Raw genomic sequence first — 112,610 nt, 5'->3', positions numbered from 1 at the left:
TGGGCCTGAGCGTGAACATCCGCGGCCTGAGCGCCCGCGCCGACGCGACCCTGCTGGTCCGCGTGCCCGCCCGCGCGCAGGTGGACCTGGACGACCCGGAAGCGCCGGGCGAGGCCGAGGACACCGCCGCGGCAGCCGGCACCGGCGTGCGCCGCCTGACCGTGCGGAACGTGGGCGGCGAGGACGGCGTGTTTCCCGTGCAGGTGCAGGCGCAGGGCGTGCGGGACGCGCGGGTGCTGCGCGGCGGGCAGCCGCTGGGCGGCGCGACCCTGAGCGTGGCGGCCGGGCAGGAGGTCCGGCTGGACGTGGCGGGCGAGGCGACCGGGCCGGGCGCGCAGCTGACCGTCACGGTGGGCGGCGTGGCCACGCGCGTGCCGCTGACCGCGCCGGACGCGCCGCTGCTGGGCACCCTGAGCGTCACGCCGGCCGATCCGCTGCCGGGCGAGACGGTGACCGTCACGCTGCACCTGGACAACCGCGGCGGCGCCCCGGTCAGCGGGCCGCTGCGCGTGCAGGCGCCGGCGTGGCTGACCTTGGACGGCCCGTCCGGGGACAGCGTCACGGTCCCCGAGGGCACCTCGGAGCTGAGCTGGACGGCCCGCGTGCCCTTCGGTCCGGCCGACCGGGCGCTGGTCAGCGTGGAGGGCGGCGGGCCGCTCGCGGCGCTGCGGGACGCCCGGACGGTCACGCGGCAGCTGCTGACCGTGCAGGTCGGGGTGGACCCGGACGTCGCCGTGGCCGGATCGGACGGGCTGCTGCCGCTGCTGGTGCGCAACCCGACCGGGCGGCCCGTCACGGTGCGCCTGCAGGTGGACGCCCAGGCGCCCGCCGACAGCGGCCCTGCCGCCGAACTGGACCTGGAGCCCCACGCGGCGGCTGTCACGAACGTCAGCGTGCAGAGCCTGGAGGCCGGGACGGCCAGCGTGACGGTCACGCCCCTGATCGCGGGGGTGGTGGCGGGCGCGCCGCAGCCGGGCGGGGTGACCTTCGCGGCCGTCACGCAGGCGCAGCGGCGCAGCACGCTGCGGCTGCCGTTCGACATCCGGGGCCTGACGACCGGGAGCGTCCTGGCGGCGCACCTCCCGCCCGAGGGCGCGCGGTTCGTGCCGGGCAGCGCCGCGCTGCTGGGCGCGCGCCGCGTGGCGCTGCCCGACCCGCGTGTGGGGGACGACGGGCGCCTGCACTGGACGCTGCCGGAGGGCGTCCGCCAGGGCGCGCTGGTGTACGACGTGCTGCACAGTGACGCGCTGGACGCGCCTCAGCCGCTGGACCTGACCGCGCGGGTCGGGGAGCGGGACCTGCCGCTGGCCGGGCAGCTGCGCAGCGAGGACGCCGCGCGCGCCGCGCCGCTGCAGGTCAGTGAACGCGACGGGCTGATCCGCTTCCCGCGTGACGGCACGGTGCTGCCCGACGGGGGCCGCAGCGACGTGACGCTGGAAGGTCCGGCCGGGGTGCCGGTGCGCCTGACCGTGAACGGCGAGGAGGTCCCGGACGAGCGGATCGGCGAGGCGGGCCGCGCCTTCGACCGCGAGCGGCGCGTGTACGTGGGGCTGCCCATGCAGGTGGGCGTGAACGTGATCGAGGTCAGTTACGGCGCGCTGAGTGACCGCGTGCAGGTGTTCGTGCCGGGCGCCGCCACGCAACTGGACCTGAGCCTGGAGGGCGGCACGGTCGCGGACGGCAGCCGCCCGGTGGCGCTGCTGGTCCGCAGTCTGGACGCGCAGGGCCGCCCGTCCGGCGAGGGGCTGGTGACGCTGAGCACCAGCCTGGAACCGCTGGATCCCGACGCGGATCCCGGCGCGCCCGGCTATCAGGTGAACCTGCGCGGCGGGGTGGCGCGCGTGCGGCTCGAGGCGGTGTCCAGCGCGCAGACCCTGGAGGCCGAGGCGCTGCTGGGGCAGCTGCGGGCCCGCGCGGCGTTGTTCGTGCCGGTCCCGCAGCTCTCGAGCGCGTCGTACCAGGCGAGCGCCGGACTGACGTACTCGGCGCGCGGCGGCCTGCGCGCGCAGCTGAGCGCGCGCGGGTACGCGGAGGTTCCCGCGTGGCAGGGGCAGCTGCAGGTCGCGGCGGACACCGGGCAGCTGCCCGGCGTGGACAGCGTGGCGACCGCCGAGCGCCGCTACGCGCTGACCGGCAGCGGCACCGAGGCCCGCAGCGCGCTGAGCAGCGACCTGGGCTTCGCGTTCCGGTTCGAGCGGCAGGAACTGAGCGCCGGGTACTACGCCGGGCCGCTGAACCTGCCGGGCCTGAGTGGCCTGCCGACCGCGAGTGCGCTGCGCGTCACGACGCGGGAGCGGGGCGTGAGCCTGTTCGCGGTGGCGGCGCGCCTGCCGGGCGGGACGGTCACGGACACCTTCGAGCCGGACGGTGGGCGCCGCTTCACGCTGCGCGCCCAGCCGCTGGCGGGAACGGAACGGGTGGTGCTGCGCGGCGCGGCCGATCAGGTGCTCACGGCGGGCCGGGACTACACGCTGGACCCGGTGACGGGCGACCTGACGCTCGCGCGCACCCCATCGCTGTTCGGTCCGAACTTCGAGCGGCAGACGCTGGTGGTCACGTACGCCCCGGTGGGCGAGGCCGGCGTGCGGCTGGGGGCCGGGGTGGGCGCCAGCGTGCAGCGCGGCGGGTGGACGCTGGGCGGGTCGGTGGCGGTGCTGGGGACGCAGCCGGCGTTCGGGGTGCAGGCGCGGTACGTGCGGCCCGGCACGGAGTTCGGCGTGGCGTTCACGCGCGGTCCGGACAGCCCGGAGGGTCGCCTGAGCGTGGCGGGCAGCGTGCAGCGGGGGCCGCTGAGCGGCGCGCTGAGCGTGGGGGGCAGCGGGGACCTGCGGGTGACGCTGGCGGGCGCGGCGGAACTCGCGTACCGGCCCGGTCCGTTCGGCGTGAAGCTGTCGGGCCGGGTGCAGGGCGGGACGCTGTGGACGGCCGCGCAGGGCGAGTGGCGGCCCGCGCAGGGCGTGACCCTGTCGGCCGGGCCGGAGGTCCGCTGGGGCGCGCAGGGAACGGCGCTGAACGCGCTGCTGGGCGTGTCGGTGACGCGGGGGAACGTGTCGGCGGACCTGACGCACGCGCAGCCGCTGCTGGGCGGGGACGATCCGCTGACGCGACTGGGCGTGTCGTACGCGTTGAGTGCCACGACGGCCGTGACGGCGCGCGTGCAGCGCGGCGGGCCGGACGGCGCGCTCAGCGGCGAGGTGGGCGTCAGTCAGAAGCTGGGGAGCAGCAACCTGAACGTCACGTACCAGCTGCCCGGTGTGAGTGGCCAGAGCAGCCGCGCGCGGTTCGGGGTGAACACGCCGCTGGTGTTCAGCCCGAACCTGAGCGCCACGCTCAGCGCGTCGCTGCTGCGGGACCTGGAGCGTGGCGTGAACACGGCCGGGGCGGGGTTCACCGTGAACTACCGCCGCGCGGGCCTGAGCGGCACGCTGGGCGTGGACGGCACGCGCGGCGAGGGCGGCGCGCGCGTGACGGTGCGGGGCGGCCTGAGCGGCACCGTGAAGTCGCACGTGCTCAGCGTGGACGGCAGCCTTCAGGTGCTGCCCGAGCTGGGCGGGCAGGTGAACGTCAGTCACGCGTGGCGTTCGGACCGCGTGGCGCTGCTGCAGTACCACCGATTCAGCAGCCTGGGGGCCGACCCGACCCTGGAGGGCGAGGTCGCGCTGAACGTCGACGTGCCGCCCGCCAGGGGCCGCCTGGGCCTCACGCTGCAGCCGTCGGTGGCGTACCAGCTGCCCACGCGGCGCCGCGAGGACCTGACGGGTCAGCTGGGCCTGAGCGTCACGGTGCCGCTGGACGGGCGGTTCAGCGTGGGCGTCAGCGGGTTCCTGATCGGCCAGCCGGGCCGGGAGCAGTACGCGGCGACGCTGGGCGCGGACGTGCGCGTGCGGGTCAACGAGAACCTGCGCGTGGTGGGGGGTTACACCCTGAACGTGGCGGGGGCGGATCTGGCGGGCCTGACGCCCGGGGCGGGCGGCGGCTTCTTCGTGCGCGCGGACCTGTTCGGAGGGCGATGATGCGGGGTATGGACGGACTCCTGAACGGAAGGCAGAGGTGGTGGCGGGCCCTGCTGCTGCTGGCGGCGCTGCTGGGGGCGCTGCTGGGCGCGGCGCGGGCCGGGTCGTGCGCGGCCGTGGCGTGCGTGAGTGCCGGGCCTCGTCTGGTGAGCGTGAATTCCTCGCAGAGCGCGATTCTCAATCCGCTGATCGGGGGGCTGCTGGGCGGGAACGTCACCCTGAGCGTGCTGGACTGGAACGCGGTGGCCGCCACGGACCTGCGTCTGGGGCTGTTCCTGGACGCGCTGCGGGTGCAGGCGGGCGTGGCGACGGTGGATGAGGCCCTGACGACCGGCGTGAGCGTCGCGGGCGTCCTGGAGGCCGCGGCGGTGGCCGCCGAGGCGGACGGGAACACGGTCGGGGCGGGGGCGCTGCGGGCCCTGAAGGCGCAGGTGGCGGGCTTGAGCGGCACGGTCGCGCTGGGGGACCTGCTGAAACTGAACTTCCCCAGCGGGGCGTTCGCGGACGCGCGGATCAACGCGCTGAATCTCGTGACGGGCGGCGCGCAGCTGTTCAACCAGCGCAACGCGGTCACGACCGGCAGCACCCCGGTGACGCTCAGCGGGTTCAGCGTGAACCTCGCGGGGCTGGGCCTGGGGGTGGGCACCGCCACGCCGACCGTGCAGCTGTTCGTGCAGGTGGTCGAACCGCCGGTGTACGTATGCGGCGAGCAGGGCAGCACGTTCCACACGGCGGCGGTGCGCGTGAAGCTGAACGTGAACCTGAACGGCCTGACCGTGAACGTGCTGGGCCTGCCAGGTGCCACCATCGCCCTGACGAACCTGAATCTGTACCTGGAGGTCGCGCGGGCCACCGGCTCGCTGGACCTCGTGAACGCCGTGTCGCAGGCGCTGACCCTGAAGGCCACGCCGGGCCTGGCGCGGCTGGGCCTGGGGCAGATCAGTGACGCCGTGTTCTTCGACCGGGGGCGCACGGCGGCCATGACGCTGCCCGCGTACGCGAAGATCGGCGAGGTCACCGCCAATCTGGGGCTGGTGCTGGGGACCGTGAACCTGGATGTCGAGGCCCGCAGTCTGGCGGACGGCACGTACCCGCTGAGCAGCGTGAGCGCGGCGCCGCCGTACCCGCAGGCGGTGACGGTGGGCAGTTCCAGCGCCGCGATTCCCACGCTGGTGGGGACGCTCGTCACGAACCTCGACGTGCGCCTGACGCCCGCGCCCCTCCAGGCGGTGCTGGACGTCCTGCTGGCCCCGGTGGAGACGACGGTGGGCACGGTGCTGCAACCGACGCTGGTGGCGGTGATGCAGGCCAGCGTGGATCAGGTGCTGCGCCTGCTGGGCATCGGCATCGGCGAGGCGGTGTTCACCGTGAACAGCGTCTCGAACGGGTGCCGCGTGACCGCGCGCATCTACCGCGACGCGGAACCGGACGGCATGCCCGGCGCGGCCGAGACCTGGGACGGGCCGGGCACGCGGGTGAATCTCGTGTCGGGCGCCAGTGCGCGGCAGTCGGTGCCGGTCCCGGCGGGGGCGGGCACGGCCCAGCTGGGCGTTCCGGAGGGCACGCACACCCTGATCGTCGCGGGCGGCGCGGCGGGCGTGGCGGCGCAGGCGCCGGCCGGGTGGGTGTTCGTGAATCCGGTGGGGGGCAGCGTGACCCTGACGGTGGCGGCGGGGACAGCCAGCGTCACGGATCCCACCTTCGGGCTGTTCGAGGGTGACCGCGTGGACGGCACGCTGTTCCGCGACGACGGGTTCGGGGGCGGCGCGGCGCACGACGCGGCGGCGCAGCCGTCCGAGCCGCGCGTGGTGGGCCGCAGCGTGACCGTGACCGGCAGCGGCGGCTCGCGCAGCGCGACCACCGCCGCGGACGGGTCGTTCACGCTGTTCGTGCCCGGAGGCTGGACGGGCGTCACGCTGGACTTCATGGGTGCCGAGACCGTCACGGGCGTCCGGGTGGATGGCGCGGCGACCCTGGCGACCGACGCGCTGGGCAGCGGGGTGCGGCCCGCGACCCTGCCGGTCCCGGCGGGCGCGGCGCGCGTGGTGACGCTGGGCGTCACGGGCCGCCCGGCACTGAGTCCGGACCGGTCCGGGCGCAGCATCGCGCCGGGCACGCTGCGGTACCTGCACACCCTGAATCCGGGGTCGGTGGGCACGCTGAGCTTCACGAAGACCGGCGCGTTCGGGCGGGCGTTCTACCTGGACAGCGACTGTGACGGTGTGGTGGGGGCTGCCGAGCGCACGCCCGTGACGACCGTGACGGTCGGGGACAGCTGGCCGCGCGCGGCGGACGGCACCCTGCGAAGCTGCGCGCTGGAGGTCGAGGTGAGCGTCCCCGTGAACGCCGCCTCCGGCACGGCCGAGGCGGCCACCGTGACGGCGCAGCTGGCCTGGGCGGGCAGCGCGGTGACGGACAGCGCCGCCGTGACGGACACGACGACGGTCAGTCCGCCTGCGGCGATCACGAAGACGGTGGAGAACCTCACGGGCGCGCCGGGCGTGGTGGGCACGGCGGCGCTGGCGCGTCCGGGCGACCGGCTGCGCTACTGCCTGAACGTCACGAATCCCGCGCCGGACGGCGTGACGGACCTGACGGTCAGTGACACGCTGACGGGGGCGGCCGGGTACGAGCCGGGCAGCCTGACGCTGGACGGGGTCGCCCTGACCGACGCGGCCGACACGGACGCCGGGAGCGTGAGTGGCCGGACGGTCACGGTGACGCTGGCGACCCTGACGGCCGGGCAGACCCGGCAGGTGTGTTTCGAGGTGACGGTCCCCTGACCCCGGGGGGCATAGGCGGCTCGCAGCCGACCGGTCGAGCCCCGCACCTTGCGCAGCAGAGGCGTTCCGGGCGTGGTCCCGGTGCCTGCGCTGCGCGGGGTGCGGCCCGCTTCATGCAGGTGCGGGGGCTGTGGGGCGGGTGGGTCAGGACATTCGTCTCATCATTAATCCAAGCGGTTTACTTAGGATTAAGGGGATGAAACGCACCCTGCTCGCCGTCACCGCCCTGCTGCTCACCGGCACCAGCCTCGCGCAAACCAAGACCCTGACCGTGTACTCCGGCCGCGCCAAGACCTTCGTGGACCCGGTCGTGCAGCAGTTCGAACGACAGACCGGCATCAAGGTCAACGTCCGCTACGGCACCGACGCGCAGCTCGTCGCCGCCATCCGCGAGGAAGGCAGCCGCAGCCCCGCCGACGTCTACTGGGGCAACTCGGTGGGCGCACTGGGCGAACTGGCCGAGGAAGGCAAGTTCACGAAACTGGGCGCGGCCCTGACCCGCAACGTCAGTGACGACTACCTGCCCGACAGCCGCACCTGGCTGCCCACCACCGTCCGCTTCCGCACCCTGGCCTACAACACGGGCAAGATCAAGCCGGATCAGCTGCCCGACTCGATCATGGACCTCCCCAAGATGACCAGCCTGAAGGGCCGCATCGGCTGGACGGTCAGCTACCCCAGCTTCCAGGACTTCCTGGGCGTCATGATCGCGCAGCAGGGCGAGCAGAAGACCCGCGCCTGGATCGAGGGCATGAAGGCCCTGCAGCCCAAGGACTACAAGACCAGCAACGTCGGCATGCTCGAGGCGATGCGCGCCGGTGAGATCGACGTCGCGCTGACCAACCACTACTACATCCAGCGCGTGAACCGCCTGAGCTACCCGATCGACACGTACTTCTTCAAGAACGGCGACATCGGCAACCTGGGCAACGCCACGGGCGCGGGCATCCTGAAGACCAGCAAGAACCAGGCCAGCGCCGCGCGTTTCCTGAGCGCCCTGGTCGCCAAGGACGCGCAGACGTTCTTCCTGAGCGTGAACTTCGAGTACCCCGTGATCGGCAACATCCTGCAGCCCACGACCATGCTGCCCTACGCGGACGTGATCAAGCGCAGCCCCAAGGTGGATCCCACCGTCATGCCGAAGAACATCGAGAAGGCGCAGAAGCTCCTGCGTGACGCCGGACTGCTGTAAGCCCCCTCCCCAGAAGGCCGCCGCCCCGCTTGGCAGGGGTGGCGGCCTTTTCATGCTCCGGGGACACCCGACCTAAAACCCGAGTAATCCGCTCTGCTATCGTGACGGTGCTGCCCGCGTGGGCACACCCCACCCATGACCCGACGACGCCCCCCCCTCGCCCTGCTGCTGCCCGCCCTGCTGACCGTGGCGGGCGTCCTGCTGCCCCTGGTGTACCTGCTGATCCGCGCGCTGGGCGCCGAGGGAACCGAACTGCGCGAGATCGTGTTCCGCACCCGCAACCTGGAACTGCTCACCAACACCCTCCTCCTGACGGTCAGCACGCTGGTCACGACCACGCTGGTCGCGCTGCCGCTCGCGTACCTCGCGGCGCGCACCGACCTGCGCCCCCGCCGCGCGCTGATGCTCGCCGGCGTGCTGCCCCTGGCGATTCCCGGCTACGTGGGCGCGTACGCCATGATCGCCGCCAGCGGCCCCGGCGGCACCATCGAGGCGCTGACCGGCCTCAACTGGCCCGGCCCCAGCGGCTTTACGGGCGCGCTGGGCATCCTGACGCTGTTCACGTTCCCGTACCTGTTCCTGAACCTGCACGCCGCGCTGCGCGCCCAGGACCCCGCCCTGGAGGACGCCGCGCGCCTGCTGGGCCGCACGCCGGCGCAGACGTTCCGCGAGGTGACCCTCCCGTACCTGCGCCCCGCGTGGCTGTCCGGCGCGCTGCTGATCGCCCTGCACGTCCTGGGGGACTTCAGCGTGGTCAGCCTGATGCGCTACCCCACCTTCAGCGCCGCGATCTACCAGCAGTACACTGCCGCGTACGACCGGGTGTACTCCGCGTGGCTGGCGCTGGGCCTGCTGCTCGTGACCGGCGCGGCCCTGCTCCTGGAGGCGCGACTGATGCGCGGCCTGCACCTCGCGCGGGTCAGTCCCGGCGGGGCGCGCGAGGTCCGCACCACCCGCCTGGGCCGCGCCCGGCCGCTGGCCTGGGCGTTCGTGGCGGCCCTGACCGGCGCGGCGCTGATCGTCCCGCTGGGCACCATCGCGTACTGGCTGCGCCTGGAAACGAACCCCTTCGCGTGGGCCAGCCTGTGGGACGCCCTGAAGAGCGCGCTGGGCGCCGCCGCCATCGCCGCCGTGACCACCACCGCGCTGGCGTTCCCGCTGGCGTACATCGGCAGCCGCGCGCAGGGGAGGCTGGCGCGCTTCACGGAACGCGCCGCGTACCTCGGGTACGCCACGCCCCCGCTGGCGTTCGCACTGGCGCTGGTGTTCTTCAGCCTGAAAGTCGCCCCGCCGCTGTACCAGACGTTCCCCCTGCTGATCCTCGCGTACACCCTGCACTTCGTCGCCGAGGCCGTCGGCCCGATCCGCACCAGCCTGAACACCGCCACGCCCCGCCTGGAGGAAGCCGCGCGGCTCCTCGGGCAGACCAGCCGGGGCGCGCTGGCCCGCGTCACGCTCCCGCTGATCCGCCCCGGGCTGCTCGTCAGCGCCGCGTTCGTGTTCCTGAGCGTCCTGAAGGAACTCCCGCTGACGCTGCTGCTCGCCCCCATCGGCTTCGAGACGCTGGCCCGCAACGTCTGGGCGTACACCGAGGAAGCGCAGTACGCCGCCGCCGCCCCCTACGCCCTGGCCCTGGCCCTGAGCGGCGCGGTCCTGACCCTGCTGATCCTGCGCCGCGAACGCCGGCCCGCCCCCAGACCACCCCGCCCCCCCAAGGAACAGGCATGACCCCGATCCTCCAGCTCGACCACCTCAGCAAACGCTACGCCCCCGGCCACCCGCCGGTCGTGAACGACCTGAACCTCAGCGTCAGCGCCGGGGAACTCCTGACGCTGCTGGGCCCCTCCGGCTGCGGCAAGACCACCACCCTGCGCCTCATCGCGGGCCTCGAACAGCCTGACAGCGGCGACGTCCTCATCGGGGGGCGCAACGTCACCACCCCCTTCGCACCCCCTGAACGGCGCGGCGTGGGCCTCGTCTTCCAGGACTACGCCCTGTTCCCGCACCTGAGCGTCCTGGGGAACGTCCTGTTCGGCCTCTCGCACCTGCCGCGCGCCCAGCGCCTCCCGCGCGCCCGCGAGACCCTGGCGCTGGTCGGCCTGACCGTCTTCGAGAGCCGCCGCCCGCACGAACTCAGCGGCGGACAGCAGCAGCGCGTCGCGCTGGCCCGCGCACTCGCGCCGCGCCCCGACCTGCTCCTGCTGGACGAACCGTTCAGCAACCTCGACGCGCAACTCAGGCACGCCACCCGCCAGGAGATCCGCAGCATCCTGCGCGCCGCCGGAACCACCGCCATCCTCGTCACGCACGACCAGGAAGAGGCACTGGCATTCAGCGACCGCATCGTCCTGATGCGCGCCGGACAGGCCGAGCAGATCGGCACCCCGCACGACGTGTACACGCAGCCCCGCACCGCGTTCGTCGCGAACTTCCTGGGCCGCAGCAACCTGCTCTCAGGTACCGCCGACCGCCTCATGGCCCGCACCGCGCTGGGCATCATCCCCCTGCAGGAGGCCCGCAGCGGCCCGGTCCTCGTCAGCGTCCGCCCCGAACACCTGCGCTTCACCGACGACCCCGCCGCGCCCGAGGTGACCATCCAGGCCCGCGAGTTCAAGGGCCACGACGTCACCTACACCGTCACGTTGGACGGCAGCCGGCAGGAACTCCTCGTGCACGCCCACAGCGACGACCTGCGTGCCGAAGGCAGCCGCGCGCGCCTGAGCGTCACCCAGCCCGCCCGACCCGTCCGGTAGACCCCACCCCACCCGCACCGCGCCGTGACGCGGATCAGGCGCCGTACCCCCGTGACACCGGGAACTTCACATCCGACCAGTGCCGCACGAAACGACCCATCTGGTCCGCGAACTCACCGAACGCCTTCGCCTTGACCAGGTAGCCCGTCGTCATCAGGTCGTAGGCCTGCCGTACATCACGTTCATCGGCGGACGTGCTGAGCATCACGACCGGCAGGCGATACAGCGCCGCGCTGTCCCGCACGGCCCGCAGCACCTCCAGCCCACCCATGCCCGGCATGCGGATATCCAGCAGCAGCACGTCCGGCAGCGCGCAGCGGTCCGCCTGTTCATCCAGCCACTGCAGCGCCGTCCGGCCGTCATGCACCGCCAGCACCGACACCGGTCGCCCCTGCGCGGCCACCGCCTCCTGCACGAGTTCGCAGTCGGCGACGTTGTCATCCACGAGCAGCACGCACAGCCTCCCGGACGTCCAGTCCACTTCAGGCCTCATGGCGTTCAGCGTGCCGGGCGGAACCCGAACGGACCGTACCCCCCCTGACACTTCACCGGTCCCGCGACGTCAGCCCCGCAGGCGTCCGGATCATACGGATTCCGTTTGTTTCGTTGACAACCCGGAACGACACCGGGTTGCCAACTCCACGCCCGGAACCCGGTTCTCTCCTGCTCGCTCCGCTCGGGTTGAAAGATTTTGCAAACCTTTCAACCCAAGTCCGTATCAGTTCAGCGCGCGAACCTTCACGTCCAGCCAGTACTGCACCAGTTCCGTCACCTGCCGCTCAAATCCCTGAAAATCCATGGCCTTCACGAGGTACGCACTCATGTGCAGTTCCAGACCGCGCTGCCGGTCCTCCGGCGCGCCGGACGTCGTCAGGAACACCACCGGCATCCGTGCCAGCGCCGGGTCCTCGCGGATCGCCCGCAGCACCTCGAAACCGTTCATGCCCGGCATCTGGATGTCCAGCAGCACCACGTCCGGCAACTCGGCCTGCGCCGCACGTGCCCGCAACCGCGCCAGCCCCTCCTGACCACTGGACACGATCTCGACCTGCACCGGCCGCGCCTGGACCATGACCGCCTCACGGACCAGTTCCTGATCCTCCGGACTGTCATCGATCAGCAGAACCGACAGGTACACCCGACTGGACGGCATGGTCATCCACCCAGCGTGACACGCCCCACCACCCCGGTCCACCCCCCGAACAACCCCACCGCACGCGACGACAGTGCCAAGAGACGACAGTGCCACGCAACGCGAGAAGCCAGGGGATGACCCCCCTGGCTTCTTCACGCTGTTGGCCGGACCCCAGGACAGCCCGGAGTGCGGCGGGTGTTCAGGCGCGGTTGCGGTAGCGGCCCAGCAGTTCGCCCTTCAGGTCGTCGAAGGCCACGCCCTTGCGTTCCTTGTGCCCTTCGGGGGTGCGTTCGCGGACGCTGACCTCGCGGCCTTCCTGCTCCTTGTCGCCGACGATGAGCATGACGGGGATCTTGCTCAGTTCGGCGGTGCGGACCTTGGCGTTCATGCGGTTTGACGAGTCGTCGACTTCGGCGCGCAGCCCTGCCTGGTGCAGTTCGTCGCGCAGCGCCCAGGCGTAGTCGTTGTGGCGGTCGGCGATGGGAATGATCATGACCTGGCGGGGGGCGAGCCACAGGGGGAAGTCCCCGGCGTAGTGTTCGATGAGGATGCCGGTGAAGCGTTCGATGCTGCCGAACGGCGCGCGGTGGATCATGATCGGGCGGTGGTCCTGGCCGTCCTCGCCGACGTAGCTGATGTCGAAGCGTTCGGGGAGGTTGTAGTCCACCTGAATGGTGCCGAGCTGCCACTCGCGGCCCAGGACGTCCTTCACGACAAAGTCGAGTTTGGGGCCGTAGAAGGCGGCGTCGCCGGGTTCGATGGTGTAGGGCAGGCCGACTTCCTCGACCGCCTCGATGATCTGCCGCTCCGCGAGGGTCCAGTTGGCCTCGTCACCGACGTACTTGTCGCTTTCCGGGTCGCGGGTGCCGACGCGGAAACGGACCTCGTTCATGCCGAAGGTCTTCAGCACGAGGACCGTCAGGTCGAGGACGTCCAGGAATTCCTTTTTCAGCTGGTCGGGGCGGACGAACAGGTGCGCGTCGTCCTGCGTGAAGCCGCGCACGCGGGTCAGGCCGTTCAGTTCGCCGCTCTGCTCGTAGCGGTACACCGTGCCGAACTCCGCGAGTCGGACCGGCAGGTCACGGTAGGAGCGGGGTTTGCTGGCGTAGATGCGCACGTGGTGCGGGCAGTTCATGGGTTTGAGCATGTACTCCTCGTCGTCCACCTCGATGGGGCGGAACTGACCGTCGGAGTACTTCTCGTAGTGCCCGCTCGTGCGGTACAGGTCGAGGTTGCCGATGTTGGGCGTGATGACACCCTGGTAGCCACGCTGGAACTGCTGTTCCTTCATGAAGCTGGTCAGTTCCTCGCGCAGGACCGTGCCGTTCGGGAGCCACAGCGGCAGGCCCTTGCCGACCAGCGGGTCGATGGTGAAGAGTTCCAGTTCGCGGCCCAGTTTGCGGTGGTCGCGCCTCTTGGCTTCCTCCAATTGGTGCAGGTACGCGTCGAGTTCCTTCTGCGTGGCGAACGCGACGCCGTACACGCGCTGGAGGATCGGGTTCTTCTCGTTCCCGCGCCAGTACGCGCCACTGGTGCTCATGAGCTTGAACGCGCCGGGCAGCTTGCCGGTGTTCGGGAAGTGCGGCCCGCGGCACAGGTCCGTGTAGTCACCCTGCGTGTAGAACGTGATGGGCTCGTCCTCGGGCAGGCCCGCGATGAGTTCCTGCTTGTACGGGTCGTGCGGGAACTGCGCGAGGCCCTCGGCCCGGCTGATCTCGCGCCGCGTGAAGTCCAGGCCGCGCGCGATGATGTCCCGCATGATCTTCTCGATCTCCGGGAGGTCCTCTTCCTTCAGGGGTTCGGGCAGGTCGAAGTCCTGGTACCAGCCGTTCTCGATGCTGGGGCCCACGCCGCGCTTGATGGCGTCCGCGCCGTAGCCCTTGCCCCTGTAGTACTCGCCGACCGCCTGGCTCATGACGTGCCCCAGCGAGTGCCGGAACAGCGGCGCGGCGTCCGCCGGGTTCTTCTTCGTGATCAGGGTGATGTTCGCCCCGTCGGGCAGGGGCGTCATCAGGTCGACCAGTTCGCCGTTCGCGGTGGCGGCCAGGGCGTCCTGCGCGAGGCGCGGGCCGATGGCAGCCGCCGCGTCGAGGGCCGTGGCGCCAGCGTGCAGTTCGAGTTGTTTACCGTCAGGAAGGATTACGTGCATGTCGACCTCTGTGTGCGGGCTGAGCGCGCCTAGGCGTTCAGCCATGAGAAACCCGGTCTGGCCACCGTTCCAGCAGAACGCCTGAAAACCTTGAAGGGGTTCTCAGGCGCTCAGAGTTCGCGTGATCAGACCGGGTGCAGGCATTCGGTTCAGCCCTGCGCCACGCATCACCAGACCGGAGTGACGGGCGAGAGGCTTCATGCAGGCAGGATACCGCCCAGGAGCACGCAGCGGCAACCGAAGCCTCGCGCGGCGCGTACTGAACAGCATGACACCGCTCCCCGTTCGGGTCGAGGAAATGCCGCGCTGGTGGCCCGCCGCGCGCCTGCTGCTGCTCCTTCCCCTGCTGATCCTGCCAGCCCTGCTGCTGCTCCCGCCCGTGTTGAAGCTGCCGGTGTACTCCGTGCAGGGCGGGACCCTCACGGCTCGGTCGCTGGGCGCCCGGGTCGTCATTCCGCCCGGTACGCCCGTCCAGTCGCGGGCCGTGACGCTGCGCGGCAAGATCATCGGCAGCGCCCTGCCGGGGTACACCGTCGGCCTGTTTCGCACGCTTGCCGGTCGCGCCCAGGTGTTCAGCGACGGTTCCGAGGGACGCGCGGCGCTGGTGTTCGCCACCCGGCCACCCACCGTTCTGACGCCCGCCGACCCGCAGGCGCTGCGACGCGCCTGGCAGGCCGGAGAGAACGCCACCTTCCGGCCCGCCCGACCGGCCAGGCCCGACTGGACACTGCTGCTCCTGCTGCCACTCGTCCCCATCGCTGTTCTCCTGCTTGCCCGGCCGCGCCTGACCTACCGGCTGGACGGTGACACCCTGACCGTCCGGACCACCGCGACCACCCTGCGATTCCCCCGGCACGACACCCGCGCCACTCTAACGCACACCCCCCTGGGCGCGCGGCTGTTCGGCACCGCCACACCCGGTTACTACACCGGCACGTTCATCAGCCGCGCCGGAACCGGCGGGAAGATCCAGGCCGCAGCGGGCGCCGCACGCCCGGATCAGGCCGTGATCCTCACCCACCACGACCGGGAGTACTACCTGACGCCCAGCGACCCGCAGGCGCTGATCGACTGGTTCAGGTCCGGCACTATCCCCCAGGTTGGCCGCCCGGCTGGGAGTTGATCTGGTCCTGTCCACTCACCACGGCATGCCGCGCAGATTCACTCTCTCCCCTACCGGCCAGTCCCCCAGGCCCGCTTGCACAGGCAGGATCATGGTGGGACCATGGTCCGTCACCCACCGGTCCTCGTCCGGGTCGAGGTAGTGCACGGGGTTCGGAACGCGCACGAAGCCGCTCCGCTCGTAGAACGGCACGACCTCCTCCCGGCACTGCAGGAACGCGAAGTCCACCTCCGGCTGCGTGTGCAGGAAGGCACGCAGCTCCCGCAGAAGGCGGAGGCCCACGCCCCGGCGCTGGAACGCGGGGTGCGTGGCGACCCCACCGACGCCCACCAGCGTGACCTCGCGCCCGCCGACCTCCGCGACGCGCCGCCCGCAGCCCAGTTGCGCGGCTGGCACGCCCGCCGGGTCAGCCAGCCACAGGTGCCACTCGGGTTCGCTGCCCCAGTACGACGTGCCCGCCCAGAAGTCCGCGAACTGCGGGTACGCCGCGATCAGCAGGGACCGCAACCCGGCCTCCAGTTCCGGCGGCAGGTCCGCGCGGGGTGTGACGTGCGGGGTCAGGGTCACGAGCCCCGCTCCGGGTGCGGCTGGCGGGTCGTTCGCTCACTGAAGTCCACCTCGAAGAATCGGTAGCCCTCCTGCAACTCGGCGCCCGGCGTGTACCCCATGCGCTCGTAGGCGGGCGTTGCCTCGCGCAGGTTGGCGGAGCAGAACAGGTAGCGCGCGCCCCGCGACTGTGCCCACGCCTCCATGCCAAGCATCAACGTCCGGCCCACGCCCTGACCCCGAGCCTCAGGTGCCGTGTACAGGTCGTGCAGTTTCGCCGTGCGGCGACTGTTCCCGGAGCGGAGGTGCGGCCCGTCGTCCTGCGCCGCCGCGTACCCCAGCAGCAACCCGTCCCGGAAGGCGCCCAGCACCACCCACTCCGGATGCACGCAGAACGCCGGGAAGCGCGCCGCCAGTTCGGCTTCGTCTTCCACGAAACCCATGTCGAGCAGCATCGGCCGGACCTGGGGAAAGTCGGACGGGGTGACCGGTCGCACAGTGAGAGGCACGCCCCCCAGTCTGCCCGCCCGACCCCCGGCGCGCCTGCGCCAACTGGCAGATGCACGGGCATGAGAAGACCGCCCCACCGGACGGCAGGGCGGTCAGTCATGCAGCGTTACCAGTTCTGCGCGGGAACGGGCGTGCGTCCAGCAGGGGCCTTCGGGTTCGGTCCCCACTTGTTGCTTCCTGCTTGTCCGTCGGTCGCCATGAAGATGATCAGGGCGATCCAGCCGAGGAACGGAATCAGGCCAAGCAGGATCCACCAGCCGGAGCGTCCCGTGTCGTGCAGGCGACGGACGCTGACCGCGAGGTGCGGAATCAGCATCGCCAGGGCGAACAGGCCGGAGAACACGCCGACGTCGTTGAGGGTGTTGCCGGTGCTCAGGCCAAGTGCGTTGTCCAGCACGGTGAGGATGATGTTGACGATGCCGTAGGCGACCGTGAACATCCAGTATTCGCGGCGGCGGGCGCGACCGGTGAACTGCGCGTACTTTTTGGTGACGACTTCAATGACCTCGTTCATGAGATCAGATTAAACAAAAGATGAACGCCCCGCTGCCTCACTTGCGGCAGGTCAGGGCGTTCACCCGGCGGGTGGGTTACCAGTTCTGCGCGGGGGCGGGAGCGCCGTCGGTCACGCCTTTGGGGTTGGGTCCCCACTTGTTGCTGCCGGGTTTGCTGTCGAGCACGCACAGCACGAGGACGACGATGCTCAGGCCGATGAAGCTCAGCAGGTACAGCCAGCCGCTGAAGCCCGCGTCGTGCAGGCGGCGGACGGTGACGGCGAGACTGGGAACGAAGGTGGCAAGGGCGTAGATCGTGTAGATCAGGCCGAAGATCAGGGTGGTGCCGGTCAGGGCGGCGCTGGGGTCGGTGCCCGCGTCGGTCTGCATGCCCAGGCTCGTCACGACGCCGAAGAGCGGGATAGCCAGCACGAAGGTGATGATGCCGTTGATCAGCATGAACATCCAGTATTCGCGGCGGCGGGCGCGGCCCTGGAAGTTGGCGTAGTTGTTGCGGATGACGTTCAGGTATTCGTTCATGGTTCCCCCTGGGGTTATTGCGTGAGAACAGTCTAAGCGGCACATTGAGCCCATGTTGCCGAAGATGTGGAGGGGTGCCCTGGCGGTGCTGTTGGGGGTCACACTGGGATCATGCGCGCCAGCCCTGACGGAACCGGTCGTCGTCCCGGACATTCGGGCGTCACTGCCCGCCCTGCCGACGGAGCGGCTGCGGGTGCTGGTCATGGGTGATCAGGGCACGGGAACCGAGGTGCAGCGGCGCGTGGCGGCGGCCATGCGGGAGGTGTGCGCGCGGGAGGGTTGTGACCTGGGCGTTGCGCTGGGCGACAATTTCTATCCGGCTGGGCCGAAGGACGTGAATTCGCCGCTGTTCCGGGAGCGGTTCGCGGACGTGTACGGCCCGCTGGGTGTCCCGTTTCTGGTGGTACCGGGCAACCATGACGAGTCGTGGCTGGTGGGTGGCGACGGGGCCGATGCGCGTGGCGCGGACGTGCAGGTGGCGTACTCGCGCGTGAACTCGCAGTGGGTGATGCCCGCCCGGAGTTACCGCGCGCCGGTGGGGCCCCTGGCGGAGTTCTTCGGGGTGGACACCGCGCCACTGGCGGCGTACCTGCCGGGCCTGCGGCCCTCAGAGCGGCCCGGTGGGGCGTGGGATCAGGCGCAGCGGGCGTGGCTGTCGGGCGCGGTGCGGGGCAGCGGGGCGCGCTGGCGGCTGGTGCTGGGGCATCACCCGCTGTTCAGTAACGGGAAGCACGGGAACGCCGGGGCGTATGACCGGTTCCCGTTCGAGTTCCAGAAGGGCGGCGCGGTGCGGGACCTGTACGGGTCGGTGTGCGGCGCGGCGGACCTGATCCTGAGCGGGCACGTACACGCGCTGGAGGTCTTCGCGCCGCAGCCGGAGTGTCCGGGCACGTGGACGGCGGTGTCCGGCGCGGCGGGCGAGGTGGGGGGCAGCCCTGCGGGCTCGCGTGCGGCGGCGTTCGCGGCCTTCGGTCAGCCGGGCTTCCTGCGCCTGGACCTCACGCCCACCGAGCTGATCGTCACGGCATACACGGTCGCGGCGGACGGCACGGTCACGGCCCGCGAAGCCGCACGGCTCAAGAAGGGGTGAAGGTCAAAAGTTGATGGTTGATGGAGGACACACCTCCATCAACCATCAACTTTCTACGCTCGACGTCTCTTACAGTCCGGCCTGGGCGAGGAACGCGTCGAGTTTCTGGGGGCGGAAGCCGCTGAGGCTGGCGGCGGTGTCGCCGTGCACGAGGGTGGGCACGCTGCGTTTGCCGCCGTTGACGCTCATGACGTACTGGGCGGCACTGTCGTCCTGCTCGATGTTGATTTCCTCGAACGCGAGGCCCTTGCTGGTCAGGGCGCGTTTGGCGGCGTGGCAGTCGGGGCACCAGGTGGTGGTGTACATCTTGATCATGGGGTTCCTCCGGGTGGGCGACGCCCACGAACCTCAGTTTACTATTTAAAGCATTCTGGAGGGTGGTCGCGTCCACAAACGCGGACCACCCGGGCAACAGGAACGCCCGCCCCAGCCGGGACGGGCGCTTTCAGGTCAGGGCTTACGCGCCGGCGTTCGCCACGGGCTCGCTGGGGGCGGGCTCGGCAGCGGGAGCGCCGGTGGCGGGGGTGCTGGGGGCGTCCTCGGCGGCGCGTTCCTTCTTCGCGGGCTTCTCGGCGCGGGGGGTCATGATCATGTTCATGTCCATGCCCATCATGCTCGGGGTACCTTCGGGAGCGCCGATGTCCGCCAGGGACTCCGCGACGCGCACCAGGATGCGCTCGCCGAGTTCCGGGTGGGTGCGTTCACGACCGCGGAACATGATGGTGACCTTAACCTTGTGGCCTTCTTCCAGGAAGCGGCGCACGTGCCCGGTCTTGGTGTTGAAGTCGTGGTCGTCGATCTTGACGCGGAACTTGATCGCCTTGACTTCCTGGGCGCGGGCGCGCTTGCGGTTTTCCTTCTCGTTCTGCTGCTGCTCGTAGCGGAACCGGCCATAGTCGAGCAGGCGGCAGACGGGGGGGACGGCCTGCGGGCTGACCATCACGAGGTCCATCCCGGCCTCGCGGGCCATGTTCATGGCGTCGCGAGTGTCAATAATGCCCACCTGCTCGCCTTCGGCGCCGATCAGTCGGATCTGGCGCACGCGGATCTGCTCGTTGACCTTGTGTTCTTTCGCTATGTTCATCACCTCCGCCGCGCTCCGGGGCACGCTGGCTTCCCGGGCGGCTGCGCCCACCCCACGGGGCGGACGGTACCCCTCAGTCTACCACGCGCGTTCCATGCGGCGCCTTCGTGCCATGCTGGCGCGCATGGACGCCGCGCCCGTCACCTTTCCCTTCGGTTCCCTGACCGCCCGCACCCCGGACCTGGAAGTCCTGCTGACCGACGGGCTGGGCGGCTTCGCCCTGAGCAGCCTGTCGGGCGTGCCGACCCGCTGCTACTCGGGGCTGGTGGCCAGCCAGCTGCCGCCGGTGCAGCGGCGCACGCATCTGGTCTCGCCGCTGGAGGTGCTGCGCGTGCCCGGCCCGGACGGGGTGCGCGAGACGACCCTGCACGCCCTGGAGATCGCCCCGGACACCTTCGAGGGCGAGGGACTGCGCTGGCTGACCGGCGCGTCGCTGAGCGACCTGCTGCCCGAGCGGGAGCAGCTGTTCGCGGGCGTGCGGGTGCGCCGCCGGGCGTTCATGCCGCGCGGGTCGGGCGCGGTGGTGTTCCTGTACGACGTCCAGAGCCGCGACCCGGTGGCGCTGCGGCTGGGGGGGTTCTTCGTGGACCGGGACATGCACGCCGTGCACGAGCGGGTGCCCGACCTGGCCTTCCACGGGGCGGGCCGCGAGGTGACCGTGCAGGGCGAGGCGCAGACGCGGGTGCAGGTGCACGCGCCGGGCGCGGTGCTGGGCGCCCTGGACCCCCGGCCCGTGCCGCAGCGGGTGCATTACCGGCACGATCTGGCGCGCGGCGAGCCGGACACCGAGTCCACCCTAGGCACGCCGCTGTGGGACCTGAGCTTCCCGGCGGGTGGGGGGCGCGCGGCGCTGGTGGTGCAGGCGGTCACGCCGGGCGTGGCGCAGGCGCTGGTTCTCGACCCGTGGGCGGCGTATGCCGACGAGGCCGCGCGCCGCCGCGAACTGGCCGTGCGGGCGCAGGTCACGACGGGCGTGCCGGACGAGCTGGTCGCCACGCTGGCCGTCGCGGCGGACGCGTATCTGGTGCGGCGGACGCAGCCGCAGGGCGTGACGGTCATCGCCGGGTACCCGTGGTTCGCGGACTGGGGCCGCGACTCGATGATCGCCCTGACGGGCCTGACGCTGCTGACCGGGCGGCACGCCGAGGCGCGCGACCTGCTGGGTACGTTCCTGCGCAGCCTGCGCCGGGGCCTGACGCCGAACAACTTCCACGACGACGGGCTGGGCGCCGGGTACAACACGGTGGACGGCGCGCTGTGGCTGGCGGTGGCGCTGGAACGCTACGTGGCCGTCACCGGGGACGCCGCCTTCGCGCGGGAGGCGCTGCCGCAGCTGCGCGACCTGCTGGACTGGCACGTGCGCGGCACCGATCACGGCATCCGCATGGACCCGGCGGACGGGCTGCTGCTGGCCGGGGAGGCGGGCGTGCAGCTCACGTGGATGGACGTGAAGATCGAAAGCTGGGTCGTCACGCCCCGCCACGGGAAGCCCATCGAGGTGCAGGGCCTGTGGCTGGCGGCGCTGGGGGCCGAGTCGCGCCTGTCGGCGGCGTTGGGCGAGGAGGCGCGCTTCGCGGACATCCTGGCGCGCGCGCAGGCCAGCTTCGCGGCGTTCTGGCAGGGCAGCTACGTGGACACCCTGGCGGTGGACGGCACCCCGGACCGCAGCGTCCGCCCGAACGTGGCGATCGCGCTGGCGCTGCCGGACACGCCCACCAGCCCCGCGCTGGTCGCCGCGACGACCGCGCAGCTGGAAGCGGAACTCCTCTCCTCCGTCGGGCTGCACACGCTGTCCCCGCTGGACGACCGCTACCGGGGCAATTACGGGGGCGCGCAGGTGCAGCGGGACGCGGCGTACCACCAGGGGACCGTGTGGCCCTGGCCGCTGACGGCGTTCGTGGAGCTGCTGCTGGCGCAGGGCGAGGTGGGGCGGGCGCGGGCGGCGCTGCGCGGCCTGAGCGGGCACGTGCTGGAGGCCGGGCTGGGGCACGTGTCGGAGGTGTTCGCCGGGGACAGTCTGCGGCCCGGCGGGTGCCCGTTCCAGGCGTGGAGTGTGGCGGAACTGCTGCGCGCGCATGTGCTGGTCAGCCGGGCCGAGGCGCAGGCGGCGGGCACGCAAAGCCCGGCGTAAACCCCGCTGTCACGTGTGAAAATCCGCGCCCGCAGGACACTATTCCCCTTGACGTACCGGGGACACAAACCCTAGCATCACGCCATGACCGCCCGACCCCACCCCCGCCGCCCGGAGCGCGCGTGACCGACCTCACGCTGCCCAGAGGTGCCACGCAGGTCGGGCTGGCCGTGGACGTCGCCGCGTTCGCCATGCACGCTGCTGAACTGCACGTCCTGCTCGTGCAGCGCGGCGAACTCCCGCACGCGCGCGACTGGGCGCTGCCCGGCGGCTTCGTCCACCCCGGCGAGGAACTGCACGAGGCGGCCCTGCGCGAACTGCGCACCGAAACCAGCGTGGAACTCGAACCCCGCCACCTCGAGCAGTTCTTCACGTTCGGGGAGATCAACCGCGACCCGCGCGGCCGGATCGTCAGCGTCGCGCACCTCGCGGTGCTGCCGCACGGCACGGTCAGCGTCAGCGGCGGCGGGCACACCCTGGGCGCCGAGTGGATGCCCGCCCACCGCACGCCGAAACTGGCCTTCGACCACCAGGCGATCCTGGACCGCGCGCTGGGCCGCCTGCAACTGCGGCTGGAGTACGCGAACCTCGCGCTGGAATTCCTGCCCGACACCTTCACCCTGCCCGAACTGCAGGGCGTGTACGAGGCGATCCTGAACCGCAAACTGGACAAACGGAACTTCCGCAAGCGGCTGCTCGCGCAGGGCAGCCTGACCCCCAGCGGCGAGCGGCGCAGCGGCGTAGGCCGCCCCGCGCAGCTGTACCGCCGCGCCAAGGGCACCCGCACCCCCGCGCTGTAACCCAGCAGGTCTGACCACGCAGACTGGGCAGCGCCGCGCCGGGAAGCATGCTGGAATCGGGCATGCTTCCCGGCGTCCTGTTCCTGGCTGGTGTCCTGCTGTTCATCCTGAGTGCCGCACTCGGCGGGGACGGCTTCAGCCGCGCGCCCGGCCTGCTGGGTGTCCTGGCGTTCCTGGCGTCCGCCGCCGCTGGTCTGTCCGGCCTGAACCGCGCGGTGGGTGCGGCGGCGCTGCTGTTCGCGGGGCTCGCGGCGGCGCTGGTGTTCGGGTGGCTGTGACCCGCCCGCCGGAGGGCACCATCTGCCCTGGCGCGGGCCGCTAAACTGCGGGCATGGACATGAAGAAGCTCATGAAGCAGATGCAGCAGGCGCAGATGGCCGCCACGAAGATCCAGGAGGATCTGGCCGCCAAGTCCGTCGAGGGCAGCGCCAGCGGTCTGGTGACCGTGACCATGAACGGCCACGGGAAGGTCACCTCCCTGAAGATCAAGCCCGAGGCGGTGGACGCCGACGACGTCGAGGCGCTGGAGGACCTGATCCTCGTGGCGATTCAGGACGCCGGGGCGAAGGCGGACGCGTTGCAGCAGGACGCCACGCGCGGGCTGGGCATTCCCGGCTTCTGATCCTTCCTGGCGGCGGCCACCCTCCGGGCGGTGGGTGGCCGCGCCTGTTGAATTCGATCGTTTCTGTCCGGCCCTGCACTGGGGGCCGGTGGTGGTGAAGGAGTCCGAGTGAAGTACCCCCCATCGTTGGTGGCGCTCATCCGTGAGCTGTCGCGTCTGCCCGGCATCGGGCCGAAGAGCGCGCAGCGGCTGGCGTTCCATCTGTTCGAGCAGCCCCGCGAGGACATCGAGCGTCTGTCGCGGGCGCTGCTGGAAGCCAAGCGTGACCTGCACACCTGCCCGGTGTGTTTCAACATCACGGACGCCGAGAGGTGCGACGTGTGCAGCGACCCCAGCCGCGATCAGGGCGTGATCTGCGTCGTGGAGGAACCCGGCGACGTGATCGCCATCGAGCGCAGCGGCGAGTACCGCGGGCTGTATCACGTCCTGCACGGCGTGCTGAGTCCCATGAACGGCGTGGGGCCGGACAAACTGCACATCCGTCCGCTGCTGCCGCGCGTGCAGGAGGGTCAGGAGGTCATCCTGGCGACCGGCACGACCGTCGAGGGCGACGCGACCGCGCTGTACCTGCAGCGGCTGCTGGAGCCGCTGGGGGCGGTCGTGAGCCGCATCGCGTACGGGCTGCCGGTGGGCGGCGCGCTGGAGTACGCGGACGAGGTGACGCTGGGCCGCGCGCTGGCCGGGCGTCAGCGCGTCAGCAAACCGCAGGGCTGACCCGCAGTGGCAGCGGGGCGGAAGTCGAGCCGACCCCCGCCCCGCTGCCGTCCTGCTTTCACGCGCCGTAGCTGGCGCGTAGTCGCGTCAGCCCCTCGCGGAGGGTGATGCGCCGCGCGGGCAGGTCTTGCATGGGGACGACCTCCAGGCCGCGTTCGCTCAGGCCGCTCAGCAGGGCGTCGAGCAGCGCGGGCGTCACGGCGGGGCCGTCGTGCAAGAGGATCACGCTGCCGGGTTGCACGCGCGCCAGGGTCTGCGCGGCCAGCGTGGCGGGGTCGGCGTCGGTCCAGTCGCGGCCCTCGGTGTCCCACAGGGCCACCTGCCGCCCGGACAGGTGCGCGAACAGGCGGGTCAGGGGGCTGTGCCCGCCGTACGGGGGGCGGTACAGGTGCGGGCCGGGCCGCGCGGGGCGGGGGTGCCACGCGACCTGCGCCCACTCCTGCCAGGGGGTCAGGGTCAGGGCGGTGCGGTGCCAGATGCCGTGGGCGTCCAGGGTGTGCCCCCCCGCCTCAATCGCGGTCAGCAGCTCCGGGTGGGCCTGCGCGGCGGGCCGCGTGACGAAGAACGTGGCGCGCGCGCGGTGACGGGCCAGGATCGCCAGCAGCTCCGGGGTGCGCTCGCCGGGGCCGTCGTCGAAGGTCACCGCGACCCGCCAGCCGTCGCGCGGGCCGTGACCCAGGGCGCCCCACCCGGCGGCGCGTCCCAGCAGTTCGGCCAGCAGGATGGGGGTCAGCAGCGCGGCGGTCCAGGCGACGCGCCTCACGCCGGGGCGTCCTGGGGCGCGGCCTCCTGTTCCTGCGCGGCGCGGGCGAACAGGGGCCGCAACAGCAGGTAGAACGCCGTGACCAGCGTCGCCAGTCCGGCTGCCAGGCCGAAGGGGCCGCCGGCGCCGAAGCGTTCGAAGGCCAGAACGCCCAGCAGGGGGCTCAGGGCGGTGCCCGCGTTCTCGACAGTCATCAGGACGCCCCACGCGGCGGGGCGCTGCGCGGCGGGCAGCGTGCGGGTCACCAGGGCGCCCCAGCCGGGCTGCACCCCGGCGAAGCCCACGCCGACGAGCGCCGCGAGCGGGTACATCGCCCACAGGGGCGGCAGGGCGGCCAGGCCGAGCATCCCGGCGGCGATCAGCGCGTACCCGCCGGTCAGGACCGGCACGGCGCGGCCCCGGTCGGCGATCTTGCCGAGCAGCGGGATGCACGCGAAGGCGACGGCGCCGCCCACGACGAGCACGCTGACGATCTGCGCGGTGCTTAAGCTCAGCGCGTCGGCGATCTTGTACAGCACCTGCCCGAACAGGGACAGGGTCACGGTCTGCATCAGCGCGGCGGGCAGCAGGGGCGTCACGCGGCGCAGCGTGGCTTTCAGGGCGGGGCCGCGCAGGGATTCGCGTTCGGGGCCGCGCACGACCCGCGCCGGGAGCAGCACCGCCGCCAGCAGCGAGAGGATCAGGGCGCCCACGCTGAGCAGGTACACCTGTTCGGGGGGGGCGGCGCGCAGTGAGCCGTACGCGAAGAAGCCCAGCCCGATCATGGAGGACACGCTCATGCCGACGACCGTCAGGGTGCGGCCCTGCGCGGTCTGGCGGGTCACGTCCGCCGTGAGGTTCATGGTGCCGGGCCACATGACCGAGAAGCCCACGCCGTGCAGCGCGGCGATCAGCAGCAGGGTCAGGCCGCTGTGCGCGGCGGGCAGCAGACTGATCGCAAGGAGGCTCACGGCGGTCCCGGCGATCATCGCCCAGCGCAGGCCCACGCGGGCGATCAGCAGTCCGGCCGGGCCGCGCATGACGGTGTCGGTCAGGACGTGCGCGGCCCACGCGAGCCCCACCACGGTCGCGGGGAGGTCCAGTTGCGCCTGCACGCGGGCACTCTGGCCCAGGTACGGGAGGTACAGGCCGCTGCGGACGAATTCGGCGGCGGCCAGGGACAGCGCGGCGATCAGGACGGCGCGGGCGGTGCCGGGCTGGAAGGGCAGACGCTCGCGCAGGTTCACGGCATGCTCCGGACGTGCGGCGTGCGCGGCTGGCCTGCTAGGGTGTACAGGTGCCCGAGTTCACGGTTGTCATTCCCGCCCGCAACGAGGCGAAGTACCTGCCCCTGACGCTGCGCGCGCTGGAACGGCAGACGCTGCCCCCACGCGAGGTGATCGTGGTGGACAACGGCAGCCGTGACGCGACCGTGGAGATCGCCCGCGCGGCCGGCGCGCGGGTGCTGCGCTGCGAGGAACGCGGCGTGGCCCGCGCCCGTCAGATGGGCCTGGAGGCCGCGCGGACCGACTGGGTGGCGAGCACCGACGCGGATTCCCTGCCCGCGCCGCACTGGCTGGAGGTCCTGAACGAGGCCGCGCCGGGCCGCACGGCGCTGTACGGGCCGATGCGGTTCTCGGGCGTGCCGCGTCACTGGGCGCTGGCGTCGGGGACGAGTTACAGCGCGTTCCTGCATGTGGCGCGGCTGATGGGCCGCCCGAACCTGGCGGGGGCGAACATGGCCTTCTCGCGTGAGGCGGCGTTGCTGGTGGGCGGGTACCCGCAGGTGGAGGCCTACGAGGACGTGATCCTGGGTGAGGAACTGGCCCGCACCGGCGAGATCGCGTACGTGCGCCGCGCCCTGGTGGAGACGAGTGCGCGGCGCCTGGACAGGGGCGTGCTGCCGTTCCTGTGGCAGCACGTCCGGAACATCACTGGTCATACGCGAGGGTACTTCGGGGATGACCGCTGAGGTCGTCCTGGAACGCCACGGCGCGCGGCATGCCCAGCACGTGGCTGTAGACGTCCAGGACGCGCTGCGCGACGCCGTGCGGGGTGGTACTGGCCCCGAAGCTGCGCGCACCGGCTGACAGGCGGGCCCACAGGTCGGGGTCGTTCAGCAGTTCGCGGCTGTGGTGGATCAGGGCGTTCACGTCGCCGGGCGTCACGAGGTACCCGCTGCGTTCGTGCGCGACGCCGCTCAGGGTGCCGCGCGCGCCGACCGCGACGACCGGCACGCCCATCAGTTGCGCCTCCTGCAGCACGAGGCCCTGCGTCTCGGTGTCGCTGGCGAACACGAACAGTTCCGCGAGGCGGTAGTACGCGCCGATCTCGGTCCAGGGGCGCACGCCCAGGAACGTCACGCGGTCCGCCACGCCGATCCGCGCGGCGTGCGCTTCCAGGTGGTCGCGTTCAGGGCCTTCCCCGAGCAGGACAAGGTGCGCGTCGGGCAACCCGGCCAGGGTGTCCAGGACGTGATCGAAGCGTTTCTCGCGGGCCAGTCGGCCCACGCTGAGCAGGCGGCGTTTCCCTTCCGGCCAGGGGCTGGGCACGGCGGGCGCGGCGTTCAGGGCGCGCGGGTCGATACTGGTGGGGATCACGACCGGGTTGCGGACCTTCATGGCGCCCAGGACGTCCATCATTCCGGCGGTGGGCGTGATGACGGCGTCGGCCTTGCCGTAGTGCAGCGCCATGACCTTGGTGACGACGCCGGTGTGGCGTTGCAGGGCGGTCGCGCCGGGCACATAGTGGGTGTACGCCTCGATGTGGGTGTGGTACGTGGCGACGTGCGGGATGTCCCACTTGCGCGCCAGTCGGGCGCCCGCCAGGCCCAGCGTCAGGGGCGTGTGGGTGTGGATCACGTCGTAGCGGTGCGTGAAGTCCTTGCGGGTGGGCCACGCCAGCCGGTAGGTGGGCAGGAACATGTAGCGCAGGCTGTCGACCCGCATGACGTCGGGGCGGGTGTCGATGTGTTCGGGGAAGTCCGGGGCGACCACGTCGACGTGGTGGCCCTGGGCGCGCAGTTCGTCGCTCAGGAGGCTGACGCTGGTCACGATGCCGTTCTGGTCCGGCAGGAACGTGTCGGTGAACAGCCCGATGCGCAGCGGTCTCATGCGGCGCCGCCGTTCAGGGGCTGGGTGACGCGGCCCCGGAGAAAGTTTAAGAATTCCTGAAGCATCACTAGAGAGGAGCATACGACGCCGGACATGAGAGTAGGCTCAGAAATCGACCTCACGTTCCGGACCCGCTCCGGTGGCGGGTCTCATGTTCGCCGCCCGCCGCGCTAGGGTGAACGTCTATGGCCTCCTCCGCGCTCCTCTCTATGGTCCTGAGATCCGGCTGGGCCGGTGCCTGGCACGCCGGACACCCCGGCGATCCCCGCGTGGGCCTGAGCGTCCCGTTGCGTTCGTCGAGTGACCTGACGGCCGCTCTGACCGCACTACGGGAGGCAGGTGTGCAGGCCACACTGCTCCTCTCCCCCACCGTGGCCCGCGCCGCAGCCCGCTCTGTGGCCCCCGCCGATCTGGCCGGGCACGAGCTCGGCGGGCTGGGCGACCCGGCGGGTGCCCCTCTGCTGGACGTGCTGGGCGGCGCGCCGGTCACGACCTGGGGTACCCCGGAGCGCCTGCGGGACCTGGGCGGACTGGGCTCGCGTGGCCTGCATGCCCTGCCACCCGTCGTGGATGCCCCCGCGCCCGGCGCCCTGCTGACCGTGGACCCCGCCCGGCTGCCCGGTGTGCTGGCGGACCTGAAGCGCCTGGGGTACCGCCCGGTCCCGGTGCGGGACGTGCCGGACCTGCGCGCCGCGACGGGCCGCGACCTGTTCCTGCACGGCTACACCCGGCTGGTCGAGGACCGCTTCGCGCGGCAGCACGGCGTGATCGACCTCGCGCAGCGGGCCGACGCGGTCATGCGCGTGGCGCCGCTGGATCACGCGCCCGCACCGCTGCCGCTGCCCCGCTCGGCGCACACGGCGGAACTGCACCTGCACTCGCCGCGCGTCGTGGGGCTCGCCTCGCGCAGCGCCCTGACCGCGTACCGCGCGTACCTGCGCAGCCTGCGCGACGTGGGCGCGGCCCTGCAGGAGCGCCCGGAGTTGCAGGAGGCGCAGGCAGTGTTCGCGGTGACCCTCTTCCACGCGCCGCTGGCGCAGGCGGGCTTCACGCTGCTAGACCTCCCGCCCGCCACGGCCCGCTGGTACGGGCTGGGCTTCCGGCTGCTGCGCGTCGCGTACGGCACCACCCGCGCGCCCAGCGAGGACACCCCGAAGATGGCGTGGCTACCCCGCGAGGACTTCCTCAGGCGCTACGGCTGACGCGGTACGCTGCCGCATGACCCGCAGCGAATCCAGGGTGCAGGTGCAGGGCCTGCATCACGTCACCATCGTCGGTTCCACCCGCCAGAGTGCCCTTGACTTCTGGGAGGGCGTGCTGGGCATGCCGTTCGTGTTCGAGCAGCCGAACCTCGGCAATCCGGCCGAGAACCACCTGTACTTCGATCCCGGCGACGGCCGCCTGCTGACCGTCTTCACCGACGAGGGCCGCGTGGACGCCGGGCGGGACGCGCCGCGCGAACCGGGCACCGTGGAGCACCTGGCGTTCAACGTGTCCCGCGCGACCTTCCAGCTGGCCCCGGCGCGGCTGCGGGCGCACGGGATCGAGGTACTGGAACGCGACCGGGGCTTCATGGACTCCCTGTACTTCCGCGATCCGAACGGCATGAAGGTCGAACTGGCCTGCTACAAGTTCCAGACGCCCGAGGGATTGCGCGACGCGGACGTGCTGCGCCGCGCCTATGAGCTGCGCGTGGCGCGCGGCGACGCGTACCTCAGCCCGGAGCACCTCGCGGACGCCATCGAGGACCTGCTGCGCCGCTGAGCCGGATGCGCCGTCAGCCGGGCAGGGTGAAGGTCAGGGTGGTGCCCGCGCCGGGGCCGCTGTCCACGTCCAGGGTGCCGCCGGTCAGGGCGACGCGCTCACGCAGGCCGATCAGGCCCAGGTGTCCGGCCTGCGCGCGTTCCTGCGCCTGATCGGTCGTGAAGCCCTGCCCGTCGTCGCGGATGGCGACCTGCACGTGCCCCGCCTGGAACGCCACGCGGATGGCGGCACTGGCCGCCCCGGCGTGCTTGTCCACGTTGTTCAGCGCCTCCTGCGACAGGCGGAACAGCGTGAGTTCGGTGGCCGGGTCCAGGCGGCGTTCCTGGCCGCTGACCTCCAGGCGGGTGGGCGTGGCGGCCTGCGTGGCCAGCCACTCCAGGGCGGGCAGCAGGCCCAGGTCGTCCAGCACGCTGGGGCGGAGGTTGCGGGCGAAGCGGCGCACGCCGTCGATGGCCGCGTTCAGGTCGGCGAGGATGTCGTCGGCGCGGTCCTTCTGCGGCCCCTGGAGTTCGCGGGCGAGCCGGGCGACGCGGCGGGTGGTGGCGGTCAGGACCTGGGCGGTGTCGTCGTGCAGTTCGCGGCTGATGCGGCGGCGTTCCTCCTCCTGCGCCTGCGTGAACAGCGTCAGGAAGGTCCGCATCTCGACGGTGCGGCTGGTCGCGGCTTCCAGCGCCTGTCCGCGCCGGGCGATCTCGTCGGCGAGCGTCTGGAGTTCCGAGAGGTCGCGCCCGACAGTCAGGACGCCGCGTCCGCCGTCCATGACGCCCACGCGCAGTTCCAGCCGGTGCGGGCCGATCTGGATCTCGGTGCGGCTCCCGCGTGAGGCCCGGCGGGCGCTGGCCCACGCGGCGCGCAGGGCGGGGCGGGTATCGGGGGTGGGCAGGTCGAGGAAGTTCGCGCCGGGCAGCGGGCCGGTCAGCGGTTCGAGCAGCGTCCCCGCGGCCGGGTTGGCGTACGTGATGGTCCCGCCCGCGTCGGTGCTGATGATCAGGTCGTGGGCGCCCTCGGCCAGCTGGCGGTAGCGGGCCTCCTGGCGTTCCAGTTCGGTCAGCAGGCGCTGACGCACGAGGGTCTGGGTGATCTGGTCGGCGACGCTGCGGGCCAGGGCCAGCAGGTGTTCGCCGGGTGGGTCCGTGCCGGGGTCGTCGAGGTACAGGAAGCCCAGCAGGGTGTCCTCGCCGCGTTCGCCCTGCGTCTCGGCCCGCAGCGGGACGATCAGGCCGCTGCCCGCGACCGCCAGGGTGTAGCGGCGGGTCAGGGCGCGTGCGCCGCGGCCCAGCTGCGCGGCCAGGGCGTGCAGGTCGCTCTGCGGGGGGACGTGCAGGTTGTACGTGGCGCAGCGGGTGAATGCACCCTGATCGTCGGTCAGGGCGATCAGGCCGCGCGCGGCGTTCATGGCGTGCGTGACCAGCCGCGCCGCGTCGGCCAGCGCGGCGTCGCTCTGGTCCTCGCCGAGCATGCGGCCCAGGTTCAGCAGCAGCGCGGCCTCGTTCTCGCGGCGCAGTTCCTCCTCGTACAGGCGGGCGTTCTCGATGGCGAGGCCCGCCTGTGACGCGAACACGGCGGCCAGCGCCTGATCGTCGGCGTCCAGGGGCAGTTCGTTCTGCCAGTACAGGGTCAGCGCGCCGAACACCCCCGCGCGGGTGGTCAGGGGCAGGCTGATCACACCCCGGTACGGGTAGCGCCCGGCGGCGAGCAGCTGCCGGGTGTAGCGGCTGCTGCCCCCGTAATGCGCCTGGGTGAGGTCGCGCGCGGCGACCGGCTGGCACTCGGCGATGGCGCGCCCGGTGACGCCCAGCCCGACCTTGGCGCGCACGCGCAGCAGGTACTCGTTCGGGAGGCCCACGGCGGAACGGATGCTCACGGTGCGCCCGTCGGGCTGGCGTTCGTACACGGCGGCGGCATCCGCGTGGAAGAGCGTCGCCGCGCGTTCCAGCACGCGCGTCAGGGTGTCGCTCAGGTGCAGGCTGCCCGCCAGGGCCGCGCCGGCCTCGCGCAGCGCCTCGGCGGCCTCGCGCTTGCGGGTTTCCAGGGCGTACAGGCGGGCGTTGTCGATCGCCAGGGACGCCTGCTCGGCCAGCGCGAGGACCAGCCGGGCGTCGTCCTCGCTGGCGCTGGAGCCGGGCTGCTGGGTGTCCACGTACAGCAGCCCCAGCGCCTGCCCGCGCGCGGAGAGGGGCGCGATGACGGCGGCGTGCGGGTCGAGTTCCAGCAGGCCCTGCGCCAGCGGGCTGCCCGCGTCGCGCGGCCGCTCGAACCGGATCGCCTCGCCGCGCTGCACGAGCGCCTCGAAGGTGACGGGACCGACGCCGATCCCGCCGCGGAATTCCTCGTCGAAGCCGTGCGTGTAGACCTCGCCGGTGCGGGCGCGGCCCCCCTCCTGGAATTCGCTGAACAGCGCCACGAACGCCCGGCGGAAGCCCAGGGCCAGCGCGGCGCTCTGCGCGGTGACGGTCAGCACCTCCGCGAGGTCCAGGCTGCCGCCCAGTCTCCGCACGAGGCCCTCGACCGTCTCGGCGATGCGGCCGTGCCCGCGCCGGGCCTCGCGGGCCTGCACGCCCTCGACCGCCAGGGCCAGCAGCGGCGCGGCGCCCAGCAGCGCCCGCAGCCCGTCGGGACTGGCGCCCACGGCCTCCAGCACGCCGCAGCCGAAGGGCAACGCCGAGAGCATGCCGTCCTCCAGCAGGGTGCCGACGGTCAGGGCCTCGTGCGCCAGCGTGCCGTCACTGAGGGCCAGGCCGCGACCCTCCTCGGCGACGGGGGTCAGGGCGGCGTCCTGCACGACCCACACGCGGACGCCGTGCGCGTGCAGGACCGGGCAGGCGTACGCGGCGAGGTCCCGCGCGAACGCGGCCACACTGGACGCCTGCGAGAGGGTCTGCGGGAACGGCGGGATAGCCTCGGACACCGCGCTTACAGGTTCTTCGGGTCGATCCAGCCGCGCTTGATGCCGTACAGGACCGCCTCGGTGCGGCTGCCGACGCCCAGCTTGCTGAAGATGTTCGCCAGGTGCACCTGCACGGTGCGGGGGCTGATGTCGAGGTCCCGCGCGATCTCCTTGTTGGTGCGGCCGGTGGCGGCCACGCGCAGCACCTCCAGCTCGCGGGGGCTGAGGTCGTCCTCGGGGGGCGTGGGGGTGGTGTGGGTGCTGAAGCGCTCCAGGACCTTCTTCGCCACGCTGGGGTGCAGCGCGCTTTCCCCGGCGGCGACGGCGCGCACGGCGCCGAGCAGGTCGTCCTCGGAAGCGTTCTTCAGCAGGTAACCGGCCGCGCCCGCCTCCAGCAGCGCGAACACGTACGCGTCGTCGTCGTAGCTGGTCAGCACCAGCACGCCCACACCGGGCCGCTCGGCCTTGATGGCGCGCGTGGCGTCGATGCCGTTCATGCCGGGCATGCTCACGTCCATCAGGATCACGTCCGGCGTGAGTTCCCGGGCGCGCAGGATGGCTTCCTCGCCGCTGCCCGCCTCGCCGACCACGCGCAGGTCCGCCTCGCTTTCGAGCAGTTCGCGGGTGCCCTTGCGCACGACCGGGTGGTCGTCCACGAGGAGCAGCGTGATGGGGCGCGTGGAACCGGCTTCGAGGGTCTCGGCGTCGAGCATGCGCGCAGCATAGCCCGCACGCAGCGAACACCGCCTCAGCCGAGTGGCCGAGGCGGTGCCGTGAATCAGCGGAGATTATACGGATTCCGTTTGTTTCGTTAACAGATCGGAAAATCACCGATCTGCCAACTCCACGCCCGGAACCCGTTTGTCTCCTACTCGCTCCGCTCGGGTTGAAAGTTTTTGCAAACCTTTCAACCGGAGTCCTTATTACTCCTTGCTGAGGTTCTTCCAGTACGTGCCGCTGGTGAAGGCGATCATGGGGTTGAAGGTCGCGTCGCTGATCCCCTGGATGTTGTCACGGTACGTGAACACCGTGGGGCTGGCGGGCATCACGATGTAGTACGCCTCGTCCAGGGCGCGCTTGGCGATCTGCGCGTACAGTTCGTCACGGCGGGCCACGTCGGTGGTGCTGCGGGCTTCCTTGATCCAGGTGTCCATCTGCGCGTCGTTCGCGTTCAGGCGCGGCCCGTAGTAGCCGTTGCTGGCGTAGAAGGTGGACACGAAGTTGTCCGCATCGGCGTAGTCGGGTGCCCAGCCGCCCAGCACCATGGCTTCCTTGGGCACGTTCTTGGAGTCGATCAGTTCACTCCATTCCTTGGCGACGATGTTCACCCGGAATTTGGGGTTCAGCGCCTCGACGTTCTTCTTCAGCAGTTCCATGGCGGTCTGCTGGGTCTGCGAACCGGCGCGGTAGGAGATGCTGACCGTGAAGCCCTTGTCCCACACCTGACCGCCCCAGGCGCGCTGGAAGGCGGCCTTGGCGAGTTCAGGGTCGAACTGCGCCGCTTCGAGGTTGCTGTCGTACCCGGGGAAGGAGTCGGGCAGCAGGAAGTTGCGGGGCGCGCCCTTGCCTTCCTGCACCTGATCGATGTACGTGGGCACGTCGAAGGAAGCCACGAAGCCGCGGCGCACGTCGGCGTCCTTGAAGAAGTCCGCCGGGATGCCCTGGCCGTCCAGTTTCCCGCTGCCGATGGCGCCGCTGCCCGCCGCGATCTGCTGGTTCATGCTGAAGCCGGACGCGGTGGTGTTGGGCAGGTCGTCGATCACGGAGACGCCGGGCTTGCCGGTCAGCTGCGCGCTGATGATGGGGCGCCCGCCCTCCTCGATGAAGTCGGCGTCGCCCTTCAGGAACGCCTGGATGCGCGCGGCCTGCTCGGGGACCTTCTGCAGGATCACGTTCGTGATCTTGGGTTTGTCCTCGCCCCAGTACCCGTCGAAGGCGGTCAGGGTGGTGGCGTTCGCGTCGCTGCCCTGGAGTTTGTACGCGCCGGTGCCACTGGGCTGCTTGCTCAGGGCGCTGCCCATCAGGTCCTTGCCGACGGCGTCCTTCCAGGTGGCTTCGGTGCCGTCCCACTCGCCGATTTCCTTGGCGTGCTTGCTGTCGACGATGCCCTGGCCGATGTACGCCAGTTTGGTCAGGAAGGCGGGGTCGACGGCGGGCAGCGTGAACACCAGGGTTTTCCCGTCGCACTTGACGGCGCTGCTGATCTTGGCCCAGGTGACGCTCTTGTCGTCGTTGGCGTTGCTGGGGGTGCCCAGCAGGCTCTCGGACAGGAACCAGTTGCCGCTGTCGGCGGTGTTCGTCACGAGGTTGCGGCGGAAGGTGTACTCGGCGTCGGCGCAGGTGAAGTCGTTGCCACTGTGGAACTTCACGCCTTCACGCAGCGTGAAGCGGTACTCGCGGTCCCCGTTGGACGCCTGCCACTCGGTGGCGAGCACCGGGACGACCTCGGTGATGTTGTTGCCCTGGTAGCCGACGAGCGTTTCGTACATGTTCTCGACGACCTGACCGCTGGACGTGTCGTAGGTGGTGCCGGGGTCCAGGGTGGGGATGTCGGCGGACTGCTGGATGACCAGGGTGCTGGCGGCGCCGCCCGCCTGCTTGTTGTTGCAGGCGGCGAGCGTGAGGGACAGCGTGGCGAGCGCCACGGCGCTGAGGGTCTTGTTCTTCATGCGGACTCCTTGGGGCGGAAAACGGTGACGTTTCCCGGTCACTGGCGGGGCGGGACGCGGATGGACTGACGGAGGCGGCGCAGAGGAGGTGGGGTCAGCGGGAGGCCGCGCACGCTGGCGTGCAGGGCGTCCCATCCGGGTCGTCATGGCCTCTCATGTTAGGAACGGCAGGTGAGAAGTTCCCGCCAGAAGCCTGAAGGTACCGCACGGGGAACAGCGTGACAAATCACGTCCGTCCCCACCGCGGAGACGACCTGGGGTCACTCTTGCTCCGCACGGAAGGCCCGCCGGATTGAGAGTCCCTGCACAGCCCACACGGGGCGCAGCGGGTAAGGTGTCGGGATGACTGCCCCGATTCCCGATTCCTTCATCCTGCGCGGCACGGCGGCGCAGGGCACCCTGCGACTGGTCGGCATGGACGCCACCCGCATCGCCGAGGACGCCCGCGTCCGCCACGGCCTGTCCAAGACCGCCACCGCCGCGCTGGGCCGCACCCTGACCGCCAGCCTCCTGCTGGCCGTCGTGCTGGGCAAGAAGAACGACAGCCGCGTGAACCTGCGCGTCGAGGGCGGCGGCCCGGTCGGCTGGATCGTCGCCGAGGGCAGCACCGACGGGCGCGTGCGCGGCTACGTCCGCCACCCCGACGCCGACCTGCCCATCCGTGAACGCGACGGCAAACTGGACGTGAGCGGCATCGTCGGCACCGACGGCGAGATCGCCGTGACCCGCCTGCTCGACAACGGCGAGCCGTACACCGGCAGCGCCACGCTGGTCAGCGGCGAGATCGCCGAGGACGTCAGCACCTACCTGGGCGTGTCCGAACAGATCCCGAACGCCGTGCTGCTCGGCGTGTACGAGGAAGGTGGCCGGGTGGCGCACGCCGGCGGCCTGCTGATCCAGGCGATGCCCGGCGTGACCGACGAGACCCTCGGGAAGCTGGAGGCGAACATCCGCGCCATGGGGCAGATCACCGACAACCTCCGCCGCGGCGGCCTGCTGGAGGCCATCAGCCGCGCCACCGAGGGTCTGGACCTGCAGCTCGCGCCCGACGCGCAGAGTGCGCGTTTCGAGTGCCGCTGCTCCAGGGGGCGCGCCGCGGACAGCCTGAAGTTCTTCAGCGTCGAGGAACGCCAGGAGATGATCGAATCGGGCGGCCAGGAGATCGTCTGCCACTGGTGCGGCGAACGCTACCAGCTGAGCCCCGACGAGATCGCTGCCCTGGACGAACAGACCCAGACCCAGCACGCGCAGGCCTGAACCGCCACATGTCCGGCCCTGCCCCGTCAGGCCCAGCCCTGTCAGGCCCAGCCCTGTCAGGCCCAGGCCCCCGCACCGACGCCCACGCTGACCTGCAGGGAGCCCTGACCCTCCCACCCGAACAGCTGACCCCCGCGATGCTCCGCGCCGCCCGTCAGGCTGGACTGGGCGGCGCCCTGCGCGCCCGCCTGCCCCGCGATCACCCCTGGCGCGGCGCGCTGCGCGAGGACGCCGCGCACCTCGCGCTGCGCCACCAGCAGATCCGGGCCGAGGTGCGGGACCTGCTGCGCGCCTGGGCGGCGGCTGGGATTCCGGCGCTGCTGTTCAAGGGCTTCGCCCTGGCGGAATTCGAGTACGACTCCCCGGCGGAGCGCTTCTACGGGGACGTGGACCTGCTGCTGCCCCCCGACCCGGAGGTCGTCACGCGCGCCGTGCATCTGGCCCTGGCGCGCGGGTGGCGCAGCGACGGGCTGCACGCCCGCCCGCAGCACTGGAATCACGAGACGGCGCACCTGCTCAGTCCGGGCGGGCTGGCGCGCCTGGACGTTCACCGGTTCATGCCCTCGAACACCTACGCGGGCGCGGCGCGCGCGGCGGCGATCACGCGCGGCCTGTGGCAGCGGGCCAGACCCACGGCGTGGGAGGACCTGACAGTGCTGCGCCCCCATCCTCTGGACGAGGTGGTGGTGGTGCTCGCCCTGGGACGCAGCTGGGGCGGGGACCGGGGCGGCCTGAAGGGCGCGGACCTGCTGGACCTGCACCTGCTGCGCACCCGCCACCGCCTGACGGACGGGCAACTGGACGCCCACGCCCACCGGATCGGCGCTTCGGCCACCTGGGGGGCGTTCCGGGACCTGTGCAGTCCGGGGCCGCAGCAGGACCTGCGTCCGGACGTGACCCGCCCCCGGATTCAGGCGGCCATGCGGCGCGATGGCCTGCGGACCGATCTGCGCTTCCTGCACCTGCGCAAGCGGGCGGGCCGCGTTCCGGCGCTGCTGCGCCGCCTGCCGGGCGCCCTGCGTGCCGTGCTGTGGGCGGTGTGGGCCGTGCGGCGCGGCGGGGACCCCCGTGGGCACCTCGCGTCCTGCCCGCAGGCCCGTCCCGTTCACCTGCCGCCCGAGGCGCAACTGGACGTGATCAGCTGCGTGCGCCTCGTGACGTACCTGCTGCACCCACGGCAGCGGCGCGCGGGGGTGTGCCTGCCGCGCGCTTACGCGACGTACCGGGCGCTGCGGCGTCTGGGGCACCCGGCGGTGTTCGTCAGCGGGGTGGCGCGTCAGGGTGGGCAGCTCCTGAGTCACGCGTGGGTGGAGGATGACCGTGGACCGCTGCTGGCGTACGGCGAACCGGACAACCGCCGGAGGTTCCGGGTGGCGCTGGAGTACCCGGCGCGCCCCTGAACGGCGTCTGCCAACGGCATGAACGCAGAGCGCCCCACCTGCACAGCGGTGGGGCGCTTCCATGGGGGCGGGTCAGCCCGCGTCGGGGTGGCGGTTCGTCTCGTGCAGTTGCACGGCCTTGCCGCGCCGCATGCGCAGGTTCAGGAGTTCCACGGCGATCGCGAAGCCCATCGCGAAGTACGTGTAGCCCTTGGGGATCTTGAAGCCGAAGCCGTCCGCGATGAGGTTCACGCCGATCAGGAGCAGGAACGCCAGGGCGAGCATCTTCACGGTGGGGTGGGCCTGCACGAAGTCCCCGATGGGGCGCGCGGCGACGAGCATGATCAGGACGGTCACGACGACGGCGGCGACCATCACGCCGATGTCGTCGGCCATGCCGACGGCGGTGATGACGCTGTCGAGGCTGAAGACGATGTCGAGGATCATGATCTGCCCGATGATCGCGGCGAAGTTCGCGCCCGCGACCTTCCCGGCGGTGGGGGTCCCCTCGTGCGCGCCGGGGCCTTCGAGCTGCTCATGCATTTCCTTGACGGCCTTGTAGAGCAGGAACAGACCGCCGAAGATCAGGATCAGGTCCCGTCCGGAGAAGCCCATGCCGAACAGGGTGAACAGGTCGGTTTTCAGGCTGTAGATCCAGCTGATCGAGAACAGCAGGCCCAGGCGCATGAGCATGGCGGCCAGCAGGCCGATGGTCCGGGCGCGCTGGCGCTGCTCCGGCGGGAGCTTCCCGGCCAGGATCGAGATGAAGATGACGTTGTCGATACCGAGCACGACTTCGAGCAGCAGCAGCGTACCGAACGCCAGCCACGCTTCAGGCTGGGTGATCCAGCCGAACAGTGATTCCATTGTGTCACTCCGCGAAACAGAAAAGCGGACGCTGCCACGCACGTCCAGGATGCCGTTGGGGGTAGTAACCCTACTTCCGCGCCCGTGCGGCGCGCCGAGTGTCATGTTCCCCGAAGTGCCGGTGCCGGTCAAGCGGGGGGGATTCTTCATGTGCCGCGGGCATGGCGAGGAGGTGGGTCAGCGGGCGGTGGCGCCGTCGAGGAACACGGCCAGCAGCGCGCGGGCGGCGCCCTGCGGGTCGGGGGTGGGGCGCGCCGGTCACGAGGGGGTAGGTGATCGCGAGGAACGCGCGGGCCAGCATGGCGGGGGGCAGGTCGCCGCGCAGTTCTCCGCGCGCGGCGGCGTCCTCGAACAGGCGGGAGAGTCCGCCGACCCAGACGCGGCGGTACTCCTGTTCGAAGGCGGCGCGGCGCGCGGGGGTGACGTGGCGCAGTTCGCTGGCGAGTTGCAGCCCGACGCGCTGCTCGGGGGCGCTGGCGAGCAGTTCGTAGACCAGGGTGTCGAGCTGCAGGCGGATACCCACCTGGGAGTTCGCGGCCTGCACGAGGCGGCTCAGGCCGGCCAGGGTACCTTCGAGCATCGCGAGGAACAGCGCTTCCTTGTCGGCGTAGTGGTGGTACAGGGCGGGTTTGGTCACGCCGACGGCCTGGGCGACCTCGCGCATGCTGACCCCGTGGTAGCCGCTCTGGACGAACAGCCGCGCGGCCTCCTGCTGGATGCGGGCGCGGGTCGTGTCGGGCAGGGCGGGGGTCACAGGTGGAACCGTCATTGCCGCTCATGATAGCGGTGGGCGCGGCGCGGTAGGCCACCCGGCGCATGTCTGCCGGTGGGGGCGAGTGCTACGGTGCGACGTGATCGCCGGGGTGGCCCGGCTGTTCCGGCCCTCTGTTCATTCAAAGGATTCCCTGTCTTGCGTCTGTAACCCCTGACTGCCGTGTTCCGAGTTGCCGCCTGCCACGTGTGGGCTGGCCTGTCCCGTCAGGGGGATGAACTGATGCTGATGTTGAGTGGGGTCGCGCGCTCGTTCGCGGACCGTGTGGTGTTTTCGGATGTGGAGCTGACCGTGGGGGCCGGGGAACGGCTGGCGCTGGTCGGGGAGAATGGCAGTGGCAAGAGCACGCTGCTGCGCGTGCTGGCGGGGCTGGACGCGCCGGATGCGGGCGTGGTGACGCGCCCGGGCCGCGTGGCGCTGCTGGCGCAGGCGCAGGCGCTGGGCGGATCGGTGCTGGAGGCTGTCACGCCCCCGGCACTGGCCGAGGCGCAGTTGGCGTTCGACGCGGCCTCGGCGGCGCTCTCGGACGGGTCGGAGGCGGCGCTGCTGGCCTTCGCGGACGCCGAGGAGGCCTACCGGCTCGCGGGTGGGTACGACTTCGCGGGGCGGGCTTCGGCGGTGCTGGCGGGGCTGGGCCTGGACGGCGGGGCGCGCGCGGACCGGCTGTCGGGCGGGCAGGCGCGGCGGGTGCTGCTGGCGGCGCTGCTGCTGGCCCCGGCGGACGTGTACCTGCTGGACGAACCGACGAACCACCTGGACGCAGAGGGGGCGGCGTGGCTGCGCGACTGGATTCGCGCGTCCGACGCGGCGTTCGTGCTGACGAGTCACGACCGGGCGTTCCTAGATGAGGTGGCGACCGGCGTGGCGGAACTGGAACGCGGATCGCTGAGCGTGTACCCCGGCAATTATTCGGAAGCGATGGCGCTGAAGGCGACGCTCCGTGAGGCGCAGGCCCGCGATTTCGAGGCGTACCGCCGCAGGCGCGCGGCGCTGGACGAGGAACGCCGCCGCCTGAGCAGCCGGGGCAGCGTCGAGGAGAACCGCTCGCGGGCGCGGGACAACGACAAGTTCCTGTCGTCGCACAAGGCGGGGCGGGCGCAGGTGCTGTTCTCGAACCGCGCGCGGGCCATGGAGCGGCAGATCGAACGGATGGACGTGCAGGCACCGGACAAACCGTTCCGGGACGCGCGGACGCTGCGGCTGACGCTGCCGCCCGTACCACCGGGACCGCTGGAGGTGCTGACCGTCCGCGACCTGAGCGTGGCGCGCGACTCCGGGGTGGTGCTGTCCGGCGTGACCCTGCACGTCCGCCGGGGGGACCGGGTGGCGCTGACCGGCCCGAACGGAGGCGGCAAGAGTACGCTGCTGCGCGCCCTGCTGGGCGGGTTGCCACACGGGGGGTCGGTGACGTGGGGCGCGGGCCTGACCGTCAGCCTGGTCGGGCAGCACGGCGAGGACCTGCGCGGGCTGGAGACGGTCGGGGACGCGCTGCTGGACGCCAATCCCCTGCTGACCCCGCACCAGCTGCACGAGGTCGCGGCGGCGCTGGAGGTGCCGGGCGGCCCGGCCTTCCCCCTCGCAGGTCTGTCGGGCGGGCAGCGGACGCGCCTGAGCCTCGCGCGGCTGCGGGTCACGCGCGCGCAGGTACTGCTGCTGGACGAACCCACCAACCACCTGGACGTCCGGGCCATCGAGGCGCTCGAGGCGCTGCTGCTGGACTTTCCGGGCACGGTGCTGCTCGCCAGTCATGACCGGCGGCTGGTGGAACGGGTTGCCACCCGCGAGTGGCGCGTCGGGGGTGGCGGGGTGCAGGAGGCCTGATACGGGATTAAATTGACTTGCTTGCACCGTGATCGCGTTCCATTTTCCCCTCTCCCCTGGTGGGAGAGGGAGGGAGGAGCGAAGCGACGGAAGGGTGAGGGGGCCACCGGGCGACTCCGAATGATGTGGAATCACTTGAATCCCGTATGAAGTCGCGGATACGAAGAAGAGGCCGCACTGGGCGGCCTCCGGTGCTCCTGCGGCTGGGTTCAGTTCAGGCGCTTGATGCGTTCGGTGGTGTCGGGGCTGACGGTGGTGCTCGTCAGGAACGCGCGGAAGGCGTCGATGTCCAGGTCGCCGCCGAGACGGCTGGTGCCCTTGGCGAAGGCGGTGAAGCCGTCGCCGCCGTCGGCGAGGAAGTTGTTCACGACGACGCGGTAGCTGGCGGCGGGGTCGATGGCCTGGCCGTTCAGCTGGATGTCGCTGACCTTCTCGCCCTTGGGTTTGGCGTTGTCCCAGGTATACGTGAAGCCCTTGCTGACCTGCAGGATGCGGTTGCTGCCGGCGGAGGGGTTGTCGAACTGCTGCTCGAGCGCTTCCTTGATCTGCGCGCCGGTCAGGGTGATGACAGTCAGGATGTTCCCGAAGGGCTGCACGGTGAACGCGTCACCGTACGTGACCTGCTTGCTGGGGTTGGGGACGTTCACGGGCAGGTCGGCGCGGATGCCGCCGGGATTCATAAAGGCGATGACGGCGCCGCCCTTGCTGGCGGGCGCGGTGGCGGCCAGCTGGCTGTCGGCGATGACGCGGCCCAGGGGGCTCTCGCCGTTGGTGCCCGCGGTGCGGCTGATCTGCTCGACGCCCAGCGTGGCGATGACGGTCTTGGAGATCGGGTCGGTGAGGCCCTTGGCCTTCTGGACCAGGGCGGTCATGGCGGCGTCCTTGGGGGCCTTGGCGGCGTCCACGACGACGTTGCTGGCGCGGATGGCGGTGACGCGGTTGGCGCGGGTGTCGACGGTCATGTCGATGCGCTGCAGCAGGTGGCCCAGCGCGTCGCCCTGGATGACGATGCGGTCCTTGCCGTCGGGGCCGGGCACCAGGCAGTTGTAGCCGCGGTGGGTGTGGCCGGTCATGATGGCGCTGACGGCGGGGTCGAGGCCCCTGGCGACGTCCACGATGGGGCCGGTGAGGGTCTTGCAGTCCACGACGTCGAAGGCGTCCTTGCTGGTGCCGCCCTGGTGGACGAGCGCGACGATGGCGTCGGCGCCCATGCGCTTGATGGCGGGGATGGCGGCGTTGATGCTCCTCACTTCATCCTCGAATTTCAGTCCGGCGACACCGGCGGGCGTGACGACGGTGGGGGTGTCCTTCAGGACGGCGCCGACGAAGGCGACCTTGGCCTTGCCGACCTGCACGATCTTGTAGGCGGGCAGGACGGGCTGGCCGGTCTTCTCGTCGATGACGTTCGCGGCGATGTAAGGGAACTTGGCGCCTTCGAAGGTGTTGTTGAATTTGCAGGCCTTGGCGGCGTCGTTGCTGTTGCAGCCGCCCTTCTGGTAGCGCATCAGTTCGGCGAAGCCGTAGTCGAATTCGTGGTTGCCGACGACATTGACGGCCATGCCCAGGCCGTTCAGGGCGTCGATGGTGGGTTCGTCGCGCAGCAGGCCGCTGATCAGGGGGCTGGCGCCGGTCATGTCGCCCACGCCGACGAAGACGGTGTTGGGGTTGGTGCGGCGGGCCTCGGCGAGGATGCCGCCGATGGCCTCGACGCCGCCGGCCTGGACGGTCAGGGTCTTGGTGCGGTCGGCGGGGTCGGGCACGCGGAAGCTGGTGGGCAGCAGGTTGCCGTGGAAGTCGTTCACGCCGATGACGGTGACGTCCACGGTGGAGGGGCCCAGGATCATGGAGCAGCTGCTGAGGGTCAGCGCCGCGCCGATCAGGAGAAGGTTGTTTTTCATGCGCTCCACATTGTAGGGCTTTGCCTGTCTGTGGAATATCAGCCCGCCCGGCGCGCCGGGTGCAGTACCTGCCTGGGGACAGGGGGAATGTGAAAAAACCGCCCCGGTGGGGGCGGCCTGAGGTCCGGTGTGCCCGCGCGCGCGGGCCCGACACCGGGAGGTGAATCAGTAGAACTTGGTGATGCGCTCGACGCTGTGGCGGTGGTGGGGGAAGCCGTCCTCGGCGCGCTTGCCGACCGGGAGCAGACCGGCGAACTGGACGTGCTCGGGCAGGCCGAGGATCTCCTTGACCTTGGCGGGGTCGAAGCCGAGCATGGGCACGGTGTCGTAGCCGAGGCCGCGGGCGGCGAGCATCAGGAAGCCGAAGGCGATGTTCGCCTGGCTCAGGCCCCACTGGCCGCGCTGGGCGACGGGCTGGGCGCCGAACACGCCGTCGAAGGTGTTGCGCTGGCCGGTACGGCCCGCTTCGCCCATGCCGGGGTGCGCGGTTTCCTCGACGGTGGCGAGGGTGTCTTCCATGTCGCTGTAGACGACGATGACGGCGGGGGCGTTCGTGACCTGGCCCTGGCCGTAGGCGGCGTCCTGGAGCTGCTGCTTGATGGCGGCGTCCTGCACGACGGCGAAGCGCCAGGTCTGGGCGTTCCAGGCGCTGGGGGCCAGGCTGGCGAGGCGCAGGATCTCGTGCAGGTCGTCCTGGTTCATGGGTTCCTGGACGTACTTGCGGATGCTGCGGCGGGTTTCGATGGCTTCCTTGATGTCGAGCACTTTGGGGGTCGTGGCAGTCATGCCGGAAGGTTAACCCCAGTGCTTTGAAAAGTCAAGCGGTGTGTCTTTCGTCATGATCTGGTCAGTCCCGCAGTGTAAACTCTGGGCATGAGCACTGAACACACTGGTTTCTGCCCGGTCTACCGGGCCATCGGGGTGTTGCAGGAGAAATGGGTGCTGCACATCGTCCGCGCCCTGCTGAACGGTGAAAAAGGGTTTAACGAACTCGCCCGCGCCGTCGGCGGCTGCAACAGCGCCACCCTCACGCAGCGCCTCGAACACCTCGAAACCCTGACGCTGATCACCAAACGCACCGAGGACAGCCACGGCAAACTCGCCCGCAGCGTCTACAGCCTCACCCCGGCTGGCCTGGAACTCCAGAGCGTCATCGACGCCATCGACGGCTGGGCCAAGACCCACCTGGGCGCCCCCCACCCCCGCACCGACCGAACCCTCGCCCTGCTGACCCCGTACGCTGAACGCCATGAAGGTCATCCGCGTCGTGCCGCCCGGTCCCCACTGGGCGGCACGTTTCCATACCCTGGCCGCCGCCATCCGCCCCCACCTGCCGCCCGGCGCGCACCTGCACCACATCGGCTCGACCGCCGTGCCCGGCCTGCCCGCCAAGGACGTGACCGACCTTCAGATCGGCCTGGGTGACCTGAACGCGGCGCCCGCCCTGCTGGACACCCTGGCGGCCCTGGGCTACGAGCCGCGCCCCGCCGTCACCTCGGATCACCTCCCGCCCGGGCTGAGCCTGGACCCCGCCGAGCTGCGCAAGGCGTACGCCAGCCGCGCCGGGCAGGTCCACGTGCATGTGCGCGAGGTGGGCCGCTTCAACCACCGCTACCCGCTGCTGATGCGCGACTTCCTGCGCGCTGCCCCACTCGCCGCCGCTGCGTACGGCGAGGTGAAGGTGCAGCTTGCCCGGCTGCACCCACGCGACGTGGACGCCTACTACGCCGTCAAGGACCCCGTCATGGACCTGATCATTGCCGGAGCGCAGGAGTGGGCGGCCCGCACCGGCTGGACGCTGCCCCCCAGCGACGCCTGAACGTGCCAGGATGCTCGGGCGCCCCTCCCCCACCCCGACGCGCGCCGGAGGCCCCCATGATCGCGTTCCTGATCTTCATCGTGCTGCCCGTCGTCCTGATCGTGCTGGCCCTGCGCATGAAACCCCTGATCCCCCCGGACGAGCGCACCCATGATCCGCTGGGGGCCAGCGGCGCAGCCGGGGGCATGTTCGGCTCGCACGGGCTGGAGGCCGACCCGGTCAGCGTCCGGGAGGACACCGAGCAGGTCCGCTTCGACCTGAGCGCCCTGCCCAAGCGTGAATGAACGCCGAACACCGCCCCGCCGCCCGGCCCGTACCCTGGAGGCATGAGCATCAAGGACAACTTCACGGCAGACGAGTGGTTCAAGGTCATGACCGGTCCCGGCCGGGCCGGCGCGGCGGTCGTCGCCGCCAGCCCCAGCGGCCTGACCGGACTGGTCGCCGAGGCGCAGGCCATCGGACAGGCAGTACGCGAGAGCGTCAGCGCGCAGAGCCGCACGCCGCTGCTGGAAGCCATGGCCGCCGACCTGCTGGGCACCGCGCCCGACCCGCAGGCCATGCCGCACCAGGAACGCGCCCGGAACATGGACGAGGCCCGCGCGCAGAGCCTGGAAGGCGTGCGTCAGGCCGCGTGGCTCGTGTCCGCCAAGGCCAGCCCCGAGGACGCCGCCGCTTACCGCGCCATGCTGATCAACGTGGCCGAACGCACCGCGGGCGCCGCGAAGGAAGGCGGCTTCCTCGGGATCGGCGGCGAGCAGGTGAACGACAGGGAACGCGCCGTGATCGAGGAACTGCGCGCCCTGCTGGGCCAGGGCGAGGCCCCCGCCACGGACGCCACCCCGTCCCCCCTGATCGCGCCCTCCCCGGACGGCAGCGGCAACAGCAACTGACTGTGCCGGGAGAGGTCGGCCCGTGGGGAACACCCGCAGGCCGACCTCTTCGTCGTCGGCCCGGACGCCGTCGGGGTCAGTCGCCGTCCGGGCCGAGGCGCCGGGAGCGGGTGTCGTCCACGCGGGTGGTCATCAGGTCACGGAAGGCCTGATCGTGCGGCACGCCCGCCTCGAACTGCGTGCCGGTGGAGGCCATCACGTGCGGGCGGCCGTCGCCGCGCAGGTACGCCGCGCCGCGCTCGCGGTGGCTGACGCGCCAGCGTTCCATGTCCTGCAGGCAGGCGCCGTACAGGTCGCGCGCGCGGCTGTCCCCCCAGGCCTGCACGGCGGCGCGCACGTCGCCGTGATGGGCGTCCCAGGCGCTCAGCAGGGCGCGCTGCCCGGGCGGCAGGTACGCGCGGGACGCGAGGAGCGCCGCGCCCAGCGGGCCGCTGAACGGCACGCCCAGCGTCAGGTCCGCGAACTGCGTGGCGCCCAGGTGCAGCCCGCTGGCGCCCTCGAGCAGCGTGCCGTGTTCGGTCAGGCCCCACCCGAAGGTGGGCTGGGTCAGCACGCGCCACAGGTCCGTGCGGATCACGTGGAAGCGCGTGAAGACGTTGATCTCGCGGGCCACGGCGCGGATCGCGTGGTGCAGGGCCTCCAGCGCGCCCGACAGCGCGTCCCGGTCGTGCTCGTGCGCGGCCTGCACGGCGTCCAGTCCGGCCACCAGGACGGCCTGCCCGCGCGCCTCGGCCAGCACGAAGGTCTGGATCCACAGGTCCAGTTGCTCGCCCGCCTCGCCCGACTGCCAGGACCGCGCGATGCGGACGTTCCCGGCGTGCAGGGTCGCCGCGTCGAACGGGGCGCCGGGCGCGGCGTCCGGGCTGCGCCAGTTGAGGTATTTCAGGGTGTACAGCGCCCCGCAGGGCGGCAGGCCCCGCGCGGCGCTCAGGTGCCGGAACAGGCCCGCCAGCGCGCCGGGAAAGTCCGGCACCTCGTGGAAGCGGTCCAGGTGGACGGGCACGGCGTCCCAACGGTACAGGTGCATCAGGATCGCCGTGACCGACAGCAGCGCGTCCCGCTCGTCCGGACTCAGGGCGTCGGCCTGCCGGGTCAGGTCGGCAGGCCAGGTGTGCGCGGCCTCGCGGATCATGGAGCGCACGCCGGTTGCAGCGTACGCGTCGGCCAGCGCGGGAATCAGGTCCGCCAGCGCACCGAACGGACCCGGCAGGGTCAGCAGTGGCGCGCGGGGCGGCAGGAACCCCGTGCGGCGCAGCCCCGCAGCCGCCGCCCACAGCGGCGCGGCGCGGCCGGTCACCGGGGCGGGGGTCAAGCGCTCACCGGGTCATACGGACTCCGGTTGAAAGGTTTGCAAAAACTTTCAACCCGAGCAGAGCGAGCAGGAGCGAAACGGGTTCCGGGCGTGGAGTTGGCAACCCGGTGCCCTGCCGGGTTGTGAACGAAACAAACGGAATCCGTATAAGGTCCGCTTCCGTCCCGGCGGTCCTGCGGGCCGCGCGCACGTCCGGGTTGCTCACGTCCGGGTTGCCTCTGCACAGCTTCACCTCCGGCGCGGCCACCCGCCGTTCCCTGACGTGGAACAGGGGTCAGGCCGCGTGCGTCACTGTAAACGGCACCCGCGCCGCCGCGAGGCTCAGGTGCCGCGCTGCCCCTGAAGCGTGAACAGACGCTCTGCCCGCAGGGCGCCCAGCAGCCCCGGCAGGTCCTGCGGGGCAGGGACGTGGTGCGTGGCGCCCGCCAGCGCCGGGTGGTTCCCGACCCGGATGAACGTCCCGGCGTGCGGCAGCATCGCGGCGTCCGCCGAGCCGTCCCCCGCCACGATGATCCGCCCGCGCGGCACGCCCAGCTGCGCGGCGAGCGCCTGCACTGCCGAGCCCTTGCAGGCGTCCGCGCGGACCAGCGCGAGGCGGTCGCGCCGCTCACGGATGACCTTCACGCCCGGCAGCAGCGACCACTGCGCCTGCACCTCGTCCAGGCGGGCGGCGTCGGGCTGCCCGTGCGCGAGTTTCAGGACGCCTCGCGCCTCGCGCCACTGCGCGGCAAAACTGGGATCGCTGCTGCGCAGCAGGTCACGGGGGTCCTCGGTCACGAGGATCGTCCCGCCCCCGGATGTGTTCAGCTCCCAGCGGTTCAGCCGGGCCATCGCCATCTGCAGGGTGGCGGGCGGCAGCGTGCGGCTCCAGCGGACGGTGTCGGCGGTCTGCAGCCACGCGCCGTAGCAGCGGGACACGGAGTGCAGCGGCCACCCGTTGATCAGCGGGGTCTTACCGCCCCGCGCCGTGATGACCGCCACGTGCGCGCCCGCCTCGGACCAACCGAGCAGTTCGGAGATCAGTCCCGGCGCGGGCTGCCCGGCGGCGTCGAGCAGGGTGCCGTCGAGGTCCAGGGCGAGCAGCGCGGTGGGGGTCACGCCCCCAGGGTAGCGGGTCGGGCGGGAGGCGTCTGTTAAAAAGGAGTGCGTATACAGGAGCGCGCCGCCCCGGGACTGGGGGCGGCGCGCTGGCGTGGGGGTTTACTCCGCGCTCTTGGCGGCGGCCTTCGCGGCGGCGTCCTTCATCACGCGGCTGCGGTCGCTCTTGATGCGGGCAGCCTTGCCGCGCAGTTCGCGCAGGTAGTACAGCTTGGCGCGGCGGACCTTGCCGCGCTCCAGCACGGCGATCTTGGCGACCAGGGGGCTGTTGAAGGGGAACACGCGCTCCACGCCTTCACCGAAGCTGATCTTGCGGACGGTGAAGCTCTTGCGGCTGCCCGCGCCGTTGATGGCGATGACGACGCCTTCGAAGGCCTGGTTGCGGGTGCGGTTGCCTTCGACGACCTTCGTTTCCACGCGGACGGTATCGCCGGGGCGGAATTCGGGCAGGTCGGCCTTCAGGTGGGGCTGCTCGACGGCGCGCAGGATGGCGCCACGGTTCACTTTGATTGCGTGCTGCATGGTTTGCTCCTTCGGGCAGCGGACCGTCCCACCGTCCCGCTGTCTGCGGGCAGAGACGTTCGTGCTCCTGATGAACTGGTCGCCTGGGCAGACGACCGAACTTTAGGAGTATACGGGGCGGCCCTGCTCGCGGCAAGTGCGGCAGTGGCGGGTGACCGGCGCCACGAATCGTCTTTACCTCACCTTCATGCGGGACAGAAACCCCGATCCTACTCCTCATGACCGGTCACGAAGGCAGCTCCCCGCAACTTGCCCAGGTGCAGGAGGCCTCCCTCGCGCAGCGCCGCCGCGTCGCCGAGGTCCGCGCGCGCCAGCACGTCGGCGCGGCCGGGTGGGCACAGAACGCCGCCCTGAACGCGATCATCCAGGCGGGCCGCGAGGGACTGGCCGCCACCGACGCGCTGCGCGACGTGCTGCACCTGACCTCCGCGCAGCTGCGGGACCTGCCCCTGAGCGACGAGCCGGGCCGTCAGGAGCACATCGGCGCGCTGCAACGCATCCTGGACAGCGGCGAGGCGCAGGTGTCCGCCGCGCAGACCCTGGACGCCCTGGTCACCGAGGCGCTCGACGAGGTGACCCGCCTGCCGGTCAGCGACGTGAGTGCCGCGCAACTGGACGCCCTTCGCCGCCGCGTCCGGCAGCAGGTGGACACCCTGGACCTGATCCTCCAGGCGGCCCGCGCGCAGACGACCACCCTGGAACAGCTGGGGGAACTGCAGCGCGTCAGCGAGGCCTTCCACGGACAGGTTGCCGGACTGCAGATCCTCAGCGCCAGCGAGGAAGCGCAGGTGCTGGGCGAGGCGGGCGAGCAGCTGGTGCACCGGCTGGGCAACCTGGAGGATTCCCCGCAGCAGCTGAGCGCCCTGACCCGCATCGGCGAGGCGGTCGCCGAGCAACTGGCAGACACCGGCGACGCGCCCGCCGCGCAGGCCGACGCGCTGGAGGACCTCGCCCGGCACATGGACGGGAAGGCGACCGAACTGCGCGAAGCCTGACCGCCCCAGACCGGAGGGGGACCGCTGCGTGATGGCAGGCGGTCCCCCTCCGGCATTCAGGCGGCGAGTCAAGTGATTCCACGTCATTTGGAGTCGCTCGGTGGCCCCCTCACCCTTCCGTCGCTTCGCTCCTCAGCTGCGCAGCTCTGCGAGTCCCTCCCTCTCCCACAGGGGGAGAGGGGACAACGGAACGCGGTCGCGTTGGAGGCGAGTCACTTCCATCCCGTATCAGGCTGGGGCGGTGGGCACCCAGAAGCGCAGGATGGGTTTGGGGTGGTCGGGCACCACGAACTGCCCTTCCAGCACGCCGCCGCATTTCTCGATGGTGCGGCGCGAGCCGGTGTTGTCCGCGTCGCAGGTCACGAGGGCCGACTCGATGCCCAGTTGCCGGGCGCGGCGCAGCGATCCGGCGAGGATGCGGGTGGCGTGCCCCTGGCGGCGGGCGGCGGGGCGGACCTCGTAGCCGATGTGACCGCCGAACTCACGCAGGCGAGGGTTCAGGGTGTGGCGGATGCTGGCGCGGCCCAGGTACGTGTCGCCGTCCACCAGCCACAGGTACTCGGAGTGCACGAAGCCCTCGGGGAGGGCGTGACCGGGTTCGAAGCGGCGCAGGTGCGCCAGGAAGGCCGGGAAGTCGCGGTCCATGTCGGCCACGTCGAAGCTGAGGGTGTCGCCCAGGCCGCTGCCGGTGGCCTGCGCCTCGCGCACGGCGTCCAGGAAGCTCGTCTTGAACTGTTCGTCGGGGGGCACCAGGTCCATGCCCCACCCTACGGCCCGGCCCCCGAGCCTGCCCTGAGCCAGATGGCGCAGCGCCCCAGCGGGGCGTCCGGGCCGTACGGACGGGCTCGACCAGCGCGGGGCGCAGGATTCACCACGCGGCGTGGTCAATACGGCGCAGACTCCCGCCCAGGGCACGTTAAAAGGCCCCCACGCGGACGTACAATCGCCGCATGACCGCCTCCCCCTTCGCCGTCCGGGACCTCGGCGTGACGCCGTACCGGGACGCCTGGGACCTCCAGAAAACCCTGCACGCGCAGGTGGCCGCCGGGGACGCCCCGCCCACCCTCCTGCTCGTGGAACACCCACCCGTCCTCACGCTGGGCCGCAAGGCGCGCGAGGGCACCAACATCATCGTCACCCGCGACTACCTGCGGCAGCAGGGCATCGAGGTGCTGGACGTCGAACGCGGCGGGGACGTCACGTACCACGGTCCCGGCCAGCTCGTCGCGTACGCCATCTTCCCCGTCGGCCGCCGGGTCGCGGACTTCCTGCGCCTCCTCGAACAGGCGACCATCACGGCCCTGCACGACCTGGGCCTGGAGGACGCCCGCCCCAACCCCGGCTACGCGGGCGTGTACGTCACCGAGAGAGACGTGAACGGCCTGACGTACGATCAGAAGATCGCGTCGTTCGGCGTCGCGGTGCAGCGGCACGTCGCCCTGCACGGCCTCGCGCTGAACGTGAACGCGAACCTGCAGCACTTCGACCTGATCGTCCCGTGCGGCCTGACGCAGACGCACATGACCAGCGTGCAGCGCGAGTACGACCTGCGCGGCCTGCACAGAACGGCCAGCATGACAGAGGCCAAAGACGCCCTGACGCGCGCCTTCCACACCACCTTCGCCCAGTACGACTGGACGCTGCCCACCCCCGCGGCAGCCGGGAGCTGAACCCATGACCCACGAGACCAAGGAACCCAAGTTCATCAAGAACGGCATCTACCGCAAGGACAGCGTCCCGGTCCGCGACAAGAAACCCGAGTGGCTGAAAGTCACCATCCCCACCGGGCAGGTCTTCACGGAAGTCCGCAAGATCGTCAAAGAACACCGCCTGCACACCGTGTGCGAGGAAGCCATGTGCCCCAACATCGGCGAATGCTGGAGCCGCGGCACCGCCACCTTCATGCTCATGGGCCACATCTGCACCCGCGCCTGCCGCTTCTGCGCCGTGGACACCGGCAACCCCATGGGCAAACTCGACCTCGACGAACCCCAGGGCGTCGCCGAGAGCGTGCGGCTCATGGGCCTGAAGTACGTCGTGCTGACCAGCGTGGACCGCGACGACCTGCCGGACGGCGGCGCGTACCACTTCGCCAAGACCGTCCAGGCCATCAAGAAACTCAACCCCGAAACGCGCGTCGAGGCCCTCACCCCCGACTTCGGCGGCAACACCCACTGCGTGGACCTGGTCCTCGACAGCGGCGTGGACACCTACGCGCAGAACCTCGAAACGGTCCGCCGCCTCACCCACCCCGTCCGCGACATCCGCGCCGACTACGACCAGACCCTGAAAGTCCTCGCGCATGCCAAGCAGGCCCGCCCGGACGTCATCACCAAGACCAGCATCATGCTCGGGCTGGGCGAAACCCGCGAGGAACTCCGCGAAACCATGCGCGACTGCCGCGACGCCGGCGTGGACGTCCTCACCTTCGGGCAGTACCTGCGCCCCACCATGCACCACCTGCCCGTCGAGCGCTACGTCTCCCCCGCCGAATTCGACGAGATCCGCGAGGAAGCCATGAGTCTCGGCTTCCTGGAAGTCGTCAGCGGCCCCCTGGTGCGCTCCTCCTACAAGGCCGAGCAGATCGTCATGGACCGCCCCGGCAACCTGCCCGAACACCTCGCGCACCTCGGCGAGGGCAGCGAACTCAGCCTGATCTGAACCCATCGCGTCAGCCCGCCGGTCGCCCCACGCGCCCCGGCGGGCTGAACCCGTAATGCCCCCGTAACGCGCCGGGCTGACCCTGTGGGCAGGAGGTTTCACCATGACCACCCCCCTGCTCGTGAAGGACGCCATGCACCCCCGCGCGGTCACACTCTCGACCCACAGCACCCTGACGGACGCCGTGGTCACCATGCAGGAACTGCGCGTCAAGCGCCTGCCCGTCGTACAGGACGGCCGCGTGGTGGGGATCGTCACGGACGGCGAGGTCTGCCGCGCGCTGCCCACCCTGACCGAGGGCCTGACCCCGTGGGCGTTCGCGGACCGCGTGGGGCGCGTGCGGGCGCGGGACATCATGCGACGCCCGGTGCTGACCGTCACGCCCGACGCGGCCCTGACCGCGGCACTGCGGATGATGCTGGACCGGCGCGTGGGTGGCCTGCCCGTCGTGGACGAGGACGGCGAACTGCGCGGCATGCTGACCCTGACCGACGTCCTGCGTGCCGAGGGCCGCGCCGCGCGCCTGCACTGGGGCGCGGTGGACCAGCACATGACCCGTGACGTCGTGACGGTCACGCCCGGCACGCCCGCCAGCGAGGCCGCCGCCACGCTGAAGGTCACGCGACTGCACGTCCTGCCAGTGGTGCAGGGCACCCAGTTGCGCGGCGTGCTGCACGAGAAGGACCTGCTGGCCGCCGTGGACCGCGCCGGGGCGACGCACGGCCCCACCGTCCTGGCCGATCAGTTCTTCCTGGGTGACCTCATGACCGCCGACCTGATGCGCCCCCCGACCGGGTACGTCACCGAGAGCGTTCCCATGCGGGACGCACTGACGCGCATGCTGGACCTGGACGTGCACGGCCTGCCGGTCATCACTCAGGACGGGGACCTGCTGGGCGTCGTGACGATCAGCGACGTGATCCGCACCGTGCTGGGCGAAAGCGTGGGCGCAGGCAGCGTGACCGCTTAGACCCACGCCCAGACAAAACGAAAGAACCCCGTCACTGACGGGGTTTCTCTTTGGTGCGGATGCCCAGACTTGAACTGGGGACCTCACGCTTATCAGGCGTGCGCTCTAACCAGCTGAGCTACACCCGCGCACCGGTTGTTCTTCGCGCTGTCCTCTCGGGCAGGCGGGCATAAATGTATCAGGGGGTCTTCACTCTGTCAACACCTGTTGTGGTCGGGGTGGGTCAGCGGGGCCAGAGGGCGGGGGTGCCTCCGGGGGTGATGCCAGCGTGCGTGTCCAGCGCGTAGCGGTCGGTCATGCCGCTGAGGTAGTCGCAGGTAGCGCGCGGCTGGCCTTCGCTGGCGGCCAGGGCGCGGTAGGTGGGGGGAAGCATGCTGGGGCGGTTCATCAGGGCGTGGTACAGGCCGTGGAGGACCTGGGTGGCCTGTTCGACCTGCATCTCGACGCGCCAGTGGCGGTAGAGGTTCTCGCGCAGGAAGGTGCCCGCATCGCGCAGCAGGTCGCGCATGTCGGGGCTGTAGGTGATGAGGCGGGTGGGCCAGGCGCGGACCTCGGCGGGGGTGGTGACGCCGCTGGCCGTGATGCTGGCGTGGCTGGCGTGCGTGAGGTCGCGGATCAGCCAGCCGAGCAGCTGGCGGTGCAGGGTGCGGCGGCCCTGTTCGCTCAGGTCGTGCCCGTGCAGTCCGGCGCGGCGGGTGAGTTCGGTCCACAGGGGCAGTTCGTTCAGCTGGTGGGGGGTGATGAGGCCGCTGCGCAGGCCGTCGTCGAGGTCGTGCGCGGTGTACGCGAGGGCGTCGGCGGCGTCCACGACCTGCGCTTCCAGGCTGGGCTGGCCCAGGCCCGCGCGGTGGTGTTTGTTCAGGCCGTCCAGGGTGTCGCGGGTGAGGTTCAGGCCGGGGTACTCGCTCTTGGGGTGTTCGAGCAGCGTGACGATCCGCCGCGCCTGGAGGTTGTGGTTGAAGCCGCCCTCGTCGGCCAGCAGCTGGTTCAGGACGCGTTCCCCGGCGTGCCCGAACGGCGGGTGCCCGAGGTCGTGGGCGAGGGCGATGGTCTCGGCGAGCGTTTCGTTCAGGCCGAGGCTCAGGGCGACGCTGCGGGCGACCTGCTGCACCTCCAGGGTGTGGGTCAGGCGGGTGCGGTAGTGGTCCCCGGCGGCCGAGAGGAACACCTGCGTCTTGGCCTCCAGGCGGCGGAAGGCGGTGGTGTGCAGCACCCGGTCGCGGTCCTTCTGGAAGGCGGTGCGGGTCTCGCTTTCGGCTTCTGCGTGTTCGCGTCCGCCGTGGTCGCGGCTGAGGGTGGCGGTGGGGGCCAGCGTGGCGGCCTCGCGCGCTTCCAGGTCGGGGCGGGTGAACATGCGCGCAGTCTATGACCGCGTGGGGGCGGGTGCATTACAGTTGCCGGAAGATGACCGGCGAGACGACAGGTGAGACGAGGGTGGTGTATGACGGGCGGATCGTGCGCCTGGAACTCCTGGACGGCAGGTGGGAGGTGGTGCGCCACGCGGACGCGGTGGCGGTCCTGGCCCTGAACGACGCCGGGGAGATGCTGCTGGTCCGCCAGGAGCGCCGCGCGGTGGGCGCGTTTACCGTAGAGGCCCCGGCCGGGCTGATCGATCCCGGCGAGACGCCCGAGCAGGCGGCGCGGCGTGAGTTGCAGGAGGAAGCGGGTCTGGACGGCGACGTGACGCTGTTCACGCGCTTCTATGCCAGCCCTGGGTTCTGCGACGAGTTCCTGTACGTGTTCGAGGCGACGAACCTCCGGGAGAGCAAGCTGCCGCACGACGAGGACGAGGAGGGGATCGAGGTGCTGTGGCTGCCGCCCGCGCAGGTGCTGGCGGGGCTGCGGGACGGGACGCTGATCGGGAGTGCGTCCACGGTCGCGGCGGCCCTGCACGCGGCGCAGCTGCTGGCGCTGCGCGGGGCGGGCGCGTGAAGACGTACGTGTCGCCCGGCCAGCGTCCGGACACCGCCACGGTGGTCGCGGTGGGGTCGTTCGACGGGGTGCACCTGGGGCATCAGGCGCTCATCGCGCAGCTGAAGGCCAAGGCGCGCGAGCACCGCGTGCCCAGCGTGGTGTACACCTTCGATCCGCCCACGCGGGTCCTGACGCAGGGTGTGGAGTTCCTGTCCACCCTCCCGGAGAAGCTGGACCTGCTGGCCCGCTACGGCGTGGACGAGACCATCGCGGCGTCGTTCACGCCGGAGTTCGCGTCCCGCCCGAAGGAGGCGTTCCTGGACGACCTGCGCCTGCTGCGCCCCCGCGCGATTGTCGTCGGTGAGGACTTCCACTTCGGGCGGGGCCGCGCCGGAAGTGCCGCCGACCTGCGGGAGGTCGCGCCGGAGGTCGTCGTGGTGCCCATCCACGGCCTGAGCGGCGAGGACATCAAGAGCACCCGCGTGCGCGAGTACCTCAAGAGCGGGGACGTGGACGGCGCGCGCCGCCTGCTGGGCCGCCATTACGACGCGCAGGGCGTCGTCGTGCAGGGCGACCAGCTGGGGCGCACCATCGGCTGGCCCACCGCGAACATCCGCGTGCCGGACGGTAAGGCGCTGCCGCTGGGCGTGTTCGCCGTGGTGGCCGTCGGGGATCACGGGCGCTGGCACGGCATGGCGAACGTCGGCTTCCGCCCCACCGTGAACGGCACCGACCGCCGCTTCGAGGTGCACCTGTTCGACTACAGCGGCGACCTGTACGGCCAGGAATTGCAGATCAAGTTCTTCACGCACCTGCGCGGCGAGCAGAAATTCAGCGGCCTGGACGAACTGAAAGCCCAGATCGCCCGCGACGCGCAGGCGGCCCGCGACGCCCTGAAAGACGTCCGGTAATCACCTCCTGCGCCGACTGACGGGTTCAGCCGACCGAGGGGTCTCTCTCTCAGCGGTTTCCAGTTCCATTGAAGGGCCAACGGCACGCCCTTCAACTCCACTTCCAACCGCTGGTGTTGACGGCTTCTCGCGCTGCTCGGTTCAGGGGTGTTGAGCAAACCACTCAACGCCTCTGAACACCGCGGTCAGTTCACGGTGAAGTTGCTGATGTTCCACTCGCCGAAGCCGTCGGCGATCCCCTCGTCGCCGAGGCCGGACGCGAAGCGGGTGGGGTAGCCGTAGGTGGGGTCGAAGTTCTGCCGGACGATGGGGCAGGGGGCCTTCGCCTGATCCCTGAGAGCGGCGGCCATCTCGTCGAAGCGGGCGTCCATGGTGCGGGCGGACAGGGCGGGGTTCACGGTGCCTTCCTGTCCGGGGGCCAGGGCGGTGCGGGTCACGCGGCCACCGCTGACGGTGACGCGGGTGCCGGGGAACAGGACAGGCGCGGCGATCTGGTTCACGTCGTAGGTGTAGTTCGCGGGGCGCTGGCTGGCCCACAGGGCGCGGGCCTGGGTCAGCTGGGCGTTCAGGGCCTTGAAGTCGGGGCGGACGTACCCGGCGCGGCAGCCAAAGGGGGCGGTGGTGGGCGCGCCAGTCTGGGGGCCGCTGCCGCCACCTGCGAGGGCCGCGCCGGTCACGGCGGTCAGCAGGCCGGTCAGGAGGACGCGCGGGACGGTGCGGCGGACGCTGGGGGTCATGGGGGCAGCGTACGGGCCGAAACTGACGGGCGGCTGAGAGGTGGGGGTGGTGAGGGTTGCGGTGCGCCGGGCCGGGTGGGGCGTACCCTGGGCGGCATGAGCACGGACGCCCTCTCCCCTGTTTCGTCCCCCGAGTCCCCTGTTTCTTCCCCCGGGTCCTCTGCCGAGCTGCCTGCGGTGGTGGACCTGGGGTACTCGTTCTGCCCGAACGACACGTTCATCTTTCACGCGCTGCACGCGGGGCTGGTGCGGGGGCCGCTGCCGGTGCGGGAGGTGCTGGAGGACGTGCAGACCCTGAACGAGTGGGCGGTGGCGGGGCGGTTGCCGATGACGAAGATCAGTTACCGCGCGTACTTCGAGGTGATGGACCGGTACGTGGCGCTGCGCGCGGGCGGGGCGCTGGGGCGGGGCGTGGGGCCGCTGGTCGTGACGCGCGGGGACGTGCAGGACCTGAACGGGCGGACGGTGGCGTCCCCGGGCGCGCTGACCACGGCGGAACTGCTGCTGCGGCTGGTGTTCCCGGGAGTGAACGTGGTGCGGATGCGCTACGACGAGGTGATGCCTGCCGTGCAGCGCGGCGAGCACGCGGGGCAGTCCATCGACGCGGGCCTGATCATTCACGAGTCGCGCTTCACCTTCCACGAGTACGGATTGACCCGCCTGCTGGACCTGGGCGCGTGGTGGGAAGGTGAGACGGGGCTCCCCCTCCCGCTGGGCGCGATCCTGGTGCGCCGCGACCTGCCGCAGGACGTGCAGCGCGGCCTGAACGCGGCGGTGCGGGCCAGCCTGGAGTACGCGTACGCGCACCCGGACGCAGCGCGCGCGTACATCCGCGAGCACGCGCTGGAGATGTCGGACGAGGTCATGCAGGCGCACATCGACCTGTACGTGAATCCCTTCAGTCTGGACGTGGGCGACGAGGGCGAGCGGGCCGTGCGGGAACTGCACCGCCGCGCGGTGGAGGTCGGCGCGACCCTCCCCGCGGTAGGGGCGCTGTTCGTCGAGTGAGACGGGCTCCGGTTGAATGGCTTGCAAAGCCGTTCAATCCGAGCGGATGCGAGAAGGAGCGAAGCGGGTTCCGGACGTGGGGTTGGCAGATCGGTGGTGTTCCGATCTGTGAACGAAACAGACGGGAACCGTATGAGACGGGCTCCGACCGACTGGTCGGCCAGAACCGTCGGGTCCGGGCGGATGCGACGCGCAGAGTTGCCGCGCAGATGAATCCCCCCTGAAGGGGGCCTGGCGGGTGGGGCGGCGTCGCGCGCCTGCCGGGCGGGCCGTGCGTGAGGAATCTTAGGACTTTCTGACCGCGTGTGGGGTAGGCTGTGCGGGTGACGAAGCAAGGTGCGCCAGCCGTCCCGGCGATCGAGGTCCGGGGGCTGTACAAGACATACGGTTCGAACGCCGTCCTGGAGGACGTGCACCTGACCGTGAAGCCCGGAGAGGTTTACGCCCTGACCGGCCCGAACGGCGCCGGGAAGACCACCCTGATCCGCACCATGACGGGCCTCGCCTTCCCCTCGGACGGCGAGGTCCGGCTGCTGGGGCGTGACGTGCACACCGACGGCCAGCGGGCCCGCGCGTACCTGGGCGCCGTCGTGGAGGCCCCCGCGAAGTTCTACCCGCAGTTCACGGGCACGCAGAACCTGCAGATTCACGCGAACCTGTCGGCCATGGCGCCCGGCGGGCGCCGGATCAGCCGCGACCGCATCCGCGAGGTGCTGGCCCTGCTGGAACTGACCCGCATGGCCGACCGGCGCGTCGGGGAGTTCTCGCTGGGGCAGCGGCAGCGGCTGGGCGTGGCGAGCGCCATGCTGGCCGAACCGAAGGTCCTGATCCTGGACGAACCGACCAGCGGCCTGGACCCGCTGGGCATCGGGCTGATCCACCGGATCGTGACCAGCCTCGCCACGAGCGGCTGCGCGGTCGTGCTGAGCACGCACCACCTGCGGGAGATCGCCACGTACGCGCACACGGTCGGCATCCTGACCGGCGGGCGACTGGTGGACACGGTGGACCTGCGCGCCCGGCAGGCCGCGTACCGCTTCCGGGTGGACGACCCGGTGGGCGCGGCGGCGGTGCTGGAACGCCTGCCGTTCGTGCGGCGCGTGAGCACCCGCACGCCGTACGCGATCGCGCACCTGGGCGGCGAGTCGCGCGTGCCGGACGCCCTGTCGCACCTGCACAACGAGGGCATCCGCGTGTTCGAGGCCAGCCCGGACCACTTCGACCTGTACGAGTACTACCGCGAACGCGTGGAGCAAGCATGACCACCATTCACCGCACCGGGGGACGCGCATGCTGACCCTGCTCAGCCTGGAATTCCGCAAACTGTTCGGCGCGCGCAGCGTCCGCCTGGCGCTGCTCGTCACGCTGCTGCTGCCGCTGCTGTGGGCGTTCGCGCCGCGCCTGGACCAGCTGTTCGCGCCGGGTCAGGCGGTCGCGCTGGTCAGCGGGTGGCAGCTGCCGTTCATCAGCATCTTCACCAGCATCCAGTTCCTGCTGCCGCTGTTCATCGCCGTGATGGCCGCCGAGATGATCGGCGCAGAGGTCGCGCACGGCACGCTGGCGCCGCTGCTGCTGCGTCCCGTGGACCGCACCCGCGTGATCCTCAGCAAGCTGATCGTGGCGATCTCGTACCCGTTCATCCTGCTGCTCGTGACGCTGCTCGGGTCGCTCATCGCGGGCCTGTCGCTGGGCTACGGGAACTTCCAGGGTGGCACCGGCCTGGGCGCCGGCGGCCTGGTGGGTGTCGGCACGCTGACCAGCGAGGCGGCGTTCGGGGAGGTCATGCGCGGCACGCTGCTCGCCGGGATCTCCCTGATGCCCATCGCGGCGCTGGCGCTGCTGTTCGGCATCCTGTACCTGAACACCGCCGCCGCCGCGCTGGCGACCTTCGCGACGCTGATCGTCATGCGGCTGTTCGTGGTGCTGCCCCAGGCGATCCAGCCGGTGCTGCTCACGAACTACTTCCAGCTGTTCCTGCCCAGCAACCAGGACACGCTGGGCAAGGACATCATCCTGCTGCTGATCTACACGGTGGGGTTCGGCCTGCTGAGCATCTTCGCGTTCGACCGCCGCGACGTATAACACACAGGCGCGCACGCGGGAGGGGGTCACGGTTCACGCCGCGGCCCCCTCTGCCCGTATGTCATTTCGGCGCGCTGGGACGGTCGGGCTGCGCTACAGTGCGCCGCGCCCGCCCGTGCGGGCCACGGAGGTTTCCTGTATGCGTCATCCTGCCCTGCTCCTGACCCTGGCCCTGTCCTTCACGTCCGCCGCGCACGCCGCGCCCGCGCAGCCAACCGTGCAACCCAGGGCGCAGCAGCTCGCGGTGTTCAAGGTCGCCGCGCTGGCGAGCGCGACCGTCACGCCCGCCACGCTGCGCGCCTCGGGCGTGACCGCCGAGACGATCACCATTCCCGCCGACTACCTGTACAAACGGGACCTGCGCGTGCGCGCCTACGACCTGGACGCGTTCCTGAAGGCGCGCATCCCGAATGTCGAGGAGCTGGCCGCGCAGGGCGCGCAGGTGATGTTCTGGTGCCGTGACGGGTACGCGCCCATGGCGAAACTCTCGGACCTGCTGGGTCGCGGCGGCCTGATCGCCGTGGCGGACGCCGACGCCCCGGATGGCATGCAGTGGCCGAACGCGCCGTACAAGACGTCCATCCTGACCGCGCCGGAGATCGGCAACTACGTCGTGTGGCGCGCCGCGCAGTTCCCCGCCAAACCGCAGCCGTGGGGCCTGGACACCATCTACGTCCTGCCCGCGGGCACCGCACTGAAGAAGTAACGCCTGCCCGGTCCGCCGCCCACGCGCATCCGCACGGGCGGCGGACATTCGTTCCGGCGGGCACAGCGGTTTCCAGTTCCGCCCGGGGGCGTACCCCTGGCCCCTGGGCTCCACTTCCAACCGCTGATGGAGACGGCCTCTCGCGCTGCTCGTTTCAGGGAGGCTGAGGGGGGTTCTCATACGGGATTCAAGTGATTCCAGATCATCCGGAGTCGCCCGGTGGCCCCCTCACCCTTCCGTCGCTTCGCTCCTCCCTCCCTCTCCCACAGGGGGAGAGGGGACAACGGAAGGCAATCACGTTGGAAGCAAGTCAATTTAATCCCGTATCAGTCTCCCTGAACACCGCCGTATGGGCTAACCTGCGCCCATGACGGCGCCCATCTCCCTGCACGCGGGCGGCAGCCTGTACGACCGGATCGGTCCGGACGCCCTGTCGGCCCTCGTCACGCGGTTCTACTCGTACGTGGCGCAGGAGCCGCTGCTCACGCCCATCTTCCCCGCCGACCTGACCGTGACCGCCGAGAAGCAGCTGGCGTTCCTGACCGGGTTCCTGGGCGGCCCGCCGCTGTACCACGAACGCTACGGGCACCCGCGTCTGCGGGCGCGGCACCTGCCGTTCGAGATCACCCCGGCGCGCGCGCGGGCGTGGCTGGCGTGCATGAACGCGGCGCTGCGGGACGCGCCGCAGGTCGGCGCGGAGCAGATCAGCGTGGACGACGCGCGGGAACTGTACGCGGCCCTGTCGCGCGTGGCGGTGCACATGGTGAACGCGGAGGACCACCCGACCTCCTGATCCCGCCCCGTTTGTGAGCTGACTTCGGGTTGGACAACTCCTGGCAATTGACTAGCAGGGTGGGGGCGGGGGTTGCGGGGCTTTCCTACACTGCGCAGCATGACCCACCAGCGCAGCATCGAGGACCTCCGCGCCGAGGTCGACCAGATCAACCGTGACCTGCTGACCCTGCTGTCCAAACGCGGCGAGGTCGTCGCGCAGATCGGGCACGCCAAGACCCAGGAAGGCCGCCCGAACCACTACGACCCGGCCCGCGAGGACAAGCAGCTCAAGGAGATCGAGTCCCTGAACCAGGGCCCCTTCACCAGCGCCGCCGTGAAGGCGATCTTCAAGGAGATCTTCAAGGCCAGCCTGGACCTTGAGGAGAGCAACGACAAGAAGCAGCTGCTCGTGTCCCGCAAGGTCAAGAGCGAGGACACCGTGCTGGACATCGACGGCGTGCGCATCGGCGGGGACGCGCCCCCCACCATCGTCGCCGGGCCCTGCTCGATTGAAAGTGAGGAGCAGATGGAGCAGACGGCGGCGTTCCTTGCCGCGCGCGGCGTGAAGATCCTGCGTGGCGGCGCGTACAAGCCCCGCACCAGCCCCTACGGCTTCCAGGGCATGGGCGTGGACGGCCTGATCCTGGGCAGCCGCGTCGCCAAGGAGCACGGGATGCTGTTCGTGACGGAAGTCATGGACACCCGCGACGTGGAGATCGTCGCGGAGCACGCCGACATCCTGCAGGTCGGGGCGCGGAACATGCACAACTTCGCGCTGCTGCGCGAGGTGGGCCGCTCGCGCCGCCCGGTGCTGCTCAAGCGCGGCCTGAGCGCCACCATCGAGGAGTGGCTGTACGCCGCCGAGTACATCCTCTCCGAGGGGAACAACGAGGTGATTCTCTGCGAGCGTGGCATCCGCACGTACGAGAAGTGGACCCGCAACACCCTGGACCTGTCCGCCGTGGCGCTCGCCAAGCAGGAGACGCACCTGCCGGTCATCGTGGACGTCACGCACGCCGCCGGGCGCCGCGACCTGCTGATCCCCCTGGCGAAGGCCGCCCTGGCCGTCGGCGCGGACGGCATCCACGTCGAGGTGCACCCCAGCCCCGCCACCGCCCTGAGCGACAACGAGCAGCAGCTGGACTTCGCCGGGTACGACAAGTTCAGCGACGCCCTGAGCAGCCTGCTGCGCCAGCCCGCCACCGTCTGAACCCCGCCAGCTGATGCGGCGCCCCCGGACAGGTCGGGGGCGCCGTTTCAGCGTTGCGGCACGAGGCCCAGCACGCCCGGCAGTTCCATCAGGTGCGCAATGACCGGCACCCCCGGCTCCGGGGCGGCCTGACCGGCGCGGTTCACCCACACCGCCCGCAGTCCGGCCCGGCGGGCGCCCTGAACGTCCTTCTCACAGGAGTCGCCCACCATCACGGCCTGCTCAGGGTGAACGTCCAGCGCGGCGCAGGCGGCGTAGTAGGCGCGCGGGTCGGGTTTCGCCGCCGGGACCTCCTCCACGCACAGGACCGCGTCCACCAGGGCGTCCAGTCCGAAATGCGTGAGTTTCAATGCCTGCACCTCGCGCACGTAGTTCGTCAGGACCGCCAGCCGCAGCCCGGCGGCGCGCAGGTCCCGCAGCACGTCCGCCGCGCCGGGCAGGGGCGCCCAGGCGGCGCGGTACGCCCCCCGGTACGTGACGGTCGCCGCCTCGCCGTCCGGATCGGGCACGCCCAGTTCGGTCAGGAGGCGCGTGAAGCGCAGCACCCGCGCCTCGTGCGCGGTCAATTCGCCCCGGAACAGCAGCGGGTCGATGGCGCGGATGTGCGCCGCGTGCCGCGCGAACAGCTCGGCGGGCGGGACGCTCAGGCCGGACTGCGCCGCCAGGGCACGCAGGCCCACGTGCGTGCAGCCCGTATCGTCGAACAGCGTGTCGTCCAGGTCGAAAATCACGGCGCGCAGGGGCAGGGTCACCGCCCGACTCTACCCCCTCCACCGGGCCTCTGCCCTATCCGCCCAGCAGCAGCGGTTGCGTGGGCAGCTGCCCCGCCGGGACCAGTCCGGCCGCCGTGATGCCCGCCAGCCGCACGCCCCGGCCCGCGAGCAGCTCCGGCGTCAGGAGGCGCGCGGCGGCGCGGGCCAGGTCCGGCGCGGCGTGAACTGGCAGCGGGAGGGTGACCCGGCGCGTGATGACGCTGCGGTCGTCGAACTTCAGTTTCAGCACCACTGTCCGCGCGGCCAGACCCACCCGCTCCAGGCGGCGTTCCACCCCCTGAGCCAGCACGGGGAGGCGGGCGGCCACCGCGTCCACGCCGCGCAGGTCGTGACCGTACGTCTCCTCGGTGCCCACGCTGCGGTGCGGGCGGTCCGGCTCGACCGCCCGGTCGTCCAGGCCCCGCGCGATCCGCGAGAAGTGCGCGCCGTGCACCCCGAACCGCGCCGTCAGGGCGGCCGGATCGGCGGCGCGCAGGTCCGCACCCGTGCGGATGCCCATCCCGGCCAGTTTCGCGGCGGTCGCCGGGCCGATCCCGTGAAAGTCCCCCACCGGGAGCGCGGCCAGCAGCTCGTCTACCTGCGCGGGCAGGATCACGGTCAGCCCGTCGGGCTTGTGCAGTCCGCTGGCGAGTTTCGCCAGGAACTTGTTCACGCTCACGCCTGCCGTCGCCGTCAGGCCCGTCCCCGCGCGGATCTGCCGCCGGATCGCCTGCGCGATGCGCGTCGCGCTCGGCCCGCCCGTCAGGGGCGCGGTCACGTCCAGGTACGCCTCGTCCAGCGACAGCGGCTCCACCAGCGGCGTGAACGCGGCGAACACCGCGCGGATCTGCGCGCTCACCTCGCGGTACGCCTCGAACCTCGGCTCCACCACCACCAGCTCCGGGCAGCGTTCCAGCGCGCGGTACAGCGGCATCGCCGACCGCACCCCGAAGGGCCGCGCCTCGTAACTCGCCGTCAGGACCACCGAACGCCGCCCGCCCCACGCGACCGCCACGGGCCGCCCCCGCAGCCGCGCGTCGTCCCGCTGCTCCACCGACGCGTAGAACGCGTCCATGTCCACGTGAACGATCTTGCGGAGCGCAGGCACCCGCCCATGCTAGAGCGCGCGGGGTCAGTCGAACTGGATGAAGATGGCCTTGAGGTACTGCGCTTCCGGGAAGGTCGCGTGGTGGTCGGGGGCGTGCTGGCTGGTGTGCAGTTCGCGCCACTTGCGGCCCGAGCGGGTGGCGGCGTCGCGGACGGCGTCCCAGAATTCCTCGGCGGTGACGTGCGCGGAGCACGACGCACTGAGGAGGATGCCGCCCGTGGCGAGGCGGCGGATGCCGTCGGCGGCGAGTTTCCCGTACGCGCGGATCGCGCCGGCCCGTTCGGTCTCGCGGCGGGCCAGGGAGGGCGGGTCGAGGATCACGAGGTCGAAGTCGCGGTCGGTGTCGGCGAGCCATTCGAACACGTCGGCCTGGACGGTCTCGTGCGGGGCGGTGAGTTTCGGGTTCAGGGCGTAGTTGCGCCCCGCGCTGTCCAGCGCGTGCGCGCTGATGTCGAGGCTGACGACGTGCGCCGCCCCGCCGCGCGCGGCGTACAGGCTGAAGCCGCCGCTGAACGAGAAGGCGTTCAGGACCCGGCGGCCCCGCGCGTACTTCTCGACGCGGCGGCGGTTGTCACGCTGGTCGAGGAAGAACCCGGTCTTCTGGCCGCGCAGGACTTCCGCTTCGAAGGCCAGTCCGGTCTCGTGGAAGACGACAGTGCCGTTCCCGACACTCCCGGCGAGAAGCTGACCGTCGAACAGGCCCTCCTCTCGGGCGCGGGTCTGGATGTTGCGGCTCAGGCGCAGCACCAGCGCGAAGTCCGGGAAGCGCTCCGCGAGGAGGCCCAGGATGCGTTCCAGGTGCGGGAACCACGCGGCGGTGTACAGCTTCACGACCAGCGTGCCCGCGTAGCGGTCCACGACCAGTCCGGGGAACCCGTCGGATTCGCCGTTGACGGCGCGGTACCCGTCGGTGTCCGGGCCGAACAGCGGCGCGCGGCGCAGCAGCGCCTCGTCCAGCCGCGCCGCCCACCACGCGTCGTCCAGCGTGGCGGGGGTGCCCTGGTGCAGCACCCGCACGCGCAGCGGGCTGTCCGGGTCGAACAGGCCGATCGCCAGGAAGCGGTCGCGGCGGTCGTAGATGACGGCCAGTTCGCCCGCGTCGCCGTCGCGGTTCTGGGCGCGGAGGCTGGACTCGTACACCCAGGGGTGCCCGGCGCGGACGTGCGCCTCGGCAGCGGGGGACACCCGCAGTCTCAGGCGGGAACGGGTGGGGGCGGCGGGAACGTCCGGCATCCCTCCAGGGTACCGCACGGGCGGGAAAGGGCGGGAGGGGGCACGCCCCACTGGACGGCCCCCTCCCCTCTCTGCGCCGGGTTCAGGCGGCGGGCGCGTCCCGTTCCGGGCGGGGGGCGAGGGCGCGCAGCACCAGCGGCGCCAGCACGGTCGTCAGGAGGACCATCAGCAGCACCTCGGCGTACACCTGCTTGCCGATCACGCCCGCCGCGAGGCCCAGGCTGGCGACGATCAACCCGACCTCGCCGCGCGGGACCATGCCCACGCCGACCAGCAGCGACTGCCGCCTGCCCATGCTGCGCGCACCGATCAGGCCGCCCGCGACCTTGCCGATCACGGCCAGCACCGTCAGGATCAGACCCGCGACGATCACGACCGGGTCACCCAGCACGCCCAGGTCCAGCTGCAGGCCGACCACCACGAAGAAGATCGGGGCGAGGAAGGACTCCAGGGCGTGGACCTTCGACTCGAACTCCACCTCGTCCTTCACCTCCGCGAGGACCATGCCTGCCAGGAACGCCCCGATGATAGGCGCGAGGCCCGCGACCGTGCTCAGCGCCGCCACGCCCAGGCCCACCACGATCGCCACGTTGAACATGCGCGCCAGGCTCAGGTTCCGCAGGCGGGGCTGGAAGCGCCGGACGAGCGGGATGCCCACGGCGAGCACCAGCGCCACGAACCCCACGCTGAGGCCCAGGATCAGCGCCACCTGCGCGGCACTCATGCTCTCCCCCGCGCCCAGGCCGCTGACGACCGCCAGCAGCGTCAGCCCCAGGATGTCGTCGATGACGGCCGCACCCAGGATCACCTGCGCGAAGCGGGCGTCCAGCACGCCCATCTCCTGCAGCACCTTCGCCGTGATGCCCACCGACGTCGCCACGAGCGCCGTGCCCACGAACAGCGCACTCACGTTCCCCTGGTCCTGCCACAGCCCGAACCCGAAGCCCAGCGCCAGCGGGAATGCGATACCCAGCACCGCCACCAGCAGCGCCTCCTTGCCCACGGACAGCAGGTCACGGAAGCGGGTCTCCAGGCCTACCATGAACAGCAGGAACACCGCGCCCAGTTCCGCGAGGCTCAGCATGAACGCGTCCGGGCGGACCAGACTCAGCACGCTCGGCCCGATCAGGATCCCGGCCAGCACCTGCCCCACCACCGCCGGAACCCCCAGCTTCGAGGCGACCGTCCCGAACACCGCCGCCGCCAGCACCACCCAGAACAGCGCGAACAGCAGATCCGCCGTTCCCGCCGAACTCGCCGCCAGCGCGCCGCCCGACAGCAGCACCCCCAGCGGCAGCGCCGCACGCCAACCCAATCCCTTGAACATCACCATCACCTCCACACCTGAATGAACGAAGAAGCAAAAGGCATGGAGTCAGGCCAACTTGACCTGACTCCACCCCGGCGGCCTATGGGAACCGCACCCCGCCGCACCGAAGCGACGAACTTGCTTTACATCCTAAAGGAACAGCCCCCGCCTTGATCAGAATCTTAATGTCAGGTGAACAGCGCGGGGGGGATGCCCAGCGTACGCCACATGAGAACCGAGCCGCACCCTAGAGTTCAGTTGTGAAACTCGCCGCCCCCCTCCTGCTCCTGACCGCCACCCTCATGACCGCCTGCACGCCCGGCGGCACCGACACCCCGGACACCACCGGCCCGCAACTCACCCTGACCCAGAGCACTTCCAATCAGGACAGTGACGTCACCATCACGGCCAGCGCGGCCGACACCAGCGGCGTCAGCAGGGTCGAGTTCTACCAGAAGGGCCTGCTGAAGGACACCGACACCACGGCGCCCTACGAGTACACGGTCAACGTCCTGAACGACGACCGCACCGGCTTCACCGCGAAAGCCTACGACACCAAAGGCAACGTCAGCACCAGCGCCGTGTTCAACGTCACCACCCTGAACCAGGGCGTGTGGGAGTGGGGCATCTACGACTCTGCGAACACCCTGCTCGACAGCGGCATCGCGGTGTACGACGACGAGGTCATTGACACGGACGGCAGCGTGGCCCTCGGCGGGTACGCCAACGAAGCCCTGACCCGCACTGGCCTGACCCTGCTGGGCAACATCAGCAGCAAGACAAAACTGGAAACGGCCTTTGAACTGAAGACCTGTTGCGCAGTAGTTGAAGGATCAGTGGGGAGCCGCGAATCGGCTCCCCACTGATCTGTCCCTACGCTCAGGGCGTGCAGAGGTGGTGGCGGCGTTGCCAACGGAGATTGACGAGTCCGGCGACACACCCCCACATCACGCCGTGCTGTGAGGTCCGATTCCTGAAAAACTCCTTGCAGACGCGAAATTTCTTGATGCGGCCGATGGCATTCTCAGCGCTGATCCGCACCTTGGAGATCAGCCGATTCAGCTCACGTTGCTCCTTGCTCAACTCGCCGTTCTTCGGTCGTTTGGCGGGCACGATGGTTTCCCAGTCCGGATAGACCTTCTCCATTCCGGTATAGCCCCGGTCTCCCCACACCCGGACGTGCCTGGGCAGTCGGTTCATCAGTCGGGAACGTCGCAGCACCTTCATGTCGTGGGTGCGACCGCTGGCGGTCGCACTGAGGTGCACGATCTGTCCTTCGGGCGTCACCGCCACCTGGGTTTTCAGGGTATGGGTCCTTTTCTTGACGCTGTAAAAGCGCTTCTTGTCCTTGGGCCGCCCGACCGCCTTCTTGCCGGGGTTCTCCCCCTTCTTCACTTTCGGCTGCCCGCGAGGTTGCTCAGTCCCATCCACGATCACGTCGGTCAGTTCGGGGAAGATCTCCAGAAACTCCTCCAGAGAGCGTATTTTCCTCGGGTTCCTGCTCGCCCCTCCAGGAGCCTCATCCGGCTCGGCCTGGAGCGTCCGGGGACGGAGGGGAGCAGGCAACGCCTGCTCCAGGACCGGCAGCAGGGCATGGATGTTCCGGCAGATGTTCGCCGCGTCCAGATCGAACAGGATGCCCAGAACATGCATGGTGAAGTACTGTCGCAGATAGAGCAGCGTGACCAGCAGTCGCTGGCTGAGGTCGAGCTTGAAGGTGTTGCCCGCTCCGATGCGCCGGACCCGTCCGGCGCGGGAAAGGGAGCGGTGATGACTCCGTTCCCACAAGGGCTCCAGTTCAATCAGCAGCTGGTCAAACTCGGCAGGACTCAACCCCACCAGCCGTTCAAAGGACCGCCCCCTGGATTTCAGCTTCTCAAGCCGCAACACCCTTGAACCTACCTGCTCCGACCTCTACTGCGCAACAGGTCTTGAACTCGAACCTCTACTTCGCCGGTGAGGATCTCGACGGGAAATTCAGCGTCGAGAAGCTGAGCGACGGGAAGTCCTACACGGCGTTCATCGGCGGCGGCAGCACCTTCGACGGCAGCAACACTCCCATCCAGAACGTCGCCATCGTCATGCTTCAGGTGTCCACCGAGGTGCCGCAGATGACCGCCACGCGTACCGCCACCACCATCCAGCGCCTCGCCGCGCAGCGTACCCTGGCCAGCCTGAGCGTCCAGTCGCGCCCCGTGAACGCCGCCGCGATCCTGAACGCCAGCCGGTTCACCAAGCGCTGAACCAACTACAGAAGCAGGGCACCCCCTTCCCGGCGGGTGCCCTGCTGCCGTGTTCAGGTTAGTCGGCGGCCTGGTCCGCGCCGTACACTTCGATGATCCCGGCGGCGCCCATGCCCCCGCCGATGCACATGGTGATCAGGGCCTTCCCGCCCCCACGGCGCTGCAGTTCGTAGATGGCGCTCGTGGCGAGTTTCGCCCCGCTGCACCCCAGGGGGTGACCCAGGGCGATGGCGCCGCCGTTGACGTTCATGATGTCCTGGTTCAGGCCCAGTTCCCGCGCCACAGCCAGGGACTGCGCGGCAAACGCCTCGTTCAGTTCGATCAGGTCGATGTCGTCCAGGGTCAGGCCGGTCTGCGCGAGCACCTTCGGCACGGCCTTCACGGGGCCGATGCCCATCAGTTCGGGTTCGACGCCTGCCACGGCGAAGCCGAGGAACTTCGCCAGCGGCTTCACGCCGAGTTCCTGCGCCTTCTCGCCGCTCATGATCAGCACGGCAGCCGCGCCGTCGCTGAAGGGGCTGCTGTTCGCGGCGCTGACCGAACCGGTCGCCTTGAACGCGGGGCGGACCTTCGCCATGTCCGCGAGGTTCGCGTCCCGGCGGATCAGTTCGTCCTTGTCGAAGTTCACGGTCTCGGACTTCATCTTCGTGCCCTTCAGCTTGTCCACGCGGACGGGCACGGGCACGATCTCGGCGTCGAACTTCCCGGCGTCCTGCGCCGCCGCGGCGCGCTGGTGGCTGCGGAATGCGAACGCGTCCTGATCTTCACGGCTGATGCCGTACTTCGCGGCGACGTTCTCGGCGGTCATGCCCATGCCGATGTACGCGCCGGGACGGGCGTCCACCAGTTCGGGGTTCGGGCTGGGGTTGTGGCCGCTCATGGGCACGAAGCTCATGCTCTCCACACCACCGGCCAGCATCACGTCCGCCTGCCCCGCCTGAATGGCCGCTGCGGCCATGGCGATGGTCTGCAGGCCGCTGGAGCAGAAGCGGTTCACGGTCACGCCGCCCACGCTGTCGGGCATCCCGGCGCGCAGCGCGGCCAGACGGGCCACGTTCAGGCCCTGCTCCGCCTCGGGAATCGCGCAGCCGAGGTACACGTCCTCGACGATACCGGCGTCCACACCGGCGCGCTTCACGGCCTCGTTCAGCACCAGCGCCGCCAGATCGTCGGGGCGGGTGTTCGCCAGGGTGCCTTTCACGCCACGACCAACGGGCGTCCGGACGGCAGAAACAATAACAGCATCACGCATAGTCGTTACTCCTTATAGATTCCAGGCGTCATAATCGCCGGATAGATATTTTTCGAGGAAGCCAGCCAGAGAGAAGGCAATCTGTATTCGGCTGTCATCTTCATGTCGCCACACGTAGACGCTCTGATCAACACAGCTCTTCAAGCGCCTGAAGAAGAAGAGGTCACCGCTGGCATCTTCACCAAAGAAAAATAGTCCCGTGACAGGCATATACAGCTCATCCCAGTTCTCAGTGATGGGTCGAGTGTTTTTGACGACGGCGTCTTTTGACGGGAAGACAATGGACGAGTACACATCGAGGCCATCCGAAGAGCGAAGGAAGTCCTCGTACTCCTGGGGGAGTTGAAGCCCGGCGCAGTTGCGGAGATCCTGCAAGTCCACATCGGTGACAGGTGCCCTCAGAGTCACTCTGTCCGACATGGTCGTCAGTCTCTGCCAGTCGCTCACCCTTCCACCTCCGGCAGCACCTTGCCGATGAAGGCTTCGAGTTGGGCGTCGTACTGTTCGGGGTTGATGTTCCACACGCGGATGTGTTTGCCGCCTTCGACCCGGTGGTATTCGATCAGGTCGGGGCGGGCGGCGGCCAGCGCGTCGGCCTGCGCGATGGGAATGGTGCGGTCGCGCGTGCCGTGCCACATGAGGATGGGGAGGTTGAAGCTGGGTGCGGCGCGGATCTGGTCGACGGTGTCGAAGTCCTGGCCGCTGCGGCGCGTCACGACCCACTGGGTGAAGGTGGCGACGTGCCGCGCGAGGAAGGGGGGGAGGCCGAAGCGTTGGCCCTGGGAGAGGATGGTGGCGCGCCAGTCCAGCGCGGGGCAGTCGAGCATGACGCCCGTGACGGGAATCGGGTACGGCTGGTGCCGTTCGCGCAGGGCGCTGAGGGCGATGTTGCCGCCCATGCTGAACCCGTACAGCACGGCCCGTCTGTACCCGGCCCGCTGCGCCCAGTGCAGGGCGCTGATGACGTCCTCGGCTTCCTGGTCGCCCAGGGTCAGGTACCCGCTCTCGCTGCGGGGCGCGCCGTGCGCGTTGCGGAACGTGACGAACAGACTGCCCGTCCCGGTGCGCCGCAGCGCGGGGAGCATCCGGAGGGCCTGGGCGCGCTGTCCGCCGTGCCCGTGGATGACGATCACGACGGCGTCCGCGCGGCCCTGGTTATCACCGCTGGGGGGGATGTGCCACGCGGGCATGTCGCCCAGCGGCGTGTGAACGGCGGTGTGCTCGAACTCCACGCCCAGCTGGGCGGGCGTGCCGTTGTACACGAACGTGCTGGCCCACGCGAGTGCGCCGTTGGGCAGCACGCCGCGTTCGTCCTGCACCTCGCGGCGCACCAGGGTGCCGACGACCTTCCGTTCACCCAGCACCGCGTGCCCCTTGTTCGGGAGCAGCGGCACGATCCCGATCGGACCGCGCGAGAGCGTCTCCGCACTGGCGGGCAGGTACACCTCGTTCCCGCGCCGACCCACCGGCACGAACACGCCCTTCACCCAGCGCGTCTTACTCCGCAGGGTGATGTCCGCCCCCACCAGCGCACCCGCCAGCACCACCCCGGCGTAGGCCAGGGCGGCCCAGCCGAGGGCGCGGCGTTTACGGACGTTCAGGAGTCGGTCGGTCAGGCGGGTCATGCGGTCATCCTTGCAGAAGGTGCGGGGCGGAGGTGACTTGCTCCTCCCCCTTCAGGGGGGAGGCCGGGTGGGGGTGGCCCGCGGCGCTGCTGGCGCACCCCCTCTCGCCCCCTCTGCTTCGCAGCTCTGAGAGTCCGCCCCTGCGGGGCACCTCCCAGGGAGAGGTGGGGCTCAGTTCCTGAGCGGTTTGCCGGTCTTGAGCATGTGCTCGATGCGCTGCTGGGTGCCTTTCTTCCCGAGGAGGGTGAGGAAGGCTTCGCGTTCGAGGTCGAGGAGGTGCTGTTCGCTGACTTTGGCGGTGCGGTTGTTGCCGGTGCCGCCGGACAGGACCTTGGCGAGCTGTTCGGACACGACGAGGTCGTAGTCGGTGATGTAGCCGCCCTGGTGCATGCCGTGCAGGGCGCTCTTGATCGCGCCGATGGCGGCGTCGCCCATGACGGGGATGTCGTGGCGGGGGTGGGTTGCACGTAGCCGGGGGCCAGGGCGATGACCTGGCGTTTGGCGTCTTGCAGGATGTGGTTTTTGTTCATGGCGACGGTGTCGGTGTCGCGCAGGAACCCGAGGTTGCGGGCTTCGAGGGCGCTGGTGCTCACCTTGGCGGTGCCGATGAGTTCGAAGGCGCGCTGCACGGCGGGGAGCAGGGTGGCGCCGAGGCGCTGGCTGGGCTGCTGCATGTCCGTGAAGCGAAGCAGCATTTCCTTGGTGCCGCCGCCGCCGGGGATGAGGCCCACGCCGACTTCCACGAGGCCCATGTACAGTTCTGCACTGGCGACGACGTGGTCGGCGTGCAGGGTGAATTCGGCGCCGCCGCCGAGGGTCATGCCGAAGGGTGCGGCGACGGTGGGGTGGGGGCTGAAGCGCAGGCTGGTGGTGACCTGCTGGAACTGCTTGATCATGTCGTCGAGTTCGTCCCACTCGTCCGCCTGGGCCTGCGAGAGGATCAAAGGCAGGTTGGCGCCCGCGCTGAAGTTGTCGCCCTGGTTGCCGATGACGAGACCCGCGTAGCCCATGTCCTGCACGAGTTTGTGGGCGTCCTGCACGGTGCGGAGCTGGTCCTCACCGAGGGCGTTCATCTTGGCGTGCCATTCGGCCAGGAGGACGCCGTCGCCCAGGTCGATGACGCTGGCCCCGGCGCGTTTCTTGACGATCTTGGTGGCGTCCTTCTTCAGGTCGGTCAGGATGAAGTACGGGGCCTGGTAGGGGGTGGGCTGGCCGTCGGGGGTGACGATCTCGCCGTTCTGGTAGAAGGCGTCGCGGCCACTGGCTTTCATGGCGGCCAGCAGGGGGGGCAGGGTGCGGCCCTCGGCTTCGAGGTTCGCGATGACGGTCTGGACGCCCAGGGTGTCCATGGTCTCGAAGGGACCCTGTTCCCAGCCGAAGCCCCACTTGAGGGCGTTGTCGATGTCCTGGAGGCGGCCACTGACGTTCCCGGCCATCTTGGCGGCGTACCAGAAGCCGTCGTTCATGACGCCGCGCAGGAATTCGCCTTCCTTACCTTCGGCGGCGTACAGGGCCTTGACGCGGGCGGCGAGGGGCTGGCCCTTGACGGCGTCCACGGCGGCGACCTTGACCTTGCCCTGGTCCTCGTACTCGAAGGTGTCGAGGTTCAGGTTGAGGATCTTGGTTTTGCCCTTCTCGTCTTTGGTCTTCTTGTAGAAGCCGCTGCCGGTCTTGTCGCCCAGCCACTTCTTCTCTTCCACGAGGGCGCGGAAGGCGGGCGTGAGGGTGAAGTCCTCGTCGTCCGGGGTGGCTTTGCCCAGGTCGTTGGCGACGTGGTAGATGATGTCCAGGCCGGACAGGTCGGCGGTGCGGAAGGTGGCGCTGCTGGCGCGGCCCAGCGCGGGGCCGGTCAGCTGGTCCACCTGCGCGGGGGTCAGTCCGGCCTTGACCATGTGGTCCATGGCGCGGACGATGCCGTACACGCCGATGCGGTTGGCGACGAAGCCCGGCACGTCGTTGGCGACGACGATGCCCTTGCCGAGCGTGGTTTCCGCGAACTCGCTGAAGGCCTCGGTGACCTTGGGGTCGGTCTTGGGGGTGGGGATGACTTCCAGCAGGTGCAGGTAGCGGGGCGGGTTGAAGAAGTGCGCGCCCACGAAGCGGCGCTGGAAGTCCTCGCTGCGGCCCTCAATCTGGAGGTGCATGGGGATGCCGCTGGAGTTGCTGCTGATGATCGCGGTCTTCTTGGCGACCTGCTCGACCCGCGCCCACAGGTCGCGTTTGGCGTCGAGTTTCTCGATGATCGCCTCGATGATCCAGTCGGCGTCCTTGAGTTTCTTCAGGTCGTCTTCGAGGTTGCCCACCTGGATCAGTCCGGCGCGGCGGGCGTCCATGAACGCGGCGGGGCGGGCTTTCAGGGCGCGCTGCACGCCGCTCTTGGCGAGGAAGTTGCGGTCGGGGTTGTCGGGCAGGACGATGTCCAGCAGGGTGACGGGAATCCCGGCGTTGGCGAGCTGGGCGGCGATGGCAGCGCCCATGACGCCTGCGCCGATGACTGCGGCTTTCTGAATCTTCATGCGACCTCCTGCGAGATACCTATAAAATTAGACTCGGTTCAAGTTTAAGACCGCGGCGGGGCGTTTGTCCACCAGCCCCGCAGCCCGTTCAGCGCCCGCCGTCCCGCCTCCAGGTACGCGGGCTGCCCCTCCCCCACCGCGAACGCCAGATCCCCCAGCGCGCGGCACAGCGCGTACCACGCCGCCCGCTCCCACACGGCACCGGACGCTGGATACACATTCCGCGCCGCCTGCAGCAGCGCCGGGTCACCCCAGTGGATCAGGCCCGCCAGATCCCGCGCCGGGTCACCCAGCGCCGCGTCCGCCCAGTCCAGCACACCCGCAAAGTCTCCCTGGCCGTCCAGGTGAACGTGCTCAGCCGCGAAATCACCGTGAAGGGGCACCGGGACCACCTCACGCAGGTCGGGCACGGCCTGCACGCGACCCGCCCACGCCGCCGCCTCTGGCAGGACACCCGCGTCCGCCGCGACCCTCAGGTCCTCCAGCGCGGCGTTCCGCCAGTCGTGCCCGGTCGGGTCGAGATCCACGCCCAGCCCGGACCCCCGCGGATTCAGGGTGTGCAGGTCGGCCAGCCAGCGCCCCAGCAGCCCACCCAGTCCAGCCGGATCGGGCAGCGACTGCCCCAGTGCCGACCCGCCCGGCACGCGCCGCGCCACGCTGAAGCCCTCCGGGGCCAGCGGCGAGGCGGCACCCAGGTGCAGCACCTCCGGCAGCCCCACGCCGGGCAGCCGGGGAGTCAGCCACGCCAGCAACCGGGCTTCGCGCCGCAGGGCCTCTCCCCCGCCGGGCCAGCGGGGCAGGCGCACCACCCGGTCCTCCCCCAGCGCGTAGGCGCGGTGGTCGCTGCCCACACCCAGGACCCGCACCGACGCCGGGGCGGCGCGCAGCAGGGCCGCCACCTCCGCCGGAGGTAGAACCAGGAGTTCCCGTGAGTCCACCCCGCCAGTCCACCACGTCCGCGTGAGGAACACTCCCTGCGCGGCTCAACGGGCAACCGGGCTGCCCCGCGCTAGTCTGACCGAATGATCAGGCTGTTGTTTGTGGGGGACGTGTTCGCGGCGGCGGGGCGGCGGGTGCTGGGCGCGCATCTCCCGACCCTGCGCTCCAGGGCGGATTTCATCGTGGTGAACATGGAGAACGCGGCGGGCGGCTTCGGCCTGCACCGCGAGGGCGCGGACGGCGCGTTGAAGGCCGGGGCGCACTGCATGACGCTGGGGAATCACGCGTGGCATCACAAGGACGTGTACGTGCTGATGCAGGACGAGGGCACGTACCCGATCGTGCGCCCGCTGAACTACAGCGATCCGGGCACGCCGGGGGTGGGCTGGCGCAGCTTCGACGTGAAGACCGCGCAGGGCACGGAGCGGCTGACGGTCGTGAACCTGCTGGGCCGGGTGTTCATGGAGGCGGTGGACAACCCGTTCCGCGCGATGGACACGCTGCTGGAACGGGACGATCTGGGCAGCGTGTTCGTGGATTTCCACGCGGAGGCGACCAGCGAGAAGCAGGGCATGGCGCGGTACCTGGACGGGCGGGTGGCGGCGGTGATCGGCACGCACACGCACGTGCCCACGGCGGATACGCGGATCCTGCCGGGCGGCACGGCGTTCCAGGCGGACGCGGGGTTCACGGGGCCGTTCGAGTCGATCATCGGCAGTGACCCGCACGGGCCAATCGAGCGGTTCGTGACCGAGCGGCCGCACCGGTACGGCGCGGCGGACGGTCCGTCGGAACTGAACGGCGTCTTTGTCCAGATAGAGGGCAACCGCGCCGTGGGCATTGAACGGTACCGTTACGTGGAAGGGCAGGAGAGCTGACCACCGCTCTTCTGACGGTGTCCTTCCGGAAAGAGAGCTGACCCGAGCGGACTCGCAGAGCTGCGCCGCAGCGCGAGGACCCGCCGTGGGCAGCGATCTGGAATGAAGCCGGTGGGCGTGCTGTCCTCGCCACTGGCGCAACGGAAGAACTGCTGTCGGGCGCACGCGCCAGCCGGTTGAAGGGAGTGAGCATGAGCATTCGGAGTGATGTGAACCTGCTGGGCCGCACGCTGGGGCAGGTGCTGAAGGAACAGGAGGGCGAGGCGTTCTTCGAGCTGGTGGAGCGCACGCGCGCCCTGGTGCGCGAGGTGCGGGCCGGGGGCAGCGACGCGGAGCTGCGCGCGATGCTGGCGGGACTGTCGGGGCCGGACGCGGGGAATCTGGCGCGGGCGTTCACGTGGTACTTCCAGCTGGTGAACCTGGCCGAGGAGTACGAGCGGGTGCGGGTGCTGGCGGCGTCGGGCGGGGTGCGGCCGCAGAGTCTGGCGCAGGCGATGCAGGAGTTGAAGGCGCAGGGCCTGAGGGCCGAGGAGGTCGAGGCGCTGCTCTCGCGGCTGGACCTGGGGCTGACGTTCACGGCGCACCCGACCGAGATGCGCCGCCGAACGGTGCGCCGTCACCTGGAGCAGGTGGCGCGGGCCCTGCCGACCCTGAGTGACGGGGCGTGGACGGCCCGGAGGCGGCCGCGATCGCCGCGCACGTGGAGGCGCTGTGGCGCACGCCGGAACTGCGCCGCCTGAAACCCACCGTGCTGGACGAGGTGAAGGGCGGCCTGACGTACGTATCGAGCATCGCGCAGGCCCTCCCGGCGCTCCAGCGTGATCTGCACGCGGCGTTCCGGGAGGTGTTCGGGCGGGACACGGCGGCGACGCTGCCGCTGAGCTTCTCGTCGTGGATGGGCGGGGACCGGGACGGGAACCCGTTCGTGACGCCGCAGGCGACGCGGGAGACGCTGGCGCTGCACGGCGAGCGGGCGCGCGAGGTGATGCTGGGCCTGATCCGGCAGGCGTTCGCGGACCTCAGCCAGGAGGACGAGGGCGAGGAGGCGTACCGCGAGGAGCTTCAGAGCCTGTTCGACGCGGTGAAGGACGGTCAGACGCTGGATCTGGTGGGTCGCCTGGAGGCCCTGGAGGCCCGCCTGATCGCGGACGGGCAGCGCCGCACGGCGGAGCAGCTGCTGTCACCGCTGCTGACGGTCGCGCGGGTGTTCGGGCAGCATCTCGTGAGCCTGGACGTGCGCGAGCACAGCGGGCAGACGGGCGCGGCGGTCGCGGAACTGCTGCGCGCCTCCGGCGTGGAGGCCGACTACGCGGCGCTGCCCGAGCATGCCAAGCAGGAACTCCTGATCCGCGAGCTGCGTTCGCGCCGCCCGCTGTGGCCCGCCGGGGAGGCTTTGCCCGACACCCTGGAGACGGCTGTGGGGCCGATCCGAGAGGTGCGGGACGCGGTGCGCCGCGCCGGGCCGCGCGCGTTCGGACGGTACGTGATCAGCATGGCCGAGTCGGTCAGTGACGTGCTGGAACCGCTGATCCTGGCGCGCGAGGTGGGGCTGCGCATCCTGCCCGTGCCGCTGTTCGAGACGCTGGACGACCTCCAGCGGGCGCCGCAGGTCGTGTGGGAACTGCTGTCGCTGCCCGAGTACCGCGCGGTGCTGGGTGACGACGTGCAGGAGATCATGCTGGGCTACAGCGACAGCAACAAGGACACGGGCTTCCTCGCGGCGAACTGGGCGCTGCACGAGGCGCAGCGGCAGATCAGCGACGTGTGCCGCCGCGCCGGGGTGCGCTGGCGCTTCTTCCATGGGCGCGGCACCAGCATCGGCCGTGGCGGTGGCCCGGCCAGCCGCGCGATCCTCGGGCAGCCTGCGGGGACCATCGACGCGGGGCTGCGCATCACCGAGCAGGGCGAGGCGCTGGCCGACAAGTACAGCCACCCGGTCCTGGCGCGCCGCAACCTCGAGCAGGCGCTGTACGGGCTGCTGCTGTCCGCCGCGCGCCCGGCCGGGGAGCTGAATCCCGCCTGGACGGACGCCATGACCCGCGCCGCCGCGAGCAGCGCCCGCGCGTACCGCGCGCTGGTGGACGACCCGGCGTTCCTGCCGTTCTTCGAGCACGTCACGCCCATCCACGAGATCGCCCGCCTGAACATCGCGTCCCGTCCGGTGCGTCGTCCCGGCGCGCCCACGCTGGGCAACCTGCGCGCCATTCCGTGGGTGATGAGCTGGACGCAGAACCGCGCCAACCTCCCCGGCTGGTACGGGCTCTGCGAGGGCCTGCAGGAGATCGGCGTGGAGACCGCCCGCGAGATGTACGCCACCTGGCCATTCTTCCGCACGGTGCTGGACAACGCGCAGATGAGCCTCGCCAAGAGCGACCCGCTGATCTTCGACGAGTACCTGCGCCTGCTGCCCGAGGGGGACGCGCACCCGCTCGCCACGCACCTCAAGGACGCCTACGCCCGCACAGTCGCGCTGGTGCAGGACGTGGTCGGCGCGGACCTGATGGCGAACGAGCCGCGCCTGAAGGAAAGCATCGGCCTGCGCAACCCGTACATCGACCCGATTCACCGCATCCAGGTGGAACTCCTGCGCCGCAGTCGCGGCAAGGACGGTGGCCTGGACGAGTTCGAACGTCCCCTGCTCCTGAGCATTCAGGGCATCGCGGCGGGCGTCCGCAACACCGGCTGACAGCTGGGTTGTGGGCAGGAGGTTGTGGGATGTGGGGAGGGGGCGACCTCTCCCCTGTTCCATGCCGGGGACTGGGGGGACCCCCTCTATCAACCATCATCCATCCACCATCAACCCCTGCGCTGGAAGCGATACCATGCGGGTATGCGACACCTCGCCCTGCTGGGCGCGCTGCTGACCTCCCTGGCGGGCGGGTCGGGCGCGCAGACGGCCCTGCCCATCCCCCACTTCGAGGGGCAGGTGATCTATCAGGTCATGCCGGACCGCTTCTTCGATGGGAACCCCGCGAACAACCAGGGCGTGAACCGCGACGACCCGCGCGCGTGGCACGGGGGGGACCTGCCGGGCCTGACGCAGAAACTCGCGTACATCCAGAAGCTGGGGGCGACGTCGGTGTGGCTCACGCCGGTGTACCAGCAGCAGACCGTGAACTCGTTCGGCACCGCCGGGTACCACGGGTACTGGCCCGCCGACTTCCGGAACGTGGACCCGCACTTCGGGACGCTGGCGGACTTCGGGACGTTCGTGAAGGCCGCGCAGGGCGCCGGGATGCGCGTCGTGCTCGATCAGGTCATCAACCACTACGGGTACGAGGCCGCCGCCGTGCGCGTCCGCCGGGACTGGTTCAACACGCAGGCCACCTGCGACGCCACCCAGAACAAGGACGTGGACTGCCCCCTATCGGGCCTGCCGGACCTGCGCCAGAGCAACCCGCAGGTGCGGGACCTGCTGCTGGGCAACGCGAACTTCTGGCGAGAGCAGGGCGTCAGCGCCTTCCGGTACGACGCGATCAAGCACGTCGAGCGGCCCTTCCTGAACGACCTGCTGGCCGCCGACCGGCAGGCGGGCATCTGGACGCTGGGCGAGTGGTTCGGCGCGGACACCGGCACCGTCGCCGACTGGCAGAAGGCGGGCTTCGACAGCCTGTTCCTGTTCAGCCTGCAGGACGCCATGAAGGCCAGCGTGATGGGCGAGAGCAGCCTGGAGGCCGTCCGCAGCGTCCTCGCCCGGCAGGGTGAACTGCCCAGACCTGGCGAGGTGGCGCTGTTCCTCGACAACCACGACGTGCCGCGCTTCGCGCAGGGCAGCCTGTTCGAGGACGTCGGCCAGGAGCGCACCCGCTACGGCCTGCGCGCCCTGATGACCCTGCGCGGCGTGCCCGTCATCTGGCAGGGCACCGAGATCGCCATGCGCGGCGCCGCGGACCCCGACAACCGCCGCGACATGCGATTCGAGGATCAGTGGACGCCCGCCGAGCGCGCCGTGTTCGACGCCACGAAAGCCGCCATCGCCGCGCGCAAGGCCAGCCCCGCCCTCAGCAACGGCTCGCAGACCCTGCTGCCCACCCCCGACCGCGTCAGCGGACAGCTGCTGCTGTTCACCCGCGAACTGAACGGCCAGACCGTCCTCGCCGCGTGGCACAGCGCCAACACCCGCCGCACGTACTCCCTGAAACTAAGTGGCCTGGGCGTGAACTGGCCCGCGCTGGCCGCCACCCCCTCCCTGTACGCCGGGCAGGACGCCAAGGTCAGCGTCAGCGGCGGGTACCTGCACCTCAGCCTCCCCGCACGGGACGCCGCCGCCTTCCGCGTGCAGTAAAGGGGTTGTAGGCAGTGGGGAGTGGGAACGGCGGCAGGACGCATTCTCCTCCCCCTGCAGGGGGGAGGCCGGGAGGGGGTGAAACGGGGGGCGAGCCGCGCAGGCCCGCCCCCTCTACCCCACGCCCGTTACGCCCGCAGGGGCCGGGGCACCGGGAGGGTGTACGTCGCGAACGGCTTCCACTGCCCACCCGGATGGTGCCGCGCGATGGGCTGGTCGCGGTCGTCCACGTACACCATGCGGTAGCGCACGCGGCCCAGTTCCAGCCCCCCGCGCTGCCGCCACAGGACCTGCACGTCCACGTTCGTCGCCGCCGGGTCGGTGTCCCGCGCGGACAGGATGCTGAACCCGCTCAGGGTGCCGGGGTACGCGCGGCGCACCTGCCGCACGCTGCGCCGCCGCGTCGGGAACACCCGCGCGGGCAGCGCCAGGGCCATCGCGTGGTACTGCCCGCCCTGCCAGTGCGTCAGAAACGCACTGAGCGCCTCCTGCGGCGTGGAATTGGTCGGCGTGATGTCCATACCCCAGCATGCCACGCCCCGGCCCCGGCGGACCATCCCACGAATGGCGCAACCCGGCAGGGGATGCAGCAGGCCAATCAGCGGAGCAGCGCGACCTGCCCGAGGAACAGTACCCCGGCGCCGATCAGGGCGGTGAGGATCTGCGCCCAGGGCAGGCCGGGCGCGCGGTAGCTCTCGCCCAGGCGGGCGCGCATGCCGGTCTCGATCTGACTCTGGCCGTTCTGCGAGTAGATGATCGCCCCGGCCAGGAACGTCAGGCCCAGGCCGCCCCAGCCCAGCGCGGTCGCGGCGCCCGCGCGGGTCAGGCCGCCCGCCAGCAGCGCGCCGATCAGGACGCACAGCACCCCCGTGCCCAGCCCGGCGCCCAGGCCGAACAGGAGAATCTGGCCGATTCGGGCGGCGCGCGTCTGCGTGGTCATGCCCGGAGTGTACCGGGCGGCGCGGCCCGGTGAGGCCACAGGTGCGCGGCCCGCCCGCAGGGGAGCAGGCCGCCGCGCGGGCAGGGGTCAGCAGTTGTGCGAGTAGATCCGCTGGCGCCAGTTCAGGACCTGGGCCTGCCAGGGGGCGCTGCTGACGAGCGGGAAGGCCGCCCCGGCGTCCACGCGCACTCCGGCGTAGGCGCACAGGCTGTAGCTGGTCTGGCCGGGGCCGAAGGTGCCGCTGGCCTGTCCTTCCACGAAGGGTTTGGCGTGCACGAACACCTGCGGGCCGCTGGTGGAGGCGCTGTACAGCGCGAGGATGCCCTTGGCGCCCAGGTACGCGCTGACCTGCGCGCTGGCGGTGGCGGTGGGGGCGGGCGGGGCGCTGAACGTCCAGGTGTTGGTGTTGATGCCGCGCCAGCCGCTGCCGCGGTTGTATTCGACGCCGTACCGGCCGGTGAAGGACTGGCTGGCCTCGTAGCGGAGGGTGGCGGTGATCTGGCCGTTCGTGCCGACGGTGGGCACGAGGATAGGCGTGATCACGACTGGGACGGGACCGATGGTGAACGTGATGGGGCTGAACACGACCTGCCACTGGGTGAGGTCCTTGTCGATGTTCCAGCCGTACGAGCCCTTGGCGAACAGGGTGGCGCGCGCACTCTCGCTGAGCTGCACGCCGGCGTCGAAGTGCTGGAGGCGGAACCAGCTGATGTTCACGTTCACGAAGGCGTCGGCGCGGGCGCTGAGCTGCCCGTCCAGGGTGACGTAGTTCGTGGCGGGGACGCGGCTGCGCAGTCCGGAAGCCTGCCCGTCGTCGCAGCCCAGGGAGCGGGCGGCGTGGTCGTACAGGCAGAAGGGGTTGCGGCTGAAGTTGAAGAAGTTGAAGGTCCGCTGCGCGCTGAGGCTCTTTTCCTGCGTGCGGATGGCGCTGCCGGACTTCTCGAAGTCGATCATGCTGGAGTCGAGTTTCACGGCGGCGTCCAGCGCGCCGTCCTGGATGATCTCTTCCAGTGAGACCTCGCTGGTGTACACGGTGGTGGTATCCGCGCCGCGTTCCAGGGCCTTCACGCGGCCCAGCAGTCCGGCGGGCGCGGCGTCGGCGGGGCGGCTGACGAGGGCCGCGCCCTCTTTCAGGGTCCGCAGGATGGGGGCGTCGCTGCGGAACACCAGGACGCGCCCGTCCTCGCTGGCCTTGAGCAGTCCGGCGCGGTCCTGGGCGCCCAGCACGCGGGTGGTGTCGGGAATCACGGCGTCCGGGCGTTCCCCGTCGCTGTTCCAGGGGTTGGCGGGGGCGTCCTCGGCGGCCACCCAGAAGCGGGTGTCCGGGTCGGTCTGCCCGGCGGCGAGCAGCTGCCAGCCGGTGCCGTCGCGGGTGCCCGCCACGCGCCAGCCGCTGCCGAACTCGGTGGCGCACAGCAGGTCGGCGACCTTGCGGGAGGTCAGGCTGGTGCCGTTCACGGCGGGGCTGAGTCGTACCTCGCCGCCCACCCAGCTGTCCACGCCCCTGGGGGCGGGGCGGCCGTCCACGTTCAGGCACAGCAGGGGCAGGTCGGCGGTGGCGGCCGTGTCGCCCTTCTCGGCGTTGGTGGCGTCGTCGGCGCCGACCAGGGTGACCCCCTCGCCCTGTTTGAGGGTGCGCCAGGTGGTGCCGCGCCAGGTGTCGTTGACGGTCAGGGCGCTGACGTTGCGGACGGCGCCGCGTGCGGGGGGCAGGTCGGCGGGGCGGGTCAGCCCGGGGCCGGTCAGGTCGGGTCTGGTCAGGTCGGGTCTGGCCTGCTCCGGGGCGGGGGTGGTGGGGGCGCCGCAGGCGGCGAGCAGGACGGTCAGGGTCAGGATGGGCAGGGTCAGGACGGGCAGGTGGTGTTTCATGGGTTCACTCCGGGACGAGGCGGGAAGACGGAGGGGCGCGGGGTGGACGGGGCGTGCGGGACGGCAGCACGCGGAACTCGAGTCAGCGTGTCGGCAGGTGGGAACCTCTGGGTGGTGTGGAGGGAACGGTGGGGAGAACGGTCTGGACGCGTCCGGGAGTCCGGGTGCGGCTGTCCCCGTGGCGTCTGACGTCAGCATGCCGGGGAGGCCGTGATCAGCTCGTGATCAGATTCAGGCGGGGCATGATCGGGCCGGGAACAGAAACACGGAGCGGGGGCCGGCTGTGTCGTGAACAGCGGCCCCTGGACGGTCGGACGGTGGGGTTATCCGGCGCGGGTGTCGTCGTGCTGGCGGATGCTGAGGACGCGGCTGGCGCCGGTCTGGTCGGTGGTGACGCCCCACAGGGCGTGCGCGACTTCCATGGTGGCTTTCTGGTGCGTGACGAGCAGGAACTGCGCGCCGCGTTCGCTGAAGCGCTTCAGGAAGGCGGTGAAGCGGCGGATGTTCGCCTCGTCCAGCGGGGCGTCCACCTCGTCCAGCACGGCCAGGGGGAGGCCCCCGGCGCTGCCTTCCCCACCCGCGTGGTTCAGGGCGAACAGGAAGCCCAGGCCGGCCATGGTGCGTTCCCCGGCGGAGAGCAGGGTCATGGAGCGGGTGCGTTTGCCGCGGGGTTGCACGGCGAGGCGCAGGCCGCGCAGGATGCCCGCGTCGTCCGTTTCGGGTTCCAGGTCGCCCTGCCCGCCGAGGAGTTCGGTGCTGTACTCGCGGAAGGCGGTGTTCACGCGGTCGAAGGCGGCGCGGGTGGCGTGTTCCTCGGCGGTCTGGAGTTCCTGCAGGTGCGCGCGGAGTTCCTGCGCGGCGGCGTCCGCGTCGTGCAGTTCGGCCCGCTGGGCGCCGAGCAGTTCGGTCTCGGCGGCGTGGTCGGCCTCGGCGCGGGCGTTGACGGGCCCCAGGGCGTCCAGTGCGGCGCGGGTGCGGGTCAGTTCGGCCGTCCACTCGCGGGGCGTGCCGGGCGGGAGGCAGCCGTCGGGGATGGGTTCGAGGCTGCCCTCGCGCCGGGCGATCAGGAGGCGCAGGTCGTCCAGGCGGGCGCGGGCCTTGTTCTGCGTGCCGATCAGGGTGGCGTAGTCCTGACTGGCTTTCTCGCGGGCGTATTCGGCGCGGGCGTACTCGTTCTCGTCGAGGGTGCCCAGCGCGGCCTCGCGGCGGGTGACCTCGGCGCGGGCGGCGTCCAGCGCGGCGTCCTGCGCGGTCAGCGAGGTGGCGTTGGTGTCCAGGCGGGCGCGCAGATCCCCGGCGCGGGCGCGGCCGGTGCGGTAGGCGCGCCACGCGGCGTCCGCCTGCTGCGCCAGGGCGAGGTTCTCGGCGGCGTGGCGTTCCTGCGCGCGGTGCGTCTCGGCGTCACTGCGGGCGGTCTGGAGGCTGGCGGTCAGGGCGTCCACGTCCGGCAGGGTCTCGCCGGGGGCCAGGGGTTCGGGTTCCGTCTCGTCGGGTCCCAGGCGGGCCGCGAGGCGGTCGTGGTTCGCCTGGAGGCTGCGGGTCTGCGCGGCCAGTTCGGTGACGCGGCGCTCCGCGCCCGTTTCTTCCTGCGCGGCGCGTTCGCGGGCGGCGAGCAGGGTGTCGTGTCGTTCGGCGCTGCCTGCCAGGGTCGCCTCGACCTTCTTCAGTTCACTGGTCAGGCGGCTGCTCTGGCGGTCGGCGTCCTCGAGTTCCGCGTCGAGTTCCTGGAAGCGGCGCTGGTCGCCCAGCACGCCGCTGCCGGTGTCGCGGGCGCGGCCCCCGGTGATCGCCCCGCCCGGTTCGACGAGTTCGCCGTCCAGCGTGACGAGGCGGGGTCGGCTGGCGTGCGCGCGGGCGATACGGTTCGCGGCGCGCAGGTCGCGGACGACCAGGGTGTCGGCCAGGATGCTCTCGGCGACCAGGGGCGGGTCGCTGGGGCACAGGTCGGCGAGGTTGCCGATCACGCCGTCCTCGCGCAGCAGCGCGCCGTCGCGGCGGGGCCGGGCGCGGATGATGTCCAGCGGCAGGAACGTCGCGCGGCCGCCCACGCGCTTGAGTTCGTCGATGATCTCGCGGGCGTCGTCCGCGCGGTTCACGACGACCTGTTCCAGGCGGCGGCCCAGGGCGGCGCCCAGCGCGACCTCGTACTCGGCGGGGACGGTCAGCAGGTCGGCGACCGAGCCGACGATGCCCGGGTGGTCGAGGCGCAGGGCGTTGCGGGCGCCCTCGCCGTAGCGGGCGTAGGAGTTCAGGGTCTGTTCCAGCCGGTCGCGTTCGCGCCGCAGCGGGGCGACGCTGGCGTTCACGCGGGCCAGTTCGCCGCGCAGGTGCCGTTCGTGCTGCGTGGCGGCCTCGCGCTCGCCGCGGACACCCAGGTACGCCTGCTCGGCCTGCTCCCGCGCGGTGCGGGCGTGTGCCAGTCTCTCCTGCGCGGCCTCCAGCGCCTCCAGCGCCTGGGTCAGGTTGCCCTGGGCGCGTTCGAACTCGGCGCGGATCGTCTCGCGGCTGGCGTCGTGGCGGGCGGCGGCCTCGGCGGCGCGGGCGGCCAGGGCGCGGGCGCGGGTCAGGTCGGCGTCCAGGCTGCGGGCGCGGCGTTCGGCGGCGTCCGCCTGCGCGCGGGCCTGCGTCAGCGCGGCGTCCAGCGCGGTCAGGTCCGGGGCGGGCTGCTCGGGCGGCGTGCGCGGCAGCGCGTCCAGCTCGGCGGTCAGGGTCTGCCGTTCGGCGTCCAGGTGCGCGCGGTAGCGCTGCGCCTGCGCGGCGGCGTCGCGGGCGGCGCGCAGGGTGTCGAGCGCCCCGGCGTACGCGTCGCGCCTCGCTCGGGCCTCCTGCGCGGCGTCACGGGCGGCGTCCACGGCGGTCGCGGCGGCCTGCACCTCGGCGGCCAGGGCGGCGCTGCGGGCCTCCAGTTCGGCGGCCTCGCTGCGGGCCGCGAAGACCTCGCGCGCCAGGGTCAGCTGCCGGTCGCGGCGCAGGGCGTCCTCCAGCGTCAGCACCCGGCCGCTCAGGTCGCGGTGCGTGCGGGCGTCCTGCGCGGCGCGCGCCAGTCTCTCCAGTGCGGCCTCGCGTTCGTTCAGCACCAGCCGCAGCGAGTCCAGGTGCGTGTCCGCCTCGCGCAGGCGGGCCTCGGTCTCCTGGCGGGCGGTCACGGCGCGGGACAGCCCGGCGGCCTCCTGCACGTAGCCCAGCAGGGTCTTCCCTTCGGCCTGCACGACGCCGCTGACCTCGCCCTGCCCGATCACGGCCAGCCCGCCGGGGCCCAGTCCGGTGCCGCGCAGCGCGCCCTGCACGTCCCGCACGCGCACGCCGCGTCCGTTCAGGTCCTGCTCGCCGGTCCCGTCGCGGTACACGCGCCGCGCGAGGTTCACGCGCTCCCCGGCGGGCGTCACGAGTTCCAGCTGCACCTCCGCGAGGCCCAGGGGCGCCTTGCCGCCGCTGCCGTGGAAGATCAGTTCGGTGCCGCGCCCGGCGCGCAGGTCCCGCGCGCGGGCCTGATGGGTGGCCCAGCGGATGGCCTCGACGACGTTGCTCTTGCCGCTGCCGTTCGGGCCGATGACGGCGCTGACGCCGGGCCCGAACTCCAGGCGGGTGCGGTCGGCGAAACTCTTGAAGCCCTGCAGGGTGACACTCTGAAGCATAGGGGGGCCTTACTGGTCGGCGCAGTCCCCGGCCGCGAACGGCTGCGTGAGGTCCATGCGGCCCAGCGCCTCGACGTTCTGCCCGCTCACCAGGAACGTCACGTCCTGCCCCTTCTGTTCCAGCAGGGTGCGGGTCAGGGTGCACAGCAGCATGCGTTCGCCGCTGGCGCCGTAGCGGAGCTTGGTGTACGCGTCGGGCAGGTCCACGTAGTAGTGCTGTCCGCGCAGGTACACCTTCGGGGCGGGGGTCCCGGCGGGCACGACGCCCAGGAAGCTCTTGTCGAAGGGGCCGCGCGCCCAGACGTCCACGGCGGCCTGCGCGACCGAGCGGGTGTTCGTGCGGGTCACCTGGACGGTGCGCGTCTCGGCTTTCAGGGTCTGCACCTGCGGGTCGGTGAAGTACACCTTGACCTTCAGGGTCTGCCGTTCGGTCAGGTCCAGTCTGGGCGGCTCGGGCGTGGGGGGCGTGCGTTGCACGGCCTGCAGGGCCAGCACGGACGCGGCGAGCAGCGCGGCCGAGACCACGTTGAACGGCGAGAACAGTTTGCGGGGCACGCTCACTGGGCGGCTCCCTGCACGCTGAGGTTCGCGTTGTTGTTCGCGCGGGCCGTCAGGTACGTGGCGACCGAGCGGGCCACCGCGACCGACAGGATCTTCTGCCGCGCGGCGCTGCCCAGCGTGGCGAGGTCCTGCGCGTTGTTCGCCCAGCCGAGTTCAAGCAGCAGCGCGGCCTGCGGGGCCTCCCCGAGGCTCTGCAGGCGGCTGATGCTCTGCCCGCGGGCGGTCACGCCGCCGCCCTTGAGTTCCCCGCGCAGCAGTTCACCCAGGCGGCGGGTGCTGCCCGCCCCGGCGACGACCAGGGTGCTGTAGGGGGCGCTGCTGCCGCCGCGCAGCGCGTTGATCAGCTGGCTGCCGGCGCGGCCGGTCTGCTCGTACACGGTGACGCCGCTGCGTTTCGCGCCGGGCAGGCGGCCCAGGTCCAGCGCGAGGTACACGTCGCTCCGGCGGGTCAGGGTCAGGAGTTCCTCGCGGCTGAGACCGGCGGCGCTGTCACGCGTGACGCGCACCTGCCAGCCTTTCTCGGTCAGGATCTGCGCGGCCTGCCGGGCGACTTCCAGCGTCACGTCGCTGCTCACGCCGGGCACCACGGCGGGGTCCAGGACGATCAGCGGGGCGTTCACGCGGGACAGGACTTCCGGGGCGCTGCTGGGCACGCCGGGTCCGGCGTCCACGACGACCCGCACGCCGCTGCCGCGCGCGACCCGGAATACGCGGTAGCCGCTGCTGGCCGGGAGGGGAAGCGTGACGGTCAGGTCCGCGCCGCTGCGGGCGACCTCGGCGCTGGGCACGAACGCGCCGCGGGTGGTGTAGCGCCGCGCGTCCCCCTGGATGCCTTTCAGGGTGAGGACCACGCGGTCGCCGCGCTGCTCGTCGAGAACCTGCACGTCGCGGCTGAGGTCCAGCACGACGCGGTCCGTGTCGCGTCCGGCGCGGCTGCTGACGCCCAGCAGCCTCGGGGCGGCGAGCGTGAACTTCCCCTGTTCGTACTGCGCGCCCAGCCCGGTGGCGAGCGTGTCGAGCGGCAGGTACAGGCTGCCGTTCACGAGGGTCGCGGTGCGGCCCTGTACGCGGCGCGTGTCCAGCTGCACGGTGTTGAACGACGTGGTCGCGCGCTGCTGGTCCTCGTCCAGGGGCAGCAGCAGGGTGTGGCCCAGGCCGGTCACGCGGACGACGCCGCTGTCCTGCGAGATGCCCAGCAGGCCGCTCAGGTTGCTCTGGCTGGCGTACTCCGCGCCGTACAGCTGGATGCTCTGCACGTCCCGCCCGGCGAGGTTCAGGCGGGAGAAGGCGATCTGCGCCCCCGCCAGTCCGATCAGCAGGAGGCTGGCGGCGGCGGTGGCGAGCGTGGTGCGGCGGCCGGGAACGCGCAGCTTCACAGTTCGCGCAGCTCCCGGCGCACGGTCTTCTCGGCTTCCGCGCGGCGCTTGTCGTGCAGTTTCTTGCCGCGGGCCAGCGCGACTTCCACCTTGAAGAACTTGCCCTTCTGGTACAGGCGGGTGGGGACCAGCGTCAGCCCTTTCTGTTCCAGACCACGTTTGACCTTGCCGATCTCCTCGCGGTGCAGCAGCAGGCGGCGGGTGCGGCGGGGCTCGTGGTTGTTGTACGTCGCTTCCTTGTAGGTCGGGATGTACAGGCCTTCCAGGTCGATGTTGCCCCCGTTCAAGCGGGCGAAGGCGTCGCGGAAGTCCACGCCGCCGGCGCGGATGCTCTTGACTTCACTGCCCGTCAGGCTGATCCCCGCCTCGAAGCGCTCCAGCAGTTCGTACTCGTAATGAGCGCGGCGGTTCGTGTACACCCGCGCATTCTAGCAGCAGGTGGAAAAGGCGTTGATGGTGCAGTTGATGATCAAAGGGTGATGGTTGATGGACGGGACACTGGCCCCATCCATCAACCATCGACCATCACCCGTTTACTTCTTCGGTGGGCGGCTGGGGCGGACTTCCACGCGGCTGGGCAGGGTGCGCTCCGGCATGTGCAGGAGGTCCACGGTGAGCTGCGCGAGGTCCTCGGGCTGGATCTTCCAGGCGTCCTTCTCGGCGTCGGGCGTGTGCCCGCCGAAGTACGTGGCGACGCTGCCGGGCATGATCTGCGTGACCTTGATGCCGCGGTCGCGCAGGTCGAGGTTCAGGACCTCGCTCAGGCCGTTCAGGCCGAACTTGCTGGCGTTGTACGCGCCGCCGCCCGGCAGGGGGTTCTTCCCGGCGAGGCTGGACAGCGTGAAGATGTACCCGCCGCGCGCTGAAAGGGCAGGAATGGCGGCCTTGACGGTGTAGAACGCGCCGCTGAGGTTCGTGTCGATCATGGCCTGCCACTGCTCGATGCTCAGGTCCGCGACGTTCCCGAAGTGCCCGACGCCCGCGTTCACGAACAGGACGTCCAGGCCGCCGAACGCCGCGACGTGGGCGTCCACGGCGGCCTGCACGGCCTGCGGGTCACGGACGTCGCAGGCGGCGCCGCGCGTACCGGCGCCCAGTTCGGCGGCGACCTGCGCGATCTCGTCGGCGTTGCGGCTGGTGATGGTCACGGCGTACCCGTCGGCGATCAGGGCCTGCGCGACGGCGTGCCCGATGCCCTTGCTGGCTCCGGTGATGAAGGCGCTCTTCTGGGTCTGTGTCATGGGCGGCACCCTAACACGCGCCCGCCGGGGCGCAGTGTGAAAAGCAAAGCAGTGTGAAGCCGCCCCTCCAGTGAAGTGGGGCGGCGGGCGCGAGCGGAGGTCAGCGGGGCAGGCGCGTGGCGAGCTGGTCGTACATGTAGTTCACGAATTCCGCGCGGTAGCGCAGCAGCACGCTGATCCCGAAGGTGTCGCTGACCGCATACGTCTGCCCCTGGGCGGTCTGGAATTCCAGGCGGGCGCCCAGCTTGTTCCACGGCAGCAGCGCGTTGGGCGCCACGAACACCGGTCGGACCTGGATGGCGTTCGCGGTGGGCGTCGCCGCGATGGTCGCCTGCGGGTAGCGGCGTTTCAGGGCGCCGCCGCTGTCGCGCCGCATGGCGGCCAGGATGCTCTGGCGCTGGTCGGCGCTCACGAGGTTCTGGTTGCCCTCGATGACGGGGTCGAGGATCACGTACGTGGCGGTGGCGAGCTGCTGCGCGCTGGGCGCCTGCGCGGACGCGACGCCCAGCGAGAGCAGCGGGGCGAGCAGGGCGGCGCGGGTCAGGATACGGGGGGTGTTCATGCCTCTCAGTGCAGCACACCGTTCCTGACGGGGCGTGAAGTGCCCGTGAGGGTGGGCGGCGGGCAGGGCCGCCCAGGCACTCATACGGATTCCGTTTGTTTCGTGAACAGATCGGAACACCGCCGATCTGTTCACTCCACGTCCGGAACCCGTTTCTCTCCTGCTCGCTCTGCTGCGCAGCTCTGCGAGTCCGCTCGGATTGAACGGCTTTGTCAGCCGATCAATCGGAGTCCGTATCACGCGCGCTCTAGAGTGGGGGGCATGCAGGACCTCCTCTCGATCATGCGGCGCCTGCGCGCCCCGGACGGTTGCCCCTGGGACCGTGAGCAGACGCACGAGTCCCTGCGTCCCTACCTGCTGGAGGAAGCCGCCGAGGCCGCCGACGCCGTGAGCAGCGCGGACCGCGCCGAGCTGGCCGACGAGCTGGGCGACGTGCTGCTGCAGGTGGCGTTCCACAGCGTGATCGCCGAGGAGGAGGGCACCTTCGCGTACGCGGACGTGGAGCGCGCCATCGTGGAGAAACTCGTGCGCCGCCACCCGCACGTGTTCGGCGGGACGGAGGTGAGCGGCAGTGAGGAGGTCGTGACGAACTGGCAGGCGATCAAGGCCGCGGAGCGGGGCGGGCGGGTGCGGCGCCCCGAGGAGCGCGTCCCGGCCGGTCTGGGCGCCCTGGCGCGCGAGGCGAAGGCGCAGAAGCTCGCCGGTCGCACGAAGGGCACGCCCGCGGCGGCGCGGGAGGCGCTGCTGGGTGCCATGCAGGAGGCGCCTGACTCGGCCGAGGGCGTGGCGGAGGTCCTCGCGGCCGTGGTGGCGTGGGCGCGCGCGGCGGGCGTGGACGCCGAACTGACCCTGCGCGAGCGGACCCTGACCACCCTGCAGGCCCTGCCGGACGACGCCGGGCTGACCTCATGACCGGTCCCATGGGCACCGATCCGCTGGACACTGACCCGCTGGACACGGTCACGGCCGATCCCTGGGCGACGTGGCTGGGGGAACGGGAGCGCCGCACGCTGCACCTACCCGATTACCGCCGCGCGGCCGTGCTGGTGGGCCTGACGCGCGAGCCGGACGCGCGGGTGCTGCTCACGGTGCGCTCGGCAGACCTGCCCACCCACAAAGGCCAGATCAGCTTCCCCGGCGGCAGCCTGGAACGCGGCGAGACGCCCGTGCAGGCCGCGCTGCGCGAGGCGCACGAGGAGGTCGGCCTGGACCCGGCGCAGGTGACGGTCCTGGGTGAACTGGACGACGTGTTCACGCCCATCGGTTTTCACGTCACGCCGGTCCTGGCGCGCATGCCCGCCCAGCCTGCCCTGACGCTGTCGGGCGAGGTCGCGCAGTTGCTGCTGCCCACCCTGAGCGAACTGCGCGCCACGCCCGTCACGCGCGAGACTCGCATCCTGCCGGACGGCACGCGGGTGCCGCTGTACCGCTACCCGTGGCAGGGGCACGACATCTGGGGCATGACGGCGCGGGTCCTGCACGACCTGCTGCGCGACGGCCCAACCTGAGAAAACCCCCCACCCACGCGGGGTGAGGGGCTTCTGCGTGCCGCTGATCAGCGGGTGGGGTTGATGGTGATCTGGCCGTTTTTCGTGATGTTGTAGGTGCTCACGAAGGTGCGGTAGCCGGGGGCGATCATCACGATCTCGTGCGTGCCGCCGCTGACCTGAAGGTTCAGGCCACCGTTGCGGATGGTCCCGGCTTCCTGGCCGTCCACGAAGATGCGCGCGCCGCTGACGCTGCTGCGGATGGACACCGTGAACTCGCTACGCACGGGGGTGGGGGCCACGGCCTGCGCGAACTCAACGTTCACGTTGGTGGTGCTGCCGCCTTTGATGGCGACGGTCGTGGTGAAGTCACGGTAGCCGGGCGCCTGCACGCGGATGGGGTAGCTGCCGGCCTTCAGGTTGCTGTAGGTGACGTTCGCGCCGCCCAGTCGCTGACCGTTCAGGATCACGGTGGCGTTGTTCACGTTCGTGCCGACGAACAGGCTGCCGGTGCTGATGGGGGTGCGGCCCGCGACGGTGTAGAAGGCGGTGTCGCTGACCCAGCTGTTCTGCGGCAGGGGGTTCACGACGATGCTCAGCGCCTGGGCGAGGCCGGCCTGGTTCTTGGCGCTGACGGTGGCGAACTGATCCTGCGCGCTCTTGAAGGAGCTGATCTGGTCGAGGTTCAGCGGGGTCAGGCTGGCGAGGGCCAGGACCTTGTTCTGCCCGATGGGGCCGGCGACCGTGAAGTTGAACTTGTCGTCGGGCGCGGGGAACACCTTGGTGGTGTTGGCCTTGACAAGGTTGCTGTCGCTCAGGCGGTTGGGGAGGATCTGGTCGACGCTGCCGTCGGGGTTGACGTTGAACAGGTACACGTACGCGTCGCGGTTGACGGTGGTGCTGATGCTGATCTTGTCGTCCACGCGGTAGGCGGGGTTCTGGTTGCCGGTGGTGTCCTTGTCCACGCGCACGCTGACGCTCAGGTCGGGCTGGGTGGGGTTGACGATGATGCTCTGGGCGCTGATCTTGGGCGCGGCGGCGGCGGTGCTCAGGAGCATGGCGGCCGGAATCAGGAGAAGCTTGTTCATGTGGTACCTCCGCTGATGAGCCTACGGGGCGGCACATGACGCGCCGTGAGTCGGGGCATCGGCAAACTTAATGGTGGTTCAGTCCACGGTCAGGTTCGTCGCCCGCTGCCTGTGTCGGGTGTACCCCCATTGAAATGACCGACGTTCAGTCAATTCGCATGAAAATGAAGCCGTCTTCATGTACGCTTCAGGCACCGTCAGCTCAGGAGGTGTAAATGATGACCGCGTTCTTCCGCCGTCTGTTCTTCCGCCACCGACCCACCCCGCCTGCCCGCCTGGGCCGACCCCTCACGGAACTTGACCTGCTGCGCGCCCTGGGCTGCGACGAGTAGCGCCGGCGACCGGCGCGGCATCTCCCCGCGCCGGGGCACATGCTCTAGCCTGCGCGCATGCCCCGGCCCTCCCCCACCCATGACGTCCTGATCGTCGTCGCCACCTCCGGCGAGGCGGACCGCCTGCGCGACCTGCCCGCCCGCGTGATCGTCAGTGGGGTCGGCCCGGTCGCGGCGGCCCTCGCCACCACCCATGCGCTGATGCACGCTCCGGCGCGGCTGGTCATCAGCGCCGGGATCGGCGGCGCGTACCCCGGCGCGCACCTGCACCCCGGCGACCTCGCCGTGTCCAGCGTGATGATCCAGGCGGACCTGGGCGCCTGGGACGACGACACCTTCCTGCCACTGACCGGGCTGGGCCTTTCGGTCCTGCCGCATGCCCCGCACGACGCGACCTTCCCCGCCTGGACGGGCGCCGGGACTGTCGCCGACCGCGCGAGCGCCGCACTTGGCCCGGCCCTGACCCTGAGCGGCGTGACCGGCAGCTCGGCGCAGGCCCAGGCCCTGGAACGCCGGTACCCCGGCGCGCTGTGCGAGGGCATGGAGGGCGCCGGAATCGCGCACGCCGCACTCCTCGCGGGCGTCCCGGCGCTGGAGATCCGCGGCATCAGCAACCCCGTCGGCCCCCGCGACCGCAGCGCCTGGCGTATCCCCGAAGCCCTCGCCGCGACCCGCCGGGGCGTGCAAGCTGCGCTGGCGGTGATGGGTGATGGGTGATGGGTGATGGGTGATGGGTGATGGGTGATGGGTGATGGTCAACAGCGTCTACGCGCCGAACCCGCCCCCGTCAAGCCGACCCACTCCCCACAACCCACTTCCCACTCCCCCTACAGCAGTCGTCGGTCGTCCGGGAAGTCCAGCGGGTCGGGGGTCTGCACGGGGACGCCGTGGGCGTTCAGGGCGTCGCGGAGTTGCGGGATGTTCTTCAGGGCGTGGCCCTTGGTGGTGTTCTCGAAGAACACGTACAGTTCACTGAGGTCGTCGGCGACGAGGGCGATCTTCTGCGCCCATTCGTCCATCTCGGCGCGCGTGTAGCGGTAGTCGTGGCGTTCGGCGGCGCTCTGGCCGTCCCACCAGCTGGCGGCGTTGCGGCCGTGAAGGCGCAGGTAACCGACGTCTGCCGTGACGTGCAGTTGCGGTTCGGGCAGGCCTCCGGCGGGGGGATAGTCGGGGCTGACCCAGATCAGGCCGCGCTGCGCCATGCCGTCCCGGACGTCGGGCAGATCCCAGCCTTCGTGGCGGAATTCCACGGCGAGTTCATGCCCGGCGAAGCGTTCGGTGAGCATCTGCAGGTACCGGCGGTTGGTCGGCGTGCGGTGGAACGAGTGCGGGAACTGCGCGAGGTACGGGCCGAGCACGCCGGCCTCGCGCAGGGGTTCGGGGCTCTGGAGCATGCGGTCGAAGTCGTCGTCGGTGGGGGCGCGGTCGTGCGTGAACACCCGGTGGAGTTTCACGGTGAAGCGGACCTGGGCGGCGCTGCGGCGCAACATGCCCTCGAAGGCCTTCAGGCCGGGAATGCTGTAGAAGGAGGCGTTCAGTTCGGCGGCGTCGAAGTGCCGGGCGTACGTACCCAGGTAGTCGTCCTTGCGCACGCCGTCGTACAGGAGGCCGGGGGCCGCCCAGTCGTCGTTGCTGTAGCCGCCGCAGCCGATATACACGCGCATGACTGAGAGGCTACCGCCCGGCGCGCGGGGTGGTCCTTCGCGCAACCTTCAGTTCGTGCGGCGCGGTTCAGTTGGTGCGGGGCGGGCGGTTCAGGGAGGTCCAGAAGGCCTGGATGGTCCGCAGCGCCTCGCGGAACTGCGTGAAGTCCAGGGGTTTGACGACGTACGCGCTCGCGCCGTGCGCGTAGGATTCGCGGATGTCGCGGCTCTCGCCGCTGGTGGTGAGCATCACGACCGGGATGCCCTCCAGGCCCGCCTCGGCGCGGATGGCGTCGAGAATGGCGATGCCGTCCATGTGCGGCATCTTCAGGTCGAGGAGGATCAGGTCCGGCAAGGTCCCCTCGTCCCGGGCGCGGCGCAGGGCGTCCATGGCTTCGGGGCCACTGCCTGCCACGCTGACCTGGTCGTCGCCGCTGGACACTTCGTCCAGGGCGGTCAGGGCCAGTTCCACGTCGTTGGGGTTGTCATCGATCAGCAGGATTCTGCGGTGCATGGTGCCTCCCGGTGCGCGTGAGGTCGCCTCTGGACGGAGCGGCACGGCGCCGCCAATGACCCGCAGTGTAGCAAATTGCATGAGCCTTTCCTAAACTCGATTTAACATTAGGCAGTTTGACCTACCCCCACCGGCACCTTTCACGACCGGCCGCCGCGACGCAGCAGCCCACGCTGGGCAGGCCCACACCGCGCGGCACACGCGGCGCGTAGACTGCGCCCCATGTTGAGCAAGCGCATCATTCCCTGTCTGGACGTCCAGAACGGCCGGGTGGTGAAGAACGTCCGGTTCTTCGAGAACCACCGCGACGCCGGGGACCCCCTGGTGCTCGCGCAGGCCTACGAGGCCCAGCAGGCCGACGAACTGGTCTTCTACGACATCACCGCCACGCACGAGGGCCGCAGCCTGATGCTGGACGTCGCCGCGCGGGTCGCCGAGCAGGTCATGATGCCCCTGACCGTCGGCGGCGGCGTGAACCAACTCTCGGACTTCCGGCAGCTGCTGCTGGCGGGCGCGGACAAGATCAGCGTGAACAGCGGCGCCCTGACCCGACCCGAGCTGATCCGCGAGGCCAGCGACCACTACGGCGCGCAGTGCGTGATGCTCAGCATCGACGCCAAACGCCGCCCCGGCGGCGGCTGGAACGTGTTCCGCGCGGGCGGCCGCGTGGATACGGGGCTGGACCTGATCGAGTGGGCCACCCGCGGGCAGGCGCTCGGCGCGGGCGAGATCTGCCTGAACGTCATGGACGCCGACGGCACCCGTGACGGCTTCGCGCTGGACGCCACCCGCGCCGTGGCGCGCGCCGTGGACCTGCCCGTCATCGCGTCCGGCGGCGCCGGGAAACTGCAGGACTTCCGCGACGTGCTGCTCGGCGGCGACCTGGGCGGGAACGCCGACGCCGCGCTGGCCGCCAGCGTCTTCCACTTCGGGGAACTGACCGTCCCGCAGGTCAAGGCGTACCTGAAAGCCGAGGGGCTGCCCGTCCGGCCCGACTGGCACGACACGGCCCGACCCTGAATTCCCTTTTTACCCGTGGCCTCCGGAGGGGGCCTGACATGACTGCCCTGACCCTCGATTCCCTGAAGTTCGATCCTCAGACCGGCCTGATCCCGGTCGTCACGCAGGACGCCCGCAGCGGCGCCGTCCTCATGCAGGCCTGGGCCGACCGCGCCGCCGTTGCCCGGACCCTGGACACCCGCGAGGCCACCTACTGGTCCCGCTCCCGCGCCCAGCAGTGGGTCAAGGGCGCCACCAGCGGCCACACCCAGCAGGTCGTGGACGTGCAGGCCGACTGCGACGGCGACAGCCTGCTGTACCGCGTGGTGCAGACCGGCCCCGCCTGCCACACCGGCGCGTACTCCTGCTACCACCAGCCCCTCCTGACCACGGGCGCCCCCCAGGCCGGACTGGACGGCACGCTGGACCGCGTGTACGCCACCATCACCGAACGCCTCGCCACCCTGCCCGAGAACAGCTACGTGGCCCGCCTGCACGCCGGGGGCCTGGACCGCGTCCTGAAGAAGATCAGCGAGGAAAGCGGCGAGGTCCTGCTGGCCGCGAAGAACGCCGACCGCGCCGAACTCGCCACCGAGGTCGCCGACCTGCTGTTCCACACCCTCTTCGCCATGGCCGAGGTCGGCGTCAGCCCCGCCGACGTCGCCGCCGTCCTCGCGGAGCGCGAGGGCCGCACTGGACTGAAGGGACCCAAAGAGGTGGGATGACGGGTGTGGGTTGTCGGTTGTGGGGTTGAGCTTTTCCTACAACCCACAACCCACTTCCCACAACCCCCCTCAGAACAGCATGGGCTGACGCGCTTCCTCCTGCACCTGGGGGAGCGCGTCGACCTTCACGTACTCCAGTCCGGCGGCCTGCGCGACCTTCAGGGCGGGCACGGTGATGTCCGGCGCGGCGAGGATGCCCCGCACCGGGGCGGCGACCTGGGTGCGGACGGCATCCACGTAGCGGCCCAGCTGGTGCACGGCGTCGTGTCCGGCCTTGCCGCGTTTGAGTTCCACGACCACGAAGCGGCCCTGGCTGTCGCGGGCGTACAGGTCGATGCCGCCCACCCCGACGAGCAGTTCGCGGTCCAGGACGGTCAGGCCGTCCTCGATCAGGTGCGGCGCGCGGGCCAGAGCCTGCTGCATCTGCGCCTCGCTGCCCTGCAGGAGGAACAGGGCCTCGTCGGCGAGGTTCAGCGCGGTGACCTGCGCGCAGCCGATCACGCGGACCCGCACGACCTCGGCGGGGCTGCGCCGCTCGGCGTGCAGGACCACGCATCCATCCTCCAGATCCGCCGAGAGGTGATCGGTGCGCGGCTGCCAGTTCACAGGCTTCACGCCGCGCGGCCCGTGAACCTGCAACGACCCGTCGGGTTTCACGAGCAGCAGGCGGTCCCCGGCCTCGGCCATGCTGGTCGCCCGACCGGCGTACAGCACCTCGACCTCACCGGCCAGATGCAGGGTCACGCGGGCGTGCAGGTGGGCGCGCAGGAACGCCAGCAGGGCTTCGGGGGCAGGGTGGGTCAGGGACTCGATCAGCATGGGCGGGTGCGCTCGGGGGAGCGGCGCGCAGGATACCGCGCGCACCCGGTCGCCGGGACGGGATCACGGGCGGGCCTGACCGTGAAGACATCGTGAACGCCGCGTGTGATCCGCCGCGCCCCCACCCGCATACAGCTGTTCAGCACCCGTGACCGAACCCCGGTCACGTCGCTCCCGCCCGCCACATCCGCCCCAGTCCCCACGGAGGAACCATGAAACACATCGCCCTGCTGACCCTGTCCGCCCTGACCCTCGCGTCCTGCTCCATGCCCACTGCGCCCGTCGCGCCCGCCGGGCAGGTCACCTACGGCCTGGGCGGCGGCATGCTGCACACCTTCGGCATGGACAACCCGGACGCCAGCCGCCGCAGCGTGACCATCACCGGTCTGAGCAGCGGCGACACCCTGGTGGACCTGGACGTCCGCAACACCGACGGCAAGCTGTACGGCTTCGCCAGCAGCGGCCGCGTGTACATGATCAACGCCGACTCCGGCACCGCGACGCTGGACAGCACCGTGACCCTGAGCGGCAAGGGGCTCGTCGCCGCCGACTTCAACCCCGCCGCGAACCGCCTGCGCGTGCTGGGCACGGACGACGCCAACTTCCGCCACACGCTGAGCGCCCTGCCGACACCGGCCACCACCGGCACCACCGCCGACGGCACCTTCGCGTACCCGACCGGCACGCCCAACCCGAACCTCGTCGCGGCGGCGTACACCAACTCGTTCAACGACACCGGCAAACTCAACTCCGGCCTGCCGACCACGCTGTACTCCATTGACGCCGATCAGGACGCCCTGATCACCCACCCAGCCGCGGGCGCCCCGGCCTTCAACACCCTGCAGACCGTGGGGGCGCTGGGTGTGGACGTCATGGCCGGGAAGACCGGGTTCGACGTGGCCGGGGCGAACATGGCGGTCCTGAGCAGCGCCGGGGCGAACAGCACCTCGCTGTACACCGTGGACCTGACCACCGGGAAGGCGACCATGAAGGGCAGCGTGAAGGTCGCGCTGAGCAGCGTGGCGCTGAAACTCATGGCCCCCTGACCGGACACCGCGCCCCGGCGCGCATGAAGGAACCTTCACGGACGGGTCCATGTGGCCCGTCTGTGTGGTTTCCGTTATGTGGATGGGCGCACACTGAACGGAACGCCGGGCCACCACGGGCCGCGCGCTGACGTCAGGAGGTGACCGTCATGCAGGTGGTGCAACTGAGTGATCCGCACGTCGATTACCGCTTCCCGCAGAAGGCGGCGGCGTTCGCGCGGGCGGTCGCGCACGTGAACACCATGCCCGCCCTGCCGGACGCCGTGATCCTCACCGGGGACTGCACCGAGCATGCCCGTCCCGACGAGTACGCGCTGTTCACCGACCTGCTGCGGACGCTGCGCGTCCCGGCGTTCCTGGTCCCGGGCAATCACGACGACCGCGCCGCGCTGCTGGACCTGTTCCCACCGCCGCCCGGGCACCTGCCGGGCTTCATGCAGTACGCCGCAGAGGACTTCCCACTGCGCCTGATCGGGCTGGACACCCAGCGGCCCGGGCATGGCGGCGGCGAACTGGACGACACGCGCCTGGACTGGCTGGAGGCGCGGCTTCGCGAGGCGCCCGAGCGGCCCACCCTGATCTTCATGCACCACCCGCCGGTCAGGACCGGGCTAGACGTCATGGACGGCATGGACCTGCGTGGGCGCGAGGAACTGTGCGACCTGCTGCTGGAGCACCCGCAGGTGCTGCGCGTCGCGGCCGGGCACCTGCACATGGGCCTGACAGCGGGGTTCGCGCACACGACCGTCATGACCTGTCCCGGCACGGACGCCACGCTGAACCCGGACCTGAACCGAGCCGCGCAGCTGGTCGTGCAGCGCCAGCCGCCCATGTGCCTGCTGCACCACTGGACGCCCGAGACGGGCCTGAACACCTTCACGCAGGTGATCGAACCCGCCCCGTGGCACACGCTGTTCGACGGGCAGGCGTGGCACGACTTTGACCGCCCGAACGGCACGCACCATTCCCCCCCGCACTGACCGGCGGGCGACACGCGGGGCGCTCTGGCATAGTGTCGGACGTGGCTTCCATCCCCTCCCCCGATGCGACCAAGCCTGACTGGCGCGCCTGGGCGCACGAAATTCGCGCGGCCCTGCCGGACGTATCCGCGCCGGTCACGGCCGCCCTGCAAGGCCTCCTGAGGCAGCTGGGCGCGCGGCGCGTTCTGGCGTACCGGGCGCTGAGCGGCGAGCCGGACGTCAGCGCCCTGAGCGGCGAGTTCGAGTTGCTGGCCCCGCGTGCCCGCTTCCGGCCCGAGCCGAGGTTGACGCTGCACCCATGGCACACCGCGACGGAGGTCAGTCGTTTCGGGGCGCTGCAACCGCCAGCCGACGCGCCGCAGGTGCCGCTGGACACGGTGGACGCGATCCTGCTGCCGGGGCTGGCGTTCGATCAAGCGGGCGTGCGTCTGGGGTACGGCGGCGGGTTCTACGACCGCCTGCTGCCCGCGTTCCGGGGCGTGACGGTCGGCGTGATCCAGGACGCACTGCTCGTGCCGGAACTGCCGCGTGACCCGCACGACGGCCCCGCGCAGTGGCTCGTCACCGAACGCGGCGCGGTGGAGGTCCAGTGAAGGCGTTCCGGGCCGCGGCCACCGCGACCGTCCTGGCCGGGATGCTCGACCGGCCACGCCCCCACCAGATCGCGGAGGCGGCGATGGTCGCCACGCTGGCCGCCGAGGTCGCCCGCAAAGAGCCGGGGCGGGACACGCGGGACACCCTCACCCTGCTGCTGTCGCTGGGGGCCGCCGCGCTGGGCGGCGTGACCATCGCCCGGTCCACGCACCAGCCGGACCCGCGCGGGAACCCCGGCGCGTTCCGGGGCGGTGCGTCGTGGTACGCGCTGGCGCAACTCCTGACCGTCACGCTGCTGTGGCGGCGCGGCGCGCGGCCCCACGCCGGACACTGGCCCGCACGCGCGGCCGGGCTGCTGCTCGGCGCGGGCCTGCTGATCCGGCACGACCCGGCCAGCCTCCCGGTCCTGAGTGGGTACGGGGCGCTGCTGAACCTCATGGCGCTGCTGGCCGCCGACCCCCGACTGGCCCGCGCGCACCCGGACGCCGCGCGCCTGCTGCGGCGGGGCGGGTGGATGTTCGTCGCGTCGGACCTGCTGATCCTCGTGCGCCGCTACCTCCTGCGGGACCGGCTGAGCCGCGCCCTGACCGAGGGCGTCATGCTCGCGCTGTACGCCGGGGCGCAGCGGAACCTCACGCGCGGGCTGATGCTCCTCACCCGTCGATCCTGAGTTCCGCCTGCGCCTCGCCCGCACGGTCCGCGACGATCGCCCGCGCCACCACGTCCGGCCCGAGCGCGCCGCGCGGCACGCGGCCCACCTGCGCCCACAGGCCCGTCTCCACGGCGGGCGGCAGCACCAGCGTGATCCCGACGCCCCGGTGCTCCAGCCGCGCGACCTCCGCCGCGCGGGCCAGGGCGGCCTTGCTCGCCGCGTACTGACTGAACCCCCGCGCGGTCACCAGTTCCGGCCGGGCGCCCAGCAGGTACACCCGCCCGCCCGGCGCGAGCCGCCCCAGCCCGTGCTTCATGGCCCACAGCGCCCCGAAGTAGTTCGCGTTCCACACGCCCCGGACGTGCGTGGGGTCCGCGTCCCGCAGCGGTTCGGGGTGCGCCGCGCCCGCCGCGTACACCAGCGTGTCCAGCTCCGGCGTGCCCTCCAGCAGCGTGCGGACGTGACTCTCAAAGCCCACGTCCGCCGCGCGGCCCGTCGCGCCCAGTTCCGACACCAGCGCCGCCAGTCGCGTCTCGTCGCGCCCGGAAAGGGTCAACGTGTGCCCAGCCGCCGCGAAAGCCCGCGCCGTCGCCGCACCGATCCCGCCCGTCGCGCCCAGAATCAGGGTGTTCATGCCGGTAGTAGGCGACGCCCGGCGCGCCGGGACCGTCGCCAGGAACACCGAACCCGCCCGGCAGCCATCCCTTCAGGGGGACGACAGGTGAGGCGACAGGTGATCGCGCATGGCCCGCGCCTGCGCCTCGAACCCCGCCTGCACCCACCGCACGGGCACCAGGACGGCTGCCGGGCCGTGAAAGACCTCCTCGGTGGCGTAGGCCGTGTCGCCGTTCGGCAGCTGCCGGAGGGTCTGCACCCGCTCCGACCGCAGCAGGCCCCAGCGGGCCAGCGGACTGTCGTACCGCCACGCGACCAGCGCCGCGCCGCCCGCCGGAGGCTGCACGCGCGTGACCAGCTCATCGGAATACATGAACCGGCCCCCACGCCAGGGCAGCCTGAAGCGCATCCGCACGCCCTCGGCCGCACGTTCAGCCCCCGTGACCTCCACCACGAACGGATTCCAGCTGCCATACGCGCTGAAATCCACCAGCAGGTCGAAGACCCGCTCCAGGGGAGCCTGCACGGTGATCTCGGTCCGGGCGACACGGGGCATGAGAGCGAGTCTACCGGTCAGCGCAGCCCCGCTGTACCGGGACGGACCATGCGGCTCAGCTCAAGTGAACCGGCATCAGCTTCAATCGCAGTGAACCGTGCTGTGCGGGTCGCGGGCCAGTGCCACCACGCGCCGCACCTGACCCGGCAGGTTACGCGGCAGGCTCAGGGGCGGCAGGGCGTCCACGGGGAAGAAGGCGCTGTCCAGCGTCTCCAGGTTCTCCGCGTGCGCCGCTACGCCCGCGCCGGTCAGGTCGCACTGCACGAACAGTTTGTACACCGCCCACAGGTCCGGCGGGTGCGGGTGCTGCGCCTTGTCCATCACGGCCAGCAGCCGCGCCGCGCGCACGGTGCGCCCGGTCTCCTCGTGAACCTCACGCACGGCGATCTGGGTGGGGCTCTCGCCGGGGTCGGCCCAGCCACCGGGGAGGCTCCAGGCGCCGTCGCTGCGTTCGCGGGTCAGCAGGACCTCGCCCGCCGCGTTCAGCACGACGGCCCGCACGTCCACCTTTGGCGTCAGGTACCCCTCCTCTGCGCGCAGCAGCCCGGTGACGGTGGCGGGGCTCTGCCCAGTCTGCTCGGCCAGCAGTTCGGCGGTCAGGTCCCGCAGGCGCGCGAAGCGGGTCAGGTCGAAGGGATCGCGGGAGTACGTGAGGCCCTCCTGGGCGATGGCCTGGAGTTCCCGGAGCTGCGCGAGGGTCGGCATGCCCGCCACTCTACGGGTCGGGCGTACCGCCCAGCGTCCACCCTTCGACGGGCTGGTACGACCCGCCGGGTCCGGGTTTGCGCATCCAGACGAGGTCCGTGACGGTGAATGACAGCGGGTGTGGGAACGCCTGCCCCGCCGCGTCCAGCAGGGCGTCCAGGGGAACGTCCCGCCGCCCCAGGGCCAGCGTGAGGTGCGGGGTCAGGTGCGGCCCCTCGTACCCGAAGCGGCTCGCCGGGCGCAGAGCGTCCAGCAGGGCGAGGTGCAGCCGCACGGCGCCGGGGCTGCGGGCGGGCAGGTGCAGGGCGCTGCCGTTCGGGAACACGCGCGGCGCGAGCAGTTCGACCGGGACGGGCGGGGTCGCCGCCGCCACCGCCGGGATGAGGTCCAGCCAGCGCAGGTCGTCGTCCAAGCCACTGCGGGCCTTGACCGTGACGTGCGGGACCGCCGCCGCGTCGCGCACGCCGTGGGCCTCGCGGAACGCCACGACGCGGGCCTCGATGTCCGGTGGGGGCCGCAGCGCCAGCAGGTGCGAGGGGCTCACGGGGCGGGTGGGTCGGTCAGGGCGTCGCGCACCATCAGCGCGTGCAGGACGTCCAGGATGCCCGCGTGATTCTCGCGGTCCGTGCCGGAGTGCGCGCGGGTCGCGGCCCACCACGCCTGCTTGCGGTTCAGGAGGTCCGGGTCGGCCTGAGCGACCGTCCGCGCGTGCAGGGCGTGTCGGGCGTTCAGGGTCAGGGGACGAGCGTCGGCCTGTGCGGGCACGCCCCGCAGGTACCCGTGTTCGGCCAGGGAGACGAACGTGGAGCGCGGGCAGCCCTTGTTCAGGGTACTGGGCGTTCCCTCAACGAGACGCTGCGCGGCGGCCCAGGCGTCGCGGGGCGCGAGACCCTGCCGGGCACTCTCAAGTGCCCAGCCGGTCAGCTGCTCGTACACTGTTCCACCCTGACGTTTTTCAGCCTGTGGAACGCTCTTTTTCCCGGTCGCCATGCCCCAGCGTACACCCCGCAGGCGTCCAGACGGCCCGGACGCGCCGGGGTGGGTCGGCTACAGTTTCAGGTGTGAACCAGTCCCCCACCGAGCCGCTGAAGCGGACGCCCCTGCATGCCGCGCACCTGCGCGCCGGAGCCCGAATGGTGCCCTTCGGCGGGTGGGACATGCCCGTGCAGTACGCGGGCGTGAAAGCCGAACACGACGCCGTCCGCAATGCCGCCGGTGTGTTCGACGTGTCCCACATGGGCGAATTCCGCGTGCAGGGTGCGGGTGCACTGGCGTTCCTGCAACACGTCACCACCAACGACGTCAGCAAACTGAAACCCGGCCGCGCGCAGTACAACTGGCTGCCCGGCGTTGCCGGTGGTCTGGTGGACGACATCTACATCTACATGGTCGCGCCAGACGAGTACCTGACGGTCGTGAACGCCAGCAACATTGCCAAGGACTGGGCGCACCTGAACGCGCACGCAGGCGAGTTCGACGTCACCCTGACCGACGAGAGCGACCGCTGGGGCCTCCTCGCCGTGCAGGGCCCCCAGACCGAGAGCCTGCTGCAACCCCACACCGACACCGACCTGAGCAGCAAGAAGAAGAACGCCTTCTTCCCCGCCAAACTGTTCGGTTTCGACGTGATGCTCGCCCGCACCGGCTACACCGGCGAGGACGGCTTCGAGGTGTTCACGGACGCCAGCGAGGCCGAGACCGTCTGGGACAAACTCCTGGCCGTCGGCTTCACGCCCGCCGGACTGGGCGCGCGCGACACCCTGCGCCTCGAAGCGGGCTTCCCGCTGTACGGGCACGAATTTTCAGACACCATCCACCCGCTGAGCAGCACGTACAGCTGGGTCGTGAAAGACAAGACCCACGTCGGGCACGAGCACATCCGCAGTGCCCCCACCCAGACCCTGATCGGCCTGAAGCTGGAGCGCGTACCCGTCCGCGAGGGCTACCCCGTCAAGGTCGGCGGTGAAGTCGTCGGGCACGTCACCAGCGGCACGAGCAGCCCCACCTTCGGCCACCCCATCGCCATGGCCCTCGTGAACGCCCAGCACGCCGGAGCGGACATCTTCGACGTCGAGGTGCGCGGCAAGGACCACCCCGCCACCCGCGTGCAACTGCCCTTCTACAAACGCTGACCCGCCACCCACGTAGGCCCGCACACACCCCCCACGCCCGAAACCCGGAGAATACGACCATGACCACCACCCCCACCGAACTGAAGTACGCCGCCTCCCACGAATGGCTCGCCGCTGACGGCACCGTCGGCATCACCGACTTCGCTCAGGACCAGTTGGGCGACGTCGTGTACGTCGAACTGCCCGAAGTGGGCCGCGTCGTTGAAGCGGGCGAAACCATCGCCGTCGTCGAGAGCGTCAAGACCGCCTCTGACATCTACGCGCCCGCCAGCGGCACCATCACCGCCGTGAACGACGCCCTGACCGGCACCCCCGAACTCGTCAACAGCGCCCCCTACGAAGGCGGCTGGCTGTTCAAACTCGACGTGACCGGCGAAGGCGACCTCATGGACGCCGCCGCGTACGAAGCCGCGAACAACTGACCTGAACGGGTGACCGGGAGCGCCACTCGGTGGCCCCCTCACCCCCGGCCCCTCTCCCACAGGGGGAGAGGGGGGTTCAACATTCTTTTTCTCCCTCTCCCCCTGTGGGAGAGGGCCGGGGTGAGGGGGCGTGTGACCCGCTTCACCGCCCCACCCCCAGGAGTACTCCATGACCCGTTCCCTGACTGATCTGTTGCAGACCGCTGATTTCCTCGACCGTCACGTCGGCCCGACCGAGGCCGAACAGGCCGCCATGCTGGCGGAACTGGGCGTGGGGAGCCTGGATGAACTGAGTGACACGACGCTGCCCGAAAGCATCCGCTTCACGGGGGACCTGAACGTGGGCGGGCCGGTCACGGAAGCGCAGGCGCTGGCCGACCTGAAGGCGGTCGCGGCGAAGAACCGGGTGTTCCGCAGTTACATCGGCATGGGGTACAGCGGCACGTACACGCCGGGCGTGATCCTGCGGAACATGCTGGAGAACCCCGGCTGGTACACGGCGTACACGCCGTACCAGGCGGAGATTTCGCAGGGTCGCCTGGAGATGCTGCTGAACTTCCAGCAGGCGATCATGGACCTGACCGCCATGCCCGTGTGCAACGCGTCCCTGCTGGACGAGGCGACCGCCGCCGCCGAGGCCATGACCCTCGCCAAGCGTGCGGGCAAGAGCAAGGGCAACACGCTGTACGTCGCGCAGGACGTGCACCCGCAGACCATCGACGTGATCCGCACCCGCGCGGAGTACTTCGGGTACGAGATCGTCACCGGACCCGCCGACGCCGAACTGCCCGAAGGCACCTTCGCGGCACTCGTGCAGACGCCCGGCACGTACGGCGACCTGCACGACCTCTCCCCCATCGCCGAACGAGTCCATGCCAGCGGCGGCCTGCTGATCGCCGCGACCGACCTCCTCGCCAGTGCCCTCGTGAAACCCGTGGGCGAGATGGGCGCGGACATCGTGATCGGCAGCGCCCAGCGCTTCGGCGTTCCGATGGGCTTCGGCGGGCCGCACGCGGCGTTCCTGGCGTGCCGCAGCGACTTCCAGCGCAGCATGCCCGGCCGCGTGATCGGCGTCAGCAAGGACGTCAAGGGCCGCCCCGCGCTGCGCATGGCGATGCAGACCCGCGAGCAGCACATCCGCCGCGAGAAGGCCACCAGCAACATCTGCACCGCGCAGGCCCTCCTGGCGAACATGGCCGCCGCGTACGCCGTCTACCACGGACCCGAAGGCATCCGCACGATTGCCGAGCGCACGCACCGAATGACCGGCATCCTGGCCGCCGCGCTGCGTGACGCGGGCCTGAACGTCAATCAGTCGTTCTTCGACACCCTCAGCTTCGAAACGGACGGGACCGTGAAGGGCCGCGCCGAACGCGCCGGGATCAACTTCCGCTACGAGGGGGGAATCACCGGAGCGCGACTGGCAGACGATGTCACGCATGACCTGGACGGCGACGAGATCGACTTCGGCGACGATACGCTGGCGACCCTGGCCGTTCTGGAGCGCGTGGAGGCCGCCGCGAACGAAACTGGCTGGGCTGAAACGCAGGCGCTGAGCGACCGGGCGCGTGCCATGGGCGTGGAACACGAGTTCACACCTGTCCGCGTCAGCGTCAGCCTGGACGAGACCGTCACCGTGGCCGACCTCGCGGACATCATCGAGGTCATCACGGGCCGCGCCGCCGACGTGCTGGCGCTGGACGCTCAGGCGGTGGACGGCATTCCCGCCGACCTGAAGCGCACCTCGGACTACCTCTCGCATCCGGTGTTCAACACGCATCACAGCGAGCACGGCATGCTGCGGTACCTGAAGAGCCTGGAGAACAAGGATTACAGCCTGACGCACGGCATGATCCCGCTGGGCAGCTGCACCATGAAACTGAACGCCACGACGGAAATGATTCCCGTGACGTGGCCCGAGTTCGGCCAGCTGCACCCCTTCGCGCCCGCCGACCAGACTGAGGGCTACGCGGAGATGCTGGGTGAACTGGAGGCGTGGCTGGCGGACATCACCGGGTACGACGCCGTGAGCCTCCAGCCGAACAGCGGCGCGCAGGGTGAGTATGCGGGCCTGCTGGTCATCCGTAAGTACCACGAGAGCCGGGGCGAGGCGCACCGGAACATCTGCCTGATTCCCGCCAGCGCGCACGGCACGAACCCCGCGAGTGCGGCCATGATGGGCATGCAGGTCGTGGTCGTGAAGACCGACGCGGACGGCAACATCGACATGGACGACCTGAAAGCCCAGGCGGAGAAGCACAGCGAGAACCTGGGCGCGCTGATGATCACGTACCCCAGCACGCACGGCGTGTACGAGGAACGCGTGACCGAAGCGTGCGAGCTGATCCACCAGCACGGCGGGCAGGTGTACCTGGACGGCGCGAACATGAACGCCCAGGTGGGCCTGACCAAACCCGGCCTGATCGGCAGCGACGTGTCCCACCTGAACCTGCACAAGACCTTCGCCATTCCCCACGGGGGCGGCGGCCCCGGCATGGGCCCCATCGGCGTCAAGGCGCACCTCGCCCCGTTCCTCCCGAACCACGCCGTGCGCCCCACCTCTGACAGCAGCACGGGGGCCGTCAGCGCCGCGCCGTACGGCAGCGCCAGCATCCTCCCCATCAGCTACCTGTACATCCGCCTGCTCGGCGCACGCGGCCTGAAAGTCGCCACGCAGGTCGCCCTGCTGAACGCCAACTACATCGCGCACCACCTGAAAGGCGCGTTCCCCGTCCTGTACACCGGCCGGAACGACCGCGTCGCGCACGAGTGCATCATCGACCTGCGCCCCCTCAAGGCCGCCAGTGGCATCAGCGAGGAGGACGTCGCCAAGCGCCTCATGGACTACGGCTTCCACGCCCCCACCATGAGCTTCCCCGTCCCCGGCACCCTGATGATCGAACCGACCGAGAGCGAACCCAAAGCGGAACTCGACCGGTTCATCCAGGCGATGCTCGGCATCCGCCGCGAAATTCAGGACGTGCAGGACGACCTGATCGCCGCCGCCGACAGCCCGCTGAAGCACGCGCCCCACACCCAGGCCGACCTGATCGACATGGACTGGAACCGCGCGTACAGCCGCGAAACCGCTGCCTACCCCACCAGCACGCAAAAGCAGTGGAAATACTGGCCCAGCGTGAATAGAGTGGACAACGTCTATGGCGATAGGAACTTCGTGTGCAGCTGCCCGCCAGTCGAGGACTGGGTCGAAGCGTAATCCTAGCTTTATATGAGTCTTGGTTGAAGAACCAAGACTTTTATTTTGCTTTTACAAGAGGAAACGTATGAATTTAGCAGAAGTTAGGATAAAAAATTTTCGATCAATAAAGACTGCCACCGTCAAATTTGATTCCTCTCCAAAAGTCTTACTAGGAGTTAATGAATCAGGCAAAACAAATATTTTAAAAGCGATAAGATTATTAGACAAAGATATTTCACCCGTCGCCGATGATATAAGACAGCCATCACATGATGAATCTCACGATGCAGAAGCATTTGTCATATTCATATTTGAGCCAGATGCAGAAGAAATAAAAACTATTAGGGAAGAATGCGATAGCAGAATTCTTGCTTTTAATTACTTTAATGAGCCTATTATTTCAGATGGCAATAAAAATATCACAGCAGGAAGCTTTCTTGAAACTAAGCACCAAGTTCTTTATCACGTAGCTTTGAATAATTTAACTAAGCATTATTCTTTTTGGACACCACAAGATAGATTAAAACCTGCCGGAGATTGGTATACACCGCCAAAAGATCTGCCCTCTGGCGAAGTAATGGTTAATTTTGACCAAAAGGTATATGATGTCAAAAATTTCCCGATCATACACGGAGAACTTTTAGATGATGTTCAAAAATCTAAACTTAATAAAGCATTAGTTCAAGATTGGTATCGGATAGTTTTTCAAGAGGGTAAAAGTATTTTATCATCAAATCATCCTGTCTGTATATATTGGGACTATTCAGAGAAAAACTTGTTACACGAGAGGATCGATAAAGATGCCTTCCTCGCAAATCCCGAAATTTCCAATCCTTTGAAGCATATTTTTTGGCTTTCGGGGATCAGAAATATTAAAGAAGAATTTGATATACAAAGCAAAAAGGCTGCAGGTATAAGAAATCTTCTTATCAGAGTGGCAGCCAATGCAACAAGGTACATTCACGAAGCGTGGCCTGAATATAAATCCATCAGCATTAGTCTTACTCAAAACGGACAGAATATCGAAAGCTATATTCAAGACAAATATAACCAGTATGGAATGTCCAGCAGGAGTGATGGATTTAAGAGGTTTATAACCTTCATCCTCTCAGTTTCAGTAAGAAATGCGTCAAATGATCTTAAAAATGTAATTTTTATACAAGATGAGCCAGATACTAGTCTACATCCCTCAGCAGCTCGCCATCTCTTGTCGGAGTTAATAAAAATATCGGACACAAATAAGGTTATTTTTAGCACTCACTCAATATTTATGATTGATAAAAATAAAATTGAGAATCACTATATTGTAAGAAAAAATGATGAGACCACAGAAGTTATTGTGGCAAATTCTTCAAACGTAGCAGATGAAGAAGTTCTCTATAATTCACTAGGTTACTCACTATTTGATATTCTTAAGGAAACTAATTTAATATTTGAGGGATGGAAAGATAAGAAATTCTTCGGAATAGCCATTAGTGCTCCTCCATATAAACTTCGCAGAGTGAAAAAGCTTCAAAATTATGGCATGACCCATGCATTCGGCGTCAAAGATGTTCCAAGGGTAGCAAGCTTTTTAGAAATGGTGGGCAGAAACTACTACGTGATATCCGATTCAGACCAACCAGCAAAAGAAAAACAATCTAAATTCGAAGGGGATGGAGTTTGGCTAAGGTATGATCAGCTATTGAATATCGATAAGGAAATTATGCTTGAAGACTTCTATGTAACTGAATACATAGAAGAAATTATAGAAAGACATGTATCCAATGTGACATTCAGTCAAATTACCGATAGGCCGGTGCTTTCAATTGAATTCCCGGTGCTAGAAATAATAGAAAAATGGCTATCCAGCAATGGTCTATCAAGATCGGAAATCAAAGAATTTTCAACCAAAATAAAGGAAGACCTTATATCCGGCTTAACAGTGGAAAAATAAAGCCCGAGTATTTTGAATTATTAGGTAATCTATACGATATGTTGAGCGCAAAATCAAAATAGTAGAGCGTCTTATCATTATCCACACAACTCTTAGTAAATCCTCCACCAGCAAAATGGCCATTACAAAACTCCACATTCATGCTATATTCTTTTACATATAAAAGGGCCGCACTCCTCCCCCGAGTGCGGCCCTTCTCCTTTCCCCTATTTACCTTTTGCTGCTGTGGTCGCCTTCCTGGAATTCTTCGATCATCTTGTCGATGAAGGCGGGGATGTCGTCGGGGTTGCGGCTGGTGATGATGCCTCGGTCCACGACGACTTTCTCGTCCACCCAGTTCGCGCCGCTCAGGGTCAGTTCGTGTTTCAGGCTGGGCCAGCTGGTCATGCGCAGGCCTTTGCTGATGCCGGTTTCGCTGAGGCTCCAGGGGCCGTGGCAGATGGCGGCGATGGGTGCGCCGTGGTCGTAGAACGCGCGAACGAACTTCATGGCGTAGGGGTCCAGGCGCAGCTTGTCGGGGTTGACGGTGCCGCCGGGCAGCAGGAGGCCGTCGTAGTCGCTGGGGTTGGCCTGCGTGACGGTGTGGTCCACGTCGTATTTGTCCTGGGGTTCCATGTCGCCTTTCATGCTCTGGATCTGCCCGGCTTTGAGGCTGATGAGGTGCGTGGTGGCCCCGGCGGCTTCGAGGGCTTCGCGGGGTTTCACGAGTTCGACCTGTTCGACTCCGTCGGCGGCGAGGATGGCGATGGTCTTGCCTTTCAGGGGTTGGTCGGTCATGCGTTCAGGTTGCCGTGTGGGGGGGGGGGGCGTGATGGTGGTCTGAAGGGGCGTTGAGCGGGGGTTGAGGGGGGCTTGAGTTGGTGTGGGTTCATGCCCTGCGGGGTGGGTGGGCGTGGTGGTGTGGGGGTATGACATTGACTGAGGAGTTCGCGAATGCGTTGCAGGTGGCGGAGGAGTCCGGGGACGTTTCGGGGTTGCTGGCCCTGCACGCGGGGGACGTGACGCTGCGGAACCTGACGCAGCAGACGTGGGAGGGAGTGGAGGGTGCGCGGGCGTTCTGGGAGGCGTACCTGGGGAGTTTCGAGGTGGTGCGCAGTGAGTTCTCCCGCGTGCAGGAGGAGGGGGGTCTGGGCGTGCTGGAGTGGACGGCGTCGGGTCGCCTGCCGGGCGGGCGGGAGATCTCGTACCGGGGCGTGAGCCTGCTGGACGTGCAGGATGGGAAGGTGTCGGCGTTCCGCACGTATTACGACAGCGCGGCGTTCGTGGTGGCGACGCCCGCCTGATCCGCGAGTCATGCTTGCGCCCGCCCCGGCACAGGCCTGGGGCGGGCAGTGTTTGTCCCTCTCCGCCAGGGAGAGGGACTCGCAGGGTGAGGGGGCCTTACT

The 112,610-nt window shown here is 70.2% G+C and carries 105 protein-coding genes, 1 tRNA gene and 3 pseudogenes (2 of these 109 running past the window's edge); 53 read left to right on the top strand and 56 right to left on the bottom strand.

The window, feature by feature from the left end:
* The 5 genes from EXW95_RS15285 to EXW95_RS15265 all read left to right on the top strand — a co-directional run.
* Positions 1-4,013, top strand: partial view of a hypothetical protein gene (locus EXW95_RS15285; protein WP_174368159.1) — the 3' portion only. It extends 535 nt beyond the left edge of the window; only the last 4,013 of its 4,548 coding nucleotides appear in the window; its start codon lies off the left edge, out of view; it ends in the stop codon at positions 4,011-4,013.
* Between the two features lie 8 nt (positions 4,014-4,021).
* Positions 4,022-6,796 (top strand): DUF11 domain-containing protein, encoded by a 2,775-nt coding sequence (locus EXW95_RS15280; RefSeq protein WP_174368158.1) that lies wholly within the window; start codon positions 4,022-4,024, stop codon positions 6,794-6,796.
* Between the two features lie 196 nt (positions 6,797-6,992).
* Positions 6,993-7,988 carry an extracellular solute-binding protein gene (locus tag EXW95_RS15275; RefSeq protein ID WP_174368157.1) on the top strand — a complete coding sequence of 332 codons (996 nt, stop codon included), beginning with the start codon at positions 6,993-6,995 and terminating at the stop codon, positions 7,986-7,988.
* 135 nt (positions 7,989-8,123) lie between these two features.
* Positions 8,124-9,716: an iron ABC transporter permease gene (locus EXW95_RS15270; protein ID WP_174368156.1), complete on the top strand. Its 1,593-nt coding sequence runs from the start codon at positions 8,124-8,126 to the stop codon at positions 9,714-9,716.
* Positions 9,713-10,741 (top strand): ABC transporter ATP-binding protein, encoded by a 1,029-nt coding sequence (locus EXW95_RS15265; protein WP_174368155.1) that lies wholly within the window; start codon positions 9,713-9,715, stop codon positions 10,739-10,741. The genes EXW95_RS15270 and EXW95_RS15265 overlap by 4 nt, the downstream gene beginning before the upstream one ends.
* A 34-nt stretch (positions 10,742-10,775) precedes the next feature.
* On the opposite strand, the gene EXW95_RS15260 is transcribed toward EXW95_RS15265, so the two are convergent.
* The 3 genes from EXW95_RS15260 to thrS form a co-directional block, all read right to left on the bottom strand.
* Positions 10,776-11,234, bottom strand: a complete 459-nt coding sequence (locus EXW95_RS15260; RefSeq protein ID WP_174368154.1) for a response regulator — start codon at positions 11,232-11,234, stop codon at positions 10,776-10,778.
* A gap of 225 nt (positions 11,235-11,459) precedes the next feature.
* Positions 11,460-11,900: a response regulator gene (locus EXW95_RS15255; RefSeq protein ID WP_254605649.1), complete on the bottom strand. Its 441-nt coding sequence runs from the start codon at positions 11,898-11,900 to the stop codon at positions 11,460-11,462.
* A 175-nt stretch (positions 11,901-12,075) separates the two neighbouring features.
* Positions 12,076-14,025: a threonine--tRNA ligase gene (gene thrS / locus EXW95_RS15250; protein ID WP_174368153.1), complete on the bottom strand. Its 1,950-nt coding sequence runs from the start codon at positions 14,023-14,025 to the stop codon at positions 12,076-12,078.
* Between the two features lie 268 nt (positions 14,026-14,293).
* On the opposite strand from thrS, the gene EXW95_RS15245 reads away from it, so the two are divergent.
* A complete protein-coding gene (locus tag EXW95_RS15245; protein ID WP_174368152.1) occupies positions 14,294-15,148 on the top strand; it encodes a PH domain-containing protein in 855 nt (284 codons plus the stop codon).
* Between the two features lie 15 nt (positions 15,149-15,163).
* Here the strand turns inward: EXW95_RS15245 and EXW95_RS15240 are convergent, their stop codons facing one another.
* The 4 genes from EXW95_RS15240 to EXW95_RS15225 all read right to left on the bottom strand — a co-directional run bounded on the left by EXW95_RS15240 (position 15,164) and on the right by EXW95_RS15225 (position 17,238).
* A complete protein-coding gene (locus tag EXW95_RS15240) occupies positions 15,164-15,715 on the bottom strand; it encodes a GNAT family N-acetyltransferase (RefSeq protein WP_174368151.1) in 552 nt (183 codons plus the stop codon).
* Positions 15,712-16,203 (bottom strand): GNAT family N-acetyltransferase, encoded by a 492-nt coding sequence (locus EXW95_RS15235; RefSeq protein ID WP_174368150.1) that lies wholly within the window; start codon positions 16,201-16,203, stop codon positions 15,712-15,714. Before EXW95_RS15235 ends, EXW95_RS15240 begins: the two co-directional genes overlap by 4 nt.
* 107 nt (positions 16,204-16,310) lie before the next feature.
* Positions 16,311-16,718: a DUF805 domain-containing protein gene (locus tag EXW95_RS15230; protein ID WP_174368149.1), complete on the bottom strand. Its 408-nt coding sequence runs from the start codon at positions 16,716-16,718 to the stop codon at positions 16,311-16,313.
* Positions 16,719-16,794: 76 nt separating this feature from the next.
* Entirely contained in the window at positions 16,795-17,238 is a 444-nt protein-coding gene (locus EXW95_RS15225) for a DUF805 domain-containing protein (RefSeq protein ID WP_174368148.1), read from the bottom strand.
* Positions 17,239-17,290: 52 nt separating this feature from the next.
* Here EXW95_RS15225 and EXW95_RS15220 point away from each other — a divergent pair, with 52 nt between their 5' ends.
* Positions 17,291-18,328, top strand: coding sequence for a metallophosphoesterase (locus tag EXW95_RS15220; RefSeq protein ID WP_254605647.1), 1,038 nt, complete (start codon positions 17,291-17,293; stop codon positions 18,326-18,328).
* Between the two features lie 69 nt (positions 18,329-18,397).
* On the opposite strand, the gene EXW95_RS15215 is transcribed toward EXW95_RS15220, so the two are convergent.
* Positions 18,398-18,643 carry a glutaredoxin family protein gene (locus EXW95_RS15215; protein ID WP_046844456.1) on the bottom strand — a complete coding sequence of 82 codons (246 nt, stop codon included), beginning with the start codon at positions 18,641-18,643 and terminating at the stop codon, positions 18,398-18,400.
* A gap of 142 nt (positions 18,644-18,785) precedes the next feature.
* Positions 18,786-19,415, bottom strand: a complete 630-nt coding sequence (gene infC / locus EXW95_RS15210; protein WP_174368147.1) for a translation initiation factor IF-3 — start codon at positions 19,413-19,415, stop codon at positions 18,786-18,788.
* A gap of 91 nt (positions 19,416-19,506) precedes the next feature.
* Here infC and EXW95_RS15205 point away from each other — a divergent pair, with 91 nt between their 5' ends.
* The 5 genes from EXW95_RS15205 to recR all read left to right on the top strand — a co-directional run bounded on the left by EXW95_RS15205 (position 19,507) and on the right by recR (position 23,679).
* Complete coding sequence (locus EXW95_RS15205; RefSeq protein WP_254605646.1) at positions 19,507-21,543, top strand: amylo-alpha-1,6-glucosidase; 2,037 nt, start codon at positions 19,507-19,509, stop codon at positions 21,541-21,543.
* Between the two features lie 122 nt (positions 21,544-21,665).
* The gene (locus EXW95_RS15200) at positions 21,666-22,343 is read left to right on the top strand and encodes an NUDIX domain-containing protein (protein ID WP_174368146.1); all 678 of its coding nucleotides are present in this window, start codon (positions 21,666-21,668) and stop codon (positions 22,341-22,343) included.
* Between the two features lie 62 nt (positions 22,344-22,405).
* The gene (locus EXW95_RS15195; protein WP_174368145.1) at positions 22,406-22,621 is read left to right on the top strand and encodes a hypothetical protein; all 216 of its coding nucleotides are present in this window, start codon (positions 22,406-22,408) and stop codon (positions 22,619-22,621) included.
* Between the two features lie 53 nt (positions 22,622-22,674).
* On the top strand, positions 22,675-22,965 hold the full coding sequence (locus EXW95_RS15190; protein WP_119674817.1) for a YbaB/EbfC family nucleoid-associated protein: 291 nt from the start codon (positions 22,675-22,677) through the stop codon (positions 22,963-22,965).
* Positions 22,966-23,073: 108 nt separating this feature from the next.
* Positions 23,074-23,679, top strand: coding sequence for a recombination mediator RecR (recR, locus tag EXW95_RS15185; protein WP_058977365.1), 606 nt, complete (start codon positions 23,074-23,076; stop codon positions 23,677-23,679).
* A gap of 58 nt (positions 23,680-23,737) precedes the next feature.
* Here recR and EXW95_RS15180 read toward each other — a convergent pair whose 3' ends face one another.
* Entirely contained in the window at positions 23,738-24,442 is a 705-nt protein-coding gene (locus tag EXW95_RS15180) for a polysaccharide deacetylase family protein (protein ID WP_371810097.1), read from the bottom strand.
* Complete coding sequence (locus EXW95_RS15175; RefSeq protein ID WP_174368144.1) at positions 24,439-25,668, bottom strand: MFS transporter; 1,230 nt, start codon at positions 25,666-25,668, stop codon at positions 24,439-24,441. The genes EXW95_RS15180 and EXW95_RS15175 overlap by 4 nt, the downstream gene beginning before the upstream one ends.
* Positions 25,669-25,718: 50 nt before the next feature.
* Between EXW95_RS15175 and EXW95_RS15170 the strand changes: the two genes are divergently transcribed.
* Entirely contained in the window at positions 25,719-26,393 is a 675-nt protein-coding gene (locus EXW95_RS15170; RefSeq protein ID WP_174368143.1) for a glycosyltransferase, read from the top strand.
* Here the strand turns inward: EXW95_RS15170 and EXW95_RS15165 are convergent.
* Positions 26,353-27,534, bottom strand: coding sequence for a glycosyltransferase family 4 protein (locus EXW95_RS15165; RefSeq protein WP_174368142.1), 1,182 nt, complete (start codon positions 27,532-27,534; stop codon positions 26,353-26,355). The genes EXW95_RS15170 and EXW95_RS15165 overlap by 41 nt on opposite strands.
* Positions 27,535-27,743: 209 nt before the next feature.
* On the opposite strand from EXW95_RS15165, the gene EXW95_RS15160 reads away from it, so the two are divergent.
* Positions 27,744-28,736 (top strand): Sectered polysaccharide deacetylase, encoded by a 993-nt coding sequence (locus EXW95_RS15160; RefSeq protein WP_174368141.1) that lies wholly within the window; start codon positions 27,744-27,746, stop codon positions 28,734-28,736.
* A gap of 16 nt (positions 28,737-28,752) precedes the next feature.
* Positions 28,753-29,298 (top strand): VOC family protein, encoded by a 546-nt coding sequence (locus EXW95_RS15155; protein ID WP_174368140.1) that lies wholly within the window; start codon positions 28,753-28,755, stop codon positions 29,296-29,298.
* A gap of 13 nt (positions 29,299-29,311) precedes the next feature.
* Here the strand turns inward: EXW95_RS15155 and EXW95_RS15150 are convergent, their stop codons facing one another.
* The 3 genes from EXW95_RS15150 to EXW95_RS15140 form a co-directional block, all read right to left on the bottom strand.
* Positions 29,312-32,206, bottom strand: a complete 2,895-nt coding sequence (locus tag EXW95_RS15150) for a GAF domain-containing protein (RefSeq protein ID WP_174368139.1) — start codon at positions 32,204-32,206, stop codon at positions 29,312-29,314.
* A 5-nt stretch (positions 32,207-32,211) separates the two neighbouring features.
* Positions 32,212-32,898, bottom strand: a complete 687-nt coding sequence (locus EXW95_RS15145; protein ID WP_046844446.1) for a response regulator transcription factor — start codon at positions 32,896-32,898, stop codon at positions 32,212-32,214.
* A 210-nt stretch (positions 32,899-33,108) separates the two neighbouring features.
* Complete coding sequence (locus EXW95_RS15140) at positions 33,109-34,854, bottom strand: ABC transporter substrate-binding protein (protein ID WP_174368138.1); 1,746 nt, start codon at positions 34,852-34,854, stop codon at positions 33,109-33,111.
* A 342-nt stretch (positions 34,855-35,196) separates the two neighbouring features.
* Here EXW95_RS15140 and hslO point away from each other — a divergent pair, with 342 nt between their 5' ends.
* Entirely contained in the window at positions 35,197-36,111 is a 915-nt protein-coding gene (gene hslO, locus EXW95_RS15135; protein WP_174368137.1) for an Hsp33 family molecular chaperone HslO, read from the top strand.
* 137 nt (positions 36,112-36,248) lie between these two features.
* A complete protein-coding gene (locus EXW95_RS15130) occupies positions 36,249-37,511 on the top strand; it encodes a lasso peptide biosynthesis B2 protein (protein ID WP_174368136.1) in 1,263 nt (420 codons plus the stop codon).
* Between the two features lie 72 nt (positions 37,512-37,583).
* On the opposite strand, the gene EXW95_RS15125 is transcribed toward EXW95_RS15130, so the two are convergent.
* Together EXW95_RS15125 and EXW95_RS15120 are read right to left on the bottom strand one after the other, a co-directional pair.
* Positions 37,584-38,357, bottom strand: a complete 774-nt coding sequence (locus tag EXW95_RS15125; protein ID WP_174368135.1) for a TerC family protein — start codon at positions 38,355-38,357, stop codon at positions 37,584-37,586.
* 70 nt (positions 38,358-38,427) lie between these two features.
* Positions 38,428-39,126, bottom strand: a complete 699-nt coding sequence (locus EXW95_RS15120) for a TetR/AcrR family transcriptional regulator (RefSeq protein ID WP_371810096.1) — start codon at positions 39,124-39,126, stop codon at positions 38,428-38,430.
* A gap of 165 nt (positions 39,127-39,291) precedes the next feature.
* Between EXW95_RS15120 and EXW95_RS15115 the strand changes: the two genes are divergently transcribed.
* Positions 39,292-40,950, top strand: a complete 1,659-nt coding sequence (locus EXW95_RS15115) for an ABC-F family ATP-binding cassette domain-containing protein (RefSeq protein WP_371810095.1) — start codon at positions 39,292-39,294, stop codon at positions 40,948-40,950.
* 209 nt (positions 40,951-41,159) lie between these two features.
* Here the strand turns inward: EXW95_RS15115 and EXW95_RS15110 are convergent, their stop codons facing one another.
* Positions 41,160-42,848, bottom strand: coding sequence for a bifunctional UDP-sugar hydrolase/5'-nucleotidase (locus tag EXW95_RS15110; RefSeq protein WP_174368134.1), 1,689 nt, complete (start codon positions 42,846-42,848; stop codon positions 41,160-41,162).
* Positions 42,849-43,013: 165 nt separating this feature from the next.
* Positions 43,014-43,634, bottom strand: a complete 621-nt coding sequence (locus tag EXW95_RS15105; RefSeq protein ID WP_062157617.1) for a nitroreductase family protein — start codon at positions 43,632-43,634, stop codon at positions 43,014-43,016.
* Between the two features lie 87 nt (positions 43,635-43,721).
* On the opposite strand from EXW95_RS15105, the pseudogene EXW95_RS15100 reads away from it, so the two are divergent.
* From EXW95_RS15100 to EXW95_RS15085, 4 genes and pseudogenes are all read left to right on the top strand, one after another.
* A pseudogene (locus tag EXW95_RS15100) lies at positions 43,722-44,036 on the top strand (winged helix-turn-helix transcriptional regulator); the annotation flags it as partial.
* A gap of 61 nt (positions 44,037-44,097) precedes the next feature.
* Positions 44,098-44,667 (top strand): GrpB family protein, encoded by a 570-nt coding sequence (locus EXW95_RS15095; RefSeq protein ID WP_174368133.1) that lies wholly within the window; start codon positions 44,098-44,100, stop codon positions 44,665-44,667.
* Positions 44,668-44,723: 56 nt separating this feature from the next.
* Positions 44,724-44,951 carry a hypothetical protein gene (locus EXW95_RS15090; RefSeq protein WP_174368132.1) on the top strand — a complete coding sequence of 76 codons (228 nt, stop codon included), beginning with the start codon at positions 44,724-44,726 and terminating at the stop codon, positions 44,949-44,951.
* Between the two features lie 42 nt (positions 44,952-44,993).
* The gene (locus EXW95_RS15085) at positions 44,994-45,557 is read left to right on the top strand and encodes a hypothetical protein (RefSeq protein WP_174368131.1); all 564 of its coding nucleotides are present in this window, start codon (positions 44,994-44,996) and stop codon (positions 45,555-45,557) included.
* A 76-nt stretch (positions 45,558-45,633) separates the two neighbouring features.
* Here EXW95_RS15085 and EXW95_RS15080 read toward each other — a convergent pair whose 3' ends face one another.
* The 3 genes from EXW95_RS15080 to rplS all read right to left on the bottom strand — a co-directional run bounded on the left by EXW95_RS15080 (position 45,634) and on the right by rplS (position 48,489).
* Positions 45,634-46,869 carry a hypothetical protein gene (locus tag EXW95_RS15080; RefSeq protein ID WP_174368130.1) on the bottom strand — a complete coding sequence of 412 codons (1,236 nt, stop codon included), beginning with the start codon at positions 46,867-46,869 and terminating at the stop codon, positions 45,634-45,636.
* A gap of 321 nt (positions 46,870-47,190) precedes the next feature.
* On the bottom strand, positions 47,191-47,967 hold the full coding sequence (locus EXW95_RS15075) for an HAD hydrolase family protein (RefSeq protein WP_174368129.1): 777 nt from the start codon (positions 47,965-47,967) through the stop codon (positions 47,191-47,193).
* 102 nt (positions 47,968-48,069) lie between these two features.
* On the bottom strand, positions 48,070-48,489 hold the full coding sequence (rplS, locus tag EXW95_RS15070) for a 50S ribosomal protein L19 (protein ID WP_174368128.1): 420 nt from the start codon (positions 48,487-48,489) through the stop codon (positions 48,070-48,072).
* 218 nt (positions 48,490-48,707) lie between these two features.
* On the opposite strand from rplS, the gene EXW95_RS15065 reads away from it, so the two are divergent.
* On the top strand, positions 48,708-49,484 hold the full coding sequence (locus EXW95_RS15065; RefSeq protein WP_174368127.1) for a hypothetical protein: 777 nt from the start codon (positions 48,708-48,710) through the stop codon (positions 49,482-49,484).
* Positions 49,485-49,712: 228 nt separating this feature from the next.
* Here EXW95_RS15065 and EXW95_RS15060 read toward each other — a convergent pair whose 3' ends face one another.
* Complete coding sequence (locus tag EXW95_RS15060) at positions 49,713-50,243, bottom strand: GNAT family N-acetyltransferase (RefSeq protein WP_174368126.1); 531 nt, start codon at positions 50,241-50,243, stop codon at positions 49,713-49,715.
* 191 nt (positions 50,244-50,434) lie between these two features.
* On the opposite strand from EXW95_RS15060, the gene lipB reads away from it, so the two are divergent.
* The 3 genes from lipB to EXW95_RS15045 all read left to right on the top strand — a co-directional run bounded on the left by lipB (position 50,435) and on the right by EXW95_RS15045 (position 53,115).
* Positions 50,435-51,154, top strand: coding sequence for a lipoyl(octanoyl) transferase LipB (lipB, locus tag EXW95_RS15055; RefSeq protein ID WP_174368125.1), 720 nt, complete (start codon positions 50,435-50,437; stop codon positions 51,152-51,154).
* Positions 51,155-51,158: 4 nt separating this feature from the next.
* On the top strand, positions 51,159-52,145 hold the full coding sequence (gene lipA / locus EXW95_RS15050) for a lipoyl synthase (RefSeq protein WP_174368124.1): 987 nt from the start codon (positions 51,159-51,161) through the stop codon (positions 52,143-52,145).
* A gap of 103 nt (positions 52,146-52,248) precedes the next feature.
* Positions 52,249-53,115, top strand: coding sequence for a CBS domain-containing protein (locus EXW95_RS15045; protein WP_174368123.1), 867 nt, complete (start codon positions 52,249-52,251; stop codon positions 53,113-53,115).
* A 51-nt stretch (positions 53,116-53,166) separates the two neighbouring features.
* Here the strand turns inward: EXW95_RS15045 and EXW95_RS15040 are convergent.
* Both EXW95_RS15040 and dgt read right to left on the bottom strand, forming a co-directional pair.
* A tRNA-Ile gene (locus EXW95_RS15040) sits at positions 53,167-53,243 on the bottom strand.
* 95 nt (positions 53,244-53,338) lie between these two features.
* Positions 53,339-54,469: a dGTP triphosphohydrolase gene (gene dgt / locus EXW95_RS15035; protein WP_174368122.1), complete on the bottom strand. Its 1,131-nt coding sequence runs from the start codon at positions 54,467-54,469 to the stop codon at positions 53,339-53,341.
* A gap of 50 nt (positions 54,470-54,519) precedes the next feature.
* Between dgt and EXW95_RS15030 the strand changes: the two genes are divergently transcribed.
* Positions 54,520-55,047 (top strand): NUDIX domain-containing protein, encoded by a 528-nt coding sequence (locus EXW95_RS15030; protein ID WP_174368121.1) that lies wholly within the window; start codon positions 54,520-54,522, stop codon positions 55,045-55,047.
* Complete coding sequence (ribF, locus tag EXW95_RS15025; RefSeq protein WP_174368120.1) at positions 55,044-55,940, top strand: riboflavin biosynthesis protein RibF; 897 nt, start codon at positions 55,044-55,046, stop codon at positions 55,938-55,940. The genes EXW95_RS15030 and ribF overlap by 4 nt, the downstream gene beginning before the upstream one ends.
* A gap of 185 nt (positions 55,941-56,125) precedes the next feature.
* Here ribF and EXW95_RS15020 read toward each other — a convergent pair whose 3' ends face one another.
* A complete protein-coding gene (locus EXW95_RS15020) occupies positions 56,126-56,677 on the bottom strand; it encodes a DUF6174 domain-containing protein (RefSeq protein ID WP_174368119.1) in 552 nt (183 codons plus the stop codon).
* 96 nt (positions 56,678-56,773) lie between these two features.
* On the opposite strand from EXW95_RS15020, the gene EXW95_RS15015 reads away from it, so the two are divergent.
* The 6 genes from EXW95_RS15015 to EXW95_RS14990 all read left to right on the top strand — a co-directional run bounded on the left by EXW95_RS15015 (position 56,774) and on the right by EXW95_RS14990 (position 62,457).
* Positions 56,774-57,685 (top strand): 1,4-dihydroxy-6-naphthoate synthase, encoded by a 912-nt coding sequence (locus tag EXW95_RS15015; protein ID WP_174368118.1) that lies wholly within the window; start codon positions 56,774-56,776, stop codon positions 57,683-57,685.
* A gap of 323 nt (positions 57,686-58,008) precedes the next feature.
* Positions 58,009-58,947, top strand: coding sequence for an ABC transporter ATP-binding protein (locus EXW95_RS15010; RefSeq protein WP_174368117.1), 939 nt, complete (start codon positions 58,009-58,011; stop codon positions 58,945-58,947).
* A 28-nt stretch (positions 58,948-58,975) separates the two neighbouring features.
* Positions 58,976-59,767, top strand: coding sequence for an ABC transporter permease (locus tag EXW95_RS15005; RefSeq protein ID WP_174368116.1), 792 nt, complete (start codon positions 58,976-58,978; stop codon positions 59,765-59,767).
* A 139-nt stretch (positions 59,768-59,906) separates the two neighbouring features.
* The gene (locus EXW95_RS15000) at positions 59,907-60,473 is read left to right on the top strand and encodes a hypothetical protein (protein WP_174368115.1); all 567 of its coding nucleotides are present in this window, start codon (positions 59,907-59,909) and stop codon (positions 60,471-60,473) included.
* Between the two features lie 367 nt (positions 60,474-60,840).
* Positions 60,841-61,266, top strand: coding sequence for a globin (locus EXW95_RS14995; protein ID WP_174368114.1), 426 nt, complete (start codon positions 60,841-60,843; stop codon positions 61,264-61,266).
* A gap of 99 nt (positions 61,267-61,365) precedes the next feature.
* Positions 61,366-62,457 (top strand): bifunctional 3-deoxy-7-phosphoheptulonate synthase/chorismate mutase, encoded by a 1,092-nt coding sequence (locus tag EXW95_RS14990; protein ID WP_046843043.1) that lies wholly within the window; start codon positions 61,366-61,368, stop codon positions 62,455-62,457.
* Between the two features lie 47 nt (positions 62,458-62,504).
* Here EXW95_RS14990 and EXW95_RS14985 read toward each other — a convergent pair whose 3' ends face one another.
* The 4 genes from EXW95_RS14985 to EXW95_RS14970 all read right to left on the bottom strand — a co-directional run bounded on the left by EXW95_RS14985 (position 62,505) and on the right by EXW95_RS14970 (position 66,877).
* The gene (locus EXW95_RS14985) at positions 62,505-63,209 is read right to left on the bottom strand and encodes an HAD family hydrolase (RefSeq protein WP_174368113.1); all 705 of its coding nucleotides are present in this window, start codon (positions 63,207-63,209) and stop codon (positions 62,505-62,507) included.
* Positions 63,210-63,243: 34 nt separating this feature from the next.
* The gene (dinB, locus tag EXW95_RS14980; protein WP_371810093.1) at positions 63,244-64,317 is read right to left on the bottom strand and encodes a DNA polymerase IV; all 1,074 of its coding nucleotides are present in this window, start codon (positions 64,315-64,317) and stop codon (positions 63,244-63,246) included.
* Between the two features lie 24 nt (positions 64,318-64,341).
* Complete coding sequence (locus EXW95_RS14975) at positions 64,342-65,550, bottom strand: 23S rRNA (cytosine(2499)-C(5))-methyltransferase (protein WP_174368112.1); 1,209 nt, start codon at positions 65,548-65,550, stop codon at positions 64,342-64,344.
* Between the two features lie 82 nt (positions 65,551-65,632).
* Positions 65,633-66,877, bottom strand: coding sequence for a cation:proton antiporter (locus EXW95_RS14970; protein WP_174368111.1), 1,245 nt, complete (start codon positions 66,875-66,877; stop codon positions 65,633-65,635).
* Positions 66,878-67,119: 242 nt separating this feature from the next.
* Between EXW95_RS14970 and EXW95_RS14965 the strand changes: the two genes are divergently transcribed.
* On the top strand, positions 67,120-67,725 hold the full coding sequence (locus EXW95_RS14965; protein ID WP_174368110.1) for an Ig-like domain-containing protein: 606 nt from the start codon (positions 67,120-67,122) through the stop codon (positions 67,723-67,725).
* A 13-nt stretch (positions 67,726-67,738) separates the two neighbouring features.
* Here the strand turns inward: EXW95_RS14965 and EXW95_RS14960 are convergent, their stop codons facing one another.
* The gene (locus EXW95_RS14960; protein ID WP_174368799.1) at positions 67,739-68,746 is read right to left on the bottom strand and encodes a transposase family protein; all 1,008 of its coding nucleotides are present in this window, start codon (positions 68,744-68,746) and stop codon (positions 67,739-67,741) included.
* 44 nt (positions 68,747-68,790) lie between these two features.
* On the opposite strand from EXW95_RS14960, the gene EXW95_RS14955 reads away from it, so the two are divergent.
* A complete protein-coding gene (locus EXW95_RS14955; protein WP_174368109.1) occupies positions 68,791-69,102 on the top strand; it encodes a hypothetical protein in 312 nt (103 codons plus the stop codon).
* Between the two features lie 58 nt (positions 69,103-69,160).
* Here EXW95_RS14955 and EXW95_RS14950 read toward each other — a convergent pair whose 3' ends face one another.
* From EXW95_RS14950 to EXW95_RS14930, 5 genes and pseudogenes are all read right to left on the bottom strand, one after another.
* Complete coding sequence (locus tag EXW95_RS14950; protein ID WP_160981261.1) at positions 69,161-70,354, bottom strand: thiolase family protein; 1,194 nt, start codon at positions 70,352-70,354, stop codon at positions 69,161-69,163.
* 12 nt (positions 70,355-70,366) lie between these two features.
* A complete protein-coding gene (locus EXW95_RS14945) occupies positions 70,367-70,801 on the bottom strand; it encodes an SMI1/KNR4 family protein (RefSeq protein WP_174368108.1) in 435 nt (144 codons plus the stop codon).
* Complete coding sequence (locus EXW95_RS14940) at positions 70,798-71,979, bottom strand: alpha/beta hydrolase (RefSeq protein ID WP_174368107.1); 1,182 nt, start codon at positions 71,977-71,979, stop codon at positions 70,798-70,800. The genes EXW95_RS14945 and EXW95_RS14940 overlap by 4 nt, the downstream gene beginning before the upstream one ends.
* A gap of 171 nt (positions 71,980-72,150) precedes the next feature.
* A pseudogene (locus EXW95_RS14935) lies at positions 72,151-74,495 on the bottom strand (3-hydroxyacyl-CoA dehydrogenase NAD-binding domain-containing protein).
* Between the two features lie 44 nt (positions 74,496-74,539).
* Complete coding sequence (locus tag EXW95_RS14930; protein ID WP_174368106.1) at positions 74,540-75,394, bottom strand: phosphotransferase; 855 nt, start codon at positions 75,392-75,394, stop codon at positions 74,540-74,542.
* Positions 75,395-75,517: 123 nt separating this feature from the next.
* Here EXW95_RS14930 and EXW95_RS14925 point away from each other — a divergent pair, with 123 nt between their 5' ends.
* From EXW95_RS14925 to EXW95_RS14915, 3 genes and pseudogenes are all read left to right on the top strand, one after another.
* On the top strand, positions 75,518-76,312 hold the full coding sequence (locus EXW95_RS14925; protein WP_174368105.1) for a TIGR00282 family metallophosphoesterase: 795 nt from the start codon (positions 75,518-75,520) through the stop codon (positions 76,310-76,312).
* Between the two features lie 191 nt (positions 76,313-76,503).
* Positions 76,504-78,998 (top strand): annotated as a pseudogene (locus EXW95_RS14920) (phosphoenolpyruvate carboxylase).
* 144 nt (positions 78,999-79,142) lie between these two features.
* Positions 79,143-80,597: an alpha-amylase family glycosyl hydrolase gene (locus EXW95_RS14915; RefSeq protein ID WP_174368104.1), complete on the top strand. Its 1,455-nt coding sequence runs from the start codon at positions 79,143-79,145 to the stop codon at positions 80,595-80,597.
* A 128-nt stretch (positions 80,598-80,725) separates the two neighbouring features.
* Here the strand turns inward: EXW95_RS14915 and EXW95_RS14910 are convergent, their stop codons facing one another.
* The 9 genes from EXW95_RS14910 to EXW95_RS14870 all read right to left on the bottom strand — a co-directional run bounded on the left by EXW95_RS14910 (position 80,726) and on the right by EXW95_RS14870 (position 90,781).
* Complete coding sequence (locus EXW95_RS14910; RefSeq protein WP_058977582.1) at positions 80,726-81,118, bottom strand: hypothetical protein; 393 nt, start codon at positions 81,116-81,118, stop codon at positions 80,726-80,728.
* A 77-nt stretch (positions 81,119-81,195) separates the two neighbouring features.
* Positions 81,196-81,537: a hypothetical protein gene (locus EXW95_RS14905; RefSeq protein WP_174368103.1), complete on the bottom strand. Its 342-nt coding sequence runs from the start codon at positions 81,535-81,537 to the stop codon at positions 81,196-81,198.
* Positions 81,538-81,624: 87 nt separating this feature from the next.
* Positions 81,625-83,406, bottom strand: coding sequence for a hypothetical protein (locus EXW95_RS14900; protein ID WP_174368102.1), 1,782 nt, complete (start codon positions 83,404-83,406; stop codon positions 81,625-81,627).
* 323 nt (positions 83,407-83,729) lie between these two features.
* The gene (locus EXW95_RS14895; protein WP_174368101.1) at positions 83,730-87,041 is read right to left on the bottom strand and encodes a chromosome segregation SMC family protein; all 3,312 of its coding nucleotides are present in this window, start codon (positions 87,039-87,041) and stop codon (positions 83,730-83,732) included.
* Positions 87,042-87,050: 9 nt separating this feature from the next.
* Entirely contained in the window at positions 87,051-87,596 is a 546-nt protein-coding gene (locus EXW95_RS14890; protein ID WP_371810091.1) for a GerMN domain-containing protein, read from the bottom strand.
* 2 nt (positions 87,597-87,598) lie between these two features.
* Complete coding sequence (locus EXW95_RS14885; RefSeq protein WP_371810090.1) at positions 87,599-88,978, bottom strand: N-acetylmuramoyl-L-alanine amidase; 1,380 nt, start codon at positions 88,976-88,978, stop codon at positions 87,599-87,601.
* Entirely contained in the window at positions 88,975-89,397 is a 423-nt protein-coding gene (gene smpB / locus EXW95_RS14880) for an SsrA-binding protein SmpB (protein WP_174368099.1), read from the bottom strand. Before smpB ends, EXW95_RS14885 begins: the two co-directional genes overlap by 4 nt.
* A 114-nt stretch (positions 89,398-89,511) precedes the next feature.
* Complete coding sequence (locus tag EXW95_RS14875; protein ID WP_174368098.1) at positions 89,512-90,219, bottom strand: SDR family oxidoreductase; 708 nt, start codon at positions 90,217-90,219, stop codon at positions 89,512-89,514.
* 100 nt (positions 90,220-90,319) lie between these two features.
* Positions 90,320-90,781 carry a hypothetical protein gene (locus tag EXW95_RS14870; protein ID WP_174368097.1) on the bottom strand — a complete coding sequence of 154 codons (462 nt, stop codon included), beginning with the start codon at positions 90,779-90,781 and terminating at the stop codon, positions 90,320-90,322.
* A 261-nt stretch (positions 90,782-91,042) separates the two neighbouring features.
* Here EXW95_RS14870 and EXW95_RS14865 point away from each other — a divergent pair, with 261 nt between their 5' ends.
* Together EXW95_RS14865 and EXW95_RS14860 are read left to right on the top strand one after the other, a co-directional pair.
* The gene (locus EXW95_RS14865; RefSeq protein WP_174368096.1) at positions 91,043-91,693 is read left to right on the top strand and encodes a MazG family protein; all 651 of its coding nucleotides are present in this window, start codon (positions 91,043-91,045) and stop codon (positions 91,691-91,693) included.
* Positions 91,690-92,289, top strand: coding sequence for a CoA pyrophosphatase (locus EXW95_RS14860; protein ID WP_174368095.1), 600 nt, complete (start codon positions 91,690-91,692; stop codon positions 92,287-92,289). The genes EXW95_RS14865 and EXW95_RS14860 overlap by 4 nt, the downstream gene beginning before the upstream one ends.
* Before the next feature lie 47 nt (positions 92,290-92,336).
* On the opposite strand, the gene EXW95_RS14855 is transcribed toward EXW95_RS14860, so the two are convergent.
* Positions 92,337-93,356: a DUF4384 domain-containing protein gene (locus EXW95_RS14855; RefSeq protein WP_174368094.1), complete on the bottom strand. Its 1,020-nt coding sequence runs from the start codon at positions 93,354-93,356 to the stop codon at positions 92,337-92,339.
* A gap of 389 nt (positions 93,357-93,745) precedes the next feature.
* Here EXW95_RS14855 and mqnB point away from each other — a divergent pair, with 389 nt between their 5' ends.
* Entirely contained in the window at positions 93,746-94,405 is a 660-nt protein-coding gene (mqnB, locus tag EXW95_RS14850) for a futalosine hydrolase (RefSeq protein WP_174368093.1), read from the top strand.
* A gap of 110 nt (positions 94,406-94,515) precedes the next feature.
* Here mqnB and EXW95_RS14845 read toward each other — a convergent pair whose 3' ends face one another.
* Positions 94,516-95,352, bottom strand: coding sequence for a DUF72 domain-containing protein (locus tag EXW95_RS14845; RefSeq protein ID WP_174368092.1), 837 nt, complete (start codon positions 95,350-95,352; stop codon positions 94,516-94,518).
* Between the two features lie 67 nt (positions 95,353-95,419).
* Complete coding sequence (locus tag EXW95_RS14840) at positions 95,420-95,845, bottom strand: response regulator (protein WP_174368091.1); 426 nt, start codon at positions 95,843-95,845, stop codon at positions 95,420-95,422.
* A 222-nt stretch (positions 95,846-96,067) separates the two neighbouring features.
* Between EXW95_RS14840 and hisF the strand changes: the two genes are divergently transcribed.
* Positions 96,068-96,865, top strand: a complete 798-nt coding sequence (gene hisF, locus EXW95_RS14835) for an imidazole glycerol phosphate synthase subunit HisF (RefSeq protein WP_174368090.1) — start codon at positions 96,068-96,070, stop codon at positions 96,863-96,865.
* 38 nt (positions 96,866-96,903) lie between these two features.
* Complete coding sequence (gene hisIE, locus EXW95_RS14830; RefSeq protein WP_174368089.1) at positions 96,904-97,569, top strand: bifunctional phosphoribosyl-AMP cyclohydrolase/phosphoribosyl-ATP diphosphatase HisIE; 666 nt, start codon at positions 96,904-96,906, stop codon at positions 97,567-97,569.
* 69 nt (positions 97,570-97,638) lie between these two features.
* Here the strand turns inward: hisIE and nucS are convergent, their stop codons facing one another.
* A complete protein-coding gene (gene nucS / locus EXW95_RS14825; protein WP_174368088.1) occupies positions 97,639-98,388 on the bottom strand; it encodes an endonuclease NucS in 750 nt (249 codons plus the stop codon).
* Between the two features lie 212 nt (positions 98,389-98,600).
* Between nucS and EXW95_RS14820 the strand changes: the two genes are divergently transcribed.
* The 4 genes from EXW95_RS14820 (at position 98,601) to EXW95_RS14805 (ending at position 101,678) form a co-directional block, all read left to right on the top strand.
* Positions 98,601-99,434 carry a DUF4394 domain-containing protein gene (locus EXW95_RS14820; RefSeq protein WP_174368087.1) on the top strand — a complete coding sequence of 278 codons (834 nt, stop codon included), beginning with the start codon at positions 98,601-98,603 and terminating at the stop codon, positions 99,432-99,434.
* A 149-nt stretch (positions 99,435-99,583) separates the two neighbouring features.
* On the top strand, positions 99,584-100,414 hold the full coding sequence (locus EXW95_RS14815) for a phosphodiesterase (RefSeq protein ID WP_174368086.1): 831 nt from the start codon (positions 99,584-99,586) through the stop codon (positions 100,412-100,414).
* 41 nt (positions 100,415-100,455) lie between these two features.
* Positions 100,456-101,007, top strand: coding sequence for a 5-formyltetrahydrofolate cyclo-ligase (locus EXW95_RS14810; protein ID WP_174368085.1), 552 nt, complete (start codon positions 100,456-100,458; stop codon positions 101,005-101,007).
* Positions 101,004-101,678 carry a lysoplasmalogenase family protein gene (locus EXW95_RS14805; protein WP_174368084.1) on the top strand — a complete coding sequence of 225 codons (675 nt, stop codon included), beginning with the start codon at positions 101,004-101,006 and terminating at the stop codon, positions 101,676-101,678. Before EXW95_RS14810 ends, EXW95_RS14805 begins: the two co-directional genes overlap by 4 nt.
* Here the strand turns inward: EXW95_RS14805 and EXW95_RS14800 are convergent.
* The 5 genes from EXW95_RS14800 to EXW95_RS20755 form a co-directional block, all read right to left on the bottom strand.
* Entirely contained in the window at positions 101,662-102,294 is a 633-nt protein-coding gene (locus tag EXW95_RS14800) for an SDR family NAD(P)-dependent oxidoreductase (protein WP_174368083.1), read from the bottom strand. The two genes, EXW95_RS14805 and EXW95_RS14800, sit on opposite strands and share 17 nt — an antisense overlap.
* Positions 102,295-102,366: 72 nt before the next feature.
* Positions 102,367-102,831, bottom strand: coding sequence for an SRPBCC domain-containing protein (locus EXW95_RS14795; RefSeq protein ID WP_174368082.1), 465 nt, complete (start codon positions 102,829-102,831; stop codon positions 102,367-102,369).
* A gap of 81 nt (positions 102,832-102,912) precedes the next feature.
* Positions 102,913-103,536 (bottom strand): NUDIX hydrolase, encoded by a 624-nt coding sequence (locus tag EXW95_RS14790; protein WP_174368081.1) that lies wholly within the window; start codon positions 103,534-103,536, stop codon positions 102,913-102,915.
* Between the two features lie 10 nt (positions 103,537-103,546).
* Positions 103,547-104,080: a 2'-5' RNA ligase family protein gene (locus EXW95_RS14785; protein ID WP_174368080.1), complete on the bottom strand. Its 534-nt coding sequence runs from the start codon at positions 104,078-104,080 to the stop codon at positions 103,547-103,549.
* On the bottom strand, positions 104,077-104,526 hold the full coding sequence (locus tag EXW95_RS20755; protein WP_174368079.1) for a hypothetical protein: 450 nt from the start codon (positions 104,524-104,526) through the stop codon (positions 104,077-104,079). Before EXW95_RS20755 ends, EXW95_RS14785 begins: the two co-directional genes overlap by 4 nt.
* A gap of 71 nt (positions 104,527-104,597) precedes the next feature.
* Here EXW95_RS20755 and gcvT point away from each other — a divergent pair, with 71 nt between their 5' ends.
* The 4 genes from gcvT (at position 104,598) to EXW95_RS14755 (ending at position 111,225) form a co-directional block, all read left to right on the top strand.
* Positions 104,598-105,668 carry a glycine cleavage system aminomethyltransferase GcvT gene (gcvT, locus tag EXW95_RS20750; protein ID WP_174368078.1) on the top strand — a complete coding sequence of 357 codons (1,071 nt, stop codon included), beginning with the start codon at positions 104,598-104,600 and terminating at the stop codon, positions 105,666-105,668.
* Positions 105,669-105,727: 59 nt separating this feature from the next.
* A complete protein-coding gene (gene gcvH, locus EXW95_RS14770; protein ID WP_174368077.1) occupies positions 105,728-106,090 on the top strand; it encodes a glycine cleavage system protein GcvH in 363 nt (120 codons plus the stop codon).
* 169 nt (positions 106,091-106,259) lie between these two features.
* Positions 106,260-109,307 carry an aminomethyl-transferring glycine dehydrogenase gene (gcvP, locus tag EXW95_RS20745; RefSeq protein ID WP_254605643.1) on the top strand — a complete coding sequence of 1,016 codons (3,048 nt, stop codon included), beginning with the start codon at positions 106,260-106,262 and terminating at the stop codon, positions 109,305-109,307.
* Positions 109,308-109,374: 67 nt separating this feature from the next.
* Positions 109,375-111,225 (top strand): ATP-dependent endonuclease, encoded by a 1,851-nt coding sequence (locus tag EXW95_RS14755; RefSeq protein WP_174368076.1) that lies wholly within the window; start codon positions 109,375-109,377, stop codon positions 111,223-111,225.
* Positions 111,226-111,435: 210 nt separating this feature from the next.
* Here EXW95_RS14755 and EXW95_RS14750 read toward each other — a convergent pair whose 3' ends face one another.
* Complete coding sequence (locus EXW95_RS14750; RefSeq protein ID WP_174368075.1) at positions 111,436-112,002, bottom strand: type 1 glutamine amidotransferase domain-containing protein; 567 nt, start codon at positions 112,000-112,002, stop codon at positions 111,436-111,438.
* Positions 112,003-112,133: 131 nt separating this feature from the next.
* Between EXW95_RS14750 and EXW95_RS14745 the strand changes: the two genes are divergently transcribed.
* Positions 112,134-112,508, top strand: coding sequence for a nuclear transport factor 2 family protein (locus EXW95_RS14745; protein WP_174368074.1), 375 nt, complete (start codon positions 112,134-112,136; stop codon positions 112,506-112,508).
* Positions 112,509-112,605: 97 nt separating this feature from the next.
* Here the strand turns inward: EXW95_RS14745 and EXW95_RS14740 are convergent, their stop codons facing one another.
* Positions 112,606-112,610, bottom strand: the 3' portion of a protein-coding gene (locus EXW95_RS14740) for a cupin domain-containing protein (protein WP_174368073.1). 310 nt of this gene lie beyond the right edge of the window; 5 of the gene's 315 nt are visible here — the last part of the coding sequence; its start codon lies off the right edge, out of view; its stop codon occupies positions 112,606-112,608.

The organism is Deinococcus sp. JMULE3 (genome assembly GCF_013337115.1).
Classification (GTDB): domain Bacteria; phylum Deinococcota; class Deinococci; order Deinococcales; family Deinococcaceae; genus Deinococcus.
This window is presented reverse-complemented; position numbering and strand designations above follow the sequence as displayed.

Bases quoted from the DNA above. Each gene is read 5' to 3' on its own strand.
- EXW95_RS15085 (WP_174368131.1), top strand. From the start codon at position 44,994: ATGAGCATCAAGGACAACTTCACGGCAGACGAGTGGTTCAAGGTCATG.
- EXW95_RS20755 (WP_174368079.1), bottom strand. From the start codon at position 104,526: ATGGCGACCGGGAAAAAGAGCGTTCCACAGGCTGAAAAACGTCAGGGT.
- gcvH (WP_174368077.1), top strand. From the start codon at position 105,728: ATGACCACCACCCCCACCGAACTGAAGTACGCCGCCTCCCACGAATGG.
- EXW95_RS14990 (WP_046843043.1), top strand. From the start codon at position 61,366: ATGACCCACCAGCGCAGCATCGAGGACCTCCGCGCCGAGGTCGACCAG.
- EXW95_RS15190 (WP_119674817.1), top strand. From the start codon at position 22,675: ATGGACATGAAGAAGCTCATGAAGCAGATGCAGCAGGCGCAGATGGCC.
- EXW95_RS15215 (WP_046844456.1), bottom strand. From the start codon at position 18,643: ATGATCAAGATGTACACCACCACCTGGTGCCCCGACTGCCACGCCGCC.
- EXW95_RS15205 (WP_254605646.1), top strand. From the start codon at position 19,507: ATGCGGCGCCTTCGTGCCATGCTGGCGCGCATGGACGCCGCGCCCGTC.
- EXW95_RS15095 (WP_174368133.1), top strand. From the start codon at position 44,098: ATGAAGGTCATCCGCGTCGTGCCGCCCGGTCCCCACTGGGCGGCACGT.
- nucS (WP_174368088.1), bottom strand. From the start codon at position 98,388: ATGCTGATCGAGTCCCTGACCCACCCTGCCCCCGAAGCCCTGCTGGCG.
- dgt (WP_174368122.1), bottom strand. From the start codon at position 54,469: ATGTTCACCCGCCCCGACCTGGAAGCGCGCGAGGCCGCCACGCTGGCC.
- EXW95_RS15225 (WP_174368148.1), bottom strand. From the start codon at position 17,238: ATGAACGAATACCTGAACGTCATCCGCAACAACTACGCCAACTTCCAG.
- mqnB (WP_174368093.1), top strand. From the start codon at position 93,746: ATGCCCCGGCCCTCCCCCACCCATGACGTCCTGATCGTCGTCGCCACC.
- EXW95_RS14790 (WP_174368081.1), bottom strand. From the start codon at position 103,536: ATGCCGACCCTCGCGCAGCTCCGGGAACTCCAGGCCATCGCCCAGGAG.
- EXW95_RS14745 (WP_174368074.1), top strand. From the start codon at position 112,134: ATGACATTGACTGAGGAGTTCGCGAATGCGTTGCAGGTGGCGGAGGAG.
- EXW95_RS15090 (WP_174368132.1), top strand. From the start codon at position 44,724: ATGATCGCGTTCCTGATCTTCATCGTGCTGCCCGTCGTCCTGATCGTG.
- EXW95_RS14840 (WP_174368091.1), bottom strand. From the start codon at position 95,845: ATGCACCGCAGAATCCTGCTGATCGATGACAACCCCAACGACGTGGAA.
- EXW95_RS14815 (WP_174368086.1), top strand. From the start codon at position 99,584: ATGCAGGTGGTGCAACTGAGTGATCCGCACGTCGATTACCGCTTCCCG.
- EXW95_RS14970 (WP_174368111.1), bottom strand. From the start codon at position 66,877: ATGTTCAAGGGATTGGGTTGGCGTGCGGCGCTGCCGCTGGGGGTGCTG.
- EXW95_RS15260 (WP_174368154.1), bottom strand. From the start codon at position 11,234: ATGAGGCCTGAAGTGGACTGGACGTCCGGGAGGCTGTGCGTGCTGCTC.
- EXW95_RS15110 (WP_174368134.1), bottom strand. From the start codon at position 42,848: ATGAAAAACAACCTTCTCCTGATCGGCGCGGCGCTGACCCTCAGCAGC.
- EXW95_RS15130 (WP_174368136.1), top strand. From the start codon at position 36,249: ATGCTCCGCGCCGCCCGTCAGGCTGGACTGGGCGGCGCCCTGCGCGCC.
- EXW95_RS15140 (WP_174368138.1), bottom strand. From the start codon at position 34,854: ATGAAGAACAAGACCCTCAGCGCCGTGGCGCTCGCCACGCTGTCCCTC.
- EXW95_RS15220 (WP_254605647.1), top strand. From the start codon at position 17,291: ATGTTGCCGAAGATGTGGAGGGGTGCCCTGGCGGTGCTGTTGGGGGTC.
- EXW95_RS15120 (WP_371810096.1), bottom strand. From the start codon at position 39,126: ATGACGGTTCCACCTGTGACCCCCGCCCTGCCCGACACGACCCGCGCC.
- EXW95_RS14855 (WP_174368094.1), bottom strand. From the start codon at position 93,356: ATGAACAAGCTTCTCCTGATTCCGGCCGCCATGCTCCTGAGCACCGCC.
- EXW95_RS15255 (WP_254605649.1), bottom strand. From the start codon at position 11,900: ATGACCATGCCGTCCAGTCGGGTGTACCTGTCGGTTCTGCTGATCGAT.
- EXW95_RS15275 (WP_174368157.1), top strand. From the start codon at position 6,993: ATGAAACGCACCCTGCTCGCCGTCACCGCCCTGCTGCTCACCGGCACC.
- EXW95_RS14800 (WP_174368083.1), bottom strand. From the start codon at position 102,294: ATGAACACCCTGATTCTGGGCGCGACGGGCGGGATCGGTGCGGCGACG.
- EXW95_RS15145 (WP_046844446.1), bottom strand. From the start codon at position 32,898: ATGCTCGACGCCGAGACCCTCGAAGCCGGTTCCACGCGCCCCATCACG.
- EXW95_RS15005 (WP_174368116.1), top strand. From the start codon at position 58,976: ATGCTGACCCTGCTCAGCCTGGAATTCCGCAAACTGTTCGGCGCGCGC.
- EXW95_RS14925 (WP_174368105.1), top strand. From the start codon at position 75,518: ATGATCAGGCTGTTGTTTGTGGGGGACGTGTTCGCGGCGGCGGGGCGG.
- EXW95_RS15165 (WP_174368142.1), bottom strand. From the start codon at position 27,534: ATGAGACCGCTGCGCATCGGGCTGTTCACCGACACGTTCCTGCCGGAC.
- EXW95_RS14900 (WP_174368102.1), bottom strand. From the start codon at position 83,406: ATGAAACACCACCTGCCCGTCCTGACCCTGCCCATCCTGACCCTGACC.
- EXW95_RS15000 (WP_174368115.1), top strand. From the start codon at position 59,907: ATGCGTCATCCTGCCCTGCTCCTGACCCTGGCCCTGTCCTTCACGTCC.
- EXW95_RS15105 (WP_062157617.1), bottom strand. From the start codon at position 43,634: ATGACTGCCACGACCCCCAAAGTGCTCGACATCAAGGAAGCCATCGAA.
- EXW95_RS14940 (WP_174368107.1), bottom strand. From the start codon at position 71,979: ATGACCCGCCTGACCGACCGACTCCTGAACGTCCGTAAACGCCGCGCC.
- gcvP (WP_254605643.1), top strand. From the start codon at position 106,260: ATGACCCGTTCCCTGACTGATCTGTTGCAGACCGCTGATTTCCTCGAC.
- EXW95_RS14975 (WP_174368112.1), bottom strand. From the start codon at position 65,550: ATGCCGGACGTTCCCGCCGCCCCCACCCGTTCCCGCCTGAGACTGCGG.
- EXW95_RS15270 (WP_174368156.1), top strand. From the start codon at position 8,124: ATGACCCGACGACGCCCCCCCCTCGCCCTGCTGCTGCCCGCCCTGCTG.
- EXW95_RS14795 (WP_174368082.1), bottom strand. From the start codon at position 102,831: ATGCCCCGTGTCGCCCGGACCGAGATCACCGTGCAGGCTCCCCTGGAG.
- EXW95_RS15230 (WP_174368149.1), bottom strand. From the start codon at position 16,718: ATGAACGAGGTCATTGAAGTCGTCACCAAAAAGTACGCGCAGTTCACC.
- EXW95_RS15030 (WP_174368121.1), top strand. From the start codon at position 54,520: ATGACCGGCGAGACGACAGGTGAGACGAGGGTGGTGTATGACGGGCGG.
- EXW95_RS15020 (WP_174368119.1), bottom strand. From the start codon at position 56,677: ATGACCCCCAGCGTCCGCCGCACCGTCCCGCGCGTCCTCCTGACCGGC.
- EXW95_RS14910 (WP_058977582.1), bottom strand. From the start codon at position 81,118: ATGGACATCACGCCGACCAATTCCACGCCGCAGGAGGCGCTCAGTGCG.
- EXW95_RS14860 (WP_174368095.1), top strand. From the start codon at position 91,690: ATGACCGGTCCCATGGGCACCGATCCGCTGGACACTGACCCGCTGGAC.
- EXW95_RS15060 (WP_174368126.1), bottom strand. From the start codon at position 50,243: ATGGACCTGGTGCCCCCCGACGAACAGTTCAAGACGAGCTTCCTGGAC.
- hisF (WP_174368090.1), top strand. From the start codon at position 96,068: ATGTTGAGCAAGCGCATCATTCCCTGTCTGGACGTCCAGAACGGCCGG.
- rplS (WP_174368128.1), bottom strand. From the start codon at position 48,489: ATGCAGCACGCAATCAAAGTGAACCGTGGCGCCATCCTGCGCGCCGTC.
- EXW95_RS14820 (WP_174368087.1), top strand. From the start codon at position 98,601: ATGAAACACATCGCCCTGCTGACCCTGTCCGCCCTGACCCTCGCGTCC.
- EXW95_RS15265 (WP_174368155.1), top strand. From the start codon at position 9,713: ATGACCCCGATCCTCCAGCTCGACCACCTCAGCAAACGCTACGCCCCC.
- lipB (WP_174368125.1), top strand. From the start codon at position 50,435: ATGACCGCCTCCCCCTTCGCCGTCCGGGACCTCGGCGTGACGCCGTAC.
- EXW95_RS14895 (WP_174368101.1), bottom strand. From the start codon at position 87,041: ATGCTTCAGAGTGTCACCCTGCAGGGCTTCAAGAGTTTCGCCGACCGC.
- EXW95_RS14905 (WP_174368103.1), bottom strand. From the start codon at position 81,537: ATGACCACGCAGACGCGCGCCGCCCGAATCGGCCAGATTCTCCTGTTC.
- EXW95_RS14870 (WP_174368097.1), bottom strand. From the start codon at position 90,781: ATGAACACCCCCCGTATCCTGACCCGCGCCGCCCTGCTCGCCCCGCTG.
- EXW95_RS15155 (WP_174368140.1), top strand. From the start codon at position 28,753: ATGACCCGCAGCGAATCCAGGGTGCAGGTGCAGGGCCTGCATCACGTC.
- EXW95_RS14865 (WP_174368096.1), top strand. From the start codon at position 91,043: ATGCAGGACCTCCTCTCGATCATGCGGCGCCTGCGCGCCCCGGACGGT.
- EXW95_RS14950 (WP_160981261.1), bottom strand. From the start codon at position 70,354: ATGCGTGATGCTGTTATTGTTTCTGCCGTCCGGACGCCCGTTGGTCGT.
- EXW95_RS15015 (WP_174368118.1), top strand. From the start codon at position 56,774: ATGAGCACGGACGCCCTCTCCCCTGTTTCGTCCCCCGAGTCCCCTGTT.
- EXW95_RS15065 (WP_174368127.1), top strand. From the start codon at position 48,708: ATGACCGGTCACGAAGGCAGCTCCCCGCAACTTGCCCAGGTGCAGGAG.
- EXW95_RS15195 (WP_174368145.1), top strand. From the start codon at position 22,406: ATGCTTCCCGGCGTCCTGTTCCTGGCTGGTGTCCTGCTGTTCATCCTG.
- EXW95_RS14845 (WP_174368092.1), bottom strand. From the start codon at position 95,352: ATGCGCGTGTATATCGGCTGCGGCGGCTACAGCAACGACGACTGGGCG.
- hslO (WP_174368137.1), top strand. From the start codon at position 35,197: ATGACTGCCCCGATTCCCGATTCCTTCATCCTGCGCGGCACGGCGGCG.
- EXW95_RS14750 (WP_174368075.1), bottom strand. From the start codon at position 112,002: ATGACCGACCAACCCCTGAAAGGCAAGACCATCGCCATCCTCGCCGCC.
- EXW95_RS15160 (WP_174368141.1), top strand. From the start codon at position 27,744: ATGGTCCTGAGATCCGGCTGGGCCGGTGCCTGGCACGCCGGACACCCC.
- EXW95_RS14755 (WP_174368076.1), top strand. From the start codon at position 109,375: ATGAATTTAGCAGAAGTTAGGATAAAAAATTTTCGATCAATAAAGACT.
- thrS (WP_174368153.1), bottom strand. From the start codon at position 14,025: ATGCACGTAATCCTTCCTGACGGTAAACAACTCGAACTGCACGCTGGC.
- EXW95_RS15245 (WP_174368152.1), top strand. From the start codon at position 14,294: ATGACACCGCTCCCCGTTCGGGTCGAGGAAATGCCGCGCTGGTGGCCC.
- EXW95_RS15125 (WP_174368135.1), bottom strand. From the start codon at position 38,357: ATGGAATCACTGTTCGGCTGGATCACCCAGCCTGAAGCGTGGCTGGCG.
- EXW95_RS14915 (WP_174368104.1), top strand. From the start codon at position 79,143: ATGCGACACCTCGCCCTGCTGGGCGCGCTGCTGACCTCCCTGGCGGGC.
- EXW95_RS15280 (WP_174368158.1), top strand. From the start codon at position 4,022: ATGGACGGACTCCTGAACGGAAGGCAGAGGTGGTGGCGGGCCCTGCTG.
- EXW95_RS14995 (WP_174368114.1), top strand. From the start codon at position 60,841: ATGACGGCGCCCATCTCCCTGCACGCGGGCGGCAGCCTGTACGACCGG.
- hisIE (WP_174368089.1), top strand. From the start codon at position 96,904: ATGACTGCCCTGACCCTCGATTCCCTGAAGTTCGATCCTCAGACCGGC.
- lipA (WP_174368124.1), top strand. From the start codon at position 51,159: ATGACCCACGAGACCAAGGAACCCAAGTTCATCAAGAACGGCATCTAC.
- EXW95_RS15045 (WP_174368123.1), top strand. From the start codon at position 52,249: ATGACCACCCCCCTGCTCGTGAAGGACGCCATGCACCCCCGCGCGGTC.
- EXW95_RS14875 (WP_174368098.1), bottom strand. From the start codon at position 90,219: ATGACACAGACCCAGAAGAGCGCCTTCATCACCGGAGCCAGCAAGGGC.